The organism is Streptomyces sp. NPDC039480 (assembly GCF_055597165.1).
In genome coordinates this window covers 283,666-399,008 of record NZ_JBVITX010000006.1, presented here as the reverse complement: position 1 = coordinate 399,008, position 115,343 = coordinate 283,666, and the positions used below count along the sequence as shown (strand labels likewise).

87 protein-coding genes are annotated in these 115,343 nt (G+C 72.1%); 26 read left to right on the top strand and 61 right to left on the bottom strand.

Annotated elements, in window-relative coordinates; translation table 11 throughout:
• Positions 1-268: 268 nt before the first annotated feature.
• Entirely contained in the window at positions 269-889 is a 621-nt protein-coding gene (locus tag ACZ56E_RS21310) for a lysophospholipid acyltransferase family protein (RefSeq protein ID WP_223828252.1), read from the top strand.
• A gap of 192 nt (positions 890-1,081) precedes the next feature.
• Here the strand turns inward: ACZ56E_RS21310 and ACZ56E_RS21305 are convergent, their stop codons facing one another.
• From ACZ56E_RS21305 to ACZ56E_RS21285, 5 genes are all read right to left on the bottom strand, one after another.
• Positions 1,082-2,629, bottom strand: coding sequence for an MFS transporter (locus ACZ56E_RS21305; protein WP_471216252.1), 1,548 nt, complete (start codon positions 2,627-2,629; stop codon positions 1,082-1,084).
• Entirely contained in the window at positions 2,626-3,177 is a 552-nt protein-coding gene (locus ACZ56E_RS21300; RefSeq protein ID WP_471216248.1) for a TetR/AcrR family transcriptional regulator, read from the bottom strand. The genes ACZ56E_RS21305 and ACZ56E_RS21300 overlap by 4 nt, the downstream gene beginning before the upstream one ends.
• A gap of 54 nt (positions 3,178-3,231) precedes the next feature.
• Positions 3,232-4,206, bottom strand: a complete 975-nt coding sequence (locus tag ACZ56E_RS21295; protein WP_471216244.1) for an aldo/keto reductase — start codon at positions 4,204-4,206, stop codon at positions 3,232-3,234.
• 94 nt (positions 4,207-4,300) lie between these two features.
• Entirely contained in the window at positions 4,301-5,731 is a 1,431-nt protein-coding gene (argH, locus tag ACZ56E_RS21290) for an argininosuccinate lyase (RefSeq protein WP_471216240.1), read from the bottom strand.
• Between the two features lie 45 nt (positions 5,732-5,776).
• Positions 5,777-6,970 carry an argininosuccinate synthase gene (locus ACZ56E_RS21285; RefSeq protein ID WP_471216236.1) on the bottom strand — a complete coding sequence of 398 codons (1,194 nt, stop codon included), beginning with the start codon at positions 6,968-6,970 and terminating at the stop codon, positions 5,777-5,779.
• A 141-nt stretch (positions 6,971-7,111) separates the two neighbouring features.
• On the opposite strand from ACZ56E_RS21285, the gene ACZ56E_RS21280 reads away from it, so the two are divergent.
• Entirely contained in the window at positions 7,112-7,699 is a 588-nt protein-coding gene (locus tag ACZ56E_RS21280; RefSeq protein ID WP_471216234.1) for a pyridoxamine 5'-phosphate oxidase family protein, read from the top strand.
• Between the two features lie 73 nt (positions 7,700-7,772).
• A complete protein-coding gene (locus ACZ56E_RS21275; protein ID WP_471216231.1) occupies positions 7,773-8,744 on the top strand; it encodes a bile acid:sodium symporter family protein in 972 nt (323 codons plus the stop codon).
• Positions 8,745-8,761: 17 nt separating this feature from the next.
• Here the strand turns inward: ACZ56E_RS21275 and ACZ56E_RS21270 are convergent, their stop codons facing one another.
• Genes ACZ56E_RS21270 through ACZ56E_RS21245 form a run of 6 tightly spaced genes read right to left on the bottom strand, consistent with a single transcriptional unit; the run spans position 8,762 to position 14,690 of the window.
• Positions 8,762-9,307, bottom strand: a complete 546-nt coding sequence (locus ACZ56E_RS21270) for an arginine repressor (RefSeq protein ID WP_468611619.1) — start codon at positions 9,305-9,307, stop codon at positions 8,762-8,764.
• A gap of 7 nt (positions 9,308-9,314) precedes the next feature.
• Positions 9,315-10,520: an acetylornithine transaminase gene (locus tag ACZ56E_RS21265; RefSeq protein WP_471216229.1), complete on the bottom strand. Its 1,206-nt coding sequence runs from the start codon at positions 10,518-10,520 to the stop codon at positions 9,315-9,317.
• Complete coding sequence (gene argB, locus ACZ56E_RS21260) at positions 10,517-11,455, bottom strand: acetylglutamate kinase (protein ID WP_471216227.1); 939 nt, start codon at positions 11,453-11,455, stop codon at positions 10,517-10,519. The genes ACZ56E_RS21265 and argB overlap by 4 nt, the downstream gene beginning before the upstream one ends.
• Positions 11,452-12,603 (bottom strand): bifunctional glutamate N-acetyltransferase/amino-acid acetyltransferase ArgJ, encoded by a 1,152-nt coding sequence (gene argJ, locus ACZ56E_RS21255; protein ID WP_471216225.1) that lies wholly within the window; start codon positions 12,601-12,603, stop codon positions 11,452-11,454. The genes argB and argJ overlap by 4 nt, the downstream gene beginning before the upstream one ends.
• Positions 12,600-13,643, bottom strand: coding sequence for an N-acetyl-gamma-glutamyl-phosphate reductase (argC, locus tag ACZ56E_RS21250; RefSeq protein ID WP_471216223.1), 1,044 nt, complete (start codon positions 13,641-13,643; stop codon positions 12,600-12,602). The genes argJ and argC overlap by 4 nt, the downstream gene beginning before the upstream one ends.
• Before the next feature lie 45 nt (positions 13,644-13,688).
• On the bottom strand, positions 13,689-14,690 hold the full coding sequence (locus tag ACZ56E_RS21245; RefSeq protein WP_471216221.1) for an ArsR/SmtB family transcription factor: 1,002 nt from the start codon (positions 14,688-14,690) through the stop codon (positions 13,689-13,691).
• A 55-nt stretch (positions 14,691-14,745) separates the two neighbouring features.
• Between ACZ56E_RS21245 and ACZ56E_RS21240 the strand changes: the two genes are divergently transcribed.
• From ACZ56E_RS21240 to ACZ56E_RS21230, 3 genes are all read left to right on the top strand, one after another.
• Positions 14,746-16,029 carry an MFS transporter gene (locus ACZ56E_RS21240; RefSeq protein WP_471216219.1) on the top strand — a complete coding sequence of 428 codons (1,284 nt, stop codon included), beginning with the start codon at positions 14,746-14,748 and terminating at the stop codon, positions 16,027-16,029.
• Between the two features lie 82 nt (positions 16,030-16,111).
• Positions 16,112-16,585, top strand: a complete 474-nt coding sequence (locus ACZ56E_RS21235) for a carboxymuconolactone decarboxylase family protein (protein ID WP_471216217.1) — start codon at positions 16,112-16,114, stop codon at positions 16,583-16,585.
• Positions 16,586-16,604: 19 nt separating this feature from the next.
• Entirely contained in the window at positions 16,605-17,537 is a 933-nt protein-coding gene (locus ACZ56E_RS21230; protein ID WP_471216215.1) for an RNA polymerase sigma-70 factor, read from the top strand.
• Between the two features lie 58 nt (positions 17,538-17,595).
• On the opposite strand, the gene ACZ56E_RS21225 is transcribed toward ACZ56E_RS21230, so the two are convergent.
• Positions 17,596-17,994, bottom strand: coding sequence for a DUF5997 family protein (locus ACZ56E_RS21225; RefSeq protein ID WP_471216213.1), 399 nt, complete (start codon positions 17,992-17,994; stop codon positions 17,596-17,598).
• Positions 17,995-18,051: 57 nt separating this feature from the next.
• Between ACZ56E_RS21225 and ACZ56E_RS21220 the strand changes: the two genes are divergently transcribed.
• On the top strand, positions 18,052-18,813 hold the full coding sequence (locus ACZ56E_RS21220) for a LysR family transcriptional regulator substrate-binding protein (protein ID WP_471216211.1): 762 nt from the start codon (positions 18,052-18,054) through the stop codon (positions 18,811-18,813).
• Between the two features lie 87 nt (positions 18,814-18,900).
• Here the strand turns inward: ACZ56E_RS21220 and ACZ56E_RS21215 are convergent, their stop codons facing one another.
• Positions 18,901-21,120 carry an NADP-dependent isocitrate dehydrogenase gene (locus ACZ56E_RS21215; RefSeq protein ID WP_471216209.1) on the bottom strand — a complete coding sequence of 740 codons (2,220 nt, stop codon included), beginning with the start codon at positions 21,118-21,120 and terminating at the stop codon, positions 18,901-18,903.
• A gap of 160 nt (positions 21,121-21,280) precedes the next feature.
• Between ACZ56E_RS21215 and ACZ56E_RS21210 the strand changes: the two genes are divergently transcribed.
• A complete protein-coding gene (locus ACZ56E_RS21210) occupies positions 21,281-21,877 on the top strand; it encodes a TetR/AcrR family transcriptional regulator (RefSeq protein WP_471216207.1) in 597 nt (198 codons plus the stop codon).
• A gap of 92 nt (positions 21,878-21,969) precedes the next feature.
• Positions 21,970-23,406, top strand: a complete 1,437-nt coding sequence (locus ACZ56E_RS21205; RefSeq protein ID WP_471216423.1) for an MFS transporter — start codon at positions 21,970-21,972, stop codon at positions 23,404-23,406.
• Here ACZ56E_RS21205 and ACZ56E_RS21200 read toward each other — a convergent pair.
• Positions 23,312-24,511: a serine hydrolase domain-containing protein gene (locus tag ACZ56E_RS21200; protein ID WP_471216205.1), complete on the bottom strand. Its 1,200-nt coding sequence runs from the start codon at positions 24,509-24,511 to the stop codon at positions 23,312-23,314. The genes ACZ56E_RS21205 and ACZ56E_RS21200 overlap by 95 nt on opposite strands.
• Before the next feature lie 13 nt (positions 24,512-24,524).
• Complete coding sequence (locus ACZ56E_RS21195; protein ID WP_471216203.1) at positions 24,525-26,030, bottom strand: alpha/beta hydrolase; 1,506 nt, start codon at positions 26,028-26,030, stop codon at positions 24,525-24,527.
• 247 nt (positions 26,031-26,277) lie between these two features.
• Between ACZ56E_RS21195 and ACZ56E_RS21190 the strand changes: the two genes are divergently transcribed.
• Together ACZ56E_RS21190 and ACZ56E_RS21185 are read left to right on the top strand one after the other, a co-directional pair.
• Entirely contained in the window at positions 26,278-27,267 is a 990-nt protein-coding gene (locus ACZ56E_RS21190; RefSeq protein ID WP_471216201.1) for an aldo/keto reductase, read from the top strand.
• A gap of 19 nt (positions 27,268-27,286) precedes the next feature.
• Positions 27,287-27,775 (top strand): DUF6314 family protein, encoded by a 489-nt coding sequence (locus ACZ56E_RS21185; RefSeq protein WP_471216199.1) that lies wholly within the window; start codon positions 27,287-27,289, stop codon positions 27,773-27,775.
• Positions 27,776-27,805: 30 nt separating this feature from the next.
• Here ACZ56E_RS21185 and ACZ56E_RS21180 read toward each other — a convergent pair whose 3' ends face one another.
• Both ACZ56E_RS21180 and ACZ56E_RS21175 read right to left on the bottom strand, forming a co-directional pair.
• Positions 27,806-28,243: a GNAT family N-acetyltransferase gene (locus tag ACZ56E_RS21180; protein WP_471216197.1), complete on the bottom strand. Its 438-nt coding sequence runs from the start codon at positions 28,241-28,243 to the stop codon at positions 27,806-27,808.
• A gap of 70 nt (positions 28,244-28,313) precedes the next feature.
• Positions 28,314-29,750 carry an aminotransferase-like domain-containing protein gene (locus ACZ56E_RS21175; RefSeq protein WP_471216195.1) on the bottom strand — a complete coding sequence of 479 codons (1,437 nt, stop codon included), beginning with the start codon at positions 29,748-29,750 and terminating at the stop codon, positions 28,314-28,316.
• On the opposite strand from ACZ56E_RS21175, the gene ACZ56E_RS21170 reads away from it, so the two are divergent.
• Both ACZ56E_RS21170 and ACZ56E_RS21165 read left to right on the top strand, forming a co-directional pair.
• The gene (locus tag ACZ56E_RS21170; protein ID WP_471216193.1) at positions 29,749-30,693 is read left to right on the top strand and encodes a DMT family transporter; all 945 of its coding nucleotides are present in this window, start codon (positions 29,749-29,751) and stop codon (positions 30,691-30,693) included. The two genes, ACZ56E_RS21175 and ACZ56E_RS21170, sit on opposite strands and share 2 nt — an antisense overlap.
• A gap of 95 nt (positions 30,694-30,788) precedes the next feature.
• Positions 30,789-30,983 (top strand): DUF1918 domain-containing protein, encoded by a 195-nt coding sequence (locus tag ACZ56E_RS21165; protein ID WP_398311077.1) that lies wholly within the window; start codon positions 30,789-30,791, stop codon positions 30,981-30,983.
• A 1-nt stretch (position 30,984) separates the two neighbouring features.
• Here the strand turns inward: ACZ56E_RS21165 and ACZ56E_RS21160 are convergent, their stop codons facing one another.
• Entirely contained in the window at positions 30,985-32,229 is a 1,245-nt protein-coding gene (locus ACZ56E_RS21160) for a glycoside hydrolase family 10-like protein (protein WP_471216191.1), read from the bottom strand.
• Between the two features lie 189 nt (positions 32,230-32,418).
• On the opposite strand from ACZ56E_RS21160, the gene ACZ56E_RS21155 reads away from it, so the two are divergent.
• Together ACZ56E_RS21155 and ACZ56E_RS21150 are read left to right on the top strand one after the other, a co-directional pair.
• Positions 32,419-33,279 carry a 3-hydroxybutyryl-CoA dehydrogenase gene (locus ACZ56E_RS21155; protein WP_468611641.1) on the top strand — a complete coding sequence of 287 codons (861 nt, stop codon included), beginning with the start codon at positions 32,419-32,421 and terminating at the stop codon, positions 33,277-33,279.
• Positions 33,280-33,495: 216 nt separating this feature from the next.
• Positions 33,496-33,753 (top strand): hypothetical protein, encoded by a 258-nt coding sequence (locus ACZ56E_RS21150; protein WP_398311086.1) that lies wholly within the window; start codon positions 33,496-33,498, stop codon positions 33,751-33,753.
• Here ACZ56E_RS21150 and ACZ56E_RS21145 read toward each other — a convergent pair whose 3' ends face one another.
• The 10 genes from ACZ56E_RS21145 to infC form a co-directional block, all read right to left on the bottom strand.
• Positions 33,754-34,296, bottom strand: a complete 543-nt coding sequence (locus ACZ56E_RS21145) for an NUDIX hydrolase (RefSeq protein ID WP_362993555.1) — start codon at positions 34,294-34,296, stop codon at positions 33,754-33,756.
• Between the two features lie 85 nt (positions 34,297-34,381).
• Positions 34,382-35,731: a transcriptional regulator gene (locus tag ACZ56E_RS21140; RefSeq protein WP_468611643.1), complete on the bottom strand. Its 1,350-nt coding sequence runs from the start codon at positions 35,729-35,731 to the stop codon at positions 34,382-34,384.
• Between the two features lie 306 nt (positions 35,732-36,037).
• Positions 36,038-37,144 (bottom strand): PP2C family protein-serine/threonine phosphatase, encoded by a 1,107-nt coding sequence (locus tag ACZ56E_RS21135; RefSeq protein ID WP_471216188.1) that lies wholly within the window; start codon positions 37,142-37,144, stop codon positions 36,038-36,040.
• 191 nt (positions 37,145-37,335) lie between these two features.
• On the bottom strand, positions 37,336-39,846 hold the full coding sequence (gene pheT, locus ACZ56E_RS21130) for a phenylalanine--tRNA ligase subunit beta (protein WP_471216185.1): 2,511 nt from the start codon (positions 39,844-39,846) through the stop codon (positions 37,336-37,338).
• Complete coding sequence (gene pheS, locus ACZ56E_RS21125; protein WP_398311098.1) at positions 39,846-40,976, bottom strand: phenylalanine--tRNA ligase subunit alpha; 1,131 nt, start codon at positions 40,974-40,976, stop codon at positions 39,846-39,848. The genes pheT and pheS overlap by 1 nt, the downstream gene beginning before the upstream one ends.
• Before the next feature lie 166 nt (positions 40,977-41,142).
• A complete protein-coding gene (locus ACZ56E_RS21120) occupies positions 41,143-42,285 on the bottom strand; it encodes a sensor histidine kinase (RefSeq protein WP_471216184.1) in 1,143 nt (380 codons plus the stop codon).
• A gap of 51 nt (positions 42,286-42,336) precedes the next feature.
• Complete coding sequence (locus tag ACZ56E_RS21115; RefSeq protein WP_471216182.1) at positions 42,337-43,182, bottom strand: TrmH family RNA methyltransferase; 846 nt, start codon at positions 43,180-43,182, stop codon at positions 42,337-42,339.
• A gap of 207 nt (positions 43,183-43,389) precedes the next feature.
• The gene (gene rplT, locus ACZ56E_RS21110; protein WP_362993569.1) at positions 43,390-43,773 is read right to left on the bottom strand and encodes a 50S ribosomal protein L20; all 384 of its coding nucleotides are present in this window, start codon (positions 43,771-43,773) and stop codon (positions 43,390-43,392) included.
• Between the two features lie 95 nt (positions 43,774-43,868).
• Positions 43,869-44,063: a 50S ribosomal protein L35 gene (gene rpmI, locus ACZ56E_RS21105; protein WP_362993571.1), complete on the bottom strand. Its 195-nt coding sequence runs from the start codon at positions 44,061-44,063 to the stop codon at positions 43,869-43,871.
• Positions 44,064-44,168: 105 nt separating this feature from the next.
• Positions 44,169-44,876, bottom strand: a complete 708-nt coding sequence (gene infC, locus ACZ56E_RS21100; RefSeq protein WP_468611648.1) for a translation initiation factor IF-3 — start codon at positions 44,874-44,876, stop codon at positions 44,169-44,171.
• Positions 44,877-45,179: 303 nt separating this feature from the next.
• On the opposite strand from infC, the gene ACZ56E_RS21095 reads away from it, so the two are divergent.
• On the top strand, positions 45,180-45,956 hold the full coding sequence (locus ACZ56E_RS21095) for a 4'-phosphopantetheinyl transferase family protein (protein ID WP_471216180.1): 777 nt from the start codon (positions 45,180-45,182) through the stop codon (positions 45,954-45,956).
• A gap of 782 nt (positions 45,957-46,738) precedes the next feature.
• Here ACZ56E_RS21095 and ACZ56E_RS21090 read toward each other — a convergent pair.
• Positions 46,739-47,911: a class-II aminoacyl-tRNA synthetase family protein gene (locus tag ACZ56E_RS21090; RefSeq protein ID WP_471216178.1), complete on the bottom strand. Its 1,173-nt coding sequence runs from the start codon at positions 47,909-47,911 to the stop codon at positions 46,739-46,741.
• Positions 47,912-48,167: 256 nt separating this feature from the next.
• Between ACZ56E_RS21090 and ACZ56E_RS21085 the strand changes: the two genes are divergently transcribed.
• From ACZ56E_RS21085 to ACZ56E_RS21075, 3 genes are all read left to right on the top strand, one after another.
• Positions 48,168-48,410 (top strand): phosphopantetheine-binding protein, encoded by a 243-nt coding sequence (locus ACZ56E_RS21085; protein ID WP_471216176.1) that lies wholly within the window; start codon positions 48,168-48,170, stop codon positions 48,408-48,410.
• 90 nt (positions 48,411-48,500) lie between these two features.
• On the top strand, positions 48,501-50,585 hold the full coding sequence (locus ACZ56E_RS21080) for a cytochrome P450 (RefSeq protein ID WP_471216421.1): 2,085 nt from the start codon (positions 48,501-48,503) through the stop codon (positions 50,583-50,585).
• A 24-nt stretch (positions 50,586-50,609) separates the two neighbouring features.
• Positions 50,610-51,917 carry an MFS transporter gene (locus tag ACZ56E_RS21075; protein ID WP_471216174.1) on the top strand — a complete coding sequence of 436 codons (1,308 nt, stop codon included), beginning with the start codon at positions 50,610-50,612 and terminating at the stop codon, positions 51,915-51,917.
• A gap of 23 nt (positions 51,918-51,940) precedes the next feature.
• On the opposite strand, the gene sbnB is transcribed toward ACZ56E_RS21075, so the two are convergent.
• From sbnB to ACZ56E_RS21000, 15 genes are all read right to left on the bottom strand, one after another.
• Entirely contained in the window at positions 51,941-52,960 is a 1,020-nt protein-coding gene (gene sbnB / locus ACZ56E_RS21070) for a 2,3-diaminopropionate biosynthesis protein SbnB (RefSeq protein WP_471216172.1), read from the bottom strand.
• A 14-nt stretch (positions 52,961-52,974) separates the two neighbouring features.
• Entirely contained in the window at positions 52,975-54,012 is a 1,038-nt protein-coding gene (gene sbnA / locus ACZ56E_RS21065; RefSeq protein ID WP_471216170.1) for a 2,3-diaminopropionate biosynthesis protein SbnA, read from the bottom strand.
• Positions 54,009-55,544: a condensation domain-containing protein gene (locus tag ACZ56E_RS21060; protein ID WP_471216168.1), complete on the bottom strand. Its 1,536-nt coding sequence runs from the start codon at positions 55,542-55,544 to the stop codon at positions 54,009-54,011. The genes sbnA and ACZ56E_RS21060 overlap by 4 nt, the downstream gene beginning before the upstream one ends.
• Positions 55,544-65,848 (bottom strand): amino acid adenylation domain-containing protein, encoded by a 10,305-nt coding sequence (locus ACZ56E_RS21055; protein WP_471216166.1) that lies wholly within the window; start codon positions 65,846-65,848, stop codon positions 55,544-55,546. Before ACZ56E_RS21055 ends, ACZ56E_RS21060 begins: the two co-directional genes overlap by 1 nt.
• Positions 65,845-70,449: a type I polyketide synthase gene (locus ACZ56E_RS21050; RefSeq protein WP_471216164.1), complete on the bottom strand. Its 4,605-nt coding sequence runs from the start codon at positions 70,447-70,449 to the stop codon at positions 65,845-65,847. Before ACZ56E_RS21050 ends, ACZ56E_RS21055 begins: the two co-directional genes overlap by 4 nt.
• Positions 70,442-73,906 carry a non-ribosomal peptide synthetase gene (locus ACZ56E_RS21045; RefSeq protein WP_471216162.1) on the bottom strand — a complete coding sequence of 1,155 codons (3,465 nt, stop codon included), beginning with the start codon at positions 73,904-73,906 and terminating at the stop codon, positions 70,442-70,444. Before ACZ56E_RS21045 ends, ACZ56E_RS21050 begins: the two co-directional genes overlap by 8 nt.
• Before the next feature lie 3 nt (positions 73,907-73,909).
• Positions 73,910-79,468, bottom strand: coding sequence for a type I polyketide synthase (locus ACZ56E_RS21040; RefSeq protein WP_471216160.1), 5,559 nt, complete (start codon positions 79,466-79,468; stop codon positions 73,910-73,912).
• Positions 79,465-79,854, bottom strand: coding sequence for a hypothetical protein (locus tag ACZ56E_RS21035; RefSeq protein ID WP_471216159.1), 390 nt, complete (start codon positions 79,852-79,854; stop codon positions 79,465-79,467). Before ACZ56E_RS21035 ends, ACZ56E_RS21040 begins: the two co-directional genes overlap by 4 nt.
• 52 nt (positions 79,855-79,906) lie before the next feature.
• Positions 79,907-80,665 carry an SDR family NAD(P)-dependent oxidoreductase gene (locus ACZ56E_RS21030; protein WP_471216156.1) on the bottom strand — a complete coding sequence of 253 codons (759 nt, stop codon included), beginning with the start codon at positions 80,663-80,665 and terminating at the stop codon, positions 79,907-79,909.
• A complete protein-coding gene (locus ACZ56E_RS21025; protein ID WP_471216154.1) occupies positions 80,662-82,044 on the bottom strand; it encodes a class I adenylate-forming enzyme family protein in 1,383 nt (460 codons plus the stop codon). The genes ACZ56E_RS21030 and ACZ56E_RS21025 overlap by 4 nt, the downstream gene beginning before the upstream one ends.
• On the bottom strand, positions 82,041-84,170 hold the full coding sequence (locus tag ACZ56E_RS21020; RefSeq protein WP_471216152.1) for a non-ribosomal peptide synthetase: 2,130 nt from the start codon (positions 84,168-84,170) through the stop codon (positions 82,041-82,043). The genes ACZ56E_RS21025 and ACZ56E_RS21020 overlap by 4 nt, the downstream gene beginning before the upstream one ends.
• Position 84,171: 1 nt before the next feature.
• Positions 84,172-85,320: an acyl-CoA dehydrogenase family protein gene (locus ACZ56E_RS21015; RefSeq protein WP_471216150.1), complete on the bottom strand. Its 1,149-nt coding sequence runs from the start codon at positions 85,318-85,320 to the stop codon at positions 84,172-84,174.
• A 45-nt stretch (positions 85,321-85,365) separates the two neighbouring features.
• Complete coding sequence (locus tag ACZ56E_RS21010) at positions 85,366-85,629, bottom strand: acyl carrier protein (RefSeq protein ID WP_362993608.1); 264 nt, start codon at positions 85,627-85,629, stop codon at positions 85,366-85,368.
• A gap of 15 nt (positions 85,630-85,644) precedes the next feature.
• Positions 85,645-86,505: a 3-hydroxyacyl-CoA dehydrogenase family protein gene (locus ACZ56E_RS21005; protein WP_471216144.1), complete on the bottom strand. Its 861-nt coding sequence runs from the start codon at positions 86,503-86,505 to the stop codon at positions 85,645-85,647.
• A 143-nt stretch (positions 86,506-86,648) separates the two neighbouring features.
• The gene (locus tag ACZ56E_RS21000; RefSeq protein WP_471216141.1) at positions 86,649-87,872 is read right to left on the bottom strand and encodes an ACP S-malonyltransferase; all 1,224 of its coding nucleotides are present in this window, start codon (positions 87,870-87,872) and stop codon (positions 86,649-86,651) included.
• A 483-nt stretch (positions 87,873-88,355) separates the two neighbouring features.
• Here ACZ56E_RS21000 and ACZ56E_RS20995 point away from each other — a divergent pair, with 483 nt between their 5' ends.
• Positions 88,356-88,733 (top strand): DUF1844 domain-containing protein, encoded by a 378-nt coding sequence (locus tag ACZ56E_RS20995; protein ID WP_468611667.1) that lies wholly within the window; start codon positions 88,356-88,358, stop codon positions 88,731-88,733.
• Positions 88,734-88,753: 20 nt separating this feature from the next.
• On the opposite strand, the gene ACZ56E_RS20990 is transcribed toward ACZ56E_RS20995, so the two are convergent.
• From ACZ56E_RS20990 to ACZ56E_RS20980, 3 genes are read right to left on the bottom strand one after another with little or no spacing between them, the layout of a single operon-like run.
• Complete coding sequence (locus ACZ56E_RS20990; RefSeq protein WP_468611668.1) at positions 88,754-89,488, bottom strand: SseB family protein; 735 nt, start codon at positions 89,486-89,488, stop codon at positions 88,754-88,756.
• A gap of 49 nt (positions 89,489-89,537) precedes the next feature.
• On the bottom strand, positions 89,538-90,707 hold the full coding sequence (gene mycP, locus ACZ56E_RS20985) for a type VII secretion-associated serine protease mycosin (protein ID WP_471216137.1): 1,170 nt from the start codon (positions 90,705-90,707) through the stop codon (positions 89,538-89,540).
• Positions 90,704-92,527, bottom strand: a complete 1,824-nt coding sequence (locus tag ACZ56E_RS20980) for a hypothetical protein (protein ID WP_471216135.1) — start codon at positions 92,525-92,527, stop codon at positions 90,704-90,706. The genes mycP and ACZ56E_RS20980 overlap by 4 nt, the downstream gene beginning before the upstream one ends.
• Positions 92,528-92,877: 350 nt before the next feature.
• Here ACZ56E_RS20980 and ACZ56E_RS20975 point away from each other — a divergent pair, with 350 nt between their 5' ends.
• Positions 92,878-94,092, top strand: a complete 1,215-nt coding sequence (locus tag ACZ56E_RS20975; RefSeq protein WP_471216132.1) for an amino acid deaminase/aldolase — start codon at positions 92,878-92,880, stop codon at positions 94,090-94,092.
• Positions 94,093-94,107: 15 nt separating this feature from the next.
• Here ACZ56E_RS20975 and ACZ56E_RS20970 read toward each other — a convergent pair whose 3' ends face one another.
• The 6 genes from ACZ56E_RS20970 to ACZ56E_RS20945 form a co-directional block, all read right to left on the bottom strand.
• Entirely contained in the window at positions 94,108-95,061 is a 954-nt protein-coding gene (locus ACZ56E_RS20970; RefSeq protein ID WP_471216128.1) for a DUF2510 domain-containing protein, read from the bottom strand.
• Between the two features lie 72 nt (positions 95,062-95,133).
• Entirely contained in the window at positions 95,134-96,435 is a 1,302-nt protein-coding gene (locus tag ACZ56E_RS20965; protein WP_471216126.1) for a haloacid dehalogenase-like hydrolase, read from the bottom strand.
• A gap of 16 nt (positions 96,436-96,451) precedes the next feature.
• Positions 96,452-97,765: a haloacid dehalogenase-like hydrolase gene (locus ACZ56E_RS20960; protein WP_471216124.1), complete on the bottom strand. Its 1,314-nt coding sequence runs from the start codon at positions 97,763-97,765 to the stop codon at positions 96,452-96,454.
• Positions 97,766-97,857: 92 nt separating this feature from the next.
• Positions 97,858-98,646, bottom strand: a complete 789-nt coding sequence (locus ACZ56E_RS20955; RefSeq protein WP_471216122.1) for a 3-oxoacyl-ACP reductase — start codon at positions 98,644-98,646, stop codon at positions 97,858-97,860.
• Between the two features lie 3 nt (positions 98,647-98,649).
• Positions 98,650-100,047, bottom strand: coding sequence for an aldehyde dehydrogenase family protein (locus ACZ56E_RS20950; protein WP_471216120.1), 1,398 nt, complete (start codon positions 100,045-100,047; stop codon positions 98,650-98,652).
• Between the two features lie 7 nt (positions 100,048-100,054).
• Positions 100,055-101,425 (bottom strand): glutamine synthetase family protein, encoded by a 1,371-nt coding sequence (locus tag ACZ56E_RS20945; protein ID WP_471216118.1) that lies wholly within the window; start codon positions 101,423-101,425, stop codon positions 100,055-100,057.
• Between the two features lie 75 nt (positions 101,426-101,500).
• Between ACZ56E_RS20945 and ACZ56E_RS20940 the strand changes: the two genes are divergently transcribed.
• The 3 genes from ACZ56E_RS20940 to ACZ56E_RS20930 all read left to right on the top strand — a co-directional run bounded on the left by ACZ56E_RS20940 (position 101,501) and on the right by ACZ56E_RS20930 (position 104,654).
• Entirely contained in the window at positions 101,501-102,250 is a 750-nt protein-coding gene (locus ACZ56E_RS20940; protein ID WP_468611678.1) for a FadR/GntR family transcriptional regulator, read from the top strand.
• A 139-nt stretch (positions 102,251-102,389) separates the two neighbouring features.
• Positions 102,390-103,838, top strand: coding sequence for an ethanolamine permease (gene eat, locus ACZ56E_RS20935; RefSeq protein WP_471216116.1), 1,449 nt, complete (start codon positions 102,390-102,392; stop codon positions 103,836-103,838).
• A 99-nt stretch (positions 103,839-103,937) separates the two neighbouring features.
• The gene (locus ACZ56E_RS20930) at positions 103,938-104,654 is read left to right on the top strand and encodes a gamma-glutamyl-gamma-aminobutyrate hydrolase family protein (RefSeq protein ID WP_471216113.1); all 717 of its coding nucleotides are present in this window, start codon (positions 103,938-103,940) and stop codon (positions 104,652-104,654) included.
• Here the strand turns inward: ACZ56E_RS20930 and ACZ56E_RS20925 are convergent.
• The 3 genes from ACZ56E_RS20925 to ACZ56E_RS20915 all read right to left on the bottom strand — a co-directional run bounded on the left by ACZ56E_RS20925 (position 104,623) and on the right by ACZ56E_RS20915 (position 107,201).
• Positions 104,623-105,591: a phosphotransferase family protein gene (locus ACZ56E_RS20925; RefSeq protein WP_471216111.1), complete on the bottom strand. Its 969-nt coding sequence runs from the start codon at positions 105,589-105,591 to the stop codon at positions 104,623-104,625. The two genes, ACZ56E_RS20930 and ACZ56E_RS20925, sit on opposite strands and share 32 nt — an antisense overlap.
• An 87-nt stretch (positions 105,592-105,678) precedes the next feature.
• A complete protein-coding gene (locus ACZ56E_RS20920) occupies positions 105,679-106,122 on the bottom strand; it encodes a DNA-binding protein (protein ID WP_471216109.1) in 444 nt (147 codons plus the stop codon).
• Positions 106,123-106,196: 74 nt separating this feature from the next.
• Complete coding sequence (locus tag ACZ56E_RS20915) at positions 106,197-107,201, bottom strand: LysR family transcriptional regulator (RefSeq protein WP_468611683.1); 1,005 nt, start codon at positions 107,199-107,201, stop codon at positions 106,197-106,199.
• A 70-nt stretch (positions 107,202-107,271) separates the two neighbouring features.
• On the opposite strand from ACZ56E_RS20915, the gene ACZ56E_RS20910 reads away from it, so the two are divergent.
• Both ACZ56E_RS20910 and ACZ56E_RS20905 read left to right on the top strand, forming a co-directional pair.
• The gene (locus ACZ56E_RS20910) at positions 107,272-108,390 is read left to right on the top strand and encodes a TDT family transporter (protein WP_471216107.1); all 1,119 of its coding nucleotides are present in this window, start codon (positions 107,272-107,274) and stop codon (positions 108,388-108,390) included.
• A gap of 58 nt (positions 108,391-108,448) precedes the next feature.
• Positions 108,449-108,847 (top strand): GNAT family N-acetyltransferase, encoded by a 399-nt coding sequence (locus tag ACZ56E_RS20905; protein WP_471216105.1) that lies wholly within the window; start codon positions 108,449-108,451, stop codon positions 108,845-108,847.
• Here the strand turns inward: ACZ56E_RS20905 and ACZ56E_RS20900 are convergent.
• The 5 genes from ACZ56E_RS20900 to ACZ56E_RS20880 all read right to left on the bottom strand — a co-directional run bounded on the left by ACZ56E_RS20900 (position 108,844) and on the right by ACZ56E_RS20880 (position 115,136).
• On the bottom strand, positions 108,844-109,578 hold the full coding sequence (locus ACZ56E_RS20900; protein ID WP_471216417.1) for a helical backbone metal receptor: 735 nt from the start codon (positions 109,576-109,578) through the stop codon (positions 108,844-108,846). The two genes, ACZ56E_RS20905 and ACZ56E_RS20900, sit on opposite strands and share 4 nt — an antisense overlap.
• Positions 109,579-109,600: 22 nt before the next feature.
• Entirely contained in the window at positions 109,601-110,176 is a 576-nt protein-coding gene (locus tag ACZ56E_RS20895; RefSeq protein ID WP_468611687.1) for a helix-turn-helix domain-containing protein, read from the bottom strand.
• Between the two features lie 126 nt (positions 110,177-110,302).
• Positions 110,303-111,298, bottom strand: coding sequence for a hypothetical protein (locus ACZ56E_RS20890; RefSeq protein ID WP_471216103.1), 996 nt, complete (start codon positions 111,296-111,298; stop codon positions 110,303-110,305).
• Positions 111,299-111,460: 162 nt separating this feature from the next.
• Entirely contained in the window at positions 111,461-114,073 is a 2,613-nt protein-coding gene (locus ACZ56E_RS20885; RefSeq protein ID WP_471216101.1) for an ABC transporter permease/substrate binding protein, read from the bottom strand.
• A complete protein-coding gene (locus ACZ56E_RS20880) occupies positions 114,066-115,136 on the bottom strand; it encodes a quaternary amine ABC transporter ATP-binding protein (protein ID WP_471216099.1) in 1,071 nt (356 codons plus the stop codon). Before ACZ56E_RS20880 ends, ACZ56E_RS20885 begins: the two co-directional genes overlap by 8 nt.
• Positions 115,137-115,343 lie beyond the last annotated feature (207 nt).

Sequence of the window (115,343 nt, the reverse complement as noted above, 5' to 3'; positions counted from 1 at the left end):
AGCGAACGGTGTGCGTGACAAGAACCACTGACTCGGGCCACAGCGACCCCGCGGGGATACGGTCGTCCCACCGGCGACGGCCCCGGGCGACACCACGCGGAATCAGGTCAACGCTGCGTATCGGGCGCATGAACCCGATGTGCAAAGGGCGGTGGCCCGCGAGTACCGTACTCACCTGCACTTACTCGTCGTCGACCCGTTGACACCGGAGGGCCTGTTGTCCCGTCTAGCGCTCATCAAGGCAGTGCTCGGACCGATCTTGCGCCTGATGTTCCGCCCACGGGTAGAAGGCGCCGAGAACATCCCGGGGACCGGGCCCGTCATCCTGGCCGGAAACCACCTGACGTTCATCGACTCGATGATCCTGCCGCTCGTGACCAACCGTCCGGTGTTCTTCATCGGCAAGGACGAGTACGTCACCGGCAAGGGCCTCAAGGGCCGCCTCATGGCGTGGTTCTTCACCGGCGTCGGCATGATCCCGGTCGACCGGGACGGCGGGCGCGGCGGTGTCGCCGCGCTGATGACCGGTCGGCGCATCCTCGACGACGGCAAGGTCTTCGGCATCTACCCCGAGGGGACCCGCTCCCCCGACGGCCGGCTGTACCGGGGCCGTACGGGCATCGCCCGCCTCACCCTGATGACCGGCGCGCCCGTCGTCCCCTTCGCGATGATCGGCACGGACAAGCTCCAGCCGGGCGGCAAGGGACTGCCGCGGCCCGGCAAGGTGACGGTCCGCTTCGGCGAGGCGATGGAGTTCTCCCGTTACGACGGGATGGACCGCGACCGCTATGTGCTGCGCGCGGTGACGGACTCCGTGATGACGGAGGTCATGCTGCTGTCGGGGCAGGAGTACGTGGACATGTACGCCACGAAGGCGAAGGCCGCGTAGTCCTGCGGGGCTTGAGCGGATTACTTGCGCTTGTTCGGCGGGTGCGGGTTGTGTGTGGCTGGGCGCGCAGTTCCCCGCGCCCCTTAAAAGCCCGCAGCAGGCGGCGACGGACGGCACCCCCTAGGGGCGCGGGGAACTGCGCGACCAGCCCCCACCGGCCCGCGGTGAAGGAACCCGGCCCCCGCGCAGCGGTCAGTGCTCGGGGCTCGGGCCGTCTTCCAGTTTCTGGTCCTTCAGGAGGAACCAGGCGACCACCGCGGTCACGAGGAGCACCCCCGCCCCGACGCCCGCCGCGAGGCGAAGCCCGTCGACGAACGCGGTCTGGGCCGCCGAGAGAAGCACGTCCGCCTGCGCGGACGGCAGATCCGCCACCGACTCCACCGCGCCGCCGAGCGATTCGTGCGAGGCGGACGCCACGTCGGGCGGCGTACCCGGTGGCGCCGTGAAGTCGCGGTAGACGCCGGTGACGATGGAGCCGAGCAGGGCGATGCCGAGGGCCGCTCCCAGTTCGTACGCCGTCTCGGAGACCGCGGAGGCCGCGCCCGCCTGTTCCTTGGGGACGCTGGAGAGGATGACGTCGGCGGTGACGGTGAACGAGAATCCCGCGCCGATACCGACGACCAGGAGCGACGCGCCGAGCAGCGGATAGCCGGTGTGCTGGCTCAGCCCCGTGAGCGCCGCGAGCGAGAGACCGACCGCCGCGAGGCCGCCGGCGACCACGATCCTTACCGAGAACCGCCGGGCCACCATGCCCGCGATGAGCCCCGCCCCCACCGCGCCCACCGCGGCGGGCAGTTCGGCGAGGCCCGCCTCGAACGGGCGCCTGCCCTGGACGAGTTGCAGGAACTGGGAGAGGAAGAAGACCAGGCCGGACAGGCCGAGGACGGTCAGCAGGTCGGCGAGGACCGCGCCGGAGAACCCGCGGTTGCGGAAGAGCCGCATGTCCAGGAGCGGCGCGGGGAGCGTGAGTTGCCGGCGTACGAACCAGACGAGCGCGGCGACACCGATGACGGCGGCCGCCACGGCGTCCCAGCGCAGCCCGTGCGCGGCCGCCTCCTTGATGGCGTACACCACCGCGATCATGCCGATGAGGGAGAGCGCGACACTGATCAGGTCCCAGGGTCCCGGCGCCGGGTTCTTGGACTCGGGCAGGAACTTGATGCCGACGAGGACGAGCACGGCCATCACCGGCAGGTTGATGAGGAAGACCGAGCCCCACCAGAAGTGTTCGAGCAGGAAGCCGCCGACGACGGGCCCGACGGCCGCGCCCGCGGAGGCCATGGCGCCCCAGATGCCGACCGCGAGGCTGCGCTCGCGCGGGTCGTGGAAGATGTTGCGGATCAGCGCCAGCGTCGACGGCATCAGCGTCGCGCCCGCGACACCGAGCAGCGCGCGGGCCAGGATCATCAGCTCGGGGCTGGTGGCGTACGAATTGAGGACCGACACCGCGCCGAAGGCGACAGCTCCGGTGAGCAGCAGCTTTTTGCGGCCGATGCGGTCGCCGAGGCTGCCCATGGAGACGAGCAGGCCCGCGATGACGAAGGAGTAGACGTCTCCGATCCACAGCAGCTGGGTGCCGGAGGGTTTGAGGTCCTCGCTGATGTACGGCGTCGCCAGGCCGAGCACGGTCGCGTCGACGGCGACCAGGAGCACGGCCAGCGCGAGCACGGCGAGCGCGAGCCAGCGGCCGGGGCTGCGCTCCGCCTCCGGTGCCTCGGTCGGCCGGTGGATGCTGGTCATGAGTCCACTCTCCGCTGTACGCCGCCGATCAGCAGCTCGGCGATCATGTACGAGTAGTCCTTGGCGGCCACCCGGCCGTCCTGCACGGCCCAGGCGCCGGAGCCGATGAGGCCGTAGAGCGCCTCGGTCAGCCAGGCGGGGGTCAGGTCGATGCGGAACTCGCCGCTCTCCTGGCCGCGCCGGAAGAGCGCGGCGAGCCGCTCGTCGATGCGGGACCAGCCCTCGTGCTGCGCGTCGCCCTCGAAGAGCTGGTTCTCGGTGTAGAGGAACGCGAGCAGGCCGGCGGCCGGCTCGATCTCCTTGACCAGGCGCCGCAGGGCGTCGCCCGCGCGGCCCTCGTCGAGCCCGGCGCGGTCGAGGGCGGCCTCGCACTCCTGGAGGCCCAGCTCTTCCAGGGCGAGGACGAGCGCGTCGCGGCCGGCGAAGTGACGGTGGAGGGTCGCCCTGCTGATGCCCGCGGCGCGGGCGACCTCGTCCATGGTGGCGGTGGCCTTGCGGGTGAGCAGGGCTGCGGCGGTGCGCAGGACCTGCTCGCGATCTACTGACATGAGACAACCATAAGCCTACTGAGACAAAGGCGTCTCAAGTGCCGCGGTGTGCCGTCAGTTCCAGGGCAGCCGCGCGCGGCCCTCCCAGTACGCGGCGGGGTCCTGGGTGAGCCCCACGAGCCGCTCCACCTGCCCGGCGTCCAGGTCGACGGCGGCGGCGTGCAGGTTGGAGACGAGCTGGACCGAGGTGGCCGCCCCTGACAGGACCACGCCCGTCCAGGGCTCGGCCAGCAGGACGGCCAGCGCCACCGCGTCGCAGCCGAGCCCCGTCTCCTCGGCGACCTCGCGCAGCGCGGGCGGCGCGTACGGTCCCGCGAGGCGGCCGTTGGCCAGGCCCTCCTTGACGATCACGGTGAGCCCCGCGTCGTGCGCCTCGGCGAGCGCGGGGCCCGCGGAGGTCTCCAGGATGTTGTACGTCGCCTGGACGGTGCGGAAGAGCGGCTGCCCGTCGACGGTCACGGCGAGGGCGGCGCGGATCGCGGCCGCCTGCCCCGGGCCGCTCACGGAGAGGCCGACGGTGACGCCCTCGGCCGCGAGCCCGGCGAGGCGGGCGTGGAGTTCCTTGTCGGTGAGCGCCGGGCTCTCGGGCGTCACGGAGTGGATCTGGTAGAGGTCGAGCCGGTCGCCGAGCAGTTCGGCGGTCTCGGCGCGCTGACGGTCGTACGCGGCCGGGCTGTGGTCCTTGACCTCGTGCGGGCCCTCGACCTCGGTGCGCCAGTCGGCCGTGTACGTGTAGCCCCACTTGCTGCCGACGACGACGTCGCGGATGTCGGGCCTGGCGTGCAGCCAGTCGGCGAGGAACTCCTCGGAGCGGCCGTACGACCGCGCCACGTCGAGGTAGCGGACGCCCGAGGCGTAGGCGGCGTCGAGGAGTTCGAAGGTGCGTTCGCGCAGGGCCTCGACGCTGCGGGACGGCGGCAGGTCGGTGTCGCGGCCGAGCGTGATGTAGCCGGGCCTGCCGACGGCGGCGAGACCGAGCCCTATGTGCGCGGTCGGGGACGTGGCTTCGGCCAGCCGGGCGAAGGGCATCGCGGACTCCTCGTTGTAGGGCGTTCCCCGTCAACGTAACCCGCGATGCCCCTGGTGGCTCGCGACGCCCCCGGCGGCCCGCGCCGCCCCCGCGTCACTTGCGGGCGTTCACCCACTCCTTCTGCACCGACAGGTCCGCCTTGACGTCGGCGAGCTGGTCGGCGACGGCCGAGGGCGCGGTGCCGCCGCGGCCGCTGCGGGAGGCGAGCGCGCCCGGCACGTTCAGGACGGTGCGCACCTCGGGGGTGAGGTGTGCGGAGATGGCGGCGAACTGCTCGTCGGTGAGGTCGTCGAGCTCCTTGCCCTCGGCCTCCGCGACCTTCACGCACTCGCCCGCGACCTCGTGCGCGACACGGAACGGCACGCCCTGCTTGACCAGCCACTCGGCGATGTCGGTGGCGAGCGAGAAGCCGGCCGGGGCCAGCTCCTCCATGCGCTCGCGGTGGACGGTGAGTGTCGCCATCATGCCGGTGAAGGCGGGCAGCAGGATCTCCAGCTGGTCGCAGGAGTCGAAGACCGGCTCCTTGTCCTCCTGGAGGTCGCGGTTGTACGCGAGCGGGAGGGCCTTGAGCGTGGCGAGCAGGCCCGTCAGATTGCCGATGAGGCGGCCCGACTTGCCCCGCGCCAGCTCGGCGATGTCCGGATTCTTCTTCTGCGGCATGATCGACGAGCCGGTCGAGAAGGCGTCGTGGAGGGTGACGAAGGAGAACTCCTTCGTGTTCCAGATGATGACCTCCTCGGCGATCCGGGAGAGGTTCACGCCGATCATCGCGGTGATGAAGGCGAACTCCGCGACGAAGTCGCGGGAGGCCGTGCCGTCGATGGAGTTGGCGGACGAGCCGTGCTCGAAGCCGAGGTCCCGCGCGACCGCCTCCGGGTCGAGACCGAGCGAGGACCCGGCCAGCGCACCGGAGCCGTAGGGCGACACGGCCGTCCGCGCGTCCCACTGCCGCAGCCGCTCCGCGTCCCGGGACAGCGCCTGCACGTGGGCGAGGACGTGGTGCGCGAAGAGCACCGGCTGGGCGTGCTGCAGATGGGTGCGTCCCGGCATGGCGACGTCGGGGTGCGCCTCGGCGAGGCCGACGAGCGCGCCCTGGAGGTCGGCGAGCAGGCCGCCGATGATCCGGGCGTGGTCGCGCAGGTACATTCGGAAGAGCGTCGCCACCTGGTCGTTGCGGGACCGGCCGGCGCGCAGCTTGCCGCCGAGGTCGGGTCCGAGCCGTTCGAGGAGGCCGCGCTCAAGGGCGGTGTGGACGTCCTCGTCGGCGATGGTGCCGACGAACGACCCGTCGGCCACGTCGGCCTCCAGACGGTCGAGCCCGCCCAGCATCCCGGCCAGCTCGTCGGCGGTGAGCAGGCCCGCCGTGTGGAGCACGCGCGCGTGGGCGCGGGAGCCGGCGATGTCGTACGGCGCCAGGCGCCAGTCGAAGTGGACCGATGCCGACAGCTTCGCGAGGGCCTCCGCGGGCCCGTCGGCGAACCGTCCGCCCCAGAGCCGGACGTCACCGCCGTTGTTGCTGCTCACTGCACGTACTCCTCAAGGCTGTTGCTGGTACGGCGGGCCGCGCGCTTACGCGAGGTCCCGCTTGGCGGCGATCTTCGACGAGAGACCGAAGATCTCGATGAAGCCCTGCGCCTTGGACTGGTCGAACGTGTCGCCCGAATCGTAGGTGGCGAGGTGGAAATCGTAGAGCGACTCGCTGGACCTGCGCCCGGTGACGACGGCGCGGCCGCCGTGCAGGGTCATCCGGATGTCGCCGGTCACGTACTGGTTCGCCTCGTCGATGAAGCCGTCGAGGGCCCGCTTGAGCGGGGAGAACCACAGGCCGTCGTAGACCAGTTCGCCCCAGCGCTGCTCGACCTGCCGCTTGTAGCGGGCCAGTTCGCGCTCGACGGTGACGTTCTCCAGCTCCTGGTGGGCGGCGATGAGGGCGAGGGCGCCCGGCGCCTCGTACACCTCGCGGGACTTGATGCCGACGAGGCGGTCCTCGACCATGTCGATCCGGCCGATGCCCTGGGCGCCCGCGCGCTCGTTGAGCCGCTGGATCGCCTGGAGGACGGTGACGGGCTCGCCGTCGACGGCGACCGGCACACCGGCCTCGAAGGAGATGACGACCTCGTCGGCCTCGCGGGGCTCGGCCGGATTCGCGGTGTATTCGTAGATGTCCTCGATCGGCGCGTTCCAGATGTCCTCCAGGAAGCCCGTCTCGACGGCGCGTCCGAAGACGTTCTGGTCGATGGAGTACGGCGACTTCTTGGACGTCGCGATCGGGAGCTGCTTCTCCTCGCAGAAGGCGATCGCCTTGTCCCGGGTCATCGCGTAGTCGCGAACGGGGGCGATGCACTTGAGGCCGGGGGCGAGGGCGACGATGCCGGCCTCGAAGCGCACCTGGTCGTTGCCCTTGCCGGTGCAGCCGTGGGCGACGGTGCCGGCGCCGTGCTTCTCCGCGGCCGCCACCAGGTGCTTGACGATCGTGGGCCGCGAGAGGGCGGAGACCAGCGGATAGCGGTCCATGTAGAGGGCGTTGGCCTTGATCGCCGGGAGGCAGTACTCCTCGGCGAACTCGTCCTTGGCGTCGGCGACTTCGGCCTCCACGGCACCGCAGGCGAGGGCGCGCTTGCGGATGACGTCCAGGTCCTCGCCGCCCTGGCCGACGTCGACGGCGACGGCGATGACCTCGGCCCCCGTCTTCTCGGCGATCCAGCCGATGGCGACGGACGTGTCAAGACCGCCCGAATAGGCGAGTACGACGCGCTCGGTCACGGGGCCCTCCTTGCGGTGCGTTCATGCGCTGTTATGCATGAGTATGCAGTGCTCCGTATGTTTCGTCAATCCAGACTGGTGGCGACCATGGCGCGGAAAGTTCGTTAGACAGACGAAGTACTTGTGGCCGATAATCCCGGCATGGGAAAGACTCACGAACGCATAGACGGCAGGCTGCGCACCTTCATCGAGGAGCAGCCGATGTTCTTCACGGCGACCGCGCCCCTCGACGGCGACGGCACGATCAACCTCTCCCCCAAGGGCCTCAAGGGCTCCTTCGCGGTCATCGACGAACTCACCGTCGCCTACCTGGACTTCGCGGGGAGCAACGCGGAGACGGTCGCGCACCTGCGGGAGAACGGCCGCATCACGCTCATGTGGTGCGCCTTCCAGGGACCGCCCAACATCGTGCGCGTGCACGGCCGGGGCGAGCCCGTCTTCCGTGACGACCCGCGCTTCCCCGAACTGCTCGGCCACTTCCCCGACATCGACCCCACCCCGCACGGTCTGCGCGCGATCATCGTCGTGCAGGCCGACCTGGTCCGCGACACCTGCGGCTACGCGGTGCCCTTCATGACGTACGACGAGGACCGCGACCTGCACGCCAAGCGCTTCGCACGCGAGGACGACGCGTCTCTCAGCGCGTACTTCACCAAGAAGGACTACATCGCACAGAGCATCGACGGGCTGCCGGGGCTTCCCCTGCCGCTGCCGCCCAGCGTCGCCTGAGCCGAAGCTCGTGTAGCGACCACATATCGAGACGGGGTTGCACGCGTGCCCGGCCGGGGCGTTGCATCGCGCCGTGCAGACCGAACAGACGAACCCCGGCTCGACCTCCGGCGGGACGGGCACGGCCGACCGGGCCGCCCGCCGCGCCGTCACCGTCTTTCCCGTCCTGGTGCTGGCCGCGGGCGCGCTCGGCCTCGCCCTGCCGGACGCCTTCGAAGGCTGGGGGACGAACGTCCCGTACCTGCTGGGTGTGGTGATGTTCTGCATGGGCCTGACCATGACCCCGCTCGACTTCCAGGGCGTGGTGAGGCGCCCCTGGGCGGTCGCGCTCGGACTCGTCGCCCACTACGTCATCATGCCGGGCCTGGGCTGGCTCGTCGCCCACGCGCTCGACCTGTCACCGCAGTTGGCGGCCGGCGTGATCCTGGTGGGATGCGCGCCGAGCGGCACGGCGTCGAACGTGGTGACCTACCTGGCGCGCGGCGACGTGGCCCTGTCCGTCTCCGTCGCCACCGTCTCGACCGTCCTCGCGCCGCTGGTCACACCCCCGCTGACGCTGCTGCTCGCGGGCGAGTACCTGCCCGTCGACGCGGGCTCTATGGTGACGGACATCCTCAAGACCGTGCTGCTGCCGGTCCTCGCGGGCCTGGTCGTACGGCTGCTCTTCGGGCGGTACGTCGACCGGGTCCTCGGCGCACTGCCCTGGCTGTCGGCGCTGACCATCGCCGCCATCGTGGCGATCGTCGTCGCGGGCAGTGCCGCGGCCATCAAGTCGGCCGCGGCACTGGTCTTCCTCGCGGTCTTCCTCCACAACGGCCTCGGCCTCGCGCTCGGTTACGGCGCGGGCAAACTGGCCCGGCTCGGCCCGCCCGCCTCCCGGGCGATGGCCTTCGAGGTCGGCATGCAGAACTCGGGCCTGGCGGCCTCTCTGGCCACGGCCCACTTCAGCCCCCTCGCCGCCCTGCCCTCGGCGGTCTTCTCCGTGTGGCACAACGTGTCGGGGGCGTTGGTGGCGGCGTGGATGGCGCGCCGCCCCCGCGGCTGACCCGCGCGGCCGACCTCTCAGTGCTCGTTCGACGCCAGGCGCAGCAGATGGTCCGCCAGCGCCTGGCCGCCCGAAGGTTCCCTGCTGATCAGCATCAGGGTGTCGTCGCCCGCGATCGTGCCCAGGATGTCGTGCAGTTCGGCCTGGTCGATGGCCGATGCCAGGAACTGGGCGGCGCCCGGGGGGGTGCGCAGGACGACGAGGTTGGCCGAGGCCTCCGCGGAGATCAGGAGTTCCGCGGAGAGGCGTCGCATGCGCTCCTCCTTGGCCGACTCGCCGAGCGGTGCGCGCGGGGTGCGGAAGCCGCCCTCGCTCGGGACCGCGTAGATCAGGTCGCCCTCGGCGTTGCGGATCTTGACCGCGTTGAGTTCGTCCAGGTCCCGGGAGAGCGTCGCCTGGGTGACGGTCAGACCGTCGTCGGCGAGCAGCTTCGCCAGCTGGCTCTGGGAGCGCACCGGCTGCCGGTTGAGGATGTCCACGATCCGGCGGTGGCGTGCGGTGCGGGTCTGCGGCACGGCGGGACCCGCGTGGTCGCCGTGCTCGTTGCCTTGCGCCTGGCTCATCGTCGTCTCATTCTCCGGATCGTCCGTCCCCGTCGGCCTCGGCGGCCTTGTGCAGGATGCCGGGCAGTGCGCTCAGGAACGCCTCCACCTCGTCGTCGCGCACGTTCAACGGCGGCATCAGCCGTACGACATCGGGGGCGGGCGCGTTCACGAGGAAGCCGGCGTCCTGAGCCGCCTGCTGCGCCCGCGGCGCGAGCGGCTCGGTGAGCACGATACCCAGCAGCAGGCCCGCGCCCCTGACATGCCGTACCAGCGGGTGTCCCTGTGACTCGATTCCGTCGCGCAGCTTTTCGCCCGCGCGCTTGGTGTTGTCGAGCAGTCCCTCGGTCTCGATGGTGTTCAGGACGGCGAGGCCCGCGGCGCACGCCACGGGGTTGCCGCCGAACGTCGTGCCGTGGTGACCGGGCTTGAAGAGTTCCGCGGCGGCGCCGAACGCGACGGTGGCGCCGAGCGGAAGCCCGCCGCCCAGACCCTTCGCGAGCGTGACGACATCGGGCTGTACGCCGTCGTGCGCCAGGTACTCGAACCACTGTCCGGTGCGGCCGATTCCGGTCTGCACCTCGTCGAGGACGAGGAGCGTGCCGGTGGCCTCGGTGATCTCCCGGGCCGCCTTGAGGTATCCAGCGGGCGGTACGACGACGCCGTTCTCGCCCTGGATCGGTTCGATGAGGACGAAGGCGGTGTCGGTGGTGACGGCCGCGCGCAGCGCCTCCACGTCGCCGTACGGGACGTGGGTGACGTCGCCGGGCAGCGGCAGGAAGGGCTCCTGTTTGCCGGGCTGGCCGGTGAGGGCGAGCGCCCCCATCGTGCGGCCGTGGAAGCCGCCCCGGGTGGCGACCATGTGCGGGCGGCCGGTCAGTCGGCCGAGCTTGAACGCGCCTTCGTTGGCCTCGGCGCCGGAGTTGCAGAAGTACACCCGGCCTTCGCGCCCGAAGAGTCCGAGCAGCTTCTCGGCGAGCGCGACGGGCGGTTCGGCGACGAAGAGGTTCGACACATGGCCGAGGGCGCCGATCTGGGTGCTCACGGCCTCGACGAGCGCCGGGTGGGCGTGGCCGAGGGCGTTGACCGCGATGCCGCCGACGAAGTCGAGGTACTCCTTGCCGTCGGCGTCCCACAGCTTGGTGCCCGCGCCGCGCACGAGGGGCAGGCGGGGCGTGCCGTAGTTGTCCATGAGCGCGCCCTGCCAGCGCGCGGTCAGTTCCTGGTTGCTCATGACTCCCCCTCGGTGTCGTCGTGCCGCGCGTCGGGCACGACCATCGTGCCGATGCCTTCGTCGGTGAAGATCTCCAGCAGGATCGAGTGCTGGACGCGGCCGTCGATGACGCGGGCGGTCTCGACGCCGTTGCGCACGGCGTGCAGACAGCCTTCCATCTTCGGGACCATGCCGCTTGCCAGCTCGGGCAGGAGCTTCTCCAGCTCCTTCGCGGTGAGGCGGCTGATCACCTCGTCGCTGTTGGGCCAGTCCTCGTAGAGGCCCTCGACGTCGGTGAGGACCATCAGGGTCTCGGCACCAAGCGCCGCAGCGAGTGCCGAAGCCGCCGTATCAGCATTGACGTTGTAGACATGGTGATCGTCCTGGGAACGGGCGATCGAGGAGACGACCGGGATGCGGCCGTCGGCGAGCAGCGCCTCGATGGCGCCGGTATCGATCTCGGTGATCTCGCCGACCCGGCCGATGTCGACCAGTTCGCCCTCGATGCGGGGCCGGTGCTTGGTGGCGGTGATGGTGTGGGCGTCCTCGCCGGTGAGGCCGACGGCGAGCGGGCCGTGCTGGTTGAGCAGCCCGACGAGCTCGCGCTGCACCTGTCCGGCGAGCACCATGCGTACGACGTCCATGGCGTCCTCGGTGGTGACGCGCAGGCCCGCCTTGAACTCGCTGATGATGCCGTGCCGGTCGAGGGCCTTGCTGATCTGCGGTCCGCCGCCGTGCACGACGACGGGCTTGAGGCCCGCGTGGTGCAGGAAGACGACGTCCTGCGCGAAGGCGGCCTTCAGCTCGTCGTCGACCATGGCGTTGCCGCCGAACTTGATGACGACGGTCTTGCCGCGGTGCCGGGTCAGCCAGGGCAGCGCCTCGATGAGGATCTGGGCCTTGGGGAGCGCGGTGTGTTTGCGGGCGGTGGGCTGGCCGCCGGGGTCTTTGCTCATGAGGAGTACGCGCTGTTCTCGTGGACGTAGTCCGCGGTGAGGTCGTTGGTCCAGATCGTCGCGCTCTCGTCACCGGCCGCGAGGTCGGCGGTGATGACGACCTCGCGGTAGCGCATGTCGACGAGGTCGCGGTCCTCGCCGACGGAGCCGTTCTTGCAGACCCAGACGCCGTTGATGGCGACGTTCAGCCGGTCGGGGTCGAAGGCGGCGGAGGTGGTGCCGATGGCGGAGAGCACCCGGCCCCAGTTGGGGTCCTCGCCGTGCAGGGCGCACTTGAGGAGGTTGTTGCGGGCGATGGAGCGGCCCACCTCGACGGCGTCGGCCTCGCTGGCGGCGCCCACGACGTCGACCCTGATGTCCTTGCTGGCGCCCTCGGCGTCGCCGATGAGCTGCCGTCCGAGGTCGGCGCAGACCTCGCGGACGGCCTCGGCGAACTCGGCGTACTCGGGGGTGACTTCGGCGGCGCCGGAGGCGAGCAGCAGCACCGTGTCGTTGGTCGACATGCAGCCGTCGGAGTCGACGCGGTCGAAGGTGAGCCGGGTGGCGTCGCGCAGGGCCCGGTCGAGGACGTCGGCTTCGAGGTCGGCGTCCGTGGTCAGCACGACGAGCATGGTGGCGAGGCCGGGGGCGAGCATGCCCGCGCCCTTGGCCATCCCGCCGACGGTCCAGCCGTCCTTCGCCACAACGGACGTCTTGTGGACGCTGTCGGTGGTCTTGATGGCGATGGCGGCCTTCTCGCCGCCGTGCGCGGAGAGTTCACCGGCGGCCTTCTCGACGCCCGGCAGCAGCTTGTCCATCGGCAGCGTCACGCCGATGAGTCCGGTCGATGCGACGGCGACCTCACCTGCGTTCAGGGACAGGACGTCGGCCACCTTCTCGGCGGTGGCGTGCGTGTCCTGGAAACCCTGGGGCCCCGTACAGGCGTTGGCGCCACCGGAGTTGAGGACGACGGCGGAGACGAGGCCACCCTTGAGGACCTGCTCCGACCAGCGGACCGGGGCGGCCTTGACGCGGTTGGAGGTGAAGACGCCCGCGGCGGCCAGGCGGGGCCCGGTGTTGACCACGAGGGCCAGGTCCGGGTTGCCGTTCTCCTTGATTCCGGCGGCGATGCCCGCGGCCGTGAATCCCTTGGCTGCCGTCACACTCACGGCGCTACTCCGATCGTAGTGAGCCCGGCGGTCTCGTCGAGGCCGAGGGCGATGTTCATGCTCTGGAGGGCGCCGCCCGCGGTGCCCTTGGTCAGGTTGTCGATGGCGCTGACGACGATCACGCGGCCGGCCTCCTCGTCGTACGCGACCTGGATCTGCACGGCGTTCGACCCGTACACGGAGGCGGTGGCGGGCCACTGCCCCTCGGGGAGCAGCCGCACGAACGGCTCGTCGGCGAACGCCTTCGCGTACGTCTCCCGCAGGGACTCGGCGGTGACGCCCGGCTTGGCCTTCGCGCTGGAGGTGGCGAGGATGCCGCGGGGCATCGGGGCGAGGGTCGGCGTGAAGGAGACGCTGACGGGGGTGCCCGCGGCGGAGCTCAGGTTCTGGATCATCTCGGGGGTGTGCCGGTGGCCGCCGCCCACCCCGTACGGGGACATGTTGCCCATGACCTCCGAGCCGAGGAGGTGCGGCTTGGCCGCCTTGCCCGCGCCGGAGGTGCCGGACGCCGCGACGATCACCGCTTCGGGCTCGACGAGGTCCGCGGCGTACGCGGGGAAGAGGGCGAGCGAGACGGCGGTGGGATAGCAGCCGGGCACCGCGATGCGCTTGGTGCCCGCCAACGCGGCGCGGGCGCCGGGCAGTTCGGGCAGGCCGTAGGGCCAGGTGCCGGCGTGCGGGCTCCCGTAGAATTTCTCCCAGTCCCCCGCGTCCCTCAACCGGAAGTCGGCCCCCATGTCCACGACGAGGACGTCCGGCCCGAGCTGCTCGGCGACGGCGGCGGACTCCCCGTGCGGCAGGGCGAGGAAGACCACGTCATGGCGTCGGCCCTCCTGTCCCGCGAGGACCTCCGCGGTGGTCGGCTCCAGGACGCGGTCGGCGAGCGGTGCGAGCTGCGGCTGGAGGCCGCCCAGCGCCCGGCCCGCGTTCGAGTTGCCGGTGAGGGCGCCGATCTCCACGTCGGGGTGCCCGAGCAGCAGACGCAGCAGCTCGCCGCCCGCGTACCCACTCGCCCCTGCCACCGCTGCGCGTACCCTCATGGAACCCTCCTCTTGGATGGCATGACTATACGTTCCGCCGCACTTTTATGCAATGCCGGGTGAGTCCGCCCCTGCCGCCTCCGTCACCGTCTGGCCGGCTTGGGTGCGTGCGTACAGGACCTGCCTGCCCGCGCGGTGGGCGCTGACCAGTCCGGCGTTTCGCAGGGCGGTCAGGTGCTGAGAGATGCCGCCCGGGGTCAGGCCGGTGCGGCGGGCGAGTTCGGTGGTGGACGCGGGGGCGGTCAGCTCGGCCAGGATCGTCGCGCGGGAGCGGCCGAGCACCCCCGCCAGGGCGTCGGGGCCGGTCGCGGGCCGGGGGCGCCAGAGCGTGCCGACGGCGCGGGGTGGATAGCGCAGCGACGGCTGCCACGGTTCGCTGAGCACCGAGAAGACGCGCGGCCAGACGAAGGCGGAGGGCACCAGCAGCAGGCCCCGACCGTCGAGCCGACGCGCTCCGCGCACGGTGCGGTGTTCCAGATGCAGGGTGCCTTGGGCCCAGCTGACCTGCGGGTCGAGGTCGGTGAACAGGTGCTGCGCGCCGGCGGCGACCAGGCGGCCCGCGCGGTAGCGGATGTCGTCCTCCAGCAGGGTGAGGATGCGCGACCAGTACGGGGCCAGCGCCAGCTCCCAGTACGCCTCGATCACATCCGCCAGCCGTGCGAGCTCGGCGGCCGGGTTGCCGCGCAGCGCCGCCAGCCGGGCCTGTGGCACGCCGGCCGTGGTGTGCAGCAGCGCCGGCGGCATGGCCCGCACCGTGGCCAGCTCGATCTCCAGCGACGGCAGCGGTGTCGTGGGCGGCGGGCAGATGAACCCCGGGACGAGGCCGGCCCAGGGCGAGCGCACGGGCATCGGGACGAGGTCGAACAGCGGGCTCAGGTCGAGGCCGGCCGACGCGAGCCGCGGGCGTACCTGATCCGCCCAGGTGCGGTGCAGTCCGTGTGTGTCGGCACCCTTGAGCACCCGGACACTTGCCACCACCTCCCACAGCGGGGAGATCGCGAAGCGGGTGCGGGCCACGTCTTCCATGGCGAACTCGATCTCGATCATTTAGCTCAGACTAAATCTCTGGGGAGAACTGCGCGGGTCCCGCAGCGTACGCCGCATGACCGAAGCCCCTGATTCCCCGTGGCGCGTGGGTGCCTTCCGCACGCTCTTCGTCGCGAGCGCCCTCAGCCACCTCGGCAGCAATGTCGGCTATGTGGCGATACCACTGCTCGCCGTCACCGCGCTCGACGCCGGCCCCGGCCAGGCCGGTGCGCTGGCCGCGCTGTCCACCGCCGCCTTCCTGCTCATCGGGCTGCCCGCGGGCGCGTGGGTGGACCGCCTGCCGGGGCGCCGGCTGCTGGTGGCCGCCGACGCCGTTCGCGCGGTGTTGCTCGCCTCGATTCCGGTCGCCTGGTGGCTGGGGGTGCTCTCGCTGCCGCAGCTGTACGCGGTGGTGCTGCTGACCGGCTGTGCCACCGTGTTCTTCGACGTCGGCTCGCAGAGCGTCCTGCCCGAACTGGTCGGCCGCGAGCGCCTGGTGCCGGCGAACGCCGCCATCGTCAGCCTGATGGCCGGCGCCAACATCGCCGGCCGCGGCGCCGGCGGCTTCATGGTCCAACTCCTCACGGCACCCCTGGCGATTCTCGGCGGCGCCCTCGCCTACCTCGCCTCCGCCTGCGGCCTCACCGGTATCGCCCGCCACCGCGCTCGCACCGAGCCCTCGACCGCCGGGCGCCGGCTACGAACCGAGATCGGTGAAGGACTGCGCCACGTCTTCGGCAACCGCGAGCTGCGGCCCCTGGCGCTCACCGCGGCCCTCGCCAACCTCGGCGCCCAGATGATCAACGCCATGCTGCCGGTGCTGTTCACCCGCGAACTGCACCTGCCCGCCGGCGCACTCGGCCTGTACTGGGCAGCCGGCGGCCTGGGCATCCTGCTCGGTGCCCGCCTCGCCCGCCCCCTCGCCGCCCGCCTCGGCCACGGCCGCACCCTGGCCCTGGCCGGGCTGTGGTGCGCACCCGCCGCACTGGCCGTCGCACTGGTCGACACCGGTCCGTGGCTGTGGGTGGCCGGCGCCGGGTGGCTGGCCACCATGACCAAGACGGGCATCGACAACGTCCTCGGCGTCACCTTGCGCCAGCAGCTGACTCCGGACCCGCTGCTCGGCCGCATGAACGCCACCTTCCGCTTCCTGCTCACCGGCGCCCTGGCCATCGGCTCCGCCCTCGCCGGCCTCATCGGTGAGGCCGCGAACGTACGCATCGTCGTATGGGCGGGTGCGGTGTGCCTGGCCTGCGCCTTCCTCCCGGTCTTCTGCTCCCCCGTCCGCGCGCTCCGAGAGCTGCCGGCAACTCCGGTGACGCCCCACCGGGACTCAGCCAGGTCCGCCACCGAAGCGTGAACCCGACGCGAGTGTGTGTCACAGGGCGCGGTGCTGTCTCGTCTCGGGGTTGCAGGTCACTGACGATCCGGAGGAGCCCACCATGGACGCGCGACTGAACTACATGGCCCAGCCCAACGCAGGGAAAGCGATCAAGCACTTCCTGTCCGGGGTGCAGACGCTTCAGGATTCGACGTTGGCGTCGGCCACCCGGGAGCTCGTGGCGCTCCGGGTCAGTCAGATCAACGGCTGTGCCGCCTGTACCGACATGCACACCAAGGACGCCGCCGCCGCGGGCGAGACCGCGCTGCGACTGCACCTCGTGGCGACCTGGCGGGAGGCCACGGTCTTCACCGACGCCGAGCGTGCCGCGCTGGAGCTGGCGGAGGAAGGGACCCGGGTCGCCGACGCGGCCGACGGGGTGAGCGACGAGGTGTGGGCGCGTGCCGCCGAGCACTACGACGAGGAGCAGCTCACCTCCCTGGTGGTGTACATCTCCTTCATGAATATGGTGAACCGGCTGAACGTCATCAGCCGCCAGCCTGGGGGCGACTACGTGCCCGGGCAGGTTCACTGACGTCAAGACGGGGGTCGACGTGAGCAAGGTCGAGGAGTTCGAGGAGCTGCGGCCGCTGCTGTTCTCGATCGCCTACCGGATTCTGGGCAGCGTGAGCGAGGCCGAGGACGCCGTGCAGGAGACGTGGCTGCGCTTCGACGGCACCACGACCCTGCCCACGTCGACGAAGGCCTATCTGTCGGCCGCGGTGACCCGGATCTCGATCGACGTACTGCGTTCCGCGCGGGTGCGGCGCGAGCAGTACGTGGGTCCGTGGTTCCCCGAGCCGCTGCTGAGCGATCCGTACGAGGACCCGGTGCGCTCGGTGGAGCTGGCCGAATCCGTGTCGGTGGCGGCGCTTCTGCTGCTTGAGCGCCTGAGTCCGCTTGAACGGGCGGTGTTCGTGCTGCGGGAGGTGTTCGGCTTCGGGTTCGACGAGGTCGCCGCTGCGGTGGAGCGGTCGGAGGCCGCGTGCCGGCAGTTGCTCGTGCGGGCCCGGCGGCACATGCAGGCGGGGCGGCCGCGCTTCCGGGCCGCTCGCGAGGAGCGGGACGAACTGGCGTCCCGCTTCTTCGCCGCCCTCCGCGTGGGCGACGTCGCCGGCCTGCGGGAACTGCTCGCCGCCGACGTGACGATGGTCGGCGACGGCGGCGGCAAGGGCCCGCAGCTGTCCAGGACCGTGCGCGGCGCAGGGAAGGTGGCCCAGCTGATCGCCACGAGCTTCCCGGCGCTGACCTCGATCGGCGTGACGTTCGAGACGCACGATCTCAACGCCGGGCCGGGCGCCGTCTTCCGCGTCCGGGACGGCAAGGTGCTCCACACGATGACGCTCGACGTGGTCGACGGACGGATCGGGACGATCCGTCTCATGGTCAACCCCGACAAGCTCGGGCACCTGGGTCCCGTGGCGGACGCCTGGGCCGTCGACCGCGAGACGCGGCACCTCATGCGGGAGGCGAGGCGGCCGCTCTGATCGGCCGCCCTCGACCGCTCCCGCCGTCCGCTCTCGACGTACGGGCTGGTCGTTCGGGCTAGTCGTCCTCGCGCGCCGCGCGCTTCTCCGCCTGCTTCTCCTTGATGCGCACCGTCTCCTTGCGCACCTCGGCCTGTACGGCGCGCTCCTGGCGCAGCCAGCTGGGCTGCTCCTCCTTCAGCGCGTCGATCTGCTCCGTGGTGAGCGCCTCGGTCACTCCGCCGCGCGCGAGGCCGGCGATGGAGACGCCGAGCTTGGCGGCGACCACGGGGCGCGGGTGCGGGCCGTTGCGCCGCAGTTCCTGGAGCCACTCGGGCGGGTCGGCCTGCAGCGCGTTCAGCTCGCTGCGCGAGACGACACCCTCCTGGAACTCGGCGGGCGTGGCCTGGAGGTACACACCCAGCTTCTTCGCCGCGGTCGCGGGCTTCATGGTCTGGGTGGTCTGGTGCGACGTCATGGGACCAGGGTATCGAGCATGTGCGCTACTCCTGACCACGCCGGGTAGCCTGGCGAGGTGACAGGCTCGGAAGTACCCCCGTCGTTCCGGCTCGCCTACGTTCCCGGAGTGACGCCCGCCAAATGGGTGCGGATCTGGAACGAGCGGTTGCCCGACATTCCGCTGACCCTCCTCCCGGTGGCCGCCGCCGAGGCGCCCGGCCTGCTGCGCGCGGGCGGCGCCGACGCCGGTTTCGTACGGCTCCCCATCGACCGTACGGACCTCAGCGCGATCCCCCTCTACACCGAGACCACGGTCGTCGTGGTCCCCAAGGACCACGTCGTGGCGGCGGTCGAGGAGGTGTCCCCCGACGATCTCGCCGACGAGGTCGTGTTCCACCCGCTCGACGAGACCCTGGAGTGGGAGACCCCGCCCGGCCGGCCCGCGTACGAGCGTCCGGCGACCACCGCGGACGCCGTCGACCTGGTCGCGGCGGGTGTGGGACTCCTCGTCGTACCGCAGTCGCTGGCCCGTCTGCACCACCGCAAGGACCTCACCTACCGGACCGTGACGGGCGCCCCCGAGTCGCGTGTCGCGCTGTCGTGGCCGGAGGCCGAGACCACGCCCGACCTCGTCGAGGACTTCATCGGGATCGTCCGGGGCCGTACGGTCAACAGCTCCCGGGGCCGTACGCAGACCCCCGAGCAGCCCAAGGCAAAGGCCAAGGCCAAGCCGAGGACTCCGGCCAAGGCGCCCGCCAAGAAGGCCGCGCAGGCCAAGCGGGGCGGCGCGGCCAGGGCCAAGCCCGCCAAGCGCGGCAAGCCGCGCCGCCGCTCGTAGCACGGACAGGACAGGCAGAAGGGGCCTCCCGCCGCGTGGCGGGAGGCCCCTTCTTCAGTACTGCGTGCGACTACCGCGTGCCGGGCGTCAGCCCAGGATCGACAGCGCCTGGTTCAGCGTCGCGGACGGACGCATGACCGCGGAGGCCTTGGCCGCGTCGGGCTGGTAGTAGCCGCCGATGTCGGCCGGGGAGCCCTGCACCGCGACGAGCTCGTCGACGATGGTCTGCTCCTGCTCGGCCAGCGTCTTGGCCAGCGCCGCGAACGCCTCGGCGAGCTGCGTGTCCTCGGTCTGCTTGGCCAGCTCCTGCGCCCAGTACAGGGCGAGGTAGAAGTGGCTGCCGCGGTTGTCGATGCCACCGAGGCGACGGCTCGGCGACTTGTCGTTCTCCAGGAACGTGGCGGTGGCACGGTCCAGGGTGTCGGCGAGGATCTGCGCGCGGGCGTTGCCCGTGGTGGTGGCGAGGTGCTCGAAGCTCACCGCGAGGGCGAGGAACTCACCGAGGCTGTCCCAGCGCAGGTAGTTCTCCTTGACCAGCTGCTGGACGTGCTTCGGGGCGGAGCCGCCGGCGCCCGTCTCGAAGAGGCCGCCGCCGTTCATCAGCGGGACGACCGACAGCATCTTGGCGCTGGTGCCCAGCTCCAGGATCGGGAACAGGTCCGTGAGGTAGTCACGCAGGACGTTGCCGGTGACGGAGATGGTGTCCTCGCCGCGGCGGATGCGCTCCAGGGAGAACGCGGTGGCCTCGACCGGGGACATGATGCGGATGTCCAGGCCCTCGGTGTCGTGGTCGGCGAGGTACTGCCGGACCTTGCCGATGAGCACGGCGTCGTGGGCGCGGGTCTCGTCCAGCCAGAACACGGCCGGGGTGCCGGTGGCGCGGGCGCGCGTGACGGCGAGCTTGACCCAGTCCTGGACCGGCGCGTCCTTGGTCTGGCACATGCGGAAGATGTCGCCGGCGGCGACGGCCTGCTCCAGGACGACGTTGCCCGCGGTGTCGACGACGCGGACGGTGCCGGTGGTCTGGATCTCGAAGGTCTTGTCGTGGCTGCCGTACTCCTCGGCCTTCTGCGCCATCAGGCCGACGTTCGGGACGGAGCCCATCGTGGCCGGGTCGAAGGCGCCGTTGGCGCGGCAGTCGTCGATGACGACCTGGTAGATGCCCGCGTAGCTGCTGTCGGGGAGGACCGCGAGGGTGTCGTGCTCCTCGCCGTCCGGGCCCCACATGTGGCCGGAGGTGCGGATCATGGCCGGCATGGAGGCGTCGACGATGACGTCGCTGGGGACGTGCAGGTTCGAGATGCCCTTGTCGGAGTCGACCATGGCGAGCTCGGGGCCCTCGGCCAGCTCGGCCTCGAAGGACGCCTTGATCTTGTCGCCCTCGGGCAGCGACTCCAGGCCCTTGAAGATGCCGCCGAGGCCGTCGTTCGGCGTCAGTCCTGCGGCGGCGAGGGTCTCGCCGTGCGCGGCGAAGGTCTTCGGGAAGAAGGCGCGGACCACGTGGCCGAAGACGATCGGGTCGGAGACCTTCATCATCGTGGCCTTGAGGTGCACGGAGAAGAGCACGCCCTGCGACTTGGCGCGGGCGACCTGCTGCTTCAGGAACTCGCGGAGCGCCGCGACGCGCATCACGGAGGCGTCGACGACCTCGCCCGCGAGGACCGGTACGGACTCGCGCAGGACCGTGGTGGAGCCGTCGTCGCCGACGAGCTCGATGCGCAGCGAGCCGGCCTCGGTGATGACCGCGGACTTCTCGGTCGAGCGGAAGTCGTTCTCGCCCATGGTGGCGACGTTCGTCTTCGAGTCGGCCGTCCAGGCGCCCATGCGGTGCGGGTGGGCCTTGGCGTAGTTCTTGACCGACGCGGGGGCGCGGCGGTCGGAGTTGCCCTCGCGCAGGACCGGGTTGACGGCGCTGCCCTTGACCTTGTCGTAGCGGGCGCGGATGTCGCGCTCCTCGTCGGTCTTCGGGTCGTCCGGGTAGTCCGGGAGCGCGTAGCCCTGGCCCTGCAGCTCGGCGATCGCGGCCTTCAGCTGCGGGATCGAGGCCGAGATGTTGGGCAGCTTGATGATGTTCGCGCCGGGCGTCTTGGCCAGCTCGCCGAGCTCGGCGAGGGCGTCGGAGATGCGCTGGCTCTCCTCGAGACGCTCCGGGAAGCTCGCGATGATGCGCCCCGCGAGCGAGATGTCGCGGGTCTCCACGCCGACACCGGCCGTCGAGGCGTAGGCCTGGACCACCGGCAAGAACGAATGGGTCGCCAGGGCCGGGGCCTCGTCAGTGTGGGTGTAGATGATGGTCGAGTCAGTCACCGGGTGCTCCGCTCCGCGTCTGCAACATTGCTCGACATCAAGATATCTCCTACCTCCCCCCTGAAGGACAGGGCCTAGGGGCCCGATCTGCGTAGACACCGTCTACATTCAGGCGGCCGCTCGGTAGACAGTGTCTACTGGTACGTAGTAGACACTGTCTATGGCTGAACAGACTGAGCAGGACACCGGGCTGCGGGCCCGGCTGGTCGACGTGGGCGTCGAGCTGGTGGCGACGCGAGGCGTGCAGGCGCTGTCCCTGCGGGAGATCGCCCGCGGGGCGGGGGTCTCGCACGGGGCGCCCCGGCGCTACTTCCCCACACATGTGTCGCTGCTGTCCGCGATCGCGCGCCGGGGATTCGAGGAGCTGGCGGCCGAGGCGGCGCGCGCCCTGACGGACGGGGCCGGCCAGGACGCGCGGACGCGGCTGAAGGCGCTGAGCCGCGCCTATCTCGGGTTCGCCGCCGCCCACCGCGGGATGTTCGAGCTGATGTTCCGCCACGACCTGCTGGAGAGCAATCGGCTCGGCCTGCGCGAGACCAGCCTGCCCCTCTTCGAGACGCTGGCCGGACTCGTCGCCGAGGCCCGCCCCGCCACCGGCGCGGGAGCACGGGTCGTCGCGGGCGCGCTCTGGGCGAACCTGCACGGCATCGCCCAGCTGTGGGGCTGGGGCAGCCTGCGCCTCGCCACGGGCGCCGAGGACGTGGAGGCGCTGCTCGACGCGGCGCTGGAGGCGCATCTCGGGCCGGAGGACGCGTGACGGCCGCCGCGGAGACGCGTGCGGGGGCACCCGCGACAGCACCGTCGGCGGGTCGGCGGAACCTCACCCTCACCTGCAGCGTCGTCGGCGCCATGGTCGTCGCGCTGGACGGCACCGCGCTGACGGTCGTCCAGCCCGCCCTGCAACGCGATCTGGACGCCTCCTTCACGCAGGTCCAGTGGACGAGCACCGGTTATCTGATCGCCGTGGCGAGCCTGCTCGTCTTCGCCGGGCGGCTCGGCGACCGGTACGGACACCGGCGGGTCTTCGCCGTCGGGACGCTCGGCTTCGCCGCCGCGTCGGCGGGGGTCGGCCTCGCGTCCGGCGTCGGCTGGGTGATCGCGCTGCGGGTCGCGCAGGGGATCTTCGGGGCGCTGCTGCAGCCCGCGACGCTCGGCATGCTGCGGGCCGCGTTCCCGCCGGACCGGCTCGGGATGCCGATCGCGCTGAGGACGAGCGCGATCGGCCTCTCGGCGGCGGCCGGTCCCGTGCTGGGCGGAGCGCTCGCCACGCAGTGGGGCTGGCGCTCCGTGTTCTTCCTCAGCGTGGTGCCCGCGGTCCTGATCGGCGTACTGGCGCTGGTAGTACGTGTCCCGACGGCGCGGGACGCGACCGGCGTTCCCGCACCCGGGCTCGACCTGCCGGGTGCCGGGCTCCTCGCGGTGGCGCTGGCCTGTCTCGTGCACACGCTGGTCGCCGTGCCGGATCAGGGCTGGACGGCGGCGACGGTCGCGGGGCTCCTGGCGGCGGTCGTCGCGGGCGGCGCGTTCGTCCGGCACGAACGGCGTGCGGCGAGTCCGCTGGTGCCGCCCCGGCTGCTCGGGGCCGCCGCGGTCGGCCCCGCGCTCGGCATCCTCGTCGCGGCGTCCGCGGCGATGTTCGGGGCGCTTTTCGTCGGGACGTACTTCCTCCAGGACGTGCTGGGGCTCGATCCGCTGCACAGTGCGCTGAGGGCGCTGCCGCTCGCGGTGATGATGGTGGTGGGCGCGCCGCTCGCCGCCGTGCTGCTGCGGCGGCAGGGGCCGCGGCGGACGGTCACGGCGGCGATGGCGGTGCTCGCCCTCGGCGTACTGGCCCTGTCCCGGCTGGACGCGTCGTCGGGGCAGTTCGCGACCGGCGTCGCGTTCGTGCTCGTGGGGGCGGGGTTCGGCACGGTGATGGTGGCCGCGACGGCCGTCGTCGTACGCCATGCCCCGGTGGCCGACGCCGGGGTGGCCGGCGGCCTCCAGCAGACGGCGATGAACGTGGGCCCCACCCTGGGCATCGCCGCGGCGACCACCCTGATGACGGCCCTCACCTCCCCCGCGGCCCGCCCCCAGGGACACGGCCCCCACTGGCCCGTGGACGCGTTCCTCTCCGCGATGCCCCCGACGCTGACGGTCCTGGCGGCGGTGGCGGCACTCGGCGCGCTGGCCGCGACGCGGCTGCCGGGCGCTACGAACCGCTCCCGCGCAACGCCGAGTCGACCATCCGGAGCGTGGCGCGCGCCTGCGCCTCGTTCGCCCGGGCGTCGTCAAGACGCAGGGTGAAGGCCGCGCCGGTCACAGCCGTGGCGCCGTCCGGGGTCACGCCGCCTTCACTGACGCAGCCGAGGCTGGTCCCGCCGTGGAACCAGACGCCGTCCGCGCGCCCGGCGACGGGACGCCAGGCGATGCCCAGGCCGTAGCGGACCCCGTCGGCCGGGACCCAGTCCCGCACGGGCACGGTCCTCTTCATCGCCGCGAGCTGCGCCGGGCGCAGCAGCCGCCCGCCGAGCAGGGCGCGCAGGAAGACACCGTGGTCGTGGGTCGTGGAGATGAGGCAGCCGTCCGCTCCTCCGCCGAAGCCGAGGGTGGTCTCGGTGGGGCGGGTCTCGTCCGGGAAGTACGTGTAGCCGGTGGCCGTCGGCCGCGGCACGTACGGGGAGGTGCCGGGTGTGAAGGTGTGGCGCAGGCCGAGCGGTTCGATGATCCGCTCGTGGACCTCCTGCGCCCAGGGGTGTCCGGTGACCGCCTCGACGACCATCCCGGCGACGACGTAGTTGGTGTTGGAGTACGACCAGCGCCGCTCCCCGGCCGGGTCGCCGGCGTCGGGCAGCCACTGCGGGGGCCTGCTCAGGGCCACCGTCAGCTGGTCTTTCGGCGACTGCGAACGGAAGCGGTTGCGGCGGTAGGCGTCCGGGGTGAAGTCGCCGCTGTCCGCGGTGATGTAGTCGTTGAGTCCGCTGGTCTGCCGCAGCAGGTTGGTGACGGTGATCCGGCGGCCGTCGTTGCCGTGCCCGCGGATCGCGCCGGGCAGCCACCGCTCGACGGTGTCGGTGAGCTTCAGCCGCCCTTCACCGACGAGTTGGAGGACGACGGTCGCGGTGAACGTCTTGGTGTCGCTGCCGATGCGGTAGTACGCGTCCTCGGGTACGGGGCCTTTCCCGCTGAGGTCGGCGACGCCCGCGCGGGCGGTGGTGCGGCCGTGCGCGCTCTGCACCTCGGCGATGACACCGGTCGCGCCGGTCGCGTGGATCGCGTCGACACCCCGCTGGAGGGTGCTCCTTCGCGCGGCGGGCGCGGCGGGCGCGGCGTCGGCAGCCGTTCCGGACGCTCCCGTGAGCAGTGCCGCCGCGGTGGCCGCGAGGCCGGTGCGCCTGCTGATCTCCGTCATCGGACTCTCTCCGTCATCGGGCTCTCTCCGCCTTCCGGTCGGTCTTCGTGCAGGTGATGTCCGCGGCGGGCAGTTCGCCGTCGCGCAGGTAGGTGTTGACGGCGTCGTCGGCACAGGGGACGGGGGTGAGGCCGTCGTTGCCGCGCCCGTAGACGCCGTGCGAGCGGATGTCGGCCGTCACGAGGCGGGATCCGGTGAGCTTCTCGTGCAGGGCGAGAGCGCCTTCGTACGGGACGTTGTTGTCGTGGCGGGCCTGCAGCAGCAGGGCGGGCACGTCATTGCCGATCCTCGTGCCGGGTTCGCGGGGCTCACTCCCCCAGAACGCGCACGGGGCGATCATCCCGTTGACGTACGGTCCGAAGACCGGCTGGGTGGCGCGGCTGCGCTGCATGTTCTTCCAGTACGTCGCCGGGTTCTCGGGCCAGCCGCCCGCGGGCCAGCCCCCGTCGCCGCACATGAAGATCGCGCCGCCCACCATGCTGTCCGCAAGGCCGGGCGAGGAGAGGAGTTCCAGAAGTCCAGCGAGCGCGGGACCCGGCTCGACCTCCTCGCCCGCCGCGGCCTTCTTCAAGTCGGCGACGACGGAAGCCAGTTGGGGGTCGTACTCCTCGTGCTGGACGAGCTGCTTGAAGATCATCCGTAGGAGCGGCGCGGTCAGGCGCAGCCCCTTGACGGCGATGGGACGCCGCTCGGCCCGGCCCAGCAACATCCTTACGTCCGCGCGCACTTGGCCCCTCAGCGCGGCTTCCGCGGGAGCCCCCGACCGCTGGAACAGTTCGTACTGCGTGGCCGCCGGGTCGGTCGAGGAGTCCAGGACGATCCGATCGGCCCGGCGCGGGAACAGCTGGGTGTAGACGGCGCCCAGATCGGCGCCGTACGAGATGCCGTAGTACGACAGCGTGGGCTCGCCGAGCGCCGCCCGGACGGCGTCCATGTCGCGTGCGACGTTCCTGGTCGAGGCGTGCGGGAGCAGCTCGGCGTTGTCGCCGTGCTCCTGGCAGCGGCGCGCGGTCTCGCGTGCGGACCGCACCGAGTCCTCGAAGTCGCGGCGCGGGGTCGTGGTCTCGGGGGGCGGGGTGGGCCGTGGGGCCTCGCCGCAGCTGATCGGGGTGCTCTCGCCGAGGAAGCGGGGGTCGAAGCCGATCAGGTCGTAGCGGTCCGCCACGTCCTTCAGCGCCGGCCGCAGTGCGAGGGTGTGGGCGAGGCCCGTGCCGCCCGGTCCGCCGGGGTTGGAGAGCAGGATGCCGCGTCGTTCGCCCGGCGAATTCGCCTTGACGCGCGAGATGGCGATCTCGATGGTGCGGCCGCCGGGATCGGTGTAGTCGAGCGGCACGGTCACCTTCGCGCACTGCGCGCCCGCCTCGTTCAGCTCCTTCTGGTCCGCCGGGCAGCGGCCCCAACTGAGCGTCCGGCGCGGCTTCTCCGGGTCCCCGCCCCCGGGCGGGGCCGCGGCGGCCACTCCGCTCGCGAGTAACCCGGCGAGTCCCAGACCCGCGGTGACTGCTGACGCGACACGCATCGTGCTCCTTGGTTCGGAAGGGGCGACTTGGTTCGGAGGTGGCGACTTGGTTCGGAGGGGCGACAGGAAGACGATCTCCACGCTAGGAACCGGCGCGCCCCCGAACCATCGGACCACCGGGTCGAATTCCCCTGGGGACAACCCCCGTACGCGCGCTTCGGCCCCGCGCCGCACCGCCTTGACCTGGAGTCCGCTCCAGCTCCTAGGGTCGGAGCCGATCACCGGGCACACCCCAGGAGGTACCACCATGACCAGCCTTCCCACGCGCCGGCTCGGCGCGCTGACCGTCTCCGCCCAGGGCCTCGGCTGCATGGGGATGAGCCACGGCTACGGCACGTCCGACGACACGCAGTCCATCGCGACGCTCCACCGCGCCCTCGACCTCGGCGTCACCCTGTTCGACACCTCCGACTTCTACGGCGGCGGACACAACGAACAGCTCATCGGCCGCGCCCTCGCGGGCCCGCGGCGCGAACAGGCCGTGATCGCCACCAAGTTCGGCTTCGCCAACCGGCTCGGCGAGCCCACCCTCATCCGGGGCGACGCGGCGTACGTGCGGGAGGCCTGTGACGCCTCGCTGCGCCGCCTCGGCGTCGACCACATCGACCTGTACTACCAGCACCGGGTCGACACCGGTGTGCCGATCGAGGAGACCGTCGGCGCTATGGCCGAGCTGGTCCGCGCGGGCAAGGTACGCCACCTCGGACTCTCCGAGGCCAGTGCGCGCACCCTGCGGCGGGCGCACGCCGTGCACCCGATCGCCGCGCTGCAGAGCGAGTGGTCGCTGTGGACCAGGGACCTGGAGGCGGAGATCGCGCCGGTCTGCCGCGAGCTCGGCATCGGCCTCGTGCCGTTCTCACCGCTCGGGCGCGGCTTCCTCACCGGCCGCTACACCTCGCTCGACGGGCTCCCGCAGGACGACCTGCGCCGCACCCAGCCCCGCTTCGCCGACGGCAACCTGGAGCGGAACCTGTCCATCGTGGAGACCCTGGACGCGCTCGCCGCCGAGAAGGGCGTCACCGCGGGGCAGCTCGCGCTCGCCTGGGTGCAGCACCGCGGCGCCGACGTGGTGCCGATCCCGGGCACGCGCCGCGAGAAGTACCTGGAGGAGAACCTCGCGGCCGTCGCGATCGAGCTGTCGGCCGACGAGCTCGCCGCGATCGACGCGGCGGCGCCCGCGGGCCGGGTGGCGGGCACGCGGTACGACGAGCGCAGCCTGGCGGCCGTGGACAAGTAGGGGCACGTAACCTGCGGGTATGCCCTTTCCCGACGAGAACACCGACGCCGCTGACGCCGCCGTCTCGGCGTTCCGTCCCGTGCCGGACGTCCTGGCCCATCTCGCGGGCGAGTGGCGCGTCGAGCGTACGGTCCGGGACCTCGCGGACGGCTCCGAGGGCCGCTTCACCGGTACGACGCTCTTCTCGCCGCTGCCCGCGCCGGACACCGGCGGCCTCCGCCACCACGAGTCCGGCACCTTCACCTGGCACGGCACCGCACGCCCCGCCGAGCGCACGCTGCGCTTCCTGCCCGGCGAGGCGGCGGGCACGGCCCGGGTGGAGTTCGCCGACGGCCGCTTCTTCCACGACCTCGACCTGCGCACGGGCCGCTGGACGGCGGACCATCCGTGCGCACGCGACCTCTACCGCGGCGAGTTCGAGGTGGTCGACGCGGACCGCTGGCGCGCCCGGTGGCGGGTCGGCGGCCCGGCGAAGGACCTGCTGCTCGTCACGGAGTACCGGCGGTAGGGCCGAGAGAGAAGCGGTGGGAGTACGCCCTCACTGGGTGCCGCGCGCCATCCAGTTCTCCGGGGCCTCCAGGGCCTTGAAGCCGAGCTTCTCGTAGACCCCGTGCGCGTCCCCCGTGGCGAGCAGGGTGCGCCGCAGGCCGTACGGCTCCAGGTGCGCGCACACCGCGTCGACGAGTGCGACGCCGAGGCCCTTGCCGCGCACGTCCGGCGCGACGTACACGTCGCAGAGCCAGGCGAAGGTGGCCCGGTCGGTCACCACGCGGGCGTACGCGACCTGCTCCCCCGAGCCCGCCTCGTACGCCCCGAAGTTGAGCGACCCGGCGATCGCCGCGTCCTGCTTCTCGCGGGTGCGGCCGAGCGCCCAGTACGCGCCGGTGGAGAGCCAGTGGTGGACGCGGGCCGCGTCGATGCGGGCGGGGTCTGCGGAAATCTCGTAGCCGTCGGGCACGGTGACACTCTCGTTCATGGGGCGAGCTTCGCAGCCGTCACGGGATGGAGTCGAGTGGATTCCGGCTGGTAAGACGGGTTGTCCACGGCTACCCCAGCACCTCGTCGCACGCCACCCGCAGCCGGCGTACCCCCTCAGTGATCTCCCCCACCCCGGCGACCGCCGCGAAGCTCAGCCGGACGTGTCCTGCCGGGGGTTCGGCCGCGAAGTACGGGCGGCCGGGGGCCACGGCCACGCCCGCGCGAAGGGCCGCGGAGGCGAACGCGGACTCGTCCGCGCCGTCGGGCAGCCGCAGCCACAGGTTGTAGCCGCCCGCCGGGATGTGCGGCACCGTGAACCCGGGCAGGCGCAGCCGCAGCGCCGCCGCCATCGCGTCCCTGCGCTCCTTCAACTCCCCCGCGACCGCGCGCAGATGGCGCGGCCAGGCCGGGGTGCCCACCAGTTCGAGTGCCGCTTCCTGGAGGGGCCGCGGCACGAAGAAGTGGTCGACGACCTGGATGGCGCGCAGCCGTTCGAGGACCGGTCCGCGCGCGGCGAGCGCGCTGACGCGGAAGCTCGGCGAGGTGGCCTTGGTGAGCGAGCAGACGTGGACGACGACGCCGTCGTGGTCGTCGGACGAGAGCGGGCGCGGCAGCGGCCCGGCGTCCTCGTGGACGAGGCGGCGCACGAAGTCGTCCTCGATGACGAAGGCACCCGCCTCGCGCGCGATCCGCAGGACCTCGGGGCGGCGCTCGGCGGAGAGCACGGCGCCGGTCGGGTTCTGGAACAGCGGCTGGCAGACGAAGACCCGGGCGCCCGTCGCCCGGAAGGCGGCCGCGAGCAGTTGGGGCCGCACCCCGTCGGTGTCGACCGGCACCGGCACCGGCCGCAGCCCCGCCGCCCGCGCGATCGCCAGCATGCCGGGATACGTCGGGGACTCGACGAGGACCGGCGCGCCGGGCGGGGCGAGCGCCCGCAGGGCCGTCGTCAGGGCGCTCTGGCCACCCGCCGTGATCAGCACTTCGGCGGCCGTGATCGCGCCGCCGATGCCCCGGGCGAACCACTCGCGCAGCTCGGGCAGGCCGTCGACGGGCGGCCGTCCCCACGCGCCGGGCCGCCGCCCCGCCCGCGCGAGGGCCGCCGCCATCGCGCGCTCGGGCTGCAGCGCGGGGTTCAGATAGCCGCCGTTGAACTCGATGATGCCCGGCGCCGGCGCGGCGAGCGTGGCCAGGACCCCGGACGCGTCGACGGAGCGCGGCACAAGCTCGGCCGCGGCGTCGGCGCTGAGGGTCACCTCCTGCCACGAGGTGTCGCCGACGGGCGCGGCGGCCGCCGACGGTTCCGCGCGGAAGACGCCCGCGCCGGGCCGGGTGACGACGAGCCCTTCGGCGGCCAGCTGCCCCAGGGCCCGCGACACGGTCACCGGGCTCACCCTGAACCGCTCGACGAGCGACCGGCTCGACGGCAGCTTTCCACCCGGGGAGTAGCGGTCGAGCTCGCTCCGCAGACTTTTCGCCAGTTCAGCCACACTGCTACTGTCATGCATGACAGCACAGGATAGCGCTACTCGTCCGACCCGGATAGCGGTCCCGGCCCCTGCGGAGACCCCCGGGCCGCCCCGCCCCGCCGGCACCCGCCGCGCCGGCACCGTCATGGCCGCCCTCGGCGTCACCGCCTTCTCCCTCACCTTCCCCTCGACCGCCTGGGGTCTCGAAGGCATCGGGCCCTGGAGCTTCGTCACCCTGCGCGGCGTGCTCGCCGCACTCGTCGCGGGCGGCTGTCTGCTCGCCCTGCGCGTCGCGGTCCCGCACCGCCGCCACTGGGCGGGGCTCGCGGTGGTCGGCGCGGGCGTCGTCGTCGGTTTCCCGCTGCTCACCACGCTCGCCCTGCAGACCTCCACCACCGCGCACGCCGCCGTGGTCGTCGGCCTGCTCCCCCTCACGACCGCCGTCCTCTCGGCCCTGCGCACCGGCGCGCGCCCGTCGCGGGCGTTCTGGGCGGCGGCGCTCGCCGGAGCCGCCGCCGTCATCGCGTTCACCGTGCAGCAGAGCGGCGGCGCCCTGACCACCGCCGACCTCTACCTCTTCGGCGCGCTGCTGATCTGCGCGGCCGGCTACACCGAGGGCGGCCGGCTGGCCCGTGAGATGCCCGGCTGGCAGGTCATCGGCTGGGCGCTGATCCTCTGCCTGCCGCTCAACATCATGGGCGCGCTCGTCGCCCTGCCCCATGAGTCGTTCCAGCTCACCGGGCACAGCACGGCGGGGCTGCTGTACGCCGCGATCGGCTCGCAGTTCCTCGGCCTGGTCGTCTGGTACCGCGGCATGGCGGCGATCGGCGTCCCCAAGGCCAGCCAGCTGCAGCTCGCCCAGCCGCTGCTGACCCTGGTCTGGTCCGTGTTCCTGCTCGGCGAGCACCTGACCGTCGCCGCGCCGCTCACGGCCGCCGCCGTCCTCGTCTGCATCGCGGTCACCCAACGGGCCCGGAGCTGACCCGCGGCACGCCGCACCAGGGGTCAACTTCCACCACCCGTCGTAGACTGACGGCCACGGATCGCGACCGCAGAGCGGACGAGGGAGCACTCGACATGCGCGCAACCGTAGGTGACCGACTGTTGGTGCACGGCAGGATCGTCGGGCAGCGCGACCGGACGGCGGAGATCATCGAGGTGCTGGGCGCGGACGGTGGCCCGCCGTACCGCGTCCGTTTCGACGACGGCCACGAGACCCTGATGTCGCCGGGTCCCGACACCGTCGTACGGCATCAGGACCCGGCTCAGTAGCTCACATGGCTCCGCGCGGTGGCTTCGCCGGCTCCTGGTAGTGGTCGGCGACCACCCGCGCCATCGCGCCGATCCTGTCGACGCCGACCTCCTTCGCGGAGAAGTAGATGTGCCCGCGCACCTCGTCGTACCCCTTGGCGTACGTGAGGTGCCGGGACAGCTCCGCCGGATCCTGCCAGGCGGCGGGCTGCGCCGGGTCACCGGCCTTGTAGAGGGCCTCGCCGATGTAGAGGTTCACGCCGGTGCCGCGCACGACCTCGTTCCACCACGGGATGAGCTTGGCGTAGTCCGCGGCGGGGAAGCCGATATTCCAGTACACCTGCGGGACGATGTAGTCCAGCCAGCCCTTCTTCACCCAGCCGCGCGTGTCGGCGTACAGGTCGTCGTACGTCTGCACCCCCGCCCGGGTGTCCGAACCCGTCGGGTCGGTCGCGATGTTGCGCCAGACCGCGAAGGGGCTGATCCCGAACTGCGTCTGCCGCCGCGCCTTCTTCACCCGGCCCGACATCTCGCGCACCAGCCGGTCGATGTTGTCCCGCCGCCAGGAGGCCCGGTCAGGGAAACCGCCGCCGTACTCCTCGAAGGCCGCGTCGTCGTCGAAGACCTGGCCCGCGACGGGATACGGGTAGAAGTAGTCGTCCCAGTGCACCGCGTCGATCGGGTACTTGCGGACGGCGTCCAGCATCGCGTCCTGGACGAAGCGCCGCACCGCGGGCAGGCCCGGGTTGTAGTAGAGCTTCCCGCCGTACGGCACGACCCAGTCGGGGTGCACCCGCGCGGGGTGCGTGGCCACCAGGCGCGACGGGTCGGTGTGGTTGGCGATCCTGAAGGGGTTGAACCACGCGTGCAGCTCCAGGCCCCTGCGGTGCGCCTCCTGCACGGCGGTGCCCAGCGGGTCCCAGCCCGGGTCCTTGCCCTGCGTCCCGGTGAGGTACTCCGACCACGGCTCGTACGGCGAGGGCCACAGGGAGTCGGCCGTGGGCCGCACCTGGAACACCACGGCGTTGAGTCTGCGGCCCGCCGCCGAGTCCAGGAAGGCCAGGAGCTCGCTGCGCTGCTGTGCCGCCGGGAGCCCCGGCCTGGAGGGCCAGTCGCGGTTGACGACGCTCGCCAGCCACATGCCCCGCAGTTCGCGCTTCTTCTTCCGTCGCCGGTCGGGAGCGGCGGCCGCGTCACCCGCCGTCGCCAGGCCGGCCACCGCCGCCGCGGCCACCACCGAGAAACCCCGACGTGACATACGCCTCATCTGCATGCCCCCTGAGCTCGCTGTGCACCGGCACCCCTTGCCGGTTGCGGACAGCATGCCCGACCCGGCCCGCCATGGACCCCTCATTGCGGAGTAACGTTCACGGCCGAGGCAGGCACCGCATCCAAACGGGGGTACGGGGACCTGCCGGCCCCGTTGATCAGCGAAAGGCACGAGGTGACCGACTCCATGACCGATATCGCACGCGTCGGAGTGGTGGGCTGTGGCCAGATGGGCGCCGGAATCGCAGAGGTCTGCGCCCGCTCCGGACTGGACGTGAAGGTCGCGGAGACCACCGGCGAGGCCCTGGAAATCGGGCGTACGCGGCTCTACAACTCGCTCTCCAAGGCAGCCGAGCGCGGCAAGATCTCCGACGAGGAGCGCGACGCGACGCTCGACCGCCTCAGCTTCACCACCGACCTCGGCGAGTTCGCCGACCGTGACCTGGTCATCGAGGCCGTGGTGGAGAACGAGCAGGTCAAGACGGAGATCTTCCAGGTACTCGACCAGGTGGTGACCCGGCAGGACGCGATCCTCGCCTCCAACACCTCGTCCATCCCGCTGGTGAAGCTGGCCGTCGCGACCTCGCGTCCCGACCAGGTCATCGGCATCCACTTCTTCAACCCGGCGCCGGTGCAGCAGCTCGTCGAGCTGATCCCCGCGCTGACCACCTCCGAGGGCACCATCAGCCGGGCCCAGGCCGTGGTCGAGAAGATCCTCGGCAAGCACGCGATCCGCGCCCAGGACCGCTCCGGCTTCGTGGTCAACGCGCTGCTCATCCCGTATCTGCTCTCCGCGATCCGGATGTTCGAGTCGGGCATCGCGAGCCGCGAGGACATCGACAACGGCATGGAGCTGGGCTGCGCCCACCCGATGGGCCCGCTCAAGCTCTCCGACCTGATCGGCCTGGACACGGTCGCCTCGGTCGCCGATTCCATGTACGCCGAGTACAAGGAGCCGCTGTACGCCGCTCCCCCGCTGCTGCAGCGGATGGTGGACGCCGGGCGGCTCGGCCGGAAGTCCGGCTCGGGCTTCTACACGTACGCCTGACGGGACGTACGCCCGACGGGTCTCACTCCCCGTACGAACACGCTCTGTACCGACGGGCCCGGCACTCCTGCGAGTGCCGGGCCCGCGGCGTTCGCACACCGTGTGCGCCGGGGGCTCGCATATGCCCATCGCACACGCTCCCGCCCTGCCCACCGCGCTAGTTCACTTTCTGTGCGGAGGAAGGGGGGACGCGCCATTACAGAGAGGAGTGGTCTCGTGACCACCGACGGCGAGAGTGCCGTGGTCCCGGAAGAACTCGCGGAGCTGCGACGCTGCCTGGACGTGGGTCTCGCCCGCGTCGACGGACGGCTGGCGTTGCTCACCCAGCACGACGAACAGACCGCCAAGAACGTGGAGACCATGGAGGCCAGGGTCACCGCGCTGGAGAACACACGCTGGCCACTGCCCACCATCGTCGCCCTCGCGGCGGTCGCGGCGATCGCCGTGGCGGTCTGGCAGGCCATCGGTCGCTGACTAGCGCGCGTCCTGACCGAGGCGCAGATGGTGGAGGAGAAGCAGGGCGGCGGCCATGTTCGCGGCCGGTACCTCCCCGCGTGACACCATGTCGGGGACCAGCTTGAGCGGGACCCACTCGCGGCGGTCCGACTCGAAGTCGTCCTCGGGATGACCGATGTACGTCCCTTCGTCGGACCAGTAGATGTGGTGCCGGGCGTCGGTGAGGCCGTTGGACGGCTCCACGCTCATGAGGTGCCGCAGCGGGCCCGGCCGCCACCCGGTCTCCTCCTCCATCTCGCGTGCCGCCGCGTACGCGATGTCCTCACCGTCCTCGACGACGCCTGCCGCGAGCTCCCAGCCCCAGCTGTCGGTGATGAAGCGGTGCCGCCACAGCAGGAGCACTTCGTTGGCGTCGTTGACGACGGTCGCCACGGCGACGGGCCGCAGCCGTATCAGGAAGTGGTCCAGATGCCGGCCGTCGGGCAGTTCGACGTCGGCGAGATTGACCGTGAACCACCTGTTTCCATACACAGTTTGTTCGCTCTGTTTCGTCCACTGCACGGTTCTGCCACCTTCCGACTGGTAGATGGCAATATCGCAGCAGACGAATCTTTGCAGCAGCGTGTGTGCGCCTCCGGACTGTGCGTCACAGTGGTACGCGCAGCGCCCCCGCGATCAGTTCGGCCGCCTCGGCCGTGCCCGCGCAGTCGCTGCGGACCAGGTGCTCACGCACGGCGCGCAGCCGGTCGCGCAGCCGCTGGGACTCCATCCCCCGCGCCTGCTCCGCCATTTCCACCGCCGTGGCCACCGCCTCGTCGGTGTTGCCCTGGCGCAGTTCGATCTGGCTCAGCATGGCGAGCCGGTGCACCCGCCCGCGGTCGTGCGCCGGAGTGTCCACGGCCGCCGCGGCGTGCTCCCTGGCGCTGACCAGATCGCCGAGGCTGAGCAGCGCCTCCGCCACTTGCACGTTCACCAGGCCGGGCTGGACATAGCCGGTCTCGTCCGGCTCACGGCCGCGCAGGATCCGGTCGGCCGCGGCCTCCGCACGCCGGATGCAGGACAGCGCGCTCCTGCCGTCGCCCAGGTGCGCATACGCCTTGGCCTGCATCGCGTACAGGTCGGAGGCGAGCGCCGGGGTGAGGTCCCGGCCCGCCGCCCGCAGCGCCGCCTCGGCGAACGCGACGGCCTGCCGGTACTCGCGCATGAACAGCGACTGGTTGACGAGCAGCGCGATCACATACGCCCCGAGCCCCGTGTCGCCGCTCGCCTTGGCGAGGCGCAGCGCCTGGTGGAAGTAGCGCTGGGCGAGGCCGTGCGCGTCGGAGTCGTAGGCACAGATCCCCGCGATGGCCACCAACCCGCCCGTGGAGCGGTGCAGTTGACGGCCCATCTCGTCGGTGTAGCTGCCGCGCAACAGGGGTGCCGCCTCGGCGTTGAGGAAGCCGACGATACGGGTGCGGGTCGCGATGCCCCCGGTCTTGCGGTACATCTGCTCGTAGTGGGCGCGGGCGGCGCGCATCATCTCGATGTCGGCCGTGCTGACGGGGTGCCGTCCGCCGCGGGACACGTCGACGTCGTCGGGCGGGTTCTCCCACTCCCAGACGGGCATCACGGCGGGCGTGCCGGTGACGGCGGGCGCGCCGAGCAGGTGCGGGCGCTGCTGTTCGTCCGAGCGCCACAGGGCGGTGGCCCGTTCCACGAAGCCGGAGAGCGTGGAGGCGGTCGAGCCGACCCGGGCGGCGGGGACACCGGGCAGCCCGAGGCCGATGTCGTCCAGGGTGACGGGCCGCTGCAGCCGGGCGGCGAGCACCTCGCAGATCAGGTCGGGCACCTGGCCGCGCGGGCGCTGGCCCTTCAACCAGCGGGACACGGCGGTGTGTTCGTAGCGCAGCGCGAGCCCTCTGGATCTGCCGGCCTGGTTCACATGTGCGGCGAGTCCCGCGTGGGAGATGCCGGCTTCGTCGAGGATCGCGTCGAGCAGAGTGTTGGGCTGCATGGATGCCCTCCGGTGGCTCGGTGCTCCACAGATTAGTGGAGGTCCCTTCACACGGGGTGTGAACGGAGTGCTCGAATCCGGGGGGTGTGCGCTCTGCCGCACGGTGTGTGGGATCGCTTGACTGAGGTGCCTCATCAGTTGAGGAGGCCGGCGGGGCCGTCGGCTCCCCCCTCGAACAGCGCGGCGGCCCTCACTCGCGTCGTCCGTCCCGCCGTCTGCCCACAACTCCATGGCGGGGCGGATGGCGCACGCCGGTGTTCCACCGCACGGCCGGGCCGGTCGGCCCGCGCCAGGGTTCCCTTGCCGTCACCTGCCGGTCATGGAGCGGACGTGCCGCTCCGACTCGTGTTCCGGTTCCGGCTCGGGCTCGTCCTCCGGCTGCTGCAACGGGACCCTCTTCCGGTCGTTGCGCAGCACGAGCAGCGCCGTGTCGTCGGACGGCAATCCCTCGGAATGGCGCAGGAGTTCGGCGTAGACCGCGCGGATGAGGTCGTGCGGGGAGACCGGCGGGACGCGGGCCGCTTCGGTGAGCACGGCCCGCAGCGGGAAGAACGTCCCCGCCGCGTCGCGCGCGTCCTCCATGCCGTCCGTGTGCAGGACGAGGAGCTCGCCGGGCAGCAGCCGTCCGCAGCCGAGCACCGGCAGGTCGGCGGGGAGCGGGAAGGAGCCGAGCGGCGGCAGCGGCACACTGTCCGTCAGATGCCGCGCGGTGCCGCTGAGCAGATGCGGCCAGGGGTGACCGCAGTTGAGCGCGGAGATCTCGCCGTCCTCGGCGATCTCCAGAAGCAGTACGGTGACGAACTCCTCGGCCAGCGCGCTGTCCGAGGCCGGGGTGCCGCTCGCGGCGCCGCCGGCCCGCGAGCGCTCGTGCAGATGGCGTGCGAGTGCCCGCTCCAACCGGCGCAGGACCAGGGGCAGTTCGGGCTCGTCGTGTGCGGCTTCCCGGAAACTGCCGAGCACCGCGGCGACGGTCCCCATGGCGGCGAGGCCGTGGCCCCGCACATCTCCCATCACGACCCGGACGCCGTGGTCGGTGGCCGCCACCTCGTACAGATCGCCGCCGACGGAGGCGCCCCGGGACGCGGAGAGCCGGCCGGCGGCGAGCGTGAGTCCTTCGACGCGGGGCGGCAGGGGTCTCAGGAGTACGTTCTGTGCGGCGCCCGCGACCTCGCGGACCTGCCGCAACTCCCGCAGCAGTGCCCGCCGGACGTGGAGGATGAGCCCGGTCCCGACGGCGAAGAAGACGGCACTGCTGACGATCCGCGCCCCCATGCTGTCCTGCGTGGCGAGCGGGCAGGCCAGTTTGTACGTGATGGCGACGGCGCCCCACACCGTGGGCAGGCCCAGCGTGAGCACCCGCCGGGCGCCCTGCCGCTCCGCCCTGCAGGGGGCTCTGGTCTTGATACGGATCATGCCGATGGCCCCCCTTGGCCCTGTTCCGCGCGCAGACCGGCCCTTACGACCGGATCGATTCTGTCTACCGTGTGATCCGATCGGGCAAAGTGACGCCAATTGTCACCCAAATGAGTGAGGGACTTACCCGGTGGTCCGGGTAAGCCCCTCTTTGCGCCTCTTGTACGCCTGTTGGCGGTTACGGGCAGTGACTACGCTCCGCGCAGCACCGCGCCCGTCCGCTCGGCCGCCAGCGCGACGGCCGCGTCGCGGGCCGCGGAGGCCTCGTCGACGGTCAGCGTGCGGTCGGCGGCCCGGAAGCGCAGCGCGTACGCGAGGGACTTCTTGCCCTCGCCGAGCTGCTCGCCCTCGAAGACGTCGAACAGCCGGATGGACTCGAGGAGTTCACCCGCCCCGCCGCGCAGGAAGTACTCGACCACGGCGGCCGGCACCTCCTTGTCGACGACGAGCGCGACGTCCTGCGTGGCCACGGGGAAGGTGGAGATCCGCGGCGCGTTCAGCGCCCCTTCGCGGGCCTGCTCCAGAGCGTCCAGGTCGAGCTCCATCGCGCAGGTGCGCGCGGGCACGCCGAGCGCCTTGACGACGCGCGGGTGCAGCTCACCGGCGTGTCCTACGGAGACGATCTCGCCGTCGACGACGACCTTCAGCTCGGCGCAGCGGCCCGGGTGCCACGGCCCGTACTGACCCTTGTCGACGATCAGCTCGACGCCGGCCTCGTGGGCGACGGTCCGCGCCGCCTCGACGGCGTCGGCCCAGTCCGCCGGGCGGCCCTTGCCCCACCAGCCGGCCTGCTCGCGGGCGCCCGCGAGGACGACGGCGGCGTGCCGGGGCTGGACGGGCAGCGCGCCGGTGAGGGACGCGATCTCCTCGTCGGTGGGCCGCCGGTCGACGGGCAGCCGCACCGCGACCTTGAGCTCGTCACGCGGGTGGAAGACCAGGCCGGTCTCGAAGAGGGCCAGGTCGTGCGAGCCGCGTCCGTCGTTGCGGCGCAGGGCCGAGAGCAGGCCCGGCAGCAGCGTCGTACGGAGCGCGGGCTCCTCGTCGGAGAGCGGGTTGACGAGCTTGACCACGCGGCGGTTCGGGTCGTCCGCGTCGAGGTTCAGCTGGTCGAGGACGCCCTCGCCGATGAAGGGGTAGCTCAGCGACTCGACGTAACCGGCGCCGGCCAGCGCACGGCCGACGCGGCGGTGCAGCCGCTGCCGCTCGGTCAGGCCGCGGCCGGCGGGGGGCTTCGGCAGGGTCGAGGGCAGGTTCTCGTACCCCTCGAGGCGGATGACCTCTTCGGCGAGGTCGTTCGGCTCGGCGAGGTCGGGGCGCCACGACGGGACGGTGACGGTCAGGTCGTCCTGGCCGTACACGTCGCAGCCGACCTCCTGGAGGCGGCGTACGACGGTCTCGCGGCCGTAGGTGACACCGGCGACCTTGTCCGGGTGGTCGGCCGGCATGGTGATCGTGCGCGGCGCGGTGGGGGCGATGACCTCCGTGACGCCGGCCTCGGCGGTGCCGCCCGCGAGCAGCACGAGCAGGTCGACGGTGCGCTGCGCGGCGGCGGCCGCGGCCTGCGGGTCGACGCCTCGCTCGTAGCGCTTGGAGGCCTCGGAGGCCAGCTTGTGGCGGCGCGCGGTGCGGGCGACGGAGATCGCGTCGAAGTGCGCGGCCTCGATGACGACGTCGGTGGTCCCGGCGGCTTCGTCGTGGTCGGCGATCTCGGTGTTGGCGCCGCCCATGACACCCGCGAGGCCGATGGGGCCGCGGTCGTCGGTGATGACCAGGTCCCCGGCGTCGAGGACGCGCTTGACGCCGTCGAGCGTGGTGAACTTCTCGCCCTGCTCGGCCCGGCGCACACCGATGGTGCCCTGGATGCGGGAGCGGTCGTACGTGTGCAGGGGCTGGCCGAGCTCCATCATCACGTAGTTGGCGATGTCGACGGCGAGCGAGATCGGGCGCATGCCGACCTTCTGCAGACGGCGCTGCAGCCAGATCGGGGAGCGGGCCTCGGGCCGCAGGCCCGTGACGGTGCGCGCGGTGAAGCGGTCGCAGCCGAGCGGGTCGCTGATCTTGACGGGGTAGCCGAAGGAGTTCGGCGCGGGCACGTCGAGGAGCGCCGGGTCGCGCAGCGGCAGGTCGTAGGCGATGGCGGTCTCGCGGGCGACGCCGCGCATCGAGAGCGCGTACCCGCGGTCGGGCGTGACGGCGATGTCCAGGACCTCGTCGACGAGCTCCAGGAGCTCGATGGCGTCGGTGCCGGCCTCGTGCTCGGGCGGCAGGACGATGATGCCGCCGCTGCCGTCGTCGCCCATGCCGAGCTCGTCGCCGGAGCAGATCATGCCGTGCGACGTCCTGCCGTACGTCTTGCGGGCGGCGATGGCGAAGTCGCCGGGCAGGACGGCGCCGGGCAGGACCACGACGACCTTGTCGCCGACGGCGAAGTTCCGGGCGCCGCAGACGATCTCCTGCGGCTCACCCGTGCCGTTGGCCATGCCGACGTCGACGGTGCAGAAGCGGATGGGCTTCTTGAAGCCCTCCAGCTCCTCGATGGTGAGGACCTTGCCCACGACGAGCGGGCCCTTGAGGCCGGCGCCGAGCTGTTCGACGGTCTCGACCTCCAGGCCGACCGCGATCAGCTTGGCCTGCACGTCACGGCCGGTCTCGGTGGCGGGGAGGTCGACGTACTCCCGCAGCCAGGAAAGCGGGACCCGCATCAGATCTCCATCCCGAACGGCCGGGTGAACCGGATGTCACCCTCGACCATGTCTCGCATGTCTTCGACGTTGTGGCGGAACATCAGCATCCGTTCGATGCCGAACCCGAAGGCGAATCCGCTGTACTTCTTGGGGTCGACACCGCAGGCCGTGAGGACCTTCGGGTTGACCATGCCGCAGCCGCCGAGCTCGATCCAGCCCTCGCTGCCGCAGGTGCGGCAGGGGCGGTCGGGGTTGCCGACGGACTCGCCGCGGCACACGTAGCAGACCATGTCCATCTCGGCGGACGGCTCGGTGAACGGGAAGTAGTTCGGCCGCAGGCGGGTCTTCATGTCCGGGCCGAACAGCGCCTGGACCATGTGGTCCAGGGTGCCCTTGAGGTCGGCCATGGTGAGGCCCTCGTCGACGGCGAGCAGCTCGATCTGGTGGAAGACCGGGGTGTGCGTGGCGTCGAGCTCGTCCGTGCGGTACACGCGGCCGGGGCAGACGATGTAGACCGGCGGCTCACGGCGCTCGAGGAGCGCGCGGGCCTGCACGGGCGAGGTGTGCGTCCGCAGTACGACACCGGACTCGTCGCCCGTCCTGCCCTCGGGGCCCTGGACGAAGAACGTGTCCTGCATCTGCCGGGCCGGGTGGTCGGGCGTGAAGTTGAGCGCGTCGAAGTTGAACCACTCCGCCTCGACCTCGGGGCCCTCGGCGACCTCGTAGCCCATCGAGACGAAGACGTCGGCGACGCGCTCCATCATCGTGGTCAGGGGGTGCCGGGCGCCGGCGGGCGTGCGGTCGTACGGCAGCGTGACGTCCACCGCCTCCTCGACCAGGACGCGGGCGTCGCGCTCGGCCTCGAGCTCGGCCTGGCGGGCGGCCAGGGCCTTGCTCACGGCGCCGCGCGCCATGCCGACGCGCTTGCCCGCCTCGGCCTTGGCCTGCGGGGGCAGCGCGCCGATCTCGCGGTTGGCGAGCGCCAGCGGCGAGGTGCCGCCGGTGTGCGCGACCTTGGCCTCCTGGAGCGCGTCGAGCGAGTCTGCGGCCGCGAAGGCGGCGAGCGCCTCGTCCCGCATGCGCTCGATCTCTTCAGGTTTCAGTGCCTCGACCTCAACAGGGTCGTACGACTTGTTCGGTGCCGACATCTCTTCCCGTGCTTCCGGTTGGCTGGCGGATGGGTCCCCGTCAACGACTCGGAGACAAGCTGTCCCAGGTGTGGGGACACAAAGTGCCAACGACCGAGTCTAACGGGGGTGCGGTGAACGAATGAGCCCGCGGGCTGCTCAGGGCGTCCTCAGTGACTCACATGAGTCACTGGAGATACGCCGGGGCCCCCACGGGCAACGTAAATCGGAACTGGGCGCCGCCGCCGGTCGCGCGGCCGACGGTGATCGTCCCGCCGTGCGCCTCCACGATGCCCTTCACGATGTACAGCCCCAGTCCCGTCCCGCCGCGCTTGCTGCCCCGCCAGAAGCGGGTGAAGACGCGGCCCATCGACTCCTCCGGAATGCCGGGACCTTCGTCGCTCACGGTCACGGCGGTCTCGGCGCCGCCCCGCTCGCGCGGCGAGGAGGAGGGCGCCACCTCGATGGTGACGGTTCCCTCGCCGTGCCGCACGGCATTTTCCAGCAGGTTGCTGAGCACCTGGTCGACCTTGTCGGGGTCCGCCCAGCAGTCGGGCAGCGGCTGCTGGACCCGGACGAGGAAGCGGTCGGCGTCCTGGCCGGCGGCGACGTGCGCCTGGATGTGCCGGCCGACGGCCACCCCGATGTCGACGGGCTGGCGGCGCAGCTCGAGGCGTCCGGAGTCGATGCGGGAGATGTCGAGGAGCTCGGCGATCAGCCGGGTGACGCGGTTGGCGTCGGCGTCGACGGTCTCCAGCATCAGTTTCTTCTGGTCGTCGGTGAACCGCTCCCACTTGGCGAGCAGCGTCGCCGTGAAGCCCTTGACGGAGGTGAGCGGGGAGCGGAGCTCGTGGGCGACCGTGGCGATCAGCTCGGCGTGGCTGCGCTCGGTGCGGCGGCGGGCCTCGGTGTCGCGGAGGGAGACGACGACGCGGCGCACGGGGCCGGTGCGGGTGGTGCGGACGTAACGGGCGGAGACGAGGACCTCGCGGCCGCCGGGCAGGAGCAGGTTGCGCTCGGGCTGGCCGACGCGGATGGCGAGGCCGCCGTAAGGATCGGTCAGCTGCCACCAGCGGCGGCCTTCGAGGTCTTCTAAGGGGAGCGCGTGGTCCAGGGGCGTGCCGAGGGCGTCGGCCGCGGGGACCGCGGTGATCCGCACCGCCGCCGCGTTGAAGCAGATGACGTGGCCGGTCTCGTCCGCGACGACGAGCCCGTCGGGCAGCTCGTCGGGGTCGAGTCCGAGGCCGCCGAGGTCACCGGGACCGCCGTGGTCCGCGCGAGCACGGACGAGGTCCTGTACCCCCGGTGCTCTGCTCGTGCCCACACTCATTCCCCGTACCCCACCTCTCGGACCTGTCGGGGCCCCGAGCCCGTCACACTACTAGCTCGATGTGACGGAGCGGCACCCTCCAGCGGCGCGCTGTGCACGGGCTGAGGCATAGAGGCACACGGCCGCTGCCGTCGCGAGGTTGAGGCTCTCGGCTCTGCCGTGGATCGGAACACGCACCACCGCGTCGGCGAGTGCGCGGGTCTCCTCCGGCAGTCCCCAGGCCTCGTTGCCGAAGATCCAGGCGGTGGGGGTGCCCATGGTGCCCTTGTCGAGCTCCGTGTCGAGGTCGTCCTCGCCGGCCCCGTCGGCGGCGAGGATGCGCACGCCGGCGTCCTTGAGCCCTCGTACGGCCTGTTCGACGGGTACGCCGACGGCTACGGGCAGGTGGAAGTGGGAGCCGACCGAGGCGCGTACCGACTTGGGGTTGTAGAGGTCCACGGAGCCGTCCGTGAGGATCACGGCGTCGGCGCCCGCGGCGTCCGCGCAGCGCAGCACGGTCCCGGCGTTCCCGGGGTCCCGGACGTGCGCGAGGACGGCGACGAGCCGGGGGCGGGCGGCGAGGATCTCCTCGAAGGGCACGTCGAGGAACCGGCAGACCCCGACGAGGCCCTGCGGGGTGACGGTCGTCGAGATGTCGGCGATGACGTCCTCGTCGGCGAGGTGCACGCGGGCCCCGGCGGCGCGGGCCTCCCCCACGATGTCGGCGTACCGCTCGGCGGCCTCGACGGTGGCGAACAGTTCGACGAGCGTCCGCTCGTGCCCGGCGGCCTCCCGCACGGCCTGCGGCCCCTCGGCGAGGAACAGCCGCTCCTTCCCCCGGAAGTTCCGCTTGGCCAGCCGCCGCGCGGCACTGACGCGGGGCGACTTGGGGGAGATCAATTCGGGGGCGGCGGTCATGAACTCACCTTCGGAATAGCGGCGGGGGCGCCCCTTCAGGGGCGCGGGGCTGCATCGATTTGCGGCTCCGCCGCGTGGGCGCGACCAGCCACAGCAGACCCGCGGACGGCAGGAAACAGAGGGGGGCGGACGAGACCCCGAACGACAGCGGACCCGCAAGCCAACCGGCTCACGGGTCCGAAATCACGCCAGGGCGAGACGCAGGCGTCAGGCAGCCTTGGGCGCGTTGACGTCCGACGGCAGCGCCTTCTGCGCGACCTCGACGAGCGCGGCGAACGCGTTCTCGTCGTTGACGGCCAGCTCGGCGAGGATCTTGCGGTCCACCTCGATGTTGGCGGCGTTCAGACCCTGGATGAAGCGGTTGTAGGTGATGCCGTTGGCGCGGGCAGCGGCGTTGATGCGCTGGATCCACAGCCGACGGAAGTCGCCCTTGCGCTTCTTGCGGTCGTTGTAGTTGTAGACCAGGGAGTGGGTGACCTGCTCCTTGGCCTTGCGGTACAGGCGCGACCGCTGGCCGCGGTAACCGCTGGCCTGCTCGAGGATCGCCCGACGCTTCTTGTGGGCGTTGACTGCCCGCTTGACGCGTGCCACTTGTTAACTCCTTGTAGCTGGGCCACGTGTGTGGCCCGAGAACGGCTTGGTCCCGATGGTCGGTCGGCTGCGCCCCGGTGTAGCGGGGCGCGCCGTCACATACCGAGGAGCTTCTTGACCTTGGCGGAGTCCGCCGACGACAGCTCGACGGTGCCGGCGAGGCGGCGGGTCAGGGTCGAGGACTTGTGCTCGAGGTAGTGGCGGCGGTTGGCACGCTGCCGGAGCACCTTGCCCGAGCCGGTGACCCGGAAACGCTTCTTGGCACCGCTGTGAGTCTTGTTCTTCGGCATAGCGCCGTTCTCTCCTCGTCAGTGGCACTCCGATGCCCGGTCGCGAAACCGGGCATCCGGGAGCCATATGTATCGATTGGCATCCCCTGGACTCGCGTCCGGGGATCAGGCCTCGGCGTTGGCCTCGGCCGGGGCCTCGGCGGGAGCCTCGTCGAGCTCCTCCCCCTCGGCGGAGTTCTGCGAGCGGCCCGGATTGGCCTTCGCGTCCGCCTTGCGAGCCGCCTGGGCCTCACGGGCCTCGGCCATCGCCTCGGTCTTCTTCTTGTGCGGACCGAGAACCATGATCATGTTTCGGCCGTCCTGCTTCGGGTTCGACTCGATGAACCCAAGGTCCTCGACGTCCGAAGCGAGGCGCTGCAGCAGTCGGAAACCCAGCTCGGGGCGGGACTGCTCGCGACCACGGAACATGATCGTGATCTTGACCTTGTCGCCCTGCTTGAGGAACCGGACGACATGACCCTTCTTGGTGTCATAGTCGTGCGGGTCGATCTTCGGCCGGAGCTTCATCTCCTTGATGACCGTGTGCGCCTGGTTCTTGCGCGCCTCACGGGCCTTCATGGCCGACTCGTATTTGAACTTCCCGTAGTCCATGAGCTTGCAGACCGGCGGACGCGCGGTCGCGGCCACCTCGACCAGGTCGAGGTCGTACTCCTGTGCAAGCTCCAGGGCCTTGGCAAGCGGAACAATCCCGACCTGCTCGCCGCTGGGACCGACAAGTCGCACCTCGGGAACGCGAATCCGGTCGTTGATGCGGGGCTCGGCGCTGATGGATCCTCCTCGGTAGCACCACGCGACCGTCTGGCGGACAGCCACGTAACGTCTGTTTTCGTTGGACCTAACCGATTCGGCGCACAAAAAATGCCCCGGCCGGAACACAGGCGGGGCTCCTCACAAACCGGAGCACCACCACGGTGTACCGCGGGGCGCGTCTGACAATTCCATCGTCCGTACGGAACGATGGAAACCGTCTGACCGGTGACCCGCCACCCCTCGGGGCGGCCAGGTGGGAGATTCGGAGCCTCCACTTGCGGGTTGACTCACTGCGGAGCCAACCGGTCGCTGTCCAGAATACCAGCACTTCGGGAAGTACACGCCCCGGCCGGTATGGTCCCCGCCATGCCGCCTCCGATCGCCACGACACAGGTGTGGTCCTGGGCCGCCGGTGAGGCGGAAATCGACCTGTCCGGCCCGGGCCCGCGCCTCCTCAGTGACGACGACCTGCGCAGGGCCGAGGGGATGCGGCCGGGGCCCGCGGCGGACTTTGTCGCGGGGCGGGTGGCGGTGCGCTCGATTCTCGCCGTCCTGCTGGACACACCGGGGCACGAGATAGAGCTCGCCCGGCACCCCTGTCCCGGCTGCGGCTCCGCCGGGCACGGGCCGCCCCGTATCGCGCGGCCGGACGTGTCCCTGTGGATCAGTTTGAGCCACACGGGCAGCGGGGGTGTGCTGGCGGTGAGCCCGGCTCCGGTGGGTGTCGACGTCGAGTCCCACCGGGAGGTGGACGTGGCCGGTCTCGCGCGGACGGCCCTGGGTCCGGCGGAGACGGCCTGGCTGGACGGCCTCGCGGGGCACGAGAAGCAGATCCGGGGGTTCTATCGGTGCTGGACCCGCAAGGAGGCGGTGCTGAAGGCTGTCGGCATCGGCCTGGTCGGCGACCTGCGCCGCTGGAACACCCGGCCGTGGCTCGACCGGGCGCCGGTACGGGACGACACGGTGTCCCCGCCCCGGCAGTGGCTCGTGGAGAACCCACCGTCGGCCCCCGGCACGACGGTGGCGCTCGCCCGCCCGACGGAGACCGTCGCCGACGACGCGCTGACACTGCACACCTGGCCACCCACAAAACCGGGCCCATCCCGCGAAGCGGGCCCGCCCCGGGGGGCCCGTCCCGGGTAGCAGGCACGTCCCGGGAAGCGGGCGCGTCCCGGGAAGCGGGCGCGTCCCGGGAAGCGGGCGCGTCCCGGGAAGCGGGCGCATCCTGGGAAGCAGGCCCGCCCCGGGAAGCAGGCCCCTCGCGGAAAGCGGGCACGTCCCGCGAAGCAGGCTCCTCCCCAGAAAGCGGGCGCGTCCCGGAAAGCAGGCTCCTCCCGGGAAAGCGGGGGCGTCCCGCGAAGCAGGCCCTCCCCGAAAGCGGGCGTGCCCCGGGAAACGGGCACGTCTCGGGAAGCGGGCACGTCCCGGGTAGCAGGCGCGTCCCGGGTAGCAGGCACGTCCCGGGACGCCCGCCTCCCGGACAGCAGGCCCCTCCCGGAAGGCGGGCGCGCTCCGGGAAACGGGCACGTCCCGGACAGCAGGCCCCTCCCGGAAAGCAGGCGCGTCCCGGACAGCAGACACCTCCCGGGAAGCAGGCGCGTCCCGGGTAGCAGGCCCCTCCCGGAAGGCGGGCGCGCTCCGGGAAGCAGGTGCGTCCCGGACAGCAGACACCTCCCGGGAAGCAGGTGCGTCCCGGACAGCGGGCGTGCCCCGGAAAGCAGGCGCGTCCCGGACAGCAGGCCCCTCCCGGGAAGCAGGTGCGTCCCGGACAGCAGACACCTCCCGGGAAGCAGGTGCGTCCCGGACAGCGGGCGTGCCCCGGAAAGCAGGCCCCTCCCGGAAAGCGGGCCCCTCCCGGAAAGCAGGCCCGCCCCGGCAGGCGAGCTCCCCCAGAAAGCGGACCCGCCCCCGCAAGCAAGCTCCCCTCAGAAAGCCGGCCAGTCCGTCGGGTTCACCCCGTGTCGGCAGAGGAACGCGTAGGCGAGGCGCTCCAGGCCGAAGCCCACGCATCCCGAGTACGCGGGGCCGCCGCCGGGCAGCCGTACGTCGAAGCCCTCGCCGAACTTCTCGCCGTGGATGTTGAAGGAGCCCGCCGCGATGGTGCGGCCCTCCACCACGGGGAGCTGGAGCTCGTACTTCATCTCGAGCACGCGCTGGACCATGACCTGCTCGGCGGTCGTGTCGGCGCTGAAGAAGGGGTCGTTCGCGACCTCCGCGTGGCCGGCCAGCCCGAGCTCGCCCACCAGCTCGAACGTCGCCTCCATCAGCTCCTGACGGCGGTCGGCCACCGTCTCGCGGTCACCGAGGAAGATGATCTCGCGCAGGGTGAAGTCCCAGAGCCGCTCCAGGGAGCGGTGGTAGCGCGACTCGAAGCGGAACGCCTTGCCGCGCGCCGTGACGACGACTCCGCCCTCGGGCAGCGTCTGCCCGGAGAGCTGCTGGTAGGCGTGGTAGCAGACCGCGGGCTGCAGGCAGTAGCCGGAGTGTTCGCTGCACGCGTCGATGAACTCCGCCTTGTCCTCCGCGGCCCCGAAGCCGGCCGCGAAGGTCTGGTAGGCGTCGACGTCCGAGTGGAAGCGGCTCGCGGTCATCAGGAACTGCGGGAACGCGTCGAGGTACCCCGCCTTCCGCAGCACGTCGGTGGAGACCAGCGTCGGATACCGATAGCTCTCGGCACCGAAGCGGTCCACGGCGATCTTCTTGACGCGGGCGTCGAGCCGCTCTAGGAGGTCGGCGAGGAGCTCCGAGACGGCGAAGGAGCCTGCCCCCATGCGCGTCACCACGCCGAGCTTCTCCAACTCGGCGAATTCCACCCTCGACTCGCGCGGGCTCTCGGCGGAACGCCATATGACGGTCGCCTCCGGGATCTCCTCCTGCGGCAGCACATCACGCCCGACCATGGTGGCGAGCTTGCGGCCGAACTCCGCCGGGTCGATCTCCCTTCCGGTCACGACGTCGACCGCGGAGACGGCCCCGTCCTCGGCATGGACGAGATTGAATTCTTGAATGTCGGACGACGTGTAGTAAATACGCTTCGCCAGTTCGCCTGCCAGAGATGCGGGGACTTCCGGAGAAAGGGGGAGGGAATATCGCGGCATCTCTTCTCCTCAGCACGTTCGATTCTCAGCGCGTTCGATCCAGCTGACCGAGCGGGACACTACCCGACGGACACACGGCTGACCAGAGACGCCTTTCGCCCCTTTTGCGCAAGAGTTCCAGCCGACTGCGCACACAACCGGAATAGCGAATTCCCGAGCGTGATGCACGCGACGCATGGACTCTCCCGCACCCTTGGCTTACTCTGACGCCGGGGGACGCGTTCGGCTCACCCCGAATACGGGGTGGGGGACAGTCATGAAATCAACATCCGAGCCGATGCCCGTGCAGGAGACCCTCGGCCGCTTCTGGACCGAGTTGCTCGGCGTCGAGAGCGTAGAGCCGGACGATGATTTCTTCACCATTGGCGGCAAGTCCCTGCAGGCGGTCAAGTTCCTGCTGCGCGTCCGCCGCGAGCTCGGAGTGGATCTGCCCGCTCCGCTCTTCTTCAAGAACTCGACCCTGCGCCAGTGCGCCGAGGCCGTCGAGGCCGCGCGCTGACGGTCCGCATTCTCCTGGGTTCCGGGAATTGAACGACGTCTGCCATGAAAGGGCCGAGCATTGCGGGCAGTATCCGAGCCTCCGCTCATCGTGCCGCTCTCCTCGAACGCGGCGGGGAATACGGCAGCCGCACGGAATGGGGCGACCGCAGGGAATGCGGCGGCGAAAGCGGCGGCGGGAGCACCATTCCTGCCCCTTTTCTGTCCCCCCGCGGTCAGCGGCAGCGCCTCCGTCTACGGCCTGCTCGCGGCCAAGCTCAAAGATGATTTCGCGCTGTCCGGGATCCAGTCCGCAGGACTGCACCCCGGCGTCGCGCCCCACACATCCATCGCACAGATGGCCGATTCCTATCTGGACGCGCTGACGCGGAAGGGGCCGCTGCCGCCGGTGGTGAATATCGCCGGCTGGTCCATGGGCGGCGCCATCGGCTGGGAGATGGGGCGGAAACTCGTCGCCGCTGGACATCGCGTACGGCTCGTGATGATCGACACGCAGTATCCCCGGCCGTTCGAGAGGCCTCCGCGCGACGCGGAATTCCTGGAGTGGTTCGCCGAGGACATCCTGGGATCCGTCGGCGCCGACGCCGGTCCCTGGGAGCCTGTCGAGAACGAGACCGAGGACCAGGGGCTCGCCCGCGTCGTGGAACTGCTCGGTCTGCCGCCGAGCGCCGCGCTCGTCGAGGACTTCCGGCTGCGCCTCGCCGTGTTCCGCGGCAACATGCGCGCCGCCTTCTCCTACCGGCCCGGCCCGCTCGACGCCGACGTCCTGATCGTCCGCGCCGCCTCCTCCGATCTGCGGCCGGAGCGCTGGCGGCCCCTGCTCCGCGGCGACCTCACCGTCCGTACCGTCTCCGGCACGCACTACGACGTCCTCGGCCCCGGCGCGGTCGACGAGGTCGCCGCCCTGATCCGCGGGCACCTGACCGCCGACGAGCCGGTCCGGCCCCGCCCCCGCTCGGGCCCCTCCCCCGCCGATGTGGCCTTCCTCGAACTGCGGACCCGCGCGGGCATCGACGACCCCTACCCCAGCTACGACGTGCTGCGCCGCACCGCGCCCGTGCACCCCACCTCGTACGGCCCCGTCCTCGTCACCGGATACGCGGCCGCCGCACAGGCGCTGCGCTCCGCCGATCTCGGGGCCGACGACGCCGCCTGGATGGACGTCCACGAACCGGAATGGCGCTCCAGCCCGACCGAGCTGGTCATGGGCCAGTCCCTGCTGAACCGCAACCCGCCGGAGCACACCCGGCTCCGCCGCCTGGTCAACGGCGCCTTCGTGCAACGGCGCATCCACGCGCTGAGCGGCGGCGTCGAGCGGATGGTCGCGGAGCGGCTCGACGCCGCGGCCGAGCTCGGCGCCGACGGCGGGGCGGTGGATCTGCACGAGCTGCTCGCCCACCCGCTGCCCGTGGCCGTCATCGCGGACCTGCTCGGCATCCCCGCGGCCGACAGGGAGTGGCTGCGCGGACCGGCGTCGGCGATCTCGGTCGTCTTCGACATCTTCGTCTCGGAGAGCGACCGGTCGCTCTCCGACGAGGCGCTGCGCACGCTCACCCCCTACCTGGAGGAGCTGATCGAGCAGCGCCGCAGGTCGCCGCGGGACGACATGATCTCCGCGCTCCTCGCCTCGCACGACGGAGCGGACGCCTTCACCCGTGAGGAACTGCTCCAGCTCGTGCTGCTGCTGTTCATCGCCGGTTTCGAGACGACCGTCAACCTCCTCACCAACGGCGTGCACACCCTGCTGCGCCACCCCGAACAACTGGCTCTGCTGCGGGCCGACCCGGGCCTCGCGGCCGCCGCGGTCGAGGAGACCCTGCGGTACGAGTCCCCGGTCCAGGCGACCGTCCGGCGCGCGCTGCGCCGCACCACGCTGGCCGGCGTGGACATCCCGTCCGGCGCGCCCGTCGTCGTCTTCATCGGCGCCGCCCACCGCGACCCCGAGCAGTTCGACGAGCCGAACCGGTTCACGCTGGGGCGTACCGGAACGAAGAACATGGGCTTCGGCGGCGGCATCCACTACTGCGTGGGCGCCGCGCTCGCCCGGCTTGAGGGCGAGATCGTCTTCCGTGAGCTCTTCCGCCGCTTCCCGCGCCTGGCCCTGGCCGGAGAGGCCGTGCGGCGGCCCGTCCTCAACCCGCGCGGCTACTCGAGCCTGCCCGTGACCACCGGCTGATCAGGCCAGAAGGGCGCATCTGCCATGCGCAAGAAATCGGTACTGGCCTCGACGGGCTTCTTCCGGGTCTGGGCCGCCGAGTCGATCTCCCTCACCGGGGCCCAGATCACCACGTTCGCGCTGCCGCTGGTGGCCGCGGTCAACCTCGACGCGTCCCCGTGGGAGATGAGTCTCCTCGTCGCCGCGGCCGGCATGGCGAGTCTGACGCTGGGGCTCTCCGCCGGGGTGATGGCCGACAAGTACGAGCGGACCGCGGTGATGCACGTCGCGAACTTCGCGCGCCTCGCCGTCCTGATGTCCGTGCCGTTCCTGTACTGGGCCGACGCGCTCAGCGTGTGGCTGCTCGCCCTGGTGACGTACTTGATCGCCGCGCTTTCGCTGCTCTTCGAGAGCGCCATGACCCCCTACGTCCCGCGCCTCGTGGGGCGGGACAAGGTGGGGCCCGCGAATTCGTGGCTGGAGGCGAGCGAGGCCGTCGGCGATGTGGGCGGCCCCGGTCTCGCGGGCATCCTGGTGCAGTCGTTCGGGGCGCCGGTGGCCGTGGTGATCGACGCCTGTTCCTATGTCGTCAGCAGCGCGGCCCTGATCGGCCTGCCCAAGGCGCATCCCGCCAAGGAGCGCCTGTCGGAGGAGCCGGTGGAGTCGCACTTCGCGGCCATCCGGAGCGGGCTGCGGGTGCTGCGCAGGGACCGGTACCAGTGGCCGCTGGCGGTCACCTCGGTGTTCTTCAACTTCTTCTCGTCCGTCTTCGCCGCCACGTACATGCTCTACGCGCTGCGCGTGGTCGGGCTCAGCCCGGCGCTGCTGGGCCTGATGACGATGCTGGGCGGTGTCGCAGGACTGACGGCGGCGATGGTCAACCAGCGGATGATCGCCCGGTTCGGCATCGGTCCGACGGCGATCATCGGTCTCGCGCTGCCGGGCGTGACCGGGTTCCCCGTGGGGCTCGCGCACCACTTCGACCGGCCGGTCGGGCTCGTCCTCATCGGGATCGCGCAGTTCTCCTGGGTCTTCGGCATCGTGGTCATGCACGTCTGCGTGAACACCATGCGGCAGACGATGGTCCCGGAGCATCTGCAGGGCCGGATCATTTCGTCGGCGCGTTTCATGGGGCTCGGGGTGCAGCCGCTCGGGGCGCTGGCCGGCGGTGCCGTCGCCTCCACGGCTCTCGGACTGTCCGGAGCGCTCGTCACGGCGACGGCCGGGCTGGTCCTCGCGGCGGTGTGGCCCCTGTTCACTCCGGTACGGACACTGCGCACGGTGGACGATCAGGACGACCACGGGGACGACCTGCTGCCGCCGCGGGAGCCCGCCGTACCCGCGGACACCTGAGCCGCGGGTACGGAGCGCCGGGGCTACTCCAGGCCGAAGAAGTCGTCCATCGTGACCGCCGAGCCCCTGCGGACCGCTTCGGCGTGGATGAAGCGGGCGAGGGCCAGGTCCAGTACGCCGAGGCCGAACGGCGAGAAGACGCGGGGGCGGCCGGGGTCGGGGGCGAGCCGCCCCTCGATCAGGTCGGAGATCGTGCCGGCGACGAAGTCGCGGTTGCCGGTGGCCTGTTCCGCCAGGTGCGGCGAGGTGTTCGCCTTCAGGCAGTGGTCGACGTCGTCCAAGATGTTCTGCGCCGCGAGGACGACGGGCACGCCGAGGTCGCGCAGCGACACGTTGAGTACTGTCTGGTCGGGCGTGAGCAGGGAGGCGTCGTGCAGCCACGGCTCCCCCGCCGTGGTCGCGAGGACGACGAGCTCGGCGCCGCGCACCGCGTCCGCCGCGCCGGTGGTGACGGCCTCGGCGGCGTCGCCGCGCGCGATGAGATCGTCCCTGAGCTGTTCGGCGCGGGCCGGGACGAGGTCGTGGACGGCGTAGCGCCCCGCCTTCCAGCCGGTCTCCCGCAGGTACTCCAGGATGCGCCGGGCGATGGGGCCCGAGCCGATCACGGCCACCCGGGACGCGGACTTCTCCGGGTGCAGCAGGCCGGCCGCGAGCGCCGCCGACGCGGCGGTGCGGTGGGCGCTGATGGCCGAGCCCTCCACGCAGGCGAAGGGGAAGCCGGTCGCCATGTCGTTGAGGATCACGACGGCCGAGGCCCGCGGCAGGGCGCCGGCGGCGTGGTTGCCCGGGAAGCTGCCGATCCACTTGATGCCGGCGACCTCCTGTTCGTCCTGGATTCGGGAGGGCAGCGCGATGATCCGCGCCTCGGGGCGCTCGGGGAAGCGCAGGAAGTAGCTGTCGGGGTTGGTGGTTCCGCCGCTGCTGTGCAGCCGGTAGATGTCCGAGACCAGGCCGACGACGTCCTCGTGGCGGCCTTCGAGGACATCGGCGACGGCGGTGGCACCGATCACTTGGAACGTCGGGGTGTTCGCGGAGTGGGGCAACGTACTGGCTCCGTTCATGAGACGGGGTGCTCGGTGAGGTAGTCGCTCAGCGGTCCGCAGAGGGGCCGGCCGGGGCCGGTCGGGAACATGACGTCCTCCGTGTCGAGCTCCACGAAGTTGTCCCGCAGCCACTGCGGGTCGTAGACCGTGTCCAGATACTTGTCGCCGAGGTCCGCGCTGATGCCGACGACGGTGCTGTCCGGCGAGAACAAGTCGGCGTCGGCGGAGATGGCGTGCAGCACGTGGCCGGTGGAGCAGCCGACGAGCAGCCCGTGTTCGTTCACCGCCTGATGGCAGCGGAGCACGGCGTCCCGCTCGGCCACGTACGTGATGCGGTGCACCTGGTCCGCGTCCGCGATCTCCGGCGGGCGGCTGGTGCCGACGCCCGGCAGCCGGCGGCGTCCCGGCCTGCCGCTGCCGAAGGTGACCGAGCCCTCGGGTTCCACGGCGATCAGTTCGGTCTTCGGGGAGAACTCGGCGAAGTGCCTGGCGATGCCCATCATGGTGCCGGTGGTGCCGGTGCCCACGTACAGGTGGGTGACGTCGGGCAGGGAACGCAGGATCTCCTCGGCGGTCCAGCGGGCGTGTGCCTCCAGGTTCGCCGGGTTCGCGTACTGGTTCAGCCAGATGCGGTCGGGTGCCTCGGCGACCAGCCTGCGCACCAGCTCGAGGCGGGTCCGCAGATAGCCGCCCTGGGCGTCCTTGGTGGTCACCGTCTCGATCTGGCCGCCGTACGCGCGGATGGCCCGGAGGTTGGCGGGTGACACGTTGGGGTCGGTGACGCAGATGAATCCGTAGCCGCGCATACGGCAGACCAGGGCGAGCGCGAGGCCCAGGTTTCCCGAGGAGGACTCGACGAGGGTGGAGCGGCCGGGCTGCAGCCGTCCTTCCCGCTCCAGCCGGTCGACCATGAAGAGGGCGGGCTTCAGCTTGATGGAGCCGGTGGCGCCGAAGCCCTCCAGCTTCAGCAGGGTCCGGCCGGCCGGGGTGAAGCCGGTCAGCTCGAAGAAGACTTCGGGGAACCGGAGCTCGAACGGGTTCGCCGTGATCACGTGACCGCCTCCGCGCCCGGCAGGGCGCCGATGGTCGCCCCCGGGTCGGCGACGACGTGGCGGACGACCGCGGCCATGTCCCGGACGATCCGCCCGACCGTCGCCACGTCGAGCAGCGCGGTGGTGCACTCCAGGTCGAGGCGCAGCGTGCCGGGCCCTTCCAGGACGCTCAGTGTGAGGTCGAACCGGCAGGCGAGGCAGGGGAGTTCGGGCAGCGCCGCCTTCGGGTCCCCGGCTTCCTCGGTCAGGCCGGCCGCGGCCCAGGGACTCGGACCGGTCCCGGCGGTGGCCATGTTGAAGAACCCGTCGACGAGGGGGTCCTCGCTCATGTTCCGCCGTGCCGACACCCGGTCGACGAGGGCGTCGTAGGGGTACTGGCCGTGGTCGATCGCGGCGAGCACGCCGTCCCGGACGGTGGCGGCGTACTCGGTGAAGAGCAGCCGGTCCTCCGGGAAGGAGCGTACGGGGACGGTGTTGACGAAGAGGCCGAGCTGGTCGTCGAGGCCGACGCCCGCCCGCAGGTCGACGGGGAAGCCCACCACGACTTCGGCCTGGCCGCTGAACCGGTGCAGGGCGACGTGGTAGGCGGCCTGGAGGAACGTCGCCGTGGTGAGCCCCTGGGCACGGCAGTACGCGCCGGCCTGCCGGATCTCCTCCCCGGTGAGGTCGACGTGGGCCCGGCGGGAGTCGGTGCCGAACAGTTCGGGGTGTGCCTTGACGGGGTCGGGGCCGATGCGGGGCGCGGCGGAGAACACCGTGTCCCAGTGGGCGGCCGCCGCACCGAGTTCGGCGCCTTCGAGGTCGTTCTGCCAGACCGCGAAGTCCTTGTACGTGCGGGCCGGCGGGGGCGGGGTCCCGCCGCGGTGGATGCGGGCGAAGTCACGGGCGAAGGGCTCCCGTGACGCCGCGTCGAACACCAGGTGGTGCTTGTCGAGGAGCAGGTAGTGCAGGTCGTCGCGGACCTCGACGAGACGGCCGCGGAGCAGCGGTGGCGCGGTGAGGTCGAAGGGCCGCACGAAGTCCGCGGTGTCCCGTGGTGTGAAGTCCGGGTCTGTGACGCGTTCGAGGTGGAAGTCGACCTCGTCGTGGACGGTGAACCGGGGCTCGTCGTCGACCAGGTCGAAACCGGTGCGCAGCCCTTCGTGCCGCCGTACGAGCGCGCGCAGGGTGTTCTCGACGCGTTCGGCGTCGACGGTGCCGTCCAGGCGCAGGACGTCGAGGATCTGGTAGGTGACCGAGTCGGGGTAGAGCAGCTGGGTGTAGTAGAGGCGCTGCTGTCCGGAGGAGAGCGGGTACCACTGGGCGGGCGCGGCCGCCGGGAGGCGGGCCGCCGACGGGCCGGTCCCGCCGCCGGCGGTGAGCCTGCGCAGGAGCTCTTCCTTGGACGCGCGCACGAGGGCGAGCAGGTCGTCGTCGACGGTGCCCCGGGGGGCGTCCAGCACGAGCCGGCCGTTCTCGGCCCGGAGCTGGACGCCCGCCGTACGCAACCGTGACAGCAGACCCGCCACATCCGCGGCGGTGATGCTCGTCATCAGATGTAGAACTCCTCATGGTCCGTGGGCGCCGCGGTGTCGTCGCCGCCCGGCTCGAGCCACTTCGCGTTGTCGATGTGCTCCGCCAGCGCGCGGGCGGTGGGTACCGGGAAGAAGTCCATCAGCCGGATGTCGACTCCGAAGGACTCCCGGATCTCGGCCATCAGGGCGACCGCCTTCAGTGAATGGCCGCCCGCCTCGAAGAAGTTGTCGTTCGGCTGCGGTGCGTCGACGCCGAGCACCTTGGCCCAGACGCGGAGCACCTCGCTCTCGGTGGCGTCGCGGGCCTCGGCGGGCTCCGGTTCCCCGGCGCCGGTGGAGCCGCTCTTCTCGGGCAGGGGCAGCGCCTTCCTGTCGACCTTGCCGCTCGCGTTGAGGGGCAGTTCGTCGAGGACCACATAGGCGCCGGGCCGCAGGTAGGAGGGGAGCCTGTCGTCGAGTTCGCGGCGGGCCGCGGCGGCCACGGACTCGTCGTCGGCGACGAGGTAGGCGCAGAGGTAGGTCTCGCCGTCGGCGGTGAGGGGCACGACCCGGGCGTCCAGTACGCCGGGGCAGCCGCGCAGGGCCGCCTCGGTCTCGGCGGGTTCGACGCGGAAGCCGCGGATCTTGAGCTGGTCGTCGTTGCGGCCCATGAACTCGACGGTGCCGTCCGGCAGCCGGCGGGCTAGGTCGCCCGTGCGGTACATGCGGGCGCCCTCGACGAACGGATCGGGCCTGAACGGTCCGTCCTGGTCGTCCTCGGCGCCCAGGTAGCCGCGGGCGACGCCGGGGCCGGAGATGCACAGTTCGCCCGCGATGCCGTCGGGGGCGGGTTCGCCGTGCGGCATGAGGAGGTAGACGCGGGTCTCGTCGACGGGGGTGCCGATGGGTACGGACACCGCGTCGTCCTCGACCTTGTCCACGCGGTGCGCGGTGGCGAACACGGTGCCCTCCGTGGGGCCGTAGCCGTTGATCAGGCGGCCGGGGCCCATGTGTTGGACGACGCGACGGGCGTGCTCGGCCGACATCCGCTCACCGCCGGTCACCAGCGTCCCGATGGGCTCAAGGCACTCCATGGCGACGTCGGCGAGCAGGTGGAAGTAGGCGGTGCTGAAGAAGGCGACGCTGATGTCCTCCGCCCGCACGAGGCGGTGCAGGGCCGTCCGGTCGAGGATCTCCTCGTGGGTGGGGCAGACCAGGGTGGCGCCGTTGAGCAGGGCGGTGTACATGCTGGCCGCGGACATGTCGAAGCCCCAGCTGGTGGCCTGGAGCACCTTGTCGTCGGCGCCCGCGGAGAGGTAGGCGGGCCGGTGGGAGAGCCGCCTGACTCCGGCGTGTTCCACGAGGACGCCCTTGGGCCGGCCGGTGGAGCCGGAGGTGAACATGATGTAGGCGAGGTCCTTGGGGCCGTTGACCTCTTCGAGCCGCTCGGCGGGGCTGTCCCCGAGCGCGGCGTCCGGTGCGATCAGGCGGACGCCGTCGGGCAGCGCGGCCTGCTCGGCGAGGTCGCCGACCAGCACCGTGGCGCCGGCCGCGGTGAGGAGTTCGCCGACGCGCGCGGTGGGCGTGGTGCGGTCGAACGGCACGTAGGCGCCGCCCGCCTTGAGGACGGCCAGCATCGCCGTGACGGTGTCGTGCGAGGCGCCGGTGAGGATGCCGACGGGCTCCTCGCGGCGTACCCCGTGCTCGTCCCTCAGCTTCCGGGCGAGCCGGTTGGCGCGCTCGTCGAGCTCCCCGTAGCTGAGCCGGACGCCGTCGCCGACGAGTGCGGCGTGCTCCGGATCGCGGTCGACGGCCTGCTCGAACAGGGCGTGCAGGGTGTCGCCTTCGGCACCGTCGCCGACCTGTGCGGCGCCGGTGAGGCGTGCCCGCTCCTCGGCGGTGACGAGGCGGGTCTCCCCCATCGGCGCGTCGGGGGCGGCGAGGACCTGGTCGAGGAGGCGGGCGAAGTGGCGGCCCATCTGCTCGACGGTGTCCAGGTCGAAGACGTCGGTGGCGTACTCCTGGACGACCTGGATGGTGTCCTCCCGCTCGTACGCGGAGAACGTCATGTCCATCTTCGCCACGCCGATGCTGACCGACTCGGGGACGCCGGTGACGCCGTCCATGTCGAAGGTGTAGGAGGCCAGGTCGGTGAAGACGAACATGAAGTCGAAGAGCGGGTTGCGGCTGGCGTCGCGCGGGATGGCCAGTTCCCTGACGAGCTCCTCGAACGGGTAGGCCTGGTGCTGGAGTCCGTCGACGACGGTGGCGCGCACCTCGTTGACGTACGCGCGGAACGGCTTGTCGCGCTGCGGGGAGGTGCGCAGCGGCAGCGAGTTGCCGAACATGCCGATGATGTCGGCGCACGCCGGGTGGTAGCGGCCGTCCACGGGGCTGCCGACGACCACGTCCTCCTCACCGGTGTACTGCGAGAGCAGCAGGTTGAAGGTGCTGAGCAGCACCATGTACGGGGTGGCGCGGTGGCTCTTGCAGTACTCGCGCAGCCGCCGGGTCAGTTCGGCGTCCAGGGCGAAGGAATGCCTGCGTCCGGTCAGGTCGAGCACCGCGGGCCGCGGGCGGTAGGGGAACTGGAGGGCGGGCGGCGGGTTCTCGAACCGGTCCAGCCAGTACGTGCGGTCCTTGGCGTAGGAGTCGGAGCCGCGGTAGAGCTGCTCCCACTCGGCGAAGTCCTTGTACGTGAGCTCCGCCGGCGCCAGCGGCTCGCCGCGGTAGGCCGTGGAGAGGTCGCGGAACAGGACGGGCATGGAGCCCTCGTCCAGGACGATGTGCGGCAGGTCGAGGAGCAGCACGTGCTCGTCGCCGCCGGGGCGGACGGCGAGGGCCGTGCGCATCGGCGGTCCTGTCCGGAGGTCGTGCGGCTTCACCCAGCCGCGCACCAGCTCCTCCAGGGACTCGTCGGTGGTGCCCAGGTCGGTGACCGGCACGTCGACGGAGGGCAGGACGCGCTGGACGAGCCTGCCGTCCTCCATGTGGAAGGTGGTGCGCAGGATGTCGTGCTTGGTCACGACCGCGTCGACCGCCCGCCGCAGCCGTTCGCGGTCGACAGGTCCCCGTACGACGAAGGCCATCGGGATGTTGTAGAGGTTGCTGTCCGGGTCGAGCGTCCACAGGAAGTGCATGCGCTCCTCGGCCGCGGACGCCCGGTAGGTCTCCTTGTCCGGCGCGGCCTGGATGGGCGCCATCGGGTCGAAGGCCCGGGCGGCGACCGCGTCGCCGAAGTCGCGCAGGACGGGGTTCTCGAAGATGGTGATGCCCGGCAGGTCGATGCCGAAGGCCTCGCGGACGAGCTGGGTGAGGCGGATCGCCGAGATGGAGTTGCCGCCGAGCTCGAAGAAGTCGTCGTCGATGCCGAGGTCGGCGTGGCCGAAGAGGGTCTTGGCGGAGCGCAGCACCACGTCGTCCACGGAGTGCCGGGGCGGGGTGAGGGCGTGTTTGCGGCCGGTGAAGGCCCGGGGCTCCTCCAGCGCCTTGCGGTCGATCTTCCCGCTGTCGTTCAGGGGCAGCGCGTCGAGCGGCACGAGGTGCGCGGGGACCATGTAGTCGGGCAGCTGCTCGCGCAGGACGGCGCGCAGCGCGTCGGTGTCGAGGGCGGTGCCGGGCGCCGCGACCACGTAGCCGACGAGGTAGGAGCCGCCTCCGTCGGGCACGGGGAAGTGCTGCACGACCGCGTCGGAGACCTGGTCGAGGCCGTCGAGGACCCGCTCGATCTCGCCGAGTTCGACCCGCTGGCCGCGGACCTTCACCTGGTGGTCGGTGCGGCCGAGGATCTCGATCTGCCCGTCGTCGCGCCAGCGGGCCATGTCGCCCGTGCGGTAGACCCGGCCGGGGCGCTCGGGCTCGACGGGGTTGTGGTCGAGGAACGCCCGCGCGTTGGCCGGGGTCTCGGTGAGGTAGCCGCGGCCGATGGGGACGCCCGCGACGAGCAGTTCACCGCGTACGCCGACGGGCACCGGCTTGAGCTCCTCGTCCACGATGTAGACGGCGGAGTTGCGGATGGGCTTGCCGGTCGGGGTGAGGTCGCCTTCGGGGACGGTGGTGACCGGGTGCAGGACGTCGTCGGCGGTCTCCGTGGCGCCGTACGCGTTGGACATCACGGTGTCCGGGAAGCGGGCGTACCAGCGGGCCACCAGGGACGGCTTCAGCGGTTCGGCCTGCAGCACGACGTGGTGCAGGGCGGTGAGGATGCCGGTCCGGTTCGAGAGGTCGAGCTCGTCGAGCATCATCGCGAGGTAGCTCGGGACGAGTTCCAGGACGGTGACGCCGTGCCGGTCGACGAGGTCGACGAAGGTGGCCGGGTCCTCGACGGCCGCGTCGGGGTAGACGCGGGTCTGGCCGCCGCCGAGGAGCGGGGCGACGAACTGCCACACGGAGATGTCGAAGGAGCTGGGGGCGTTCTGCGCGAGGATCTCGTCGGGGCCGTCCAGTTCGTAGTCCTCGATCTTCGCGAGGACGTGGTTGAGCATGGCCCGCTGCTCGATCACGATGCCCTTGGGCTCACCGGTCGAGCCCGACGAGAACATGATGTACGCGGCGGCGTCCATCGGCCGGCGCAGGCCGAGCGGCCCGCCCTCCGCGGCCGCGCCCTCGGCGACGAGGTCCGGGTAGCGCAGCCAGGTGACGTCGCCGTCGACGGAGTCCGGCTCGTACTGCTCCTCGGAGACGACCGCGACCGCCTGGCTCAGCCCGAGCACCTTCAGGTGCCGCTGGAGGGGGTGCTTGGGTTCCAGGGGCACGTAGGCGGCGCCGCACTTCCACAGCGCGAGGATCGTGATCAGGAACTTCTCGGAGCGGGGCAGCCTGATGCCGACCACGGACTCCGGGCCGATGCCGAGCCTGCGGTGCAGGACGTCCGCGAACCGGTCGGCGCGGTCGTCGAGCTCCGCGTACGTCAGGGTGCGGTCCTCGCAGGCGACGGCCGTGCGGTCCGGGGTGCGGGCCGCCTGGTCCTCGAAGAGTTCGCAGACGGTGCGCGAGCCGAGCTCGACGTCGGGGCCGCGCCCCCAGCCGAGCAGCTTGGCGCGCTCGTCCTGGCGGCGCGGGTCGATGTCGGACAGCGGCCGGTCGCCGTCCTCGGTCATCGCGACGAGCACGTCGCGGAAGAGCTCGGGCAGCTGCCGGGTGACCGCCTCGGGGAACGCGTCGAGGTGCGTGTCGAAGTCGCAGCGGTAGCCGGACCCGGTGTCCGTGACGCTCGCGTAGAGCGGGTAGATGGCGTGCCGGACCGGGGTCAGGCCCGCTTCCTCGATGCGCAGCCCGTGCATGTCGGGCAGCGTCACCTCGCGGTCGAAGGCGAGGACGGTGCGGAATACGCGGCCCGCGGAGCCGGTGGCGGCCCGGTCGAGCGCGTGCACGGTCTCGGCGAACGGGTACGTGTCGTGGTCCATGGCGTCGAGCAGCTGCTCCTGGACCGCGCCGACGCAGGCGCCGACCCGGTCGCCGGCGTCGGGGCCGAAGCGCAGCGGCAGCAGGTTGGTGCAGTAGCCGACGGTCCTGTCCAGGTGCGGCGGCCGGGCCGCCGACGGCACGAGCAGCATCAGTTCGCGCTGGTCGGTGAGGCGCTGGAGCAGGGTGCCCCACGCCGACACCAGGTAGGCGAAGACGGTGACGCCCTGCGCGGCGGCCGCCCTGCGCAGCTTCTGCAGCAGTTCGCCTTCGAGCCGCAGGGTGCGGCGCTCGCTGCGGAACGTCGGGACCCGGTGGGCCGCGCCGGGCAGGTCGAGCTCCGGTGCCCGCTCGGTGATCCTTTCCCAGTACGCCCGGTGGGTGGCGGCGTCGGGGGACGCCGCGTTCTCCCGCTGCCAGGCGAGGAAGTCGCGCAGCTGGGGCACGGGGCCGAGGTGCGCGGGGACGCCGGTGCGGGCTTCGTTGTAGAGCGCGACCAGGTCGCCGAGCATCGGCACGGTCGACCAGCCGTCGGCGGCGAGGTGGTGCACGCCGAGGTGCAGCAGGTGCCGGTCCTGTCCGGTGCGGATGACGGTCACCTTGAACAGGGGGCCGTTCACCAGGTCGTAGCGGCGTCCGGCCAGCTCCTCGAGGAGACGGTCGCGCTCCTCGTCGCTCGCGGCGGCCTCGGTGCGCAGGACGGAGTCGACCGGCAGGTCGGCGCCGGCGCGCACCTCGATGGTGCTGCCGTCCGCGCTCATGGTCATGCGCAGCGACTCGTGCCGGTCGACCAGCCCGCGCACGGCGGTGCGCAGCGCGGCCCCGTCCAGTGTGCCGTCGAGCCAGAAGTCGGCGTTCAGGTTGTACGCGAGGGAACCGCCGTCATGGATGTTGGCCAGCGCCCAGAGCTGCTGATGTGCGCGGCCTGCCGGAAAGGAGGCTCCCTCGCCGGCGGTGGCCGCCGCGGACGCGGGGGTGGTGGCGGGCGCCGCTGCCGCGGGGAGCGCGGGGGGCGCGCTCGCCGTACCGGACAGCGGGGGCAGCAGCTTGTTGTCGCGCAGCTCCTCGATGGACTCGCGGATCACCCTGCGGGTGGTGGTCAGGTCGTCCTCGGTGTGGGCGGTGGAGAGGAAGCAGCAGCGCCACTCCCAGACGTAGACGCCCTTGTCGAGGAGGTTGTAGTAGAAGAGGTCGAGGTTCGCGTCGTGCTCGAAGCGGAAGAGCGAGGCGAACCGGTCGACGCTGATGGGTACTTCGAGGGCCTTGAAGTCGGCGTTCAGGGCGTCGGTGAACCGCTCGGTCTTGCGGGCGAGGTCCGCCTGCAGCGCGGGGCCGGTGGCGCGCATCTCGTCCAGTACGGTCTTCGCCGCGACCATCGAGAGCGGGTGCTGGCAGAACGTACCGCCGAAGAAGGTCGATTCGACCGTCGGGTAGGAGCTGTCGCCGTAGTGCCAGACGCCGCCGTCGATGGCGTCCATCACGCCGCCGCGGCCCGCCACCACACCGAGCGGCAGACCGCCGCCGATGACCTTGCCGTAGGTGACGATGTCGGCCTGGATGTCCCACAGCCCCTGGATGCCGCCGGGGTGGGCGCGGAAGCCGGTGACCATCTCGTCGAAGATCATCTTCGCGCCGTGCTGGTACGTCAGACGGCGCAGCTGGCGCAGGAACTCGGGCTGCTGGTTGCCCGGGTGACGGGTCGTCACCGGCTCGACCATGACGGCGGCCAGCTCGCTGCCGTGCCGGTCGATGAAGGAGAGCGCCTCCTCGGTGCCGAACTCCAGGACGTAGACGTCCTGCACGCTGCGGGAGGTGACGCCGGTGGCGATCGGCTTCGTACGGAGGTCGCCGTCCACCCAGGTCGGGGCGGCGAGCACGCCGTCGGCGTGGCCGTGGTAGCCGGTCGAGAAGATGACGATCTTGTCGCGCTTGGTGGCCGCGCGGGCCAGGCGCACCGCGTTCATCACGGCCTCGCTGCCGGTGTTGACGAAGGCGACGCGCTCCATCCCGGTCAGCTCCAGGATGGAGGCGGCCACGTCCTCGGTCAGCTCGGTGCGCGGCCCGAGACCGAACCCGACGTCCATGCGCTCCCGCACGGCGTTCATGATCGGCTCGTACTGGTGCCCGAAGAAGTGGACGCCGAAGCCCATCGTCAGGTCGACGAACTCGTTGCCGTCGACGTCCCACAGACGGGCGCCGCGGCCCTGCTCGGCGACGATCGGGAAGAGCAGTTCCTTGGTCGACATCCGGAAGCCGATGGTGGAGCGGCTGTCCGCGATCAGCGGGCGGAACCGCTGGGCGTAGTCCTTGGACTTGCGGGTGCGCCGCGAGAAGCGGTCGATGAAGCCGTCCAGGTACTGCTTGCGCGCCGCGGTGTCCGGCGGCAGAGCGGCGGCGGACCGCATGCGGGGGGCGAGCGGGACCTTGGGGCCTGCGCCGTTCTGGTCGGCGGTGGGGGCGGGGGTCTCCGCAGGAGGTGCGGGGAGCTGAGCGGGTGCGGCGGTGACCGGCTCGGGGGCGGTGACCGGCTCGGGGACCGGCACCGGGGCAGCGGCCGGAGCGGTGGCCGCCGGCACTGCGGTGCCGTATGCGCTCTGGATGACGTCGAGCTGCCGTCCCATCAGCTTCAACTGCTCGGAGGTGATCTGCTCGATCGCGGACATCCCGACGGGGCTCATGGGTATCGCGGGAGCGGGTGCCGTGACCGGAGGCACGGGAGCGACCTGAGGTGCGGGAACGACCACCGGCGAGAGCTGCACATCCGGCGCGGCGGGAGCGGCTGTGGGGGCGGGGGCGGACACCGGTGCGGCCTCCGCGACCGGAGCCGGAGCCGGAACCACCAGAGCCGCGACCGCGGCCGTCGCGCCGGGCAGGCGCTGCGCGTCCGCGTGCCCGACCAGGTAGTCGGCGAGCTCGTCCAGCGTCTGGAACTCACCGAAGAACTGCCGCATCGAGAGCTTGCATCCGTACCGCTCCTCCAGAGGCTGGAGGATGCTCAGCAGGAGCAGCGAGTCCGCGCCCATCTCCAGGAACGGCACATGGGCGTCCAGGTCCTCGGGCGCCATCTTGAAGCGGGTGGCGACGACGGTCCTGAGTTCGTCGAGCAGAGCGTCTTTCATGACCTCGTCCTTGTGAGTGGTGACAACGGGCTCGGGAACAGCCGCGGGTTCAGGCTTCGGCTCGGGCTTCGGCTCGGGCTCGGGGACCGTGGCGTCGGGCCAGTGGCGCTTGCGCAGCATGGGGTGGGTGGGCAGGGGCAGCCTGCGGCGCGCACCGGTGTGGAGCGCGGCCCAGTCGACCTGTTCGCCGGAGAGCCAGCGCGCGCCCGCCGCTTCGAGGGCGCCGGCGCTCTCGGGCGGGCGCACCTCGCGGGTCCGGCCGGGGGCGACCTCGCCGTCCGTCCAGCGGCCGGCGGCGAGCGCCGCGATGGCGTCCTCGCAGTCGGCGGCGACCAGCGTCCGGCGGTACCGGTGGGCCTGGCGGCCGCGTTGCAGCGTCCAGGCCACGTCGGCGAGGTCGAGCGAGGGCCGGTCCTCCAGGTGGCGGCGCAGGTTCTCGGTGTGGAGCTCCAGCGCCTCGGGGCTCCGCGCCGACCAGACGAGGAGCTGTTCCCCGGAGTCGGTGCCTGCGCCGCCCGCGGGTGCCGGGCCCGGCTCGGGCGCCTCCTCGACGATCACGTGGGCGTTGGTGCCGCCGATGCCGAGCGAGTTGACCCCGGCGAGCCGCCGCCCGCCGACGGGCTGCCAGTCCAGCGCCTCCGCGCACACGTAGAACGGGCTGTTCAGGAAGTCGATCTCCGGATTGGGCCGGTCGAAGTGGAGGCTCGCCGGAATCCGGCGGTGCCGCAGGGCGAGGACCGTCTTGATCAGCGCGGTGACACCGGACGCGGAGTCCAGGTGGCCGAGGTTCGACTTGACCGAGCCGATGGCGCACACCCCGCGCCGGTCCGTGCCGAACGCCTGGGTCAGCGCCTTGAACTCGACGCCGTCGCCGAGCGGTGTGCCCGCCCCGTGGGTCTCCACGTAGCCGATCTCGTCGGCCGTGACGTCGGCGGCGGCGAGCGCCTCCCGTACGGCGCGCGCCTGGCCCACCACGCCGGGCGCCGTGTAACCGGCGCGCTGGGCACCGTCGTTGTTCACCGCCGAGCCGCGGATGACGGCCAGGACGGTGTCGCCGTCCTCGATGGCGTCCTCCAGGCGGCGCAGCACGACGACGGCGGCGCCGTCCCCGAAGATCAGACCGCTGCCGTCCGCGTCGAAGGAGCGGCACCGCCCGTCGCGGGAGAGCGTGCCGCCCTGCCGGTAGAGGTAGCCGGTGTGCTGCGGCAGGCGCAGCGCGACGCCTCCGGCGAGCGCCATGTCGCACTCGCCGTCGAGGAGTTGCTGGCAGGCCAGATGGACCGCGACGAGCGAGGTGGAGCAGAACGTCTGGACCGTGAGGGCGGGACCGGTGAGGTCGAGTTTGTACGCGACCTTCGTGGCCAGCGCGTCGGGCTCGTTGCCGGCCTTGACGTAGGTGTCCGTGACGTTGTCGTACTCGGGCCGGTCGAGGAGGTCCTGGTAGCCGCTGCGGCGGGTGCCGGCGATGATGCCGACCGGGCCGTCGAAGGTGCCGGGACCGTGGCCCGCGTTCTCCATGGCCTCGTGGCAGACCTCCATGAAGATCCGCTGCTGCGGGTCGGTCAGCTCGGCCTCCCGGCCGGTGTAGCCGAAGAAGGCCGCGTCGAAGTACTCGACGTCCTTCAGGTGGGAGCCGCGCTTCACGTAGTCGGGGTGGCGCACGGTCTCCGCGGGGACTCCGGCCCGGGTCAGCTCGGCGTCGACGTAACCGCGTACCGTCTCCCGTCCCTCGTCCAGGACGCGCCACAGCTCGTCCACGCCGTCCGCCCCGGGGAACCGTCCGGCCATGCCGACGATCGCCACACTGGGATGCTCACTCACGCGTCCCGGTCCTTTCTGTTGTTCCGGGCCGCGCGCCTGCGGGAACGCAGGTCCGCCCGTTGTTCGGCCCTTGCCATGACGTCGTCGGTCTCGTTCCGGTCGTCGGTGTCCCCTCTGAGCCGTGCCGTGAGGTGGTCCACCGTGGGGGCCTGGAGGACGTCGGCGGCCTGGAGCGGGATGCCCAGGCGTTCCTCGATCCGCAGGACGAGTTCGACGATGAGCAGCGAGTCGCCGCCCAGGTCGAAGAAGCTCTGGTCGTAGCGGTCGATCTCGGTGTGCAGGACCTCGCTCCACACCTCGGCGAGCCGCTGGTCGAGGCCGGGGCCCAGGTCGGGCGCGCCCACCGCGTCCGCGGCTCCCCGGGCGGCGCCGGTCACCGGCTTGGCCCAGCGCCGTCTGCGGGTCTCCAGGTCGACGGTGGAGACGGCGAGCCTGCGCTCCTCGACACGTCCGAGGACCAGGTCGAAGGCGCGCAGGCCCTCTTCGGTGCTCAGCGCGTACGAGCGCAGCTCCCGCCAGGCGTCCGACGCGGTTCCAGTGGGCGGTTCCGCGTTCGGGCCCGCCCAGCCCTCCCAGTCGACGCTCAGCCGCCGTTCGCGCCCGAGGGCCACGCTGTCGAGGAAGGTGTTGGCGGCGGCGTACGCGGCGTACCCCATGCCGCCGACCACGGAGGCCAGCGACGAGACCAGGCAGCCGAAGTCGATGCTGCGGTCCGCGAAGACGTCCTCCAGGACCAGGGCGCCCTGCACCTTGGGCGCCAGCGTGGCGCGCCACTGCGTGCGGTCGGTCGCGCCCAGCCACTGGACGGCGTCCCCGAACGGCACGCCGGCCGCGTGGAACCATCCGTCGACGGCGCCGAACCTCCGCTCCGCCTCCGCCACGACCTCCGCCATGGCGGCACGGTCGGTGACGTCCGCGGCCGCGGTCAGCAACCCGCCCGCGACATCGGCCAGTTCGCGCAGCGCGGTCACCTTGGCGTACGCGGGGTGGTCCGGGGTGTGCGTGTCCAGCCATGCGGCGTACGAGGCGGGGTCGGGCAGCGGCGTGCGGCCGGTGAGGACGAGGCGGGCGCCGTACTCCTTCGCCAGGTGGCCGGCGAGCGCGAGGCCGATCACCCCGAGGCCGCCGGTGATGAGGTAGACGCCGCCCGGCCGGAGCGCCGTCGTCCCGTCGGCCGGGCGGGGTGCGGGCGCGGGCCGGAAGCGCTGCACCCAGCGGTGGCCGTTGCGCAGGGCCACCGCGGGCTCGTCCGTGCCCTCGGCGGTGAGTTCGGCGAGCAGTTCCGCGGCCGTCGGCGGGGTGGGCCCCGGGTCGACGCACCGGCAGTCGAGGCCGGCGAACTCCTGCGGGACGACGCGGACCGCCGCGCTCACCGTGCCGGTGGCCGGGGCGACCGGCTCGCCGCCGAGCACGTCGAAGACGCGGCGGGCCACGACCGATATCCGGACGCCTCCCCCTGCCCGGGCGCCTTCGCCTGTCCGGGCACCTTCCCCTGCCCGGGCGCCTTCCCCTGTCCGGGCACCTTCCCCTGCCCGGACGCCTTCCCCTGCCCGGACGCCTTCCCCTGCCCGGGCACCTTCCCCTGCCCGGACGCCTTCCCCTGCCCGGACGCCTTCCCCTGCCCGGGCGCCTTCGCCGCGGGCCGTGCCGCTGAGGGCGACGGCGGTGTCGAGGACGGTGTAGAGGCCGCGCTGCTGCGCCTGTTCGGTCTCGGCCGCGGTGGGCAGCCCGGCGCCGCCGTGGTCCGGGTCGTCGAGCGACCACAGGTGTACGACGTGGTCAGGGACGGTCCCGTCGGCGGCGAGGGCCGTGAAGAGCGACCGGCAGCCGTGCGGGTCGGCCGGGTCGAGGGTGAAGGCGCGCGGGCCGACCCGTTCGAACCGGGGGCCGACCCGGACGCTCACCGCGTCGGCCCCGTGGGCCGCGAGCTCGGCGCGCAGCCGGGCGCCGAGGCCTCCCTCGTCCTCGAAGAGCAGCCACCGGGCGGCGGCGGGCGGTTCCGCGGCCGGACGGAGTCTGCCCGCGCGCTCCCAGGACTCGGTGTACAGCCACTGTTCGGGGTGCTCGGCCCGGTGCGGCGCGGTGCTCTCCGGGGCGGCCTGAGCCGCGGCGTTCTGCTCGGCGGTGGGGCCGGGGAGCGGGACGAGCGTCCGACGGTCGAGCGGGTGGGGCGGCAGCGGCACCCGCCGCCTGGGCCCGTCCCGCCACTCGGTCCAGCACACGTCGTGTCCCGCGGTCCACAGGGCGGCCGCCACGTCCAGCAGGTGCTCCTCGACGTGGTCGCCGGTGTGGCCCGTGGCGGGCAGGGACAGCGGGGCCGCCTCCTCCGTCGCCGCCACTGCCCCGGCGCGGTACGACATCGCGCTCCGGTCGTCCGGGGCCACGGCGAGCACGGCCCCGGAGAGGACGGTTCCGCTGAGGCCGCCGTCGGGCAGTCCGGCTCCCGGCACCCAGATCGCCTCGGTCCAGTGGCGCTCCGGGACCGTGGCCGGGTCCAGGGGGCCGCCCAACGCGGCCGAGAGGAGGGGCAGGGTGCCGGGGCCGGTCCGTGGCGCGGGCGCCCCGGTGGTGAGGCCGGCCCGCTGGGCGAGCAGGGCGAGCGCGTCGGCCAGGGGCAGCGCCTCGGTGACGCAGGCCGCGGCGAGTTCGCCGGCGCCCGCGCCCGCCACGGCGTCCGGCAGCAGCCCGGCGTCGAGCCACAGCGTGGCGATCGCGTACTGGGAGAGGAACGCGGCGAGGTCCCGCAGGGCGGGCTCGGGCCGCCCCGACAGCGCCTCGGCGATCACCTCGGCGGCCCGTGCGGGAGCGACTCCGGCGTCGGCGAGCAGGCTCCGGGCGTGCTCCAGAACCGTACGCACGGAGGCGAATTCCGCAACGGGTCCGGCGAGCGCGGGGCCGTACGGGCCACGGCCCAGGAACAGCGTGACCGGCGCCGGGAACTCGACGGCCGCCGGGTCGTGGGCCTGTGCGGCGCAGGACCGGAGCCGCTCGGCCACCTCCCGGTGCGTCCGGCCGCGGACCGCGATGCGGTACGGGAAGGTGCGCCGGCCGACGAGCAGGGTGTGGGCGACGTCCGCGAGTGCGGGGGCGGCGGCCGGGCTGCCAACGGAGATATCGGCGGAGATGTCGGTGGCGGCGTCGAGCCGGTCGGCCAGCCGCTCCAGTGCCGTCCTGAGCGCCTTGGGCGACGCCGCGCTGACGGGAATCAGGTGCGGTCCCGCCGGGGCGGGCGCGGCGGCGGGCGCGGGCGGTGCCTCCTCCAGGACGGCGTGCGCGTTGGTGCCGCCGACGCCGAAGGAGCTGACGCCGGCACGGCGCGGGGCGTCCTGCGACGGCCAGGGCCGCAGCCTGTCGTTGAGGTAGAACGGGCTGTCGTCGAGGCGCAGTTCGGGGTGTGGCCGGGTGAGGTGGGGGTGGGGCGGGAGTTGCCGGTTCCGCAGGGCGAGCACCGCCTTGATGAGTCCGGTGACGCCCGCCGCGCCCGCGAGGTGCCCGACGTTGGCCTTGACCGAACCCAGGGCGCAGAACCCGGTGTCGGCCGTGTCCGTGCCGAACGCCTCGCGCAGCGCCGCGACTTCCACTGGATCGCCCAGCACTGTGCCGGTGCCGTGGGCCTCGACGTACCCGATGGAGCGGCCGGAGACCTCGGCGACGCCGTGCGCCTCGGTGATCACGTCGCGCTGTCCGGCGGCGCCGGGTGCGGCGAAGCCGACCTTGCGGGCGCCGTCGTTGTTGATCGCGGTGCCCTTGATCACGGCGAGGACCTCGTCGCCGTCCTGGAGCGCCTCGCTCAGCCGCTTCAGCGCCACGATGCCCACGCCGTCGCCGAACGCCGCGCCCTGCGCCTGCTCGTCGAAGGGCCTGCACCGGCCGTCCGGGGAGAACATCAGGCCTTCTTGGTGGACGTAGCCGGGCCGGGGCGGCACATGCACCGAGACGCCGCCGGCCAGCGCGATGTCGCATTCGGCGCTCAGCAGGCTCTGCACGGCGACGTGGACGGCCACCAGCGACGTCGAACAGCCGCTCTGCACATTGATGCTGGGTCCGGTGAGGCCGAGCTTGTAGGAGACCCGGGTCGGCAGGTAGTCCTTGTCGTTCGTCAGCATCAGCTCGGTGCCCTCGAGGGAGAGCAGGTCGCAGCCGCGTGCAAGGACGTTGACCAGGTAGGTGTTCATCGAGGCGCCCGCGAAGACGCCGACGACGGGGTGGTCCGGGTCGTCCGGCCGTCCGCCGGAGTAGCCGACGGTGTCGAGCAGCTCGGATGCGGTCTCCAGGAAGAGCCGCTGCTGCGGGTCGAGCAGTTCGCCCTCCCTGGCGCTGTAGCCGAAGAAGGTGTGGTCGAAGGCGAACGGATCGTCCAGGCCGCCGCGGGACTTCACATAGCGGCCGTCGCCGAGCAGTTCGTCGGTGACTCCGGCGGCCCGCAGCTCCTCGTCGGAGTAGAAGCCCACGCAGTCGTCGCCCGCGCTGATCCGCTGCCAGAGCTCGTCGCAGTCGCGTGCGCCGGGGAAGCGGCCGTGCATGCCGATGACGGCGATGTCGCCGGGCCGCACGCCTTCGTCCGGTTCGTAGGGTTCGAAGTCGTCGTGGGGGTCACTCATGGTCGCCTCCGGCTGCCTCGTCCCGCCGGGCCCTGTGGCCACGGCGCAGTGCCGCTTGGGGGCCGCCGCGGGCGGCCGCTTTCCGTAGGGCGGCGCGGCGGCCGCCCTGTCCCTCCGGTGCGGCGGGCCGGGCCGCCGGTGCCGGTGCGAGGCGCCCTGCCTGTGCGGCGACGGACGGGTACGCGAAGAGTTCCGAGACGGCGACGGGGGCCGCGCCGGGTATCTCCCCGAGCTGCTGGTGCACTTGGAGCAGCAGCATCGAGGTGCCGCCGACCTCGAAGAAGTTGTCGGTCCTGCCGATCCCGTCGCGGCGCAGGACGCGGCGCCACACCTCGGCCACGGCGCGTTCCATCCAGTTGCCCGCGGCCGGTGCGGCGGACTGCCGGGGCAGCTGCCGGGCGCGCTCCGCCTCGACGAGGCGGGCCACCGCGGCCCGGTCGGTCTTCTGGTTGACGTTGAGGGGCAGCCGGTCGGGGAACACGAAGGAGGTGGGCACCATGTACGGGGGCAGCGTGTCCAGCAGCGCGGCCCGCAGCTCCGCCTCCGCGGGGGCCGCGCCGGGGCGTGCCGGTACGACGCACGCCGTCAGGCTGCGGGCCCCGGCCCCCGCTCCCTCGACCAGCACGACGGAGCGGTCCACGCCCGGCACCCGGTCGAGGGCGGCCTCGATCTCCTCCAGCTCGATGCGGTACCCGCTGACCTTCACCTGGTTGTCGGCCCGGCCCAGGATCTCGACGCGGCCCTCCGCGTCGACCCGCGCGAGGTCGCCAGAGCGGTACATGCGGGCGGTGCCGCCGGCGAAGGGGTCGGGCAGATAGCGCTCCGCGAGCAGCCGCGGCCGGTTCACATAGCCGCGTGCGACGGCCTGTCCCCCGATGTACAGCTCTCCGGTCACCTCGCCCGGCACGACCTGGCGGTGCGCGTCCAGGACGTACAGCGCCGCGTTGGCGAGCGGGCCGCCGACCGGCACGGAAGCGCCGCGGCAGTCCTCCGCGCGCACCCGGTGGGCGGTGACCCACACCGTGGTCTCGGCGGGGCCGTAGCAGTTCCACAGCGTGCCGCACCAGTCCAGGGCGTACCTGGCCGTACCGGCGGAGAGCAGTTCGCCGCAGCTGAAGACGTGCCGCAGCCGCAGCCCGTCGGCGCCGTGCGCCGCGACCTCCGCGGCGAGGCCGTGCAGCGCCGACGGGGTGTGCGTCAGATGGGTCACGCCCTCCGCCACGAGCAGCCGGCGCAGCGCGTCGGGCGCACGGGCGGTCTCCGCCCCGATCACCACCAGGCAGGCCCCGGAGAGGAGGCTGCCCCAGTGCTCCCAGACGGACAGGTCGAACGCGGTGGAGTGGAAGAGGCACCAGACCGCCTCCGGGTCGGGCTCGACGTGCTCCCGCATGGCGTCGATCAGGCTCAGGACGTTGCGGTGCTCGACGTCGATTCCCTTGGGGGTGCCGGTCGAGCCGGAGGTGTAGACCGTGTAGAGCAGGTCGTCGGGGGTGAGGGCCGGCGGCTCCGGCGCGCGTTCCCCGTCCGTGCGCTCGTCCACGTCGGCGTCCATGTACTCACCCGTGTACTCGTCCATGTACAGGAGCCGGACCCCTGTGTCGGCTCCGTCGAGCAGAGGTGCCAGGGCGCGGGTGGTGAGCACCGTCGTGGCGCCGCAGTCGTCGAGCATGGCCCGGAGCCGGGCCGGGGGGTGGTGCGGGTCGAGGCAGACCGCGGCCGCGCCCGCCTTGGCCGTGCTCACCAGGGCCACCACGGTCTCCGTCGAGGGCGCGAGCAGGTGGGCCACCCGGTCGCCGTGCCGGGTGCCGCCCGCGCGCAGGGCCGCTGCCCAGCGCTCACCGAGGGCGTCGAGTTGACGGTAGGTCAGCGTGGTCCCGTCGTGCCGGATCGCTATCCGGTCGGCGTGGGTCCTGGCCGCCGCGGCGAAGCGCCGCACGATGCTGTCGTCGGCGTCGACCACCGGCTCCGCGGCCGCTCCCACGGCCCGCGGGACGCCGGAGCCGGTGACCAGCGGCAGGCTCGCGACACCGGCGCGCGGGTCGTCGAGGGCGGCCCGCAGCAGGGCGGCGTAGTGCTCGATCACCCCGCGTGCGGCGGCGGGCGAGAAGACGGCGGGGCGGTACTTGAGCGTCCCGAGCAGCCGTTCGCCGTCCTCCGCGACTTCGAGCATCAGGTCGAGCTGGCCCTCCTGCTGGGGCAGCCGGTGGGGGCGCAGCGTCAGGCCGGCCCAGGGCACGGCGGGCGCGTCGGCGCCGGGCTCCGCGCCCCAGTGCAGAGCGGCGAGGCCGGGCAGGCGCTGCGGTTTCTGGTAGACGAACAGCGTCTGGAAGACGGGGTTCACACCGGGCACCCGGCGCGGCGCGAGCTCCTCCACGAGCCGCTCGAAGGGGTAGTGGTGCTCCAGGGCCTCGGTGACGGCGGTCCGCGTGCGCCGCATCAGCTCCATGAAGGACGGCTCGTCGCTCAGGTCGCCGCGGAGGACGACGGGGTCGGCCAGATATCCCACGCTGCCGCGGAAGGAGGGGTCGGTGCGCCCCGACACCGGCATGCCGACCAGCACATCGTCCTGTCCGGTGTACCGGGCTATGAGCGCCTGATACGCGGTCAGCTGCACGATGTACGGGGTGGTGTTCTCCTGCCGGGCGAAGGCGAAGACGCGCTTGGCGAGTTCGTCGTCGAGCCGGAAGAACTCCGAGGCCCCGGCGGCCGGATCGGCGTCGGGCGCCACACGGAAGCGGGGCCAGTCGACGATGTCGAGCTCCCCGGCGAGCCGGTCGTGCCAGTACGCGGCGGCACGCTTGCCCTGCTCGGCGGTGAGGAACCGCTCCTGCCAGGAGACGAAGGCGCGGTACGGGGCGTTGCCCTCGGGCAGCCGGGTGTCGGTGCCGTCGCGCTCCCCCGCGTACAGCGTGCCCAGTTCGTCGATGAGGAGTTCCAGCGACCAGAAGTCCGCCACCAGGTGGTGGACGACCAACTGCAGTACGGCCTCGTCGGCGCCGGTGCGGAAGAGGGCGGCGCGGAACAGCGGGCCGTGTTCGCTGTCGAAGGGCTGCCGGTAGGCGGCACGGACCTCGGCGTCGAGCCGGGCCGTGTCCCACGCGGTGGCGTCCGTCTCCTGCCAGCCGGGCTCCAGCCAGCCGTGCACGACCTGCCGTACGTCCCCGTCCCGCTCGGTGAAGGTGGTGCGCAGCGCCTCGTGGCGGCCGGCCAGGGAGCGCAGCGCGGCGTGCAGCGCTTCGGCGTCGACGGCGCCTTGCACCCGTGCGGCGAAGGAGATGTGGTACGAGGCTCCGGTGGGGTCCACGCGGTGCAGCAGCCACATCGAGCGCTGACCGTAGGAGAGGGGGTGTTCCGCGCGTGCGGGGGCAGCTCGGCGGCGCAGTTCGGCCTCGACGCGGCGGCGCAGGGTGGCGCCCCGGGCCTCCGCGGTGTTCGCCGTGTTCGCGGTGTCCGTCATGGGTCAGCTCTCCTGTTCCTGCGCGTCGAGCAGGGCCGCGACGGTTTCGAGTCCGGCGTGGTCCAAGTGGTGCACCGACATGAGGAGTTCTCCGGCGGCCTGGGGTGTCAGCCGCTCGCCCGGTGCCCGTGGCGCCGTGGCCGCGTCGGCCGCCGGGCCGCCGGCCGTCTCGCGGTCGAGGCCCTCGCGCAGGGCCGTTTCGAGCCGGTGCACCGGCTCGTCCTGGAGCAGCAGACCGAGCGGCAGGTCGACCCCGAGGTCCGCGCGGATGTCGCTGCGGATCTCCAGGGCGAGCATCGAGTCGACGCCGAGGGCGGTGAGCGACGCCGCCCGGTCGACGCCGGTGGCTTCGGCGCCGACGCGCTGCGCCAGGACGTACGTCAGGTACTCGGCGGCCAGCGTCTGCCGCCGCTCCTGTCCGGCGGAGCCCCAGGCGCGTAGCAGGTCGGTGCCGGGGGTCGCGCCGGGCGAGGCCGGTTCGGGCCGTCCGGTGGCCGTTTCGGGCCGGTTGCCGGGCCGTCGTCCCGGTGCGAACCGGGACAGCTGGGTGTCCCAGTCGAGTGCGAAGACGCCGTGCACGGCGTCGTGGCCGCCGGCGAGGAGCGGGCCCAGGGCGGCGAAGACCCGCCGCGGATCGAGGAGGGTGAACCCGGCCGCCGCCATGCGGTCGCGGTGCCGCTGGTCGAGACGGGCCGTCATGCCCTCCGTGACCGGGCCCCAGCCGAGGCTGAGGGCGGGCAGCCCGCGGTCGTGGCGGTGCTGGGCGAGGGCGTCCAGGTAGGTGTTGGCCGCCGCGTAGTGCGCCTGCCCGGCCGCTCCGAGCAGCCCGGACGTCGACGAGTACAGCACGAACAGGTCGAGGTCCTCGTCCAGCGTGGCCCGGTGCAGATGCCAGCCGCCCGCGACCTTCGGGGCGAGGACCCGCGCGAAGGCGTCCCAGGTCAGACCGGTGAGGAGCGCGTCCTCCACCACACCCGCCGCGTGCAGGACGCCCCGCAGGGGGACCCCGCCGTCGCGGATCCGCGCCATCAGCCGTTCCACGTCGGCCTGTTCGGAGACGTCGGCGGCGACGACCGTGCAGCGCACGCCGCTCCGCTCCAGCTCCGCGAGGGTCTGCCTGGCCGGTTCGGCGGGCGCGCCGCGTCCGGTGAGCACGAGGTGCCGCGCCCCGTGGTCGGCGAGCCAGCGCGCCGTGCCGAGGCCGAGCGCGCCGAGGCCTCCGGTGATCAGGTAGGTGCCGTCGGGCCGGGCCCGGAACTCCCCGGCGGGGGTGCCGCGCCGCTGGTCGAGGCGCGGCACCCGCACCTTGCCGTCGCGGACGGCGGCCTCGGACACCTGCTCAGCGTCGCCGGTCAGTACGTCGACGAGTGCCGTGCGGAGGCAGGTGCGCAGGTCGTACGGGTCGACGTCGACCAACCGCACGTCGGTGTCGGGGAGTTCGTGGACGGCGCTGCGGCCCGCGCCCCACAGCGTGGCCTGCTGCGGGTGGAGGACGGGCCCGGGCCCTCCGGTGTGCAGCGCGCCACTGGTGATCAGCGCCAGCTGGGACGGCGCAGGACGGCCCGTCCTCTCCAGGGTGCGCACCAGGGCCGGGAGGCTGCCGAGGGCGCGCCGCTGGAGCGCGCTGTCGGGTTCCGCCGCGAGCAGGTCCAGGCCGGCGCAGTGCAGCACGCCGTACGGCCCGGTGATCGGTAGGTCGCGCAGGGCGGCTTCGAGTTGCCCGGCGTCCGCGATGTCACCGACCGGGAGCAGGGTGACGCCGGACTGGACCGTGTCCGGTCGGCTCCCGTCCGGACCATCCGTCAGGACCGCGCAGCGCGCGCCCTGTTGGGCAGGGCCGGCGATCGCGGACGCCCAGTGCCCCTGCCGGTCGGCGAGAACGAGCCAGTGGTCCGGCAGTCCGGTGCCGGGCCGCACGGAGTCGAGGGCCTTCCAGCGCTGGACGTGGACGGTGCCCGGGTCGTCGGTGCCCGTCACCAGGTGCGGCGGGACCAGGCGCAGTTCCAGGCCGGTCAGTTCGACGAGGGGCCGGCCGTCTTCGGAGTCGATCCTGACGTCGAGGAGGGCGCGCGGGGTGTCCGATGCGAAGTCGGCCCGGTTGTGGACGGTCGCCCGGACGCGGGCGGAGCGCGGCACCTCGTCGACGGGGTGGAACACCGCGTGTTCGACGCGGAAGGGCAGCAGCAGTCCTTCGAGGCGTTCCGTGTCCAGGACGTTGAGGCCGATGGCGGTCTGGACGCAGACGTCGATGAGCACGGTCTTCGCCGGGCGCGCGGCGGGGTCGAGGAATTCGGGGACGGTGATGTCCGCCTCCGCCCGGCCGTCCCGCAGCCGCAGCTCCCGCAGCCAGCGGAACGCCGGCCCCAGGTCGTAGCCGAGCCGGTGCAGCTGCCCGTACAGGGCGTCGCCGGACAGCGTCCGGGCCCACTCGCCCTGCTCGGCGGGTGCGTCGGCGCGCCGGTCCGCGGCGGCGGCCGCGGTACGGATGCGGCCCTGGGCGTGGGTGGTCCAGGAGGTGTCGAGGTGGGCGGCGGCGCCGGGGCGCCGGCCGAGCACTCTGACGTCGGCGGTCGTGCCGCGCGTCTCGTCGAGGACGATCTGGAGGCCGGTGGGCTCCTCGTCCAGGGCGAGGGCCCGGGGGAACACCAGGTCCTCGACGAGCACGGGCCGCTGACCGCCGAACGCCTCCAGGAGACACGCGGTGTGGTAGGCGCCAGGGACGACGACCCGGCCCAACAGCACGTGATCGCCCAGGAATTCGGGCGCGCGGTGGTCCACACCGCTCTCCCAGCGGCGCTGGGAGGCCTGAGGGAGCGGCATCCTGCGCAGGTCGGTGAGACCGGCGCCGGTCGGCGGGGCGACCCGGGCAGTTGTGGTGGCGGCGGCGCGCGGCGCGGGTGAGCCGTCCTCGCCGACCCAGTGCCGCTGCCGGGCGAAGGGGTACGTGGGTGCGACGACCCGGCGCCGCCGGAAGGGGGCGTGGAAGGCGGACCAGTCGACGCGTACGCCGTCCGCGTCGAGTTCGGCGAGGGTCCGCTGGAGGGTGTCCCAGTCCGAGGCCCGGGAGGTCAGGCCGGCGAGCCAGACCGTGTCCGGCTCCCGCCTGCCGCTGCCGAAGCCGGTCAGGGAGCGGCCTGGCCCCATCTCCACGAAGTGCGTGAAGCCGTCGGCCAGCAGTGTGTCGACCGCCTCGCTGAACAGCACCGGGGAGGCCAGCTGGCTCGCCCAGTAGTCGCCGCCCAGCTCGTCGGGGGCGGCGACGGCGCCGGTCAGGTTGGTGACGAGGGGGGTGCGCGGGGGCCGGTGGGCGATGCCCTGCGCGGCCTGCCGGACGCGCTCGGCCGCGGGGGCCATGAGCGGGGAGTGGAAGGCGTGGGTGACGTCGAGTTCGACGACGGCCCAGCGGCGCTCCAGGCACGCGGCCCGCACGGCGCCGAGGGCGTCGGCCGTGCCGGAGAGCGTGTACCGGCCGGGCGCGTTGTGCCCGGCGACGGCGAGGTCGCGGCCGTAGGGGCGGACGAGTTCGCGCAGCTGCGCCAGGTCGGGGCAGCGTACGGCGATCATGCCGCCGGGCTCGGCTGCCTCGGCGATCGCCGCGCCGCGCTCCGCGACGAGCCGCAGCCCGTCCTCCGCGGTGAGCACCCCGGCCGCGCAGGCGGCGGCGTACTCGCCCAGGCTGTGTCCGGCTACCGCCTGCGGCCGTACGCCCCAGGAGGCCCACAGCTCGGCCGTCGCGACCTGGAGCAGGAACATGGCGGGCTGCAGGATCTCGGCGCGGGCCAGCAGTTCGCCCGACCGCTCCCGGTCGGCCAGCGCGGCCTCGATGTCGACGCCGGTCAGTTCGCGGAACAGGTCGGCGTGGCGCGCCAGCGAGGCCCGGAATCCGCTGTGCCGCTCGTACAGGTCGGCGCCCATGGCCGCGTACTGGGCGCCCTGCCCGGAGAAGAGGAAGGCGACCTTGGGCGGGCGGGCCGCCTCGCGGCCGTGCACCGCCGTGCTGTCCGTGCGGCCTTCGAGCCAGGCCTCCAGCTGTTCGGCGGCGTCCGCCGTGGAGGAGGCGAGCACGCTCACCCGGTGCGGCAGTCTGCGCCGGCCGACCTGGCTGGTGTGGGCGAGGTCGGCGAGGTCGTCGGCCCCGTCCCGGCCGCTCAGGTCCTCGGCCCAGCGTGCGGCCGCCGCCTTGAGGCCGTCCGCCGTCTTCGCGGAGACGGTGAGGAGTTCCCGGGGCAGCAGGACGGGCTCGGCGGGCGTCTGTGCCGGTGCCTGTTCGAGGACGGCGAAGGCGTTGGTGCCGCCGATGCCGAGGGAGTTGACGGCGGCGCGCCGCACCTCGGTGGGCCACGCCTCGGGCTCGCCGTTGATGTACAGGCCGGAACCGTCGAGGCGGAGCCGGGGGTTGAGCTCCTCGACGTGCGGGCTGGGCGGGACGACGCCGTGGTGCAGCGCGAGGACCGTCTTGATGAGTCCCGCGATGCCCGCGGCGGCCTCCAGGTGGCCGACGAGGGCCTTGACCGAGCCGAGGGCGCACACCGCGTCGTCGCCCAGGGCGCGGCGGATGGCGGACACCTCCAGCGGGTCGCCGAGCAGGGTGCCCGTGCCGTGCGCCTCGACGTAGCCGAGGCCGGCCGGCGGGAGCTGCGCGACGGTCAGCGCCTGTCGCATGGCGGCCAGCTGGCCGTCCACCGTGGAGGCGCCGTAACTGGTCTTGCCGCCGCCGTCGTTGTTGACGGCGGTGCCCCGGATCACGGCGTGGACGGTGTCGCGGTCGCGCAGGGCGTCGGCCAGGGGGCGCAGCACGACGGCTCCGACGCCGCTGCCGAAGACCGTGCCGCGGGCGCGGGCGTCGAAGGGCCTGCAGCGGCCGTCCGGGGAGAGGATGCCCTGGTCCTGGTGGAGGTATCCGGCGAGTCCGGGGACGCGCACGGTCACGCCGCCCGCGACGGCCGTGTCGCACTCGCCGAGGAGCAGGCTCTGGCAGGCCAGGTGGACGGCGACGAGCGAGGTGGAGCAGGCCGTCTGCACGGTGAGGCCGGGGCCGGTGAGGCCGAGTTTGTACGAGACCCGGGTGGCGAGGAAGTCCTTGTCGTTGCCCAGGTGCTCCAGTGACGCCGTGCTGTCGAGGAACCTGCCGCCGGGGCCGAGCACTTCGGGGAGGTAGCCGGCGAGGACGCCGCCGGCGCCGCCGAACACGCCGGTCGACTGGCCCGCGTACGGCGCGAGGCGGCCTGCGTGTTCCAGGGCCGCCCAGCACGTCTCCAGGAAGACCCGCTGCTGCGGGTCCATGAGCGCGGCCTCGCGCGGCGCGATGTCGAAGAGGCCCGCGTCGAAGCGGTCGGCGTCGTCGAGCACGGCGGCCGTCTTGACGTAGTCGGGGTGGCCGATCCACTGCTCGGCCACGCCCGCGCGGCGCAGCTCGTCGTCGGTGAGGTCGCGCATCGCGGGCCTGCCGGCCACGATGTTCTCCCAGAACTGGCCGATGTCGGCTGCTCCGGGGAACCTCCCGGCCATGCCGACGACCGCGATGAACCCTGCGGCCGCGTCGTCGGCCAGTTCGTCGCTCATGCCTGGCCCCGCGCCTTCGAACGCAGGGCGCGGACCCGCTGCGCGGCGCTGCGGCCCGCGGCCATGCCGGCGGCGGTCGGGGCGTCGGCGGGGGCGGGCGCGAAGTCGGCGGCGGTGCCGCCCTCGGCGGCGATGTCGTAGGCGCGGTACAGGTCGTCGACCGTGCGGATGGCGGTGATCGGGACGAGTTCGCTGAACGGGTCGAGGTCGAGCTCCACCTCCAGCATGGCGGTGATCCTCGCCAGGTGCAGGGAGCGCAGGCCGAGGTGGTCGACGAGCAGGTCGGTGTCCTTGATCTCGGGGAGCGGCCCGCCGTCGCGGTCCTCGCCCACCACTTCCTCGATCATTTCGAGCACTGCGGCCTTGATGGCTTCTCTGCGACTCACTGCTGGCCTCCGGGACGCGTGCGGCTGCTGGACAGGGACGACGGGTGTGCGCTCAGCATGTGAACCCGCCGTCGACGGTGAGGGTCTGGCCGGTGATGAACCGTGCCTGGTCGGAGATGAGGAAGGCGAAGACGCCGACCAGGTCGTCCAGGGTGCCGAGGCGCCCGAGGGGGGTGCGCCGGGCGACCCGGTCGCGGGTCTTCTCGGACATGCCCGCGGTCATGTCGCTCTCGAAGTAGCCGGGGGCGAGTCCGACCACGCGGATGCCGACCGGGCCGACCTCACGGGCGAGGCTGCGGGTGAATCCGTCGAGCCCGGCCTTGGCGGCGCTGTAGACGGAGACGCCGGGCTGACCGCGGAGTCCGTTGATGGAGGAGATGTTGACGATGCAGCCGCCGCCCGCGGCGAGCATCGGCTTGAGGCAGGCCCGGCTCAGCTGCAGCGGCAGGGACATGTTCACCAGCAGGGAGTGGTCGATGTCCGCGGGCGGGGTGGTCGACAGGAGCCCTTCGAGGCCGACTCCGGCGTTGTTGACGAGCAGGTCGACCCGTCCGAAGCGCCGCAGCACGCCGCGTACGAACTCCTGGGGTGCCGTGCCGGTGTCGGCGCCGTCCAGGGCGCTCCAGTGCAGCCGGTCCGGGTCGTCCAGGCCCGCGCGCAGCTTGACCAGTTCGTCGGACTCCGTGCGGCTGAACGTCGCGACCCGGTAGTCCTGTTCGAGCAGGTGCCCGATCAGTGCGAGGCCGAGGCCGCGGCTGCCGCCGCTGACCACGGCGACCCGGCGCCCGTCCTGGTTCGTTGCCCGGCTCATCCCGTCCACCCCTGTCGCTTGAAACGACTGCCGTGCAGTTGTTCCTCGGTCTGTGTGATGACTGCGGGCACCTGGTGGGGTGCGAGCAGCGTGGTGCAGTGCTTGCGCAGCCGTCTGGCCATGTGGCGGGCGTCCTCGGGCTCGACGACCTGGACGCGCGCGGCCACGATCTGCCCGGTGACGGCGTTGGCCCGGCCCTCGACGACCACGTCCCGGACGTTGTCGGCCTGGAGCAGGGCGTTCTCTACCTGGGCGGGGAAGACCTTCTCGCCGCCGATGTTGATGCAGTGCGAGCGCCTGCCGATGATGCGCAGCAGCCCGTCCCCCGCCTCCTCCACGGCGTCCCCGGTGTCAAGCCAGCCGTCGTCGTCGAACGGGTCGGGGCTGTTGAGGTAGCCGCGCATGCTGCTGGGCGAGCGGATCCAGAGGGTGCCGTCGACGATCCGGGTCTCGAAGCCGTTGCCGCCCACCCGCATCAGGAGTGAGCCGTTGGCCTCCGAGCGGGTCGGCAGGATGCCCGTCTCCGTCAGTCCGTACGTCTGCTTCAGCCGCGCCTCGGGGAACGTCTCCGCCAGGTGCTTCAGCGTCACGTCGCGCATCGGCTCGGTGCCGTAGGTGATGATCCGGAGCGACGACAGGTCGTGGCTGCGGTACGCCCCGGAGATCAGCAGCATGTTGAGGAACGTGGGGGTGGTCGGGAGCAGTTCCACCCGGTGGCGTTCGATCGTGGCGCAGATGTGCTCGGCGGTGCGCCGGGTCTCCACGATCACGGTGCCGCCCGAACAGAGCGTGTGGAACAGGGTGTTGATGCCGCCGATGTGGTCCATCGCCATGAACTGCAGGGCACGCAGGGGGCGGCCCGGCTCGGTGCGGAACCGGTCGAGCAGCTGGGGGAAGGAGTGCAGTGCGGCCTTCACCTCGCCGGTGCTGCCCGAGGAGTAGAGCACCAGGCCGGCTTCCCGGCCGTCCCTGAGCGACTCGAGGAGCGGGTGGCGGCCGCCGGTGCGGGGCAGCGTCCGCGCCTGCCAGGCGTCCGGGCCCGAGAACGTGAAGACGGTCTCGACGTCGGCGATGTCGAAGCGGGGGCCGCGGGCGTCCGGCGGCGGGTCGTTCGGCGCCAGCGGTACGACGGTGCAGCCCTCGCGGATCAGGGCGAGGACCAGCGCCACGGAGGCGGTCGAGGTGTCGGCGACCACGGCCACGGAGGAGCCGGGGCGCACACCCGCGGCGGTGAGTTCGCCGCGCCGGGCGAGGACCGACTCGACGAGTTGTCCGTAGTCGGCCGTGCCGCCGGTGCCGGTGATCGCCTCGCGGCCGGCGAAGCCGCGCAGCCGGTCGAGCAGCCAGTCCATCTCCACGTCCTGTCGGGGTGCGTTCACAGTCGCTTTCCTCGTGCCGTGAGGTCCGGGTCGTCGGTCAGCGAGCGGCGGTCGATCTTGCCGCTGGGGGTGCGGGGCAGCCGGTCGAACCGGTCGTACGTCGCCGGCACCATGTAGGCGGGCAGGCGGTCGGCGACGTATCCGCGCAGCGTGTTCCTGTCGAGTGCGTCGGTGCCGGTGACGGCGGCGCGCAGCACGGCGATGAGGGCGTTCGTCTGCTCCAGGCGGACCGCGCACTCGACGACGCCGGGGGCTTCGAGGAGGACGTTCTCGATCTCCTGGAGGTCGATCCTGATGCCGCGGATCTTGACCTGCTGATCCTGGCGGCCCAAGAACTCGATGTCTCCGGAGGGGAGCCAGCGGGCGACGTCCCCGGTGTCGTACATGCGGCCGTCCGGGCGTCCGTACTCGGGGACGAACTTCTCCCGGGTCAACTCCTCGTCGCCGAGGTAGCCGCGGGCGACGCCGACACCCGCGACGTGCAGGGTGCCGAAGACTCCGGCGGGCATCGGCTGGCCGTGCCGCAGGACGTACAGCCGGGTGTTGTCGATGGGGCCGCCGATGGGCACGCGGGGCGCGGTGTCGCCGGGCGCGCAGGTGTACGCGGTCACGTCGACGGTCGTCTCGGTCGGCCCGTAGAGGTTCACGAGCCGGGTTCCGTTGGGGGCGCCCAGGACGGTGTGGAAGGAGTCGACGACCTGCCGGGGCAGGATCTCCCCGCTGGAGTAGAGGACCCGCAGCCCGCTGAGTGAGTCGGCGAGTCCGCTGCGCTCCACCTCGTCGAGGAAGACGTTCAGCATCGAGGGCACGAAGTGGATCGCGGTCACGCCGTGCCGGCGCACGCCTTCCGCGAGCGCCAGCGGGAACCTCTCGGCGCCGGGGGCGGGCAGGTACATCCTGCCGCCGCCGAACATCCACCAGAACAGTTCCCAGACGGACACGTCGAAGATCACGGGGGTCTTCTGGACGAGCGTGTCGTCGTGGTCCAGCGGGTGGTCGCGCTGCATCCAGCAGAGCCGGTTGACCACCGAGCGGTGCTCGACCATGACGCCCTTGGGGCGGCCGGTGGAACCGGAGGTGTAGAGGACGTACGCGAGGTCGTCGGGCGAGCCGTGCAGGCCGGCCTCCGGGACGGGCCCGGAGGTCAGTTCGGGCGCCTCAAGGACGAGTGTCTCCACGGGCAGTTCGCGTCCCGCGAGGAGGTGCTCCTGGCCGACCACCGCCCGTGCGCCGCTCCGTTCCAGGATGTCCTGGATCCGCAGCGCCGGCGCATGCGGGTCGAGCGGCGTGTAGGCGTATCCCGCCTTGAGTACGCCGAACAGCGCGACCGGCAGTTCGAGGCTCCGCTCGGCGAGGACGGCCACGACCACGTCGGTGCCGTCGCCCAGGCGCCCGCGCAGTGCGTGGGCGAGCCGGTCCGACCGCTCGTCCAGTTCGGCGTACGTCAGTTGCGCGTCGTCCGTCGTGACCGCCACCCGGTCCGGCGTCCTGGCCGCCTGCGCGCGGAACACGTCGTGCAGCGTGAGGTCGTCGGGGAAGTCACGGGCCGTGGCGTTGAAGTCCGTCAGGACCTCGGACCGCTCGGGTCCGGTCAGCACCGGGCACGCGGCCAGGGGCCGGCCCGGCTCGTCGAGCGCGTGGCCGAGGAGCGCGGCGAAGAGTCCCGCGAGTACGTCGCACTCCGGCCTGGGCGCGCTGTCGGACCGGGCCGCCAGTCTGCCGTCGACGGGGTCGAGTGCCAGGAGCGGCCCGTCCGCGGTGGTCTCGTGCGGATGCCGGGCGCCCTCGTCGGCCGTACCGGGGCCGAGGACGAGCCAGTGGCCGGCGGCGGCGGTGGCCTCCTCCGCGCTCCGCGACCGCATGTCCTTGGCGATCCGCTCGGCGTGGGCCGTGAGGGAGAGCTCCGGGTCGATGCCGGTCTCCACCACGAGGACCTTGTCGTCGCCTCCGACCGCCGCGCCGGGGACGGCGACGCACAGGGTCATCTCCGTGACGAATCCGGCGTAGTGGAACGCGGCCGCGGCCGCCGCGGCGGTCAGGGCGAGCGTCTCCCCCGTCGCGTCCGCGGTCAGCAGCGCGAGCCTCTCGCGGGTCCGCCGGTCGAGTCCTCTGGCTGCCCGTGCCATGTCAGAGCCCCTTCTTCGCGTGCGTCCGCAGCAGGCTGGGCGCAAGCATCCGTTCGACGATCTGCGTGGTGCCCTCGATGATGTTCAGGACCTTGCTGTCCCGGTACGCCCGCGCCGCCCTGCCCGCCTCCAGAACTCCGCGGGAAGCCAGCAACTGGACGGCCTGGGCCGCGTGTTCCTCAAGGACCCGGCAGGTGAAGTACTTCGCCATGAGGATCCGGTCGGACGCGTCCCTTGCGCCGTCGTCCACGGCCCGGGACGCGGCGAGGCACATCAGCTTCGCGGCCTCCAGGTCGGTGCCCATCCGCGTCACCAGGGACTGGACCTGGCCGTGCTCGACGAGGTGCTGTCCGAAGGAGCGGCGCCCCGCCACGAAGGCGGCGGCCTCGGAGACGACGGACTGGAGCATGCCGAGAGCCATCCAGGCGACGGCGTGCCGGCCGTGTTCGAGCGCGTGCGGCATCAGGATGCTCAGCCCGAACCCGTCCCGGCCCACGACGTGCCGCTCCGGTACGACGCAGTCACGGAAATCGACCCGGGCGAGCGCGGCGGCCCGCAGCCCGAGCAGCTCGCCCATGGGGCGGGTCACCAGGCCCGGGTTGTCCCGCTCGACGAGGCAGACCGTGGGGTGTCCCGCGCGCTGGGCGAACACGAGGAAGACGTCGGCCAGTTCACCGCAGGTGATGAAGACCTTGCCGCCGTTGAGCACCAACTCGTCGTCACGCTCGGTGAGTTCGGTTTCGATGGTGCTGAGGTCGCTGCCCGCGCCGGGTTCGGTCATGCAGATGGCGGCCGCCCGCTTCCCGGTGGCGAGCCCCGGCATGACCTCCCGCCACTGCTCTTCGGTGCCCCACTTGGCCACGGTCTGGGCGGCCATCCCGTGGACGTTCACATAGGAGGCGAGCGATGCGCTGACCCGGCCGAGCGCCTCGTACAGCAGCCCCGTGCGCACCGCCGTCGCCCCGCCGCCGCCCAGCTCAGCGGGGAGGGCCGCGCCCATCAGTCCCTCGTCGGCGCACCAGCGGACGACGTCGTCCGGCAGGGTGCCGAGCCGTTCCCAGTCGGCCGCGGTGTCGGCCCAGGCCGACTCGACACGGTGCACGAGGTCCGCGTGGTGCCGCTGCTCGTCCGTGGTCAGGAGGTGGTTCACGCCCGTCGATCCCTCTCTCGTCGGCGCCGCCGACACCCGCGGTGGTCAGGCACCGGCGACCGTCGCCGACTTGGCCTGGACCAGGTCGGCGATGCAGTTGACGGTCGAAAAGTTCTGCAAATCAAGGTCGTCGACGGACATCTTGATGCGGAAGGTGCTCTCCAGGAATCCGACCAGCTGTATCGCGAAGAGGGAATTGACCCGGCCCGTCTCGAAGAGGTTCTCGTCGAAATCGGGCGTACCACTCGTGTCGTACTGCGCCAGGTAGTCCAGGACAATCTGAGTGACTTCGTCACGGTTGATGCTCATGGAGAATTGGTCCTCTCAGTCTTCCGAGCGTTGCTGCGGGCGGTAGCGGTAGAACCCTTCTCCCGCCTTACGGCCGAGCCGTCCTTCCGCGACCATGTCGCGGAGGAGACCGGCACAGCGGAACTTGTCCTCGCCATAGGACTCGTGCAGGTGGTCAAGGGTCAGCGCCACGGTGTCGAGGCCGATGAGATCGGCGGTTTCCAGCGGGCCCATGGAATGGCCGAAACACTTCTTGAAAACGGCGTCGACGGTGGCGGGCTCGACGCCCTGCTCCTCGACCACGCGAATGGCCTCGTTGAAGAAGAGGTGCGAGATCCGGTTGCTCACGAAGCCGGGGAAGTCACCCACGACCACCGCGCTCTTGCCGAGTCGGTCGAGCAGTTCAAGGACGTAGGTCAGGCATTCCTCGGAGGTCGCGTCGCCACGCATGACCTCCACCGCGTCCTTGAGATACGAAGGGTTCATGAAATGGATGCCGATGACGCGTTCCGCGCGTGACGTCTCGGCGGCCAGCCTGCCGATGGGAATACTGGAAGTGTTCACTCCGATTCCCACATCCGGCGGCAGCACGGCGTCGAGACGGCCGTAGAGAACGCGTTTCACCTCCCACGACTCGGTGACGTTCTCCACCACGAAATCGCACCGCGTGACCTCCTCGAGGCGGGTCGTAAACACCACCCGGCGCAGGGCTTCTTCGGGGTCGATACGGGGCAGTCCGCGCCGGATCATCGGCCCGTAGCGGACCGCGTCGACGAGTTCGTCCTTCGCTTGCTTCAGCCGGGACTCGTCGGTGTCGACGAGGACCACGTCGAACCCGTGCAGAACGAAATCCGCGGCGACACCGAGCCCGATGCCCCCCGCGCCAATGACGCCCATCGTCCGTGCGGCACTACTTTTCGACACGCGTCACCCCTGGGTCGGAAGAGGAAGCAGAAGAGGAAGGAATGGTCTTCGGGCATGCCGAGCGTCGCCCGGGCAGCCGTGCTGCGCGGTCAGGAAGTCGAGGTGGGTGCGGGCCGCTAGCGGGCGGGCAGGAGACGGCCGTCGAGGACGCGCAGGAGCCGGCTCTCCTTCTCCGCTCCCCGCCAGCCCTTGCACTCCAGGATCCGGCCGGTCCGGTCGAGCGCGCGGTGCGTCTCGGCCGGCGTCCCCGGCCGCTTCTCCGCCGCGGCGTCCGCCATCGCGAGCAGTGCGGCGTAGGCCTGGTCCATGTCGTCGCGCTGTGCGGCGGACGGCTGTTCCCGGCAGCGGGTGCCCGCCGCCACCGCGAGGCAGCGGCCGACCAGCCGCGCGTGGTCGTCCGGGCCGAGGGTCATCGCCGCGCGGAGTTCTGCGGGACTTCCGTACCGCTCCACCGGCCAGGGCCTGATCCGGTCGGTGACCTTTTCGAGCAGGAAACTCAGTACGTTCCCGGGGCCGAATTCGATGGCGCTGCCGATGTTCTCCGCCAGGAACCTCCGCTGTACGGACAGCCATTGGACGGGTGAGACGAGCTGGTCGGCCAGGACTTCCCGGCTTCCGGCGCCGCCGGGGTGCGGCCGGCCGTTGACCGTGGAAAGGACGGCCGTGCGCGGCGGCGCGATGTCGACCGCGTCGAGCACGGCGGCCATCTCGCTCTTCGCCCCGGCCATCAGCGGGCTGTGGTAGGGACCTTCCATCCTCAGCGGATAGACACGGCCGCCGCGTGCCTCCAGCATTTCGGCCGCGCGCCCGACGAGTTCTTCCCTGCCCGACATGACGACCTGCCGCGGCGCGTCGACCGCCGACACGAAAAGGCCGCCTTCCGCACCGGCCACTCTCCCGCACACGCGCTCGACGGTCTCCGCGTCGAGATCGAGTGCCCACATCATGGTGCCGTCGACGCGGTCCGCCACAGCGCGAATGATCTCCGCCCTGCGCCGCACCAGATCGAGGGCGTCCGTGAAGCGGAGAGCGCCTGCGGCACAGAGCGCGGAATACTCGCCCAGGCTGTACCCCACGCAGTAGTCGAATTCCTGCCCCAGCTCGGCGGAGTAGGTCCGGTACATGGCGACGCTGACCAGGAAAGTGGTGAGCTGCGCTTCTTCCTGGCGCTTCAGCCTCGACTTGTTGGCCTTGTCGAAGATGAGTGCGGAGAAGTTCTCACCGAGGTGGTCGGAAGCCTCGGTGAAGGTGTCGCGGAATACGGCATGGTTATCGTGGAGCCGCTCCCCCATACCGGTGCGCTGGGCACCGATTCCTGGAAAGAGTGCGACCATCCCCATTGCCACGAAATAACCCCCCCCGTTCAAATCATCCAATGAATTTGAATCAGTTCGGAGGTTGAACCCATGACGAACGTGCGACGCAATCAAAGTCATTACGCCCCCCTGGCCTCTATGGCCGCTCCCCCCGCTGGAGACACCTTCTTCCACGGAAAGCGTCAAGTCAATACTTGACTTCGCGCGTTGCGACGTTTCGTAGCGCGGAGTGATCGCCGATAGAGACGGGTCGAGAGGTTCCGCATTGATCACCCACCGACCCGCAGTTGCTTCGGCAAACACTCACGAGTTGGCGGTGGATCGATAGTCGGGCAGGCACCTGCGGCTTCCGAACACCGGCAGGCGCGCGACATTACCTTCTGTTTACCTGTGCGACCATGCCGGGAGGACCGGGGGCACGCCGCGGGCCCCGGGCGACGCCGCCCGGGGCCCGGAGACCGCCATCAACTACGCTTGCACCGTTTCGGCCCTCAGGAAGATGTGAGCATGAGCGACGCGACCCCCACCCCCGAGTCCCCCGCCGGCGACTCCCCCGACTTCGACACCCTGACCCGTGACATCGCGGACGTCCCCGCGGTCGAGGTGATCACCACCGTGGCGGTCCACCTGATGAGCGCCGCCGCCGTCAACCTCGGCCTGGCCGAGGGCGGCGAGGGCCACAAGGACCTGGACGAGGCCCGCAAGCTGATCCACTCGCTGGCCGGCCTCCTTGACGCGAGCGCCACGGAGATCAGCTCGTTCCACGCGGCGCCGCTGCGCGACGGGCTGAAGTCGCTGCAGCTGGCGTTCCGCGAGGCGTCGCTGGTGAAGGACGAGCCGGGCCAGGGGCCGGGCGAGAAGTACACGGGTCCGGTCTACGGCTGATTCGTGACCGTACGTACCTCTCAGGTCGTACGTACATAGAGGGGCTCGCCCGGTGGCGTCGCCTCGGCCGGCAGCAGTGCCAGGTCGAGGCCGCGCACCAGGCGGGCCCTCAGTGTTTCGTCGGCGGCGATCCGCCGGGCCACACGCTGGGCGGCGTCGGCCGGGTCCGCGGCCGGGTCCAGGACGAGGGCGAGGGTGCCGTCGGCACGGCCGGGGCCGAGGTGGGCGCGGAGCACGACGGGCTCGGCGGCGACGGCGGCGCGGACCGCCTCGGTGACGGCCGGGTCGGCGAGCGGGTCGGCGCTCGCGCGCCCCTCGGCGAGGGCGAGCAGGGCGGAACGGCCCAGTTCATAGGGGACGGGGCCCGCGAGGTCGAGGACGATGGTGTCGGCCTGCTCGTGGGCGGCGGCCTGCAGCGCCTGGTGCAGCGGGACTGCGACGGGGCGGGCGGCCGGGTCCCACAGGGCGAGGGCCTCGATGGAGGTGAACGCGGGCAGTGCCTTGCGGTCGCCCGCCTTGAGGGTGGGGACGGCCATGTCGCTTGTCTTCTCCCTGCGCAGCCCGTTCTCGTCCTCCTCGACCTCGCCGAGCACGGCGACGACGGGGACGAGGAGCCGGGCCCCGGCGAGGGCTTCGAGGACCGGGCCGTGGGCCGTGCGGTCCGCGGACCAGGCGGCGAGCGCCGCGGCCAGCCGGGGATCGGCCGTCCCGTCGTCGTCGGAGAAGCCCGGATCGGGAATGTTCTTGTTCGCCATATTCGCCCTGTTCGACATGTTCGCCACGTGTCGACCCTACAGAGTGGTCTCAGTCGCGCCGCGGCGCCCCGGACCTGGTCCGCCACAGGTGGACCGCCAGCGCGAGCAGGGCGACACCGAGGCCGCCGGCGACCGGGCCGACCCAGCCCGCGGGGCCGTCGTCACGCCGCGTCTCGTCCGGGCCCCGGCCGAAGTACTTCGTGCCGTACGTCGCCGTGCGCGGCTCCTCGGGCTTGATCCGGCCGGCCCGGGCGAGCGCGGCGGCCGGGTCGATGAGGCCGAAGCCGCGGGAGTCGTCACGGCCGCCGGACGGGGCGTCGCGGGCCGTGTCCTCCAGGAGCTCCTTGATCTGCGCGGGCTGGAGCCCCGGGTACGCGGCGCGGATCAGGGCGACGGCGCCCGAGACGAAGGCGGAGGCGGCGCTGGTGCCCCAGCCCTCGTAGTACTTGCGGTCCGGGTCGGCGATGACGATGTCGTCGCCGGGGGCGGCGACGGTGGCGTACCAGCGGCGGGTGGAGAAGGAGGCGCGGGCGCCGTTCTCGTCGACGGCGGTCGCGGCGATCACGCCGGGGTAGGCGGCCGGGTAGGAGATGTGGTCGCCGCGCTCGCCGCCGTTGCCCGCGGAGGCGACGACGGCGACGCCCTTCTTCAGGGCGTACTGCACGGCGGCGTCCTCGGCCGGTTCGGGGTGGGCGGATTTCGAGTCGTCGCCGAGGGAGAGGTTGATGACGTCCGCGCCGTGGTCGGCGGCCCAGCGGATGCCTTCCGCGAGGGCGTTGCCGCGGGTGTTGCGGGCCTTCTTGCGGGCGGGGTCGCCGTCCTCCAGGATCACGCGGACCGGCAGGATCTTCGCCTCCGGGGCGATGCCGAGCACGCCGTCGCGGCCGCCCGCGCCGTGCCCGTGGCCCGCGATGATGCCGGCCATGGCGGTGCCGTGCCGGGCCCAGGGGCGGTCGCCGCGTCGGGCGCCGAAGCCGACCATGTCCTTGCCTTCGAGGACGCTGCCCGCGAGGTCGGGGTGCTCGGCGTCTATGCCGGTGTCCAGGACGGCGACGGTGATGCCGTGGCCCTTGCTGATCTGCCAGGCCTGGCTGGTGTGCATCGCGTCGAGGGCCCACTGCTGGGCGCGGATGCCGTCGTCGGCGTATGCGGTGGCGGTCGGGGCGAGGGCCACCGCGGCGGCGGCCATGGCGGCGACGACCGCCCGACGGGCCCTCATGCCGCCTTCTCCGCCGACGCGATGATCTTGCGCAGACCTCGCTCGACACGGTCGGCGATGCCCTTCGCCTCGTGGCCGAGGCCCGCCTGGGCGGGCGCCGACGTGGTGTTGCTGCCCATGGCCTCGGTGGCGGGCTGGGGGTCGGTGACGGCGCGGCCGTCGGCGAATCCGGAGACGGAGTACGCGACGACGGGCGCGTCCGGGAGCACGGACACGGTCCAGGCCGCCCGCTGCGCCTCTCCGAAGCCCTCGGCCGCGGTGCCCTTGGCGGCGTACGGCCGTGGCATGAGGTCGGTCCGCCGGTCGAGGCCCTCCTCCGTGAAACGGTTCCGCAGTGTCTGCATCGCGTCGGCGTCCGCCTTGGTGAACAGCAGGCCCACGGTGGTGACGTGGCTGCGGGTGGCGTCCGTGTACGTGGCCCGGAGCAGCCGCAGACAGCCGACCGGGTCGAGTGCCTTCTTCAACAGCGGGTCGAACGCGCCTCGGCAGCCGCTGTCCGGGGCGACGGCTATGCGGGTCCATGCGCGGTCGGCCCCGCCGGGTCCCGCGCCGTCCCCCTTCAGCTCCGGCGGGAAGAGCCGGTCGACGGGGACGCTGTGCCAGAGGGCCCCGGTGACCGTGTACGCACTCCGGGCGGCACCGCCCGCGGCGGACTCCCCGGTCAGCCAACTCCCGGTCGCCGCACCCCCAATGAGCCCGAGCCCGAGCACGACACAGGCCGCGGCCCCGGCCGCACGGGGACGCGCCCAGGCCCCGACGCCCCGCAGCCGGGAGGGGCGCCCCTCCCCCATGGCAGGCCGAGCAAAAAACACAACAGCCCGCCCCACACGTGAGCCAGCCGCCTCCCCCACAACCACGGGCGGCTCGTCGGGCAGCCGAGCAGAGCCCGACGGAGGCGCCGCCACATCGCCGCCGACGCCACACTGCGTACGAGCCACACCGCCCCCAACGCCAGCGTCCGTACGCCCCTCCCCCTCAACCACCGGCGGCACGTCGGGCAACCGAGCAGAGGACGGCGGAGGCGGCGCCACGTCGCCGTGCGGGCTGGGCGCGCCGTCGCCAGGGACCGACGCATCGGGCAACCGCGCCGGAACCGGCGGCAGGGGCGGCGTCTCACCGGAGACCTCACGCCGCGTGTGGAACACGCCGTCGCCAGGGTCCGGCTCGTCGGGTAGGTGGGCCGGGGCCGGCGGCAGCGGCGGCGTCTCACCGGAGACCTGACGCCGCAAGCGGGACGCGGCATCACCAGGGACCGGCTCGTCGGGCAACCGCGCCGGAACCGGCGGCAGGGGCGGCGTCTTACCGGAGACCTCACGCCGCATGCGGGACGCGGCGTCGCCAGGATCCGGCTCGTCGGGCAGGCGGGCCGGAACCGGCGGCAGCGGCGGCGTGTCACCGGAGACCTCAGGCCGCAAGCGGGACGCGGCGTCGCCAGGATCCGGCTCGTCGGGCAGGTGGGCCGGGGGCGGTGGTGTCTTGCCGTATGCCTTGCGGCGCGTGTCGGATACGTCCCCGTCGGCGGGCGGGGTGGCCAGGTCGCCGGAGGCGGCGGCCGTGTGCTTCTCGCCCGCGACCGGCGGCGCGGCGTCAGGCAAGCGTGCCGGGGTTGCGGGGTGCTGGGGGCGGGCCTGTTCGAAGGGGGCCAGGAGGTCCTGGATGCGGGCTGCCTGGTCCGAGTCCTCGTCCGGCTCCTCGTCGTGGAGGGCGAGGGTGGGGCGGGGACAGTCCAGCACCCAGTCCTGGTCGACCGGCGGCCGCACATCCGGGAAACGGGCGGACGGCACGGGCGGCGGCTCGTCCGCCTCGCCTGCCGGGGCCACGGGAGCCGGGATCGCGCGCGGCGGGGCCGTGGGCACCGGGGCCGAGGTCGCGGACGCCGGAGCGGTGGGAGTTGGGGGTGCGTGGGGTGGGGGCGGGGGGAGGGGTGGGGTTGGGGGGCGTGGGGGGATGGGGCTGTGAGGCGCCTCCGTGCTCATGCTCCCCCGTTTCCTCGCGCTCGGCCGGCCGGAGCGCTCGGTCGGCGAGGCTCCGTACGCACCGCTCGGCCAGGCTCCGTGCGCGTCACTCTACGGGCAGACCCACGGCGTACGGGAACTCAGTCCGCGCCCCCGGGCGATCTGCCCGGATCATCCCCCTACCCTCCGGTAATCGTGTCTGGCAGGCTTCGGCCATGACAGCCCGTGCCGCAGACCGAGCCGCCGACCGCGCCCGCTACGACCGCGCCACCGCCCACCTCGACGCCCCCCTCGCCCTCGTCGACCTGGCCGCCTTCGACGCCAACGCCGACGATCTCGTGCACCGGGCCGCGGGAAAGCCGATCCGGGTCGCCAGCAAGTCCGTGCGCTGTCGCGCCCTGCTCGAACGGGTGCTGGCCCGCGACGGCTTCGCCGGGATCATGTCGTTCACGCTCGCGGAGTCGCTGTGGCTGGCCCGCTCCGGCTTCGACGACGTGCTGCTCGCGTACCCCTCGGCGGACCGGGCCGGTTTCGCGGAGCTCGCCGCCGACCCGAAGCTCGCGGCCTCGGTGACCGTGATGGTCGACGACCCGGCCCAGCTGCGGCTGATCGACGAGGCGCGGGCCGGCGGCACCGAAGAGGTGCGGGTCTGTCTGGAGTTGGACACCTCCTTGCACGTGCTCGGCGGCAAGGTGCGGATCGGCGCGCTGCGTTCCCCGCTGCACTCCCCCGCGCAGGTCGCCGCCCTGGCCCGCGCCATCGTTCGGCGGCCCGGGTTCCGGCTCGTGGGTGTCATGGCGTACGAGGGTCATGTCGCCGGCGTGGGTGATGCCGTGGCAGGGCACCCTGCTCGGTCCCGGGCGATCCGGACCATGCAGGCCGCGGCCCGCAGGGAACTGGCCGCCCGCCGGGCGGAGACCATCGCCGCCGTCCGGGCGGTCGCGCCGGACCTGGAGTTCGTGAACGGCGGCGGCACCGGCAGCGTGCAGCACACCGCGGCCGAGCGCGCGGTCACCGAGATCGCCGCGGGGTCGGGGCTCTTCGTGCCGCGGCTCTTCGACAACTACACGTCGTTCAGCGGGCGTCCCGCCGCGCTGTTCGCGCAGCCCGTGGTGCGGCGGCCCGGCCCGGGGACGGTGACGGTCCTCGGCGGCGGCTATCCGGCGTCGGGCGTCGCGGGCCCGGACCGTTCGCCGGTGCCGTATCTCCCCGAGGGGCTGCGGTACGACCCGCAGGAGGGCGCGGGTGAGGTGCAGACGCCGCTGCACGGACCGGCGGCGGACGATCTGCTGATCGGCGACAAGGTGTGGTTCCGGCACGCCAAGGCCGGGGAGCTGTGCGAACGGTTCGAGACCCTGCACCTGGTCGAGGGCGACAAGGTGACGGGAAGCGTCCCGACGTACCGCGGCGAGGGACGTACGTTCCTCTGAACCCCGCCCAGCTCCTTACGGCGTCGCCCCCACGTCGTCTCCCACCCCGCCGCCCGTCGCGCTGTCCTCGACCGAGCGGATCCCGTCGGTGATCTCGTCCATGACGGAGACGGGCGGGGCGTCCTTCCCCGCGCCGACGCTGAACCGGACCATGACCATCGACTCCGAGCCGACGCTCGACGCGAAGGCGAGCGACTGGACGTACCCGCCGTCGCCCTTCGCCGTGTGCACGCGCCACCGCACGAGATAGCCGCTGCGGCCCGCGACGGCCACCTGGCCCTCCTTGACCTTCTCGTGGCCGGTGATGCCGCCGTACGGCTTGTTGTCCAGCTTGTCCTTGTCGTAGGCGGCGTCCGCCGCGTCCTTGATGTCGCCGAGGGCGAGGGCCTTGGGGTCCGTCTCGTCCGTGCCCGTCACGGGGCTCGACGTGACGGTGCCCTCGCGGCAGAGGCCGGAGTCGCCCGGGCAGTCGACGATGTCCGGGGTCTGGATGGTCGCGCCGCCGCCGAAGGAGTCGTCGTCCTTCTCCCAGCCGTCGGGCACCGGAAGCGTGATGCCGTTGAGGTCGTCGACGAGGGTGTCCGGGTCGGAGTCGGCGCTCGGCGACGCCGACTCCTTCTCCGACCCGGTGGGCGTCGGGCTGCTCTCGGCGGTGGCGCTCGGTGCCGGGGTGCCGCCCTTCGGGTCGCCGTCGTCCTTGGTGAGGGCGACGGCGCCCGCGACGATCGCCGCGACGAGGACAGCCCCGGCGACGCCCAGCGCGACGACCTTCGCCCGGCCGCCGCCCGGGGACGCCACCGGCATGACCGACGTCGTGTCCTGCGGCGGCCCGAACCCCTGGTGCGCCGGGACCACTTGGGGGGACTCGGGCGTCCGCCGGTGCTCGGTCCAGGCGGAACCGTCCCACCAGCGCTCGATGGAGGGCTGATGCGGGTCCGGGTACCAGCCGGGCGGCGTGGGCATGCTCATCCCGGCACTCTAAGACGTGCCGCGAAGATCAGTACACCGAAGACCAGTGCACCGAAGACCAGTGCGCCGAGGTCAGTACACCGAGTCCCGCTGGTCCGCGACCACGCTGCCGTCCGCGCGCCGGACAGGCCCCTTGCCCCCGTCGTGCTCGTTGTACGCGCCCGTCGAGCACGGGTAGAGACCCTGCTTCTGCGGCATCGGCTCGATGAACATGGGGTTCACGACCCAGCGGCCGTCCGCGTCGTCGTAGGCACGGCACATGAACTCGTTCTTGTTCCGGTTCAGCACGAGGTGCGCGCCCGTCGCGTCGCCGACGAAGGTCACGTCGGTGTCGGCGTCACCGCCGCCGAGCGCGATGCGGTGCCTGAAGTCCTGCTTCGCCCAGGCCTTCTTGCCCTTGACGCCGAAGATCTCCTGGTTGACCCAGCAGCGCTTGCCGTCGATGTAGGGGATGGCCTCGCCCTTGTTGACGGGGACGCCGCCGCAGCCCTGGTTCCAGGTGGTGATGCGGCCCTTGCGGTCCAGGACCGAGCGGATGGCGACGGTGTGCTTCCGGTCGATGCCGACGCTCTTCGACCAGACCTCCGTCACCGGCTCCGAGCCCGCCGAGACGATGTAGACGTCGAAGCCGGCCTTCTTGAGCGTACGGATCAGGTCGCGCTGCTGGTCGTAGTAGCGGACGTAGCCGGGGATCTTGTGCGTGCCGACGGTCTGCGTGGCGCCGACGGGGGCGGCGAGCGCCTCCTTGCGGGCCTTCGCGGCGTACGTCTCCAGCTCGCGGACGGTGTGCCCGGCGAAGAGCTGCGGCACCCAGGCGTACTGCGGGACGGTGTGGCGGTGGTCCCACTTCCCGGCGAAGGCCGCGGCGCCGCTCATCGTCAGTCCGTCCTCGCGGACCTCGAAGATCTCGTCGGCGCAGTCCTTGTCCCTGGAGGTGGGCAGCGGCCTGCCGACCGGGACCTTCGTGCCGCACGCCTCGGTGAGCGCACGGTCCGCCTCGTCGGTCATCCACTTGCTGGTGGACTTCCAGCTCTTGGGGCGCAGGATCTTGTCGTGCCGCAGGGACCAGGCGATGGTCGCGTCGGTGACGTCGTTCTTCGTGATGGTGTTGTCCCAGTCGAACGCGGCGACCGGGCGCTTGTGCCCGCCGCGGCCGAGGTCCGGGTTCGCGCAGGTGCCGCGCTCGTCGATGGTGCGCTGGAGCTTGGCGCGGTTGTTGCCGTACCAGGTCAGCTTCTTCGACAGCTGGGGGCAATCCGCTTGTGCCGTACGGGAGTTCGCGGTCGTGGCGGCGGCCGCGGGGAGAGCTGCCGGCACGGCCGCCAGGGTGGCGGCCGCGGCCAGGGTCAGCGCCAAAATGTTTCTGTTACGCATGTGAGTGGACCGTACATCAGCCCTGTGTGGCCGACGACGCCGGAGACGCCCCGTGGACCGTGTCCCGCTGATCGGGGATGACGGAGCCGTCCGTACGGCGCACCGGGCCCTCGCCGCCGTCCCGCTCGGTGTAGCCGGTGGAGGCACAGGGGTAGGGGTCGGCCTGCGCGCCCTTGGGCTCGATGAACATGGGGTTGACCAGCCAGCGGCCGTCACCGTTGTCGTAGGCGCGGCACATCACTTCGTTCTTGTTGCGGTTGAGGACGAGCCGCAGCCCGGTGGCGTCGCGCAGGAAGGAGACGTCCGTGTCGGAGTCGCCCGCCGCGAACACCTGGCGCCTCGCGGCCGGTTGGACCTTCTCGGCGGCGGCGCCGCGCACGCCGAGGATCTCCTTGTTGATCCAGCAGCGCTTGCCGTCGATGTACGTGATCATCGAGTCGTCGCCGTCGCGCACGGTCCCGCACCCCTTGAGGTGGGCGGTGTGCTTGCCGTGGGCGGTGACGTTGCGGATGCCGAGGGTGTGCCGTGCGTCGATGCCCACGCCCTTGCCCCACACCTCGGCGACCGGTTCGGGCGACGCGGAGACGACGTGGACGTCGAAGCCGGCCTTCTTGAGCGTACGGATCAGGTCGCGCTGTTGGTCGTAGTAGCGGACCCAGCCGGTGACCTTGTGGGTGCCGACGCGCTGTTCGGTGCCGATGGGCGCGGCGAGGTTCTCCTCGCGTGCGGCGGCCGCGAACTGCTTGACCTGGCGGGTGGTCCAGCCGCGGGTGAGCTGGGCGAGCCAGGCGTACTGCGGTTCCATCCTGCGGTGGTCGAAGCCGGCGAAGGCCGCCTTGCCCGAGGTGGTGGTGCCCTCGCCGTAGACGGAGAGGATCTCGTCGGCGCAGGCGGTGTTCCGGTGGGTGGGCAGGGTGGTGCCGGTGGCGGGGCAGGCCTTCGTCAGGGCCCCGGCGGCCCGGCGGGTCAGATAGCGGCTGGTGGTGTGCCAGTCGCCGTCCTTCGGCGTGCGTATCTTGCCGTGGCGCACCAGCCAGTACATGGTGGCGTCGCCGATGTCGTTCTTGATGACGGTGTTGTCCCAGTCGAAGGTGGCGACCGGCTTGGCGCCGCGGCCGGCACCGCAGCTGCCGTACGTGTCCACCATGTGCTGGAGTCTGGCTCTGTTGTCGCCGTACCAGCCCTCGGAGACGCTCAGGGTGGGGCACTTCGCGGCCCTCTTCGGCGGGGCGTCCTGGGTGGCTTCGGCGGTGGCCTGGACGCCGACGAGGCCGGTTCCCGCGACGGCGAGCACGGCGGCCGCGGCGGTGCAGCGGCGCTTGAAGTTCATGTACACACTCCCGTGTCTACGCAGGTCAGCCGGGCGTCGTGCGACGCCCGGCTGACGGTGTGGTGGCCGGAGGATGAACGGCGGAGGTGCGGTTACAGGGGTGTGACGTACGCCCCGGTGAGGCCGCCGTCGACGAGGAAGTCGGTGGCGTTCACGAACGAGGCGTCGTCGCTGGCGAGGAACGCCACCGCGGCCGCCATCTCATCGGCCTCGGCGAAGCGGCCCACCGGGATGTGCACGAGGCGGCGCGCGGCACGCTCGGGGTCCTTGGCGAAGAGCTCCTGGAGGAGCGGCGTGTTCACCGGTCCCGGGCAGAGCGCGTTGACGCGGATGCCCTCGCGGGCGAACTGCACGCCCAGCTCGCGCGACATGGCGAGGACGCCGCCCTTGGAGGCGGTGTACGAGATCTGCGAGGTGGCCGCGCCCATCCGGGCCACGAACGACGCGGTGTTGATGATCGAGCCCTTGCCCTGGCGCCGCATGTAGGGGATGGCGGCCTTGCAGCAGAGGTAGACGGAGGTGAGGTTGACCTCCTGGACGCGCTTCCACGCTTCGAGGCCGGTGTCGAGGATGGAGTCGTCGTCGGGCGGCGAGATGCCCGCGTTGTTGAAGGCGATGTCGACGGAACCGTAGGTGTCGAAGGCGGTCTTGAAGAGCGCCTCGACCTGCTCGGCGTCGGTGACGTCGACCTTCACGAAGATCCCGCCGACCTCGTCGGCGGCCTGCTTGCCGGCGCTCTCGTCGATGTCGCCGCAGACGACGTGGGCGCCCTCTGCGGCGAGGCGGCGGGCGGTGGCGAGGCCGATGCCGCTGCCGGCGCCGGTGATGACCGCGGTGCGGCCGACGAGGCGGCGGCAGATGTTCTCTGATGTGTCCGACATGGGTCAGGCCTCCGTGCTGATGAAGACGTTCTTGGTTTCCGTGAAGGCGTGCAGGGCGTCCGGGCCGAGCTCGCGGCCGAGTCCGGACTGTTTGTAGCCGCCGAAGGGCGTCCAATAGCGCACGCTGGAGTGCGAGTTGACGGACAGGTTGCCTGCCCGGACGGCCGCGGAGACGCGCAGGGCCCGGCCGACGTCGCGCGTCCAGATGGAGCCGGACAGGCCGTATTCGGTGGCGTTGGCGAGCCGGATCGCGTCGGCCTCGTCGTCGAAGGGGATGACGACGGCGACGGGCCCGAAGACCTCCTCCGTGGCCACCGGCGCGTCCGGGTCGACGTCGGTGAGCAGCGTCGGCGGGAACCAGAAGCCGGGCCCCTCGGGGGCGGTGCCGTGGATGCCGTCGCCCGGGGTGACGTAGGAGCGGACGCGGTCCAGCTGGGTCCGGGAGATCAGCGGGCCCATCTGGGTCTTCTCGTCGGACGGGTCGCCCACGACGATGGACTCGATGGCGGGGGCGACGACGTCCAGGAAGCGGTCGTACACCGATCGCTGTACGAGGACGCGGGTGCGGGCGCAGCAGTCCTGGCCGGAGTTGTCCAGGTACGACATGGGGGTGGCGAGGGCCGCCGCTTCCACGTCGGCGTCGGCGAAGACGATGTTCGGGCTCTTGCCGCCGAGTTCCAGGGTCAGCCGCTTCACCCGGTCGGCGCAGGTGGCCATGATCTGCTTGCCGACGCGGGTGGAGCCGGTGAAGACGATCTTGGCGACGCCGGGGTGCTCGACGAGGGCGTTGCCCGCTTCCGCGCCGGTGCCGGGCAGGACCTGGAAGAGCCCTTCGGGGAGGCCCGCCGCCAGGGCGAGTTCGGCGAGGCGGAGCGCGGTGAGCGGGGTCGTCTCGGCCGGTTTGAGGATCACCGCGTTGCCTGCCGCGAGGGCGGGCGCCGTGCCCCACGCGGCGATCGGCATCGGGAAGTTCCAGGGGGCGATGACGCCGACGACGCCGAGGGGTTCGAGGACGGTGACGTTCAGGCCGCCGGGTACGGGGATCTGCCGGCCGCTCAGCCGCTCGGCTCCCCCGGCGGAGAAGTCGAGGAGGTCGCGGACGTTGCCCGCCTCCCAGCGGGCGTTGCCGATGACGTGCCCGGCTTCGCGGACCTCCAGGCGGGCCAGCTCCTCGAGGTGGTCGTCGACCTGGGCGGCGAAGCGGCGCAGGAGCCGGGCGCGGTCGGCGGGGGCGGCCGCGGCCCACTGCTCCTGGGCGCGTGCGGCGCGGGTGACGGCGGCGTCGACGTCCTGCGCGGTGGCGGCGGGGACGGTCGCGACGACCTCTTCCGTCGCCGGGTTCAGTACGTCGAGTTTCGATACGTCGGGTTTCGATGCGTCGAGTTTCGATACGTCGAGCAAGGCTGCCTCACATGCGTTCGAAGGAGCGGCGGAGCTCCCAGTCGGTCACCGCGGAGTCGAAGGCCTGCAGCTCGACCCGCGCCATGTTGCGGTAGTGCGCGACCACCTCGTCGCCGAAGGCGGCCTTGGCGATGGGGCTGTTCTCCCAGAGCTCGGCGGCCTCGCGCAGGGTGGTGGGGACGTGTTCGTAGTCGCCGGTGTAGGCGTTTCCCGTGCACTCGTCCGGCAGTTCGAGCTTCTGTTCTATGCCGTGCAGGCCGGCGGCGATCAGTCCGGCGACCGCGAGGTGCGGGTTCACGTCGCCGCCGGGGAGGCGGTTCTCGAAGCGCATCGAGCGGCCGTGGCCGACCACGCGCAGCGCGCAGGTGCGGTTGTCGTGTCCCCAGGCGGCGGCGGTCGGCGCGAACGTGCCGGGCTGGAACCGCTTGTAGGAGTTGATGTTCGGCGCGTAGAGGAGGGAGAAGTCGCGGAGCGCCGCGAGCTGGCCCGCGAGGAAGTGCCGCATGACGGGTGACATGCCTCCCGGGTCGTCGGGAGAGCCCGCCATGACGTTGTTGCCGTCGGCGTCCTGGAGCGAGAGGTGGATGTGACAGGAGTTGCCCTCGCGCTCGTTGAACTTGGCCATGAAGGTGAGGGAGACGCCCTCCTGGGCCGCGATCTCCTTGGCGCCGGTCTTGTAGATGGCGTGCTGGTCGCAGGTGACGAGGGCCTCGTCGTACTTGAACACGATCTCGTGCTGGCCCGGGTTGCACTCGCCCTTGGCCGATTCGACGACGAGTCCGGCGGCCGCCATGTCGTTGCGGATGCGGCGGAGGAGCGGCTCGATGCGGCCGGTGCCGAGGACGGAGTAGTCGATGTTGTACTGGTTGGCCGGTGTGAGGTCCTTGTATCCGGCGTCCCACGCCTGCTCGTAGGTGTCCTTGAAGACGATGAATTCGAGCTCCGTGCCGACGTGGGCGGTGTAGCCGAGCTCCGCGAGCCGCTCCAGCTGGCGGCGGAGGATCTGGCGGGGCGCGGCCACGACGGGCGAGGAGTCGTTCCAGGCGAGGTCCGCGATGAGCATCGCGGTCCCCTCGTTCCAGGGGACGCGGCGCAGCGTGGAGAGGTCGGCGTGCATGGCGAAGTCGCCGTAGCCGCGGTCCCAGGAGGACATCGCGTAGCCGTCGACGGTGTTCATGTCCGCGTCGACGGCGAGGAGGTAGTTGCAGCCCTCCGTGCCGTGCTCGAGGACCTCTTCGAGGAAGAAGCGGGCGGCGAACCGCTTGCCCTGGAGCCGCCCCTGCATATCGGGAAAGGCCAGGACGACCGTGTCGATCTCGCCGCTCGCTACGAGGGCCTTCAGCTCCTCGACGGCGAGCGGGGGTGTGCGGTCTGCCACGGGAAATGCCTCCTTGGGTCAGCCGGGAGCCATAAGGTATTGCCGAGAACCTTTGCTTGGGAAGGGGGTACGGGCATGTCGCACACGGAAGAGGGCACGCCGTCCGCGGCGCCGGACGACGACCGGCTGACACCGGTACTGCGTCCGGTGCGGGCGGGCAACGGCTTCGAGGAGGCCCTGGAGCAGATCCTCCAGGTCGTCCGCCTCGGCCTGGTGCCCGGCGGCGAACGGCTGCCGTCGGAGCGGGAGCTCGCCGACCGCCTCGGCATCAGCCGGGTGACGCTGCGCGAGGTCCTGAAGGTGCTGCAGGACCAGGGGCTCGTCGAGTCGCGGCGCGGGCGGTACGGCGGCACGTTCGTGCGGCCGCGCCCCGAGGCGCCGGGCGAGGACGAGCTGCGCCGCCGCATCAAGGACGTCGACGTCGAGGACGCGCTGCGCTTCCGCGAGGTCCTGGAGGTCGGCGCGGCCGGGCTCTGCGCGGCGCACGGGCTCACCGACGAGCAGGCGGACCGGCTGCGCACGGCGCTCGCGCAGACCCACGACGCACCCCTTGCGGAGTACCGCAGGCTCGATACGCTGCTGCACCTCACGCTCGCCGAGCTGTGCGGGTCGCCGTCGCTCACCGCGCAGTACGCGGCGGTCCGCGCGACCGTCAACGACCTCCTCGACTGCATCCCGCTGCTGGTGCGGAACCTGGAGCACTCGCAGCGCCAGCACACCGCGCTCGTCGAGGCGGTGCTCGACGGGGACGCGGACGGCGCGCGGGAGATGATGCGCGAGCACTGCGCGGGAACGGCGGCCCTGCTGCGGGGCTTCCTGACGTGAGGAGCGTGAGGAGCGGTTAACCGTCGTGTAACGCAAGGGGCTTGCTTTCTCGCACCTCGCACGGCAAAGGTATGGATCCGTTCCTTTGAGTCCCCCGTCTGAGTCACCCGCCGCAGCGCCGTCGCATGGGAGCCGTGCCATGACCGTGGAGTCCAGCAAGCCGAGCCCGGCCGAACCACCGGCGGAAGACTATCTGGAGCGCAGAACGCTCCGCAGGGGCAGCGCGGGCTGGCTGCTGCTCACCGGACTCGGCGTCGCCTACGTCGTGTCCGGCGACTTCTCGGGCTGGAACTTCGGCCTCGCGGAGGGAGGCTTCGGCGGCCTCGCGATCGCGATGGCGCTCATGGGCGTGATGTACGCGTGCATGGTCTTCTCGCTGGCGGAGCTGTCGTCCGTCCTGCCCACCGCGGGCGGCGGCTACGGCTTCGCGCGGCGCGCGCTCGGCCCCTGGGGCGGCTTCCTGACCGGCACGGCGATCCTGATCGAGTACATCCTGGCGCCGGCCGCGATCTCCATCTTCATCGGTGACTACGTCGAGTCGCTGGGCCTCTTCGGCCTCACCTCGGGCTGGCCCGTCTATCTGGCCTGCTTCGTCATCTTCATCGGCATCCACCTGTGGGGCGTCGGCGAGGCGCTGCGCTTCAGCTTCGTCGTCACCGGCATCGCGGTGGCGGCGCTGCTCGTCTTCGCGGTCGGCGCCTTCATGGACTTCGACGCGTCGAAGCTGAACGACATCCCCGTGGACGCCGACGCCTTCGGCGCCAACTCCTGGCTTCCCATGGGGCTGTTGGGCATCTGGGCGGCGTTCCCGTTCGGCATGTGGTTCTTCCTCGGGGTCGAGGGCGTGCCGCTGGCCGCCGAGGAGACCAAGGACCCGGCGCGCACGCTGCCGCGCGCGATCCGCTGGTCGATGGCCATCCTCGTCGCCCTCGCGCTGCTCACCTTCTTCGCCTCGGCGGGCGCGCGCGGCGCGAACGCGATCCAGGACGCGGGCAACCCCCTGGTCGAGGCACTCCAGCCGGACGGCGACGCGACCGGCCTGAGCCGCGTCATCAACTACGCGGGCCTCGCCGGCCTGGTCGCCTCCTTCTTCTCCCTCATCTACGCGGGCTCACGCCAGCTCTTCGCGCTCTCCCGGGCCGGCTACCTCCCCCGCTTCCTCTCGCTCACCAGCAGCCGCAAGGCCCCCTACCTGGGCCTGCTCGTCCCGGGCGCGATCGGCTTCGGGCTGGCCGCGGCGACCGGTGACGGCGCCCGCATGCTGAACGTCGCGGTCTTCGGCGCCACCATCTCGTACGCCCTGATGTCGCTCTCGCACATCGTGCTGCGCCGCCGCGAGCCGGAGCTCCAGCGGCCGTACCGCACCCCGGGCGGCGTCCTGACCTCGTCCGTCGCTCTGGTCCTCGCGTGTGCCGCGCTGGTCGCGACGTTCCTGGTGGACGTGACGGCGGCGCTCATCGCCCTCGCGGTGTACGTGGTCGCCCTCGCCTACTTCGGCCTCTACAGCCGCAAGCATCTGGTGGCGCGCGCACCGGAGGAGGAGTTCGCGGCGCTCGCGGCGGCCGAGGCAGAGTTGGAACGCGACTGATCGCCGTACGGAAGAGGACGTACAGAAGACGACGTACGGCAGAGAACGTACGGAAGAGAACCTGCGGCAGCGAACGTGCGGAAGAGATACGGGAGAACGGTGCGCGAGAACGGCGAGAAGAGCACAGTGAGCGGCGGCAGGCCGCTGATCGGGGTCAGCACCTATCTGGAGTCCAAGGTGAGCTGGGGCGTCTGGGAGCTGCCCGCGGCCGTGCTGCCGGCCGGCTATCCGCGCCTGGTGCGGGCGGCGTGCGGCATGACCGCGATGCTGCCGCCGGACGACCCGGCGCACGCGCGCTCCGTCGTCGACCGGCTCGACGGTGTGGTCGTCGCGGGCGGCCCGGACGTCGAGCCCGCGCGGTACGGCGCGGCGCGCGAGGAGCGCACGGGGCCGCCCGCCCGGGAGCGGGACGCCTGGGAACTCGCCCTGATCGAGGCCGCGCTGGCGTCCGGCACACCGCTGCTCGGCATCTGCCGCGGCATGCAGCTCATGAACGTGGCGCTCGGCGGCACCCTGATCCAGCACCTGGACGGGCACGTGGAGCGGGCGGGCACCTTCGGCACGCACACGGTGAAGCCGGTCCCCGGCACGCTGTACGAGTCGATCGTGCCGGACGCGTCCACGGACGTGCCGACCTACCACCACCAGGCGGTGGACCGCCTCGGCAGGGATCTCGTGATCTCCGCGTACGCCGAGGACGGCACCGTCGAGGCCGTCGAACTCCCCGGTCCCGCCTGGGCGCTCGGCGTGCAGTGGCACCCGGAGGCGGGCGAGGACACGCGCGTCATGGCAGCGCTGGTCCGAGCCGCTTCCTGAGCCACTCCAGGGCCGCCGCGCCCTGGGCGGCCTGGAAGGCACGCAGGGTCGGCAGGCCGGGCGGATCGGGCCGCAGAGAGTGGCGTACGAAGAATCCGGCGAGGCCCGCGAGCGCCGCGGTCACCCCCTTCGGGTCGGCAGCTCGGCCCACCCGCTGGGCGGTGAACACCTCCTCCGGGTCGGGGCCGCCCTGGGCCCGCACGCACGGCAGCATGACGAGCAGGTCGAACCAGGGCGTCGCGCGCACGGCGTGCGGCCAGTCGACGAAGACGACCCGGCCGCCGTCGGACGTGAACAGCATGTTGTCGGCGCGCAGGTCGGCGTGGGCGAGGGTGTCGCCCGCGACGGACGCGGCCGCGGGCGCGGCGAGTTCGGCCAGGTCGGACAGGTGGCGGCGGGCCCACGGGTCGACCCTGTCGTTGTTCTCCGCGCCCTCTTCGACGAGCCGTTCCCACCCCCGGAACATGTTCGCCACGGCCTCTCCGGCGGAGGGAGCGGCGACGGGCGAGGGCGTCAGCTGCCGCGAGAGGGCGTCCACCGCGTCCAGGACACGTCCGAACTCCTCGGCGCGCCACGGCACATGGGGCTGTCTCCCGTCGACGTCCTCGAAGGCGAGCGCGACCCAGGTCCCGTCGTCGTAGGAGGCGAGGAGCCGGGGCGCGGGCACCGACTCGGGCAGGGCGGCGGAGTTCCTGGCCTCGGCGCGGTGCAGCGCGGGGCTGCCCGGGTTGGCCTCGGAGCTGACGGCCTTCACGAACGCCCGCCGCCCGTCGTCGAGCCGTACCCGGGCGGCGGCACCCGGCGAGAAACCGCCGCGCTGCGTCACCGCCTCGACCACCGGCGCGCCGAGCGCGTCCGCCAACCCGTCCCGCACGTGCGGGGGGAGCTGCCACCAGGGGGTGCGGACGCCGGTCGCCGGGGGCGCGGTGAGGTTCATGCCACCCATGGTGGGCGGGGGCCCGGGCGGGCCGCCACGGAATTTCCCGGCCGCCAGTGACTCCCCCTCCCCCGGGCCCGCCGGGGGCTACTCCGCCTCGCCCGCCGTACGCGACGCCAGCCGCTCGTACCGCTGCCGGGCGGCCTGCGGGGTGCCGAGGCCCAGCCCGAAGGCGATCTCGGGCCAGGTCATGCCGCGCCCGCGCGCCATCTGGAGGAGGCCGGTCTCCAGCTCGTCCAGCTCGCCGCGGACAAGCGGCAGGAGGGTGAGGGCCGCGGTGATGTCGGCGTGGTCCACCTCGGGCTCGCCCTCGACGGGCAGCGCGGCGCCGCTGAGCAGGAACGAGACGAGCCGCACGGCTTCGTGCGGACCGAGGACGGTGGGGTGGACCTGGCGCCGACGCTGCTCGTCGTCGGCGGCGTAGCGCTCGGCGACGCGCATCAGCGACGCGTATACGCGCTGCGCGCGGGCCTGTTCGGGGTGCGGCGGCGTGAACGGGTCGACGGTTTCGGACTGTTCGGGATGCGACATGAGCCCATCATGGGCGGACGCACACTATGTAGTCAACGATCCGTTGTGAACACCCTGTTTGCATCCCCTCTCGCTCACGACCGCCGCCCTCCACCCCCCGCCCCACCCCGCGTCAGCGCCAGCAGATCCCGCCCCGGCCCCGCCGGGCGATGCCCCGTCGGCCAGACCGCCCGCAGCTCCCTGCGCAGCCTGACCTCGGCCAGGGGGATCTCCACCAGCCGCCGTGCCGCCAGCTCCTCGCCGACCGCGAGCTCGCTCAGGACCGAGGGGCCCGCACCGCTCACCGCCGAGGCCTTCACCGCCGTCGTGGACGACAGCTCGATCAGGGGGCGGGCGAGCCCGCCGAGCGCCGCGTCGAGGACCTGCCGGGTGCCCGAACCCTCCTCGCGCAGGATCAGCGGCGTCGCCGCCAGCTCCGCCGCCGCGAGCGGCTTCCTGCGCCGCGCCCACGGGTGCCCCGGCGCCGTCACGACGACCAGGCGGTCGTGTGCGACGACGACCTCGTCGAGGCCGCCCGGCACGGTGAGCCCCTCGACGAAGCCGAGGTCCGCCTCGCCGGCCAGCAGCCGGGAGGCGACGGCGGCGGAGTTCCCCGCGAGCAGGGACACCGCCGTGTCGGGCCGCTGCGTCCGCAGGGCGATCAGCCAGCCCGGCAGCAGATACTCGGCGATCGTCATGCTGGCCGCCACCCGGAGCCGCGAGTCCCGCCGCACGCGCAGCGCCTGCGCCCCCGCGTCGAAGGCCTCCGCCGCCTCCACGATGCGGCCCGCCCAGTCGGTGACCAGGGCGCCCGCGTCGGTGAGGCGCGAGCCGCGGGGCGACCGGTCGACGAGCGCGACGCCCAGCTGCCGCTCCATCGCCCGCACCCGGCTGCTCGCCGCGGGCTGCGTGATGCCGAGCTCACGGGCGGCCCGCCCGAGACTGCCGAGCCGCGCCACGGCGAGCAACAGCTGGAGCGCGCCGAGGTCGGGCACGCGGTGCGCGAGGGACGCCTCAGGAGTGTGGGCGGGGGCGGGAGCAGAGGCGGCAGGGGCGGGAGCGGAGGCGGCGGGCTCGGGCGACGCAGGGGACGTACTCATAAAGCCAGCTTATGCCCCCATAGAAGAGCACTCCCTGGTCGCGCCGTCCTCCGCGGACGACGGTGGACCCATGGTCACCACCGCTCCCCCCGTCGCCGTCTCCCCCACCGCCCCCGGCAGCCGTGCCCTCGCGGTCCGGCACCTCGGCCCGAACTGGTACGCCTCCGTCATGGGCACCGCCATCATCGCCAACGCGGGCGCGACGCTGCCGTATCAGTTCACGGGGCTGCGCACGGGCTGCACGATCGTGTGGGCGCTGTCGTCCGTGCTGCTGGCCGTGCTGCTCACCGCCCGTGCCGCGCACTGGATCCACCACCGCGACCAGGCCCGGGCCCATCTGCTCGACCCGGCCGTGGCACCGTTCTACGGCTGTCTCTCGATGGCCCTGCTCGCGGTCGGCGCCGGCACCCTGATCGTCGGCGAGGACTGGATCGGCACGGGCGCGGCCGTCGCGGTCGACACCGTGCTGTTCACCGCGGGCACCGCCATCGGGCTCGTGGCGGCCGTCGCCATCCCCTATCTGATGGTGACCCGGCACCGCGTCACCGTCGACCAGGCCTCGCCGGTGTGGCTGCTGCCCGTGGTGGCGCCCATGGTGTCGGCGGCCGTGGGACCGCTGCTCATACCCCACCTGCCCGCGGGCCAGGACCGGCAGACGCTGCTGTACGCCTGTCTCGCGATGTTCGGCCTGAGTCTGCTCGCCACCCTGGTGATGCTGCCGGTGATCTTCGCCCGCCTGGTGACCGCGGGCCCGCTGCCCCTGGCGCTCACCCCCACCCTGTTCCTGGTGCTCGGCCCGCTGGGCCAGTCCACGACCGCCGCGAACAAGTTCGCCGACTTCGCCCCGGGCGTCGTCCCCGCTCCCCTCGACCGCGGTTTCCTCGTCTTCGCCGTCCTCTACGGCGTCCCCGTGCTGGGCTTCGCCCTGCTGTGGCTGGCGCTCGCCGGAGCCATGGTGGTGCGCGCCCGCCGTCGCGGCATGGGCTTCGCCATGACCTGGTGGGCGTTCACCTTCCCCATCGGCACCTGCGTGACCGGCGCGGAGGGCCTCGCGCAACACACCGGCCTCACCGCGTTCGCCTGGCTCGCGACCGGCCTCTTCCTCTTCCTGCTGGCCGCGTGGGCCGTGGCCCTGACGCACACCCTGCGGGGCGTCGCAGGCGGCAAGCTGCTCGCGGCCCCGCGCTGAGCTCTCCCGCGGCGGATCTCCTGCGGGGCACGGCGCTCCCCCGCCCTACGATGCCGGCATGACCATCACCTACGAGTGGCGCGGGGAATTCACCGACGCGGCCGTCAACGCCCTGCACGCGGAGGCGTTCGAGCACGCCCCGCTGCCCATCGAGTGGCACGCCCAGGTCCACCGCCACAGCCTCGGCTGGGTCGTGGCCCACGAGGCGGGCAGTCTCGTCGGGTTCGTCAACGTCGCCTGGGACGGCGGGGTCCACGCCTTCGTCCTCGACACGATGGTCGTCCGGGACCGGCGGGGCAGCGGCATCGGCACCGAACTCCTGGCAGCCGCGGCGCGCGGCGCCCGCGCGGCGCGGTGCGAGTGGCTCCACGTCGACTTCGACGAGCACCTGCGCGGTTTCTACTTCGACGCCTGCGGGTTCCGGCCGACGGACGCCGGACTCATCGCGCTGCGCTAGAACTCCCCCGCCGGACGCGCCGCCCGCAGCGCCGCGCCGAGCACCGCGGGAGCCTCCGCGAGCGACGGCCCGTACCAGGTGAGGTGGCGGCCGCTGACCAGGGCGACCGGGGTGTCCGCCGGGAACGCCTCGGGGCCGTCCTCGCGCGTGAAGCGGTACGGCTCGTCGGGAAGCACCACCAAGTCCGGGCCGACCGCCCGCAGTTCCTCGATCGGGACGCGCGGGTACCGCTCGGCGTGCGCGGCGTACGCGTTGTCGACGCCCATGCGCGCGAGCAGGTCTCCCGCGAACGTGTCGCGGCCCAGGACCATCCATGGCCGCCGCCAGATCGGCACCGCCCCGCGCAGGCGGACCGAGGGGGCCGCCCATCCCTGCCACGCCGCCTCCGCGTCCGCCAGCCACCGCGGCCGCCGCTCCGCCCCGCACGCCGCGAGGACGCGGGTCAGCTCGCGGAAGGCCTGGTCCAGCGTCCGCACCTCCGTCACGAGGACCTCGACGCCGGCCGCGCGCAGCGCCGCCAGGTCGGGGGCGCGGTTCTCCTCTTCGTTGGCGACGACGAGGTCGGGCGCGAGGGCGACGATGCGGGGCACGTCGGGGTTCTTCGTGCCGCCCACCCGCCGCACGTCGAGGTCCGCCGGATGGCTGCACCAGTCGGTCGCACCGACCAGCGCCCCCGGCACGGTGACCGCGACCGCCTCGGTCAGCGAGGGCACCAGCGAGACGACCCGCAGCGGGCCACGCGTGAGCGGCACGTCAGCGCCCCCTGTCGTCCACCGCTTCGATGTGGTCCCCCACGGCGATCACCAGGACCCGGGTGTCCGGCACTGTGGCCCGCCAGCGGTGCCGCACCCCGCCCGTGAGGAACAGGGTGTCGCCGCGCCCGAGGCGGTAGGCGCGGCCTTCGGCCTCCATCTCGACGGCGCCCTCGACGACGTACATCAGCTCGTCGTTGCGGTGCTGGAACTCGCGCCCCTCGTCGTGGTCCCCGATGAACTCCAGGGCATGCAGTTGATGGTGGCCGCGCGCCAGTTCCCGTACCCGCGCCTGGGGCGTCGAGCCTTCCAGGTCCGTGGCGTCGTCGGCGCGCACCACCTCGACGGTGCGGGCCGGGTCGGCGGCGGCCAGGAGCTCCACGTCGGTGGTGCACAGCGCGTCGGCGACCCGCTGCAGGGACCGTGAGCTGGGCCGGGCCCGCTCGTTCTCGATCTGGCTGAGGAACGGCACGGAGAGTCCGCTGCGCTCGGCGACGACGGCGAGGGTGAGCTCCAGCTGGCGGCGGCGCCGCCGCACGGCAGAGCCCACCCGGAGGGTCTCCTTGTGCTCATCCATCGCCTCGGCTCCCTTCAGCGCATCGGGCCGCTCTCAACCCTGAGGGGTTTTCTGCACCCTACGCATGTTCGCCAAACGGTTTCGCCCCGTTGCCGGGACCGACCCCCGCAGCTTCTGCCGGTGGAGCTACAGCTTGTGCCAGTAGAGCAGTTGTCCGGCCTCCCCGGGCGCGGAACCCTCAGCCGGTACGAACAGGCTGACGAGCAGGGCCGGACGGCCCCGCGGATCGGTGAGCAGGGTCGCCGACGGGTTGGCGAAGGAGCGGCTGCCGCCGTGCGTGCGGATGTGGAGGCGGTCCGCGCGGCCACTCGGGGGGTCGTAGGCGTACGTGCCCCAGCTGCCGAAGTCGCCCCGCCGCCCCTGCCCCTCGACGAGCACCACGCGCTGCCCGCCGAGCTCGACGGGCGCCCGGTCGCCGATGTTGCCGCCGTTGCCCCAGACGCGCACGGCACGGTCCAGGCGCCGGTCGGGCTCGGCGTGCCAGTGCCGGAAGCCGGTGAGGGTGGCGCGCAGCTGGCGGTCGGTGTCGCAGCCCGCCCGGTAGTGCCCGGTGAGGTGGATGGTGGCGCCGCGCACGGCGGTGACGCTCGGGGTTCCCTCGGCGCAGCGCGAGAGGGTCAGCGGCGCGTCGAAGGCCCGGCGGGCACGCCCGTCGAGCAGCGCCGTGCGGTTCTCGTACGCCCGGACGGCGATGTGGTTGCGCGGGTCCTTCTCGTACGCGAGGACGTAGCCCCCGCGGCCGTCGTGCGCGAGCGAGGCCTGGTGCGTGCCGGGGCCGAAGTCGTGGCGGCGCTGCCAGTGGCGCAGGTCGGTGGAGGTGGCGACGGCTGCGTGGAAGCGGCCGTCGGCGAGGAGCGTGTGGTAGACGGCGAGGTAGCCGCCTGCCGGGTCCTGTTCGATCTGTGCGGCGTCCATGGTGCGGCCGGTGTGGTCCCGCGCGTCGTAGCGGTGCCCGTCGGCGGCGGTCACGTCCTCGGCGAGCGCGGCGAGGCGCGCGGTGCCCGCCGAGGCGGGGGCGGCGTCGGCCCGGGCGAGCTGCGCGACGAGCAGGGCGGTGGCCAGGGCCAGTGCGGCGGCGGCGAGGAAGAGCGCCGTCCTCGGCTGCCTCGCGGTCACGGTCACGGGCGGGGTCTCACGTTCAGGTATGTGTTCGAGCTGGGCCCAGTCGAGGTTATGGAGTGAGCGGCCCGCAGGGAACGCCGGAAGGGGTGGGCTTCGCCACAAGGCGAGGCCCACCCCTTCAGGGAGAGGAAGGGTTCCCCCGGAGGAGAGGAAAGGTTCCGGCTACTTCGCTGCCGTCATCTTCTGCTCGAATCCCGGGTTCTTCTTCAGCCAGGCGTCGACGGCCTCGGGCTCATTGCCCTTGCCCGCCTTGTTGATCTCGTTCTCCAGGCTGGCCAGCTGCTGCTCGCTCATCTTGAAGTCCTTGAGCCACTTCGTGAGCTGCGGGTACTGCTCGGGGAACTTCTTGCTGGAGATGGTGCGGATCGTGTCGCCCTTGCCGAAGCCGCCCTTGGGGTCCTTCAGCTTGGTGAGCTTGTACTCGTTGTACGCCCAGTGCGGTGACCAGAGCAGGACCGCGACCGGCTCCTTCTTGGCGTAGGCCGACTTCAGCTCGGAGAGCATCGCCGGCGTGGAACCGGGGACGATCTTGTACTCCTTGTCGAGGCCGTAGCCGGGGAGCACCTTGTCCTTGAGCGCCGTCATCACACCCGTGCCGGGCTCGATGCCGATGATCTTGCCCTTGAACTTGTCGCCCTTGCCCTTGAGGTCCTCGAGCGACTTCACGTCCTTGACGTAGGACGGGACGGCGATCTCCAGCGACGTCGGGCTGTACCAGGAGCCGAGGTCCTTGAGGTTCGCCTTGTTCTTGTCCCAGTACTGCTTCTGGGCCGTGGGCAGCCAGGCGTCGAGGTCCAGGTCGAGGTCGCCCTGGGCGAGGGCGGTGTAGACCGGGCCGACGTCGGCCGGCGTCAGCTTCATCTTGTAGCCGCGCTTCTCCAGGACGCGCTTCCACAGATTGGTGACGGCGATGTTCTCGTCCCACGCGAAGTACGCGGCGTTCAGCGGACGCTTCGCCTCGGCGGGGGTGGAGTCGTCCGGCAGCGGGGCGAGCTTGTCGACGATGCCGGGGTTCTTCTTCAGCCAGGCACGGACGGCTTCCTGCTGCTTGCCCTTGCCCGCCTTGTTGATCTCCGCCTCAAGACCCGTGAGCTGCTTCTCGCTCATCTTGAAGTCCTTGAGCCACTTGGCGACCAGCGGGTTCTCGTCGGAGAAGCCCTTGCGCGCCAGCGAGTGCACGCCGTCGCCCTTGCCCCAGGCGCCCTTCGGGTCCTTGAGCTTCTTCAGGTCGAAGTCGCTGTACGCCCAGTGCGGCGACCAGAGCGTGGTGACGATCGGTTCCTTCTTGGCGTACGCGCGCTTCAGCTCGGCCAGCATCGCCGGCGTGGAGCCGTCGACGACCTTGTACTCCTTGTCGAGGCCGTACTCCTTGAGGACCTTGTCCTTGAGGAGCCCCATCATGCCGGCGCTCGGCTCGATGCCGACGATCTTGCCCTTGAACTTGCCGCTCTTGCCCTTGAGGTCCTCGAGCGAGTCGACACCCTTCACGTACGAGGGCACGGAGAGCTCCAGCGAGGTCGGGCCGAACCACGAGCCCATGTCCTCCAGCTTGTCGCCGTACTTCTTCCAGTACGCGGCGTGCGTCGTCGGGAGCCACCCGTCGGTCTGGAAGTCGATGCTGCCCTGCGCCAGCGAGGTGTAGAGCGGGCCCGCCTCCAGCTGCTTGGTCTGCGGCTTGTAGCCGCGCTGCTCCAGGATCTCCTTCCAGAGGAAGGTGGAGGCGACGCCCTCGTCCCAGGGGATGTAGCCGATGTTGAGCCGCTTGCCCTGGCCGACGTTCTTGGCGTCCGTGGCGGTGTCCTCGGACTTCGAGCCGCCGAAGATCCCCATGCCGCCCGCGATGAGGGCGAGGACGACCACGCCGACGACCGCGACGGCGGCCTGCGGGCGGTAGGTCCAGATGTTCAGGCCCTGCGCGGCCCGCAGCTTCGCGACGGCGCGCCGGCCCAGCGGGGAGACCTGGGTGCCGAGGGCGCCGGTCATCCGGTCCAGGTAGATCGCCAGGATGACGATGGCGATACCGGCCTCGGAGCCGAGGCCCACGTTGAGCTGGCCGATGGATTCGTTCACGTCGGCGCCGAGGCCCTCCGTGCCGACCATGCCCGCGATGGCGGCCATGGACAGGCCCAGCATGATGACCTGGTTGACACCGGCCATGATCGTGGGCAGGGCGAGGGGCAGCTGGACGCGCAGCAGGATGTTGCGCGGCGTGGTGCCGAACGCGTCGGCGGCCTCGACCAGTTCCTTGTCGACCTGGCGGATGCCCAGCTCCGTCATGCGGACGCCGGGGGCCAGGGCGAAGATCAGGGTGGCGACGATGCCTGCCGGGGCGCCCATCCCGAAGAAGAGGATGGCGGGGATGAGGTAGATCATCGCCGGCAGCGTCTGCATGAAGTCGAGCACCGGGCGGACGATGCCGCTGACCGTGCTGGACCGCGCCGCCCAGATGCCCACGGGCACGGAGATGACCAGCGCGATGACCGTCGAGACGAGCACCAGGGCCAGCGTCATCATCGCGTGGTCCCACAGCTCCAGCGAGACGATGAACGCGAAGCCGGCGAAGGTCAGCACACCGGCGACCACGCCGCGCAGCCAGAACGCGATGACGGCGAAGATGCCCGCGAGCAGCAGCGGCTCGGGCGCCTGGAGCACGTCGGCTATGCCGTCGTAGGCGCCCTGGAAGACGGTCTTGAAGAAGTCGAACAGCCAGGCCATGTGGCTGAGCAGCCAGTCGACGGTGTCGTTGACCCACTCGCCGAACGGAATCCTAGGCACCGCTGACCACCTTCTCGCTCTCCTGCGGCTCGTCCTCGGCGTCCATCGGTTCGCCGAGCACGGCGAGCAGCCTGGCCCGGGGCACGACGCCGACGAGCTTGCCGTCGGCGTCGGTCACGGCGACCGCCACACCGCTGGTGGAGCAGGGCGTGAACAGCTCGATGATCGGGGTGTCCTCGGTGACCGTCGCGGGGGCGTCGGCCCTCACGAAGTCCTCGTCGGGGTCGGCCATGATCGCGCCCGCCGTGAGCACGCGGGAGCGGTCGACGTCCTGCGTGAACGCGGCGACGTAGTCGTTGGCCGGGGTGACGAGGATGTCCTCGGCGGTGCCGATCTGGACGATACGGCCGTCGCGCATGACGGCGATCTGGTCGCCCAGGCGCATGGCCTCGTTGAGGTCGTGGGTGATGAAGACGATGGTCTTCTTCAGCCGCTTCTGGAGCACCAGGAGCTGGTCCTGCATGTCGCGGCGGATCAGCGGGTCGAGCGCGCTGAACGACTCGTCCATGAGGAGCAGGTCGGCGTCGGTGGCGAGCGCGCGGGCGAGGCCCACGCGCTGCTGCATGCCGCCGGACAGCTCGTCGGGCCAGGACTTCTCCCAGCCCTTGAGGCCCGCGAGCTCCAGTGCCTCGGTGGCGCGCTTCTCGCGCTCGGCGCGCGGGACGCCCTGCACCTCGAGGCCGTAGCCGGCGTTCTCCAGGACGCTGCGGTGCGGGAAGAGCGCGAAGTGCTGGAAGACCATGCTGATCTTCTTGGAGCGCACCTCCCGCATCTCGCGGGCGCTCAGTTCGGTCAGGTCCTGACCGTCGAAGCGGACGTGGCCGGCCGTCGGCTCCGACAGTCCGTTGAGCATGCGCAGCAACGTGGACTTGCCGGATCCCGAGAGACCCATGACGACGAAGATCTGGCCCGGCTCGACCTCGAAGGAGGCGTCGATCACGGCAGCGGTGGTGCCGTCGGCGCGCAGCTCCTCTCGGTCGGCTCCGTGGCGGATTTTCTCCACCGCGTCATCGGGTCGTCTGCCGAACACCTTGTACAAGTGCTCGGCCTGCAGCCTGGACACATACACCTCTCGGGTTGAACCAAGACGGCCCGCCTCCCCCGCCGGCGGGCCGTGGAGCGACGCGGCGTCTGCCCGCTTACCGATCGAAAAGTTGAATGCGCGACCGGGTTCGTTCCGGGTGCGCCCCTGCCCCCACTTATGCGAACCAAACTCAGGAGTGACTCAGCTCACATCCGTTGCGTTCTCGGCACGGTGGGGCGCGATGCG

Excerpts from the sequence above, each read along its gene's own strand:
- ACZ56E_RS21140 (WP_468611643.1), bottom strand. The coding sequence starts at position 35,731 with ATGCAGCCCAACACTCTGCTCGACGCGATCCTCGACGAAGCCGGCATC.
- ACZ56E_RS21265 (WP_471216229.1), bottom strand. The coding sequence starts at position 10,520 with ATGAGCAACCAGGAACTGACCGCGCGCTGGCAGGGCGCGCTCATGGAC.
- ACZ56E_RS21225 (WP_471216213.1), bottom strand. The coding sequence starts at position 17,994 with ATGACGTCGCACCAGACCACCCAGACCATGAAGCCCGCGACCGCGGCG.
- ACZ56E_RS21305 (WP_471216252.1), bottom strand. The coding sequence starts at position 2,629 with ATGACCAGCATCCACCGGCCGACCGAGGCACCGGAGGCGGAGCGCAGC.
- ACZ56E_RS21245 (WP_471216221.1), bottom strand. The coding sequence starts at position 14,690 with ATGATCGAGATCGAGTTCGCCATGGAAGACGTGGCCCGCACCCGCTTC.
- ACZ56E_RS20925 (WP_471216111.1), bottom strand. The coding sequence starts at position 105,591 with ATGAACCTCACCGCGCCCCCGGCGACCGGCGTCCGCACCCCCTGGTGG.
- ACZ56E_RS21270 (WP_468611619.1), bottom strand. The coding sequence starts at position 9,307 with ATGAGCCAGGCGCAAGGCAACGAGCACGGCGACCACGCGGGTCCCGCC.
- ACZ56E_RS21040 (WP_471216160.1), bottom strand. The coding sequence starts at position 79,468 with ATGAGCGACGAACTGGCCGACGACGCGGCCGCAGGGTTCATCGCGGTC.
- ACZ56E_RS21155 (WP_468611641.1), top strand. The coding sequence starts at position 32,419 with ATGACCGATATCGCACGCGTCGGAGTGGTGGGCTGTGGCCAGATGGGC.
- ACZ56E_RS21010 (WP_362993608.1), bottom strand. The coding sequence starts at position 85,629 with ATGAGCATCAACCGTGACGAAGTCACTCAGATTGTCCTGGACTACCTG.
- ACZ56E_RS21115 (WP_471216182.1), bottom strand. The coding sequence starts at position 43,182 with ATGACCGCCGCCCCCGAATTGATCTCCCCCAAGTCGCCCCGCGTCAGT.
- ACZ56E_RS20905 (WP_471216105.1), top strand. The coding sequence starts at position 108,449 with ATGACCATCACCTACGAGTGGCGCGGGGAATTCACCGACGCGGCCGTC.
- ACZ56E_RS20965 (WP_471216126.1), bottom strand. The coding sequence starts at position 96,435 with ATGCGTAACAGAAACATTTTGGCGCTGACCCTGGCCGCGGCCGCCACC.
- ACZ56E_RS21280 (WP_471216234.1), top strand. The coding sequence starts at position 7,112 with ATGGGAAAGACTCACGAACGCATAGACGGCAGGCTGCGCACCTTCATC.
- ACZ56E_RS20970 (WP_471216128.1), bottom strand. The coding sequence starts at position 95,061 with ATGAGCATGCCCACGCCGCCCGGCTGGTACCCGGACCCGCATCAGCCC.
- ACZ56E_RS20920 (WP_471216109.1), bottom strand. The coding sequence starts at position 106,122 with ATGTCGCATCCCGAACAGTCCGAAACCGTCGACCCGTTCACGCCGCCG.
- ACZ56E_RS21175 (WP_471216195.1), bottom strand. The coding sequence starts at position 29,750 with ATGCATGACAGTAGCAGTGTGGCTGAACTGGCGAAAAGTCTGCGGAGC.
- ACZ56E_RS21170 (WP_471216193.1), top strand. The coding sequence starts at position 29,749 with ATGACAGCACAGGATAGCGCTACTCGTCCGACCCGGATAGCGGTCCCG.
- ACZ56E_RS21120 (WP_471216184.1), bottom strand. The coding sequence starts at position 42,285 with ATGAGTGTGGGCACGAGCAGAGCACCGGGGGTACAGGACCTCGTCCGT.
- ACZ56E_RS21085 (WP_471216176.1), top strand. The coding sequence starts at position 48,168 with ATGAAATCAACATCCGAGCCGATGCCCGTGCAGGAGACCCTCGGCCGC.
- pheT (WP_471216185.1), bottom strand. The coding sequence starts at position 39,846 with ATGCGGGTCCCGCTTTCCTGGCTGCGGGAGTACGTCGACCTCCCCGCC.
- argC (WP_471216223.1), bottom strand. The coding sequence starts at position 13,643 with ATGAGGGTACGCGCAGCGGTGGCAGGGGCGAGTGGGTACGCGGGCGGC.
- ACZ56E_RS21235 (WP_471216217.1), top strand. The coding sequence starts at position 16,112 with ATGGACGCGCGACTGAACTACATGGCCCAGCCCAACGCAGGGAAAGCG.
- ACZ56E_RS20960 (WP_471216124.1), bottom strand. The coding sequence starts at position 97,765 with ATGAACTTCAAGCGCCGCTGCACCGCCGCGGCCGCCGTGCTCGCCGTC.
- rpmI (WP_362993571.1), bottom strand. The coding sequence starts at position 44,063 with ATGCCGAAGAACAAGACTCACAGCGGTGCCAAGAAGCGTTTCCGGGTC.
- ACZ56E_RS21185 (WP_471216199.1), top strand. The coding sequence starts at position 27,287 with ATGCCCTTTCCCGACGAGAACACCGACGCCGCTGACGCCGCCGTCTCG.
- ACZ56E_RS21060 (WP_471216168.1), bottom strand. The coding sequence starts at position 55,544 with ATGACGAGCATCACCGCCGCGGATGTGGCGGGTCTGCTGTCACGGTTG.
- mycP (WP_471216137.1), bottom strand. The coding sequence starts at position 90,707 with ATGAGGGCCCGTCGGGCGGTCGTCGCCGCCATGGCCGCCGCCGCGGTG.
- ACZ56E_RS21160 (WP_471216191.1), bottom strand. The coding sequence starts at position 32,229 with ATGAGGCGTATGTCACGTCGGGGTTTCTCGGTGGTGGCCGCGGCGGCG.
- ACZ56E_RS21135 (WP_471216188.1), bottom strand. The coding sequence starts at position 37,144 with ATGATCCGTATCAAGACCAGAGCCCCCTGCAGGGCGGAGCGGCAGGGC.
- ACZ56E_RS21300 (WP_471216248.1), bottom strand. The coding sequence starts at position 3,177 with ATGTCAGTAGATCGCGAGCAGGTCCTGCGCACCGCCGCAGCCCTGCTC.
- ACZ56E_RS21095 (WP_471216180.1), top strand. The coding sequence starts at position 45,180 with ATGCCGCCTCCGATCGCCACGACACAGGTGTGGTCCTGGGCCGCCGGT.
- pheS (WP_398311098.1), bottom strand. The coding sequence starts at position 40,976 with ATGTCGGCACCGAACAAGTCGTACGACCCTGTTGAGGTCGAGGCACTG.
- ACZ56E_RS21050 (WP_471216164.1), bottom strand. The coding sequence starts at position 70,449 with ATGAGTGACCCCCACGACGACTTCGAACCCTACGAACCGGACGAAGGC.
- ACZ56E_RS20915 (WP_468611683.1), bottom strand. The coding sequence starts at position 107,201 with ATGAGTACGTCCCCTGCGTCGCCCGAGCCCGCCGCCTCCGCTCCCGCC.
- ACZ56E_RS21000 (WP_471216141.1), bottom strand. The coding sequence starts at position 87,872 with ATGGGGATGGTCGCACTCTTTCCAGGAATCGGTGCCCAGCGCACCGGT.
- argB (WP_471216227.1), bottom strand. The coding sequence starts at position 11,455 with ATGAGCAAAGACCCCGGCGGCCAGCCCACCGCCCGCAAACACACCGCG.
- eat (WP_471216116.1), top strand. The coding sequence starts at position 102,390 with ATGACCGTGGAGTCCAGCAAGCCGAGCCCGGCCGAACCACCGGCGGAA.
- ACZ56E_RS21020 (WP_471216152.1), bottom strand. The coding sequence starts at position 84,170 with ATGGCACGGGCAGCCAGAGGACTCGACCGGCGGACCCGCGAGAGGCTC.
- ACZ56E_RS21180 (WP_471216197.1), bottom strand. The coding sequence starts at position 28,243 with ATGAACGAGAGTGTCACCGTGCCCGACGGCTACGAGATTTCCGCAGAC.
- ACZ56E_RS21090 (WP_471216178.1), bottom strand. The coding sequence starts at position 47,911 with ATGCCGCGATATTCCCTCCCCCTTTCTCCGGAAGTCCCCGCATCTCTG.
- ACZ56E_RS21005 (WP_471216144.1), bottom strand. The coding sequence starts at position 86,505 with ATGGGCGTCATTGGCGCGGGGGGCATCGGGCTCGGTGTCGCCGCGGAT.
- ACZ56E_RS20975 (WP_471216132.1), top strand. The coding sequence starts at position 92,878 with ATGACAGCCCGTGCCGCAGACCGAGCCGCCGACCGCGCCCGCTACGAC.
- ACZ56E_RS21240 (WP_471216219.1), top strand. The coding sequence starts at position 14,746 with ATGACCGAAGCCCCTGATTCCCCGTGGCGCGTGGGTGCCTTCCGCACG.
- ACZ56E_RS21165 (WP_398311077.1), top strand. The coding sequence starts at position 30,789 with ATGCGCGCAACCGTAGGTGACCGACTGTTGGTGCACGGCAGGATCGTC.
- ACZ56E_RS20940 (WP_468611678.1), top strand. The coding sequence starts at position 101,501 with ATGTCGCACACGGAAGAGGGCACGCCGTCCGCGGCGCCGGACGACGAC.
- ACZ56E_RS21295 (WP_471216244.1), bottom strand. The coding sequence starts at position 4,206 with ATGCCCTTCGCCCGGCTGGCCGAAGCCACGTCCCCGACCGCGCACATA.
- ACZ56E_RS21310 (WP_223828252.1), top strand. The coding sequence starts at position 269 with ATGTTCCGCCCACGGGTAGAAGGCGCCGAGAACATCCCGGGGACCGGG.
- ACZ56E_RS21075 (WP_471216174.1), top strand. The coding sequence starts at position 50,610 with ATGCGCAAGAAATCGGTACTGGCCTCGACGGGCTTCTTCCGGGTCTGG.
- ACZ56E_RS20955 (WP_471216122.1), bottom strand. The coding sequence starts at position 98,646 with ATGTCGGACACATCAGAGAACATCTGCCGCCGCCTCGTCGGCCGCACC.
- ACZ56E_RS20895 (WP_468611687.1), bottom strand. The coding sequence starts at position 110,176 with ATGGATGAGCACAAGGAGACCCTCCGGGTGGGCTCTGCCGTGCGGCGG.
- ACZ56E_RS21195 (WP_471216203.1), bottom strand. The coding sequence starts at position 26,030 with ATGCGTGTCGCGTCAGCAGTCACCGCGGGTCTGGGACTCGCCGGGTTA.
- ACZ56E_RS21190 (WP_471216201.1), top strand. The coding sequence starts at position 26,278 with ATGACCAGCCTTCCCACGCGCCGGCTCGGCGCGCTGACCGTCTCCGCC.
- ACZ56E_RS21210 (WP_471216207.1), top strand. The coding sequence starts at position 21,281 with ATGGCTGAACAGACTGAGCAGGACACCGGGCTGCGGGCCCGGCTGGTC.
- ACZ56E_RS21205 (WP_471216423.1), top strand. The coding sequence starts at position 21,970 with ATGGTCGTCGCGCTGGACGGCACCGCGCTGACGGTCGTCCAGCCCGCC.
- ACZ56E_RS20910 (WP_471216107.1), top strand. The coding sequence starts at position 107,272 with ATGGTCACCACCGCTCCCCCCGTCGCCGTCTCCCCCACCGCCCCCGGC.
- ACZ56E_RS21045 (WP_471216162.1), bottom strand. The coding sequence starts at position 73,906 with ATGACGGACACCGCGAACACGGCGAACACCGCGGAGGCCCGGGGCGCC.
- ACZ56E_RS20990 (WP_468611668.1), bottom strand. The coding sequence starts at position 89,488 with ATGGCGAACAAGAACATTCCCGATCCGGGCTTCTCCGACGACGACGGG.
- ACZ56E_RS21200 (WP_471216205.1), bottom strand. The coding sequence starts at position 24,511 with ATGACGGAGATCAGCAGGCGCACCGGCCTCGCGGCCACCGCGGCGGCA.
- ACZ56E_RS21030 (WP_471216156.1), bottom strand. The coding sequence starts at position 80,665 with ATGAGCCGGGCAACGAACCAGGACGGGCGCCGGGTCGCCGTGGTCAGC.
- ACZ56E_RS20995 (WP_468611667.1), top strand. The coding sequence starts at position 88,356 with ATGAGCGACGCGACCCCCACCCCCGAGTCCCCCGCCGGCGACTCCCCC.